Below are 97840 nucleotides of genomic sequence, written 5' to 3' on the forward strand. Positions count from 1 at the left end.
CGTCCTGCTCCGTCGTGCTGACCGCATACGCTCCCGTTGCCACGCGAGGTGATACCGATGGCCGATAACATCGTCCCGCATTTCCACAATGATGCCGGTGTCCCCGTCATCGAGATCGGCTCGCATGAGTTCATGTGCGTGGGCGCCAATCCGCCGTTCGATCATCCGCACGTGTTCCTCGATCTCGGCAACGACAAGGAAATCATCTGCCCGTACTGCTCGACGCTGTACCGCTATGCGCCGGACCTCGCCGCGGGCGAAGCGCGGCCGCCGGAATGCGTATTGAAGGACGTTGCCTGATCGGCGTGTCGTGGCATCGCGTACCGTCTATGTGGCGGGAGCCGGGATTGGCGGCCTGACGGCTGCGCTCGCGCTCGCCACCAAGGGCTTCCGCGTCGTCGTGCTGGAGAAGGCCGAACGGCTCGAGGAAGTCGGCGCCGGCCTGCAGCTGTCGCCCAATGCCAGCCGCATCCTGCTCGATCTCGGCCTGGGGCCGCGGCTGACCGCGCGCGCCGTGGTGCCCGACGCCGTCAGCATCATGAGCGCGCGGGCCGGCGGCGAGATCGCCCGCCTGCCGCTCGGCGAGGCCGCGAGCCAGGCGGCTGGCGCGCCTTATTGGGTCATCCACCGCGCCGACCTGCAGGCGGCGCTGGCCGCGGAGGTGATGGCGCATCCGGACGTCGAGCTGCGGCTCGGTTGCCAGTTCGAGGACGTCGCCGCCCACGCCAAGGGCCTGACCGTCGTGCATCGCCGCGGCAATGAGCGCCGCCAGGACGTGGCGCTGGCGCTGATCGGCGCCGACGGCGTGTGGTCGGCGGTCCGGCACCATCTGTTTCCGCAAGTCCGCGCCGCGTTTTCCGGCCTGATCGCCTGGCGCGGCACGCTCGACGCCCGGCAATTGCCACGCGAATTGACCGCAGCACGGGTGCAGCTGTGGATGGGTCCCGAGGCCCATCTCGTCGCCTATCCAATTTCTGCCGGCCGGCAGGTCAACGTGGTCGCGGTGGTGCCGGGGACCTGGAACCGGCCGGGCTGGAGCACGGAGGGTGATCCGAGCGAGCTGAAGGCGGCGTTCGCCCCACCGCGCTGGCCTGCGACGGCGCGCCTGCTGCTCAACGCGGTCGACGGCTGGCGCAAATGGGCGCTGTTCGGCGTCCCCGAAGGCATCGAATGGACCGACGGCAGCGTCGCGCTGCTGGGCGATGCCGCGCATGCCATGCTGCCCTTTGCGGCGCAAGGCGCGGGAATGGCGATCGAGGATGCGGTGGTGCTCGCCAAGAGCCTGAGCGAGGCACGCCCGGACGGTCCCGGCGCGATCCCGGCTGCGCTCAAACGCTACGCCAAGCTGCGCCGTCCGCGCGTCGGCCAGGTGCAGCGCACCGCGCGCAATCAGGGCCGCCTCTATCACATGACCGGGCCGCTGGCGCTGGCCCGCGACCTCAGCATCAAGGCGCTCGGCCCGCAGCGCCTGTCGGCGCGGCAGAGCTGGATCTACGACTGGCGGCTATAGATTGCCGCTGCGGCTGCGGTCAGTAGACCGAGCCGTCGCGCGGCAAGATCGATGGTGCGCCGGAATTGCTCGAGGCCATCGGCCGCGCATTGCGCGCCGGCTTGACCGGCTTGCCACCCTTCGCGGCCACCGGCGCCGGCGGCGTTTCCACGCATTTGTTGCGGCGCCAGGCCTCTTCGGCGAATTGCGACTGGCCCCTGATGGCGACATAATCGTTGCGATACGCGACCTCGGCGACGATGGCGCCGCCGGCTCCGGTCTCCGCCTTGGCCATCAGGCCCTGCAGCTCGGCCGCGCGCGCCGCGAGCGCCTTGCGCTCGGCTTCGAGCTGCTTGCAGTCGTAGAGATCGTATTTGGCGGGATCCGCGAAGGCCGTCGACACGCTGTCGCTCATGCCTGCGCAGCCTGAGAGCAGCCCACCCAACACGAACAGTCCCGCGGCCAGCGCGAGGCGACGGGAACGAAGGCGATCGGTGGTCATGCAGCCTCGATCATGCGGCGGCCTCGAGACGTCGACGCAATTGTGGGCCGATCGGCCGCGAACGGCGGCAGTGTTCGCCTCTGCGATGGTCTTCGGATTCGTCACGCTCACCTCGCCCAGCGACCGGTCCGCAAGGCATGCGGATCCGAATCGTTTTCTCGTGATGGGTCCGTGCCTTACAACGGCCGCTTCGTCCATGTCTTGCACCACGTGATCCCAGACTTGGCAAAGCGCTTCAACGCGAAGGCATCTCAAAGCAGCTGGTGACGGCCGGATTGAGGCTTTACCAAGGCGCTCTCGCTGGCTTAAGCAGAGGATGAGCTTCAGAACCAAAGTGCAACCTCGTCCGGCCTCGCCGGATGGTGCGCCAGGTCTCTGAAATCAAAGCGCGGACGTGGCGGAATCGGTAGACGCAAGGGACTTAAAATCCCTCGATGGCAACGTCGTGTGGGTTCGAGTCCCACCGTCCGCACCAACGCTATGCGCGCCTTCCTTGACCGCCCTGCCCGGCTCAGTTCAACGCCGCCAGCCGCTCGAGCTCAGCGAGATCGGTGACCTCCAGCCTGCCCTCCGAGATCGTCAGGATCTTGCGATCGCGAAACAGCGCCAGCACGCGGCTGACATGGACCGATGTCAGGCCGACGGCGTCGGCGATGTGCTGCTGCTTCAAGGGAAACGGATAGCGGTGATTCTGCATCACGCCGTTCGCCGCGACGCGCCGCATCAGGCTGAGCAGCAGATGCGCGATCCGACGCTCGGCCGGACGCTGGCCGAGAACGGTGATGAGCTCGTAGGAGGCCCGGCCGTTGTCGCCGAGAGAGCGGAACACCTCCATCATGACCAGCTCGTCGGCACGACACTGCTTGCGGACCTCCTCGCCATCGAGCCGGCTGACCTGGACCTGGGTCAATGCCTTGGCCGAGAAGCTCATGCCTTTGGCGAAGATCGCCGCCGGCGAGAAGATGTCGCCCGGCAGCAGGAAGCGCAGGATCTGGCGGCCGCCATCCGACAGCTGGATGTAACGGAATGCCCAGCCGGTGCAGAGCACGAGCACTTCGTCGCGCGCCTCGCTCTGGCATTTGATCTGCTGGCCCGCCCGGACGGTGAAGAACTGCTGATGGAGCCGTGGCAGCGCCGACTGCTCCCCGCAAGCATTGAACAGCGCGGCACAGAATCCGGAATTGAGGTGAGTGCAGGAGACGCAGCGGGCGGCTAGATCGGGGTCTGATCGCAGCATCAAGGGGGGTGCTTGTGTCCAATCTGTCCGCCGAGCCGGCTTCGTCGCGCGGCCGTCGGCACGCAGCGGCGGCCGCTCCGAGTGAGCGGATGCCGAAGCCTCCGGCATGCCTGACAGCTAAGATGGAACCGGTCCGCAGCGATATAACTTGGATTAATGACGTGGCTGAAAGTCGCGCATTCGTCCGCCCCAGCGGCCTTCACGGCGCGATCAGTCGTTTGGACGCGGATCTCACGCCCAAGCAATGATCGACGCGGCTGGCGCCTACGCCGCCTGCGCTCGTGCCATCAGCTCCGCCATGGTGGTGGACTTGAAGCTCGGCCGCCCCTCCAGCCGGTCGATCCAGGCGACGAGATTGGAATGGCCGGCGGTCAGCTCCGTTCATTCCGGCATCAACGACAGGACGCTCGCCTGCGGCGCGGCCTGCAGATCCGCCAGTGACAGATGGTCGCCGACCATGAACGGCTGCTCGCCGAGCAGCCGCGACAACTCCGCGATGACGGCTCTCGCCTGCGGCATCGCGCGTGCGATCGCGGCTTCGTTGGTGGTCGTGCCGAAGAATTGCGGGCCGACGATGCGCTGGAAAATGATGACGTTGCACACGCCCTGGAACAGGTACCAGTCGCTGATGTTCATCACCTGGTCCATACGCGCGGCCGGATTGACTTCCTCGTCGACGCGCAGCAGGTTACAACCTTTGCGGGACGAATTGTACTAGCCAAATGCATCGAGTGGTTTTCCATTCGTTCGGGACGTGGGACCGGGGGGCCTCACCTTGCGCACAATTTTGCTTGCTACTGCCTCGGGATTGATTGTTTTTGCATGCGCCGCCAGTAGCTGCGTGCAGGTCCCGCGCCGGGATGGGATCGCTGCCGTGGACGTCAATGCTGTCGTCAAACGGATTAAGTGCGACCTTAACAGGGCTGTTCTGGATAAGGCGTACTCACTCTTCCCGGAAGAAAAGCTACCCGAACGGCGGCAGCCCTTCCTCTTTTTACGCTCGTGGGCTGCCAAGATTCGACTGACGGTCGCCATTGACGATAGCTTCCAGATCAATCCGGGAGCCTCGTACACGCAGCCACTCCGCACCGTGAACAATGTCGCCCAAACCTTCACGATCGGCGCGGGAGGTGGTTTGACGACGCAAGCGATCAGGCAGGAGGACGTAGAGTTTCTTATGTCGTTCAGGGATCTCGATGCGGAGAACGACAGCGGACGTCTGAAAACCGGGCTCTACGACTTCTGTCGTCCCGATCCTGGATTGCTGCTCGAGAGCGATCTGGGTTTAGACCGTCTCATTGACGCGGCTCTCAAGCCGGTCGAGACCGGCGTTTTGAGACCGGGCAACAATTTTGGACCGGGCGCATCGCCGCCGCCTGCCATTCCCAAACTGGACCTCCCGACAATCGTTGCCGAACGGCGAAAGGTCGATCCGAAGGCCATACCTGAGGATTCCATACGAACCATTGCGGGCCAGTCCGAAAAGATGAGGCAATTTTCAACTCAGCTCATTCAGAAATTCAACATTCCTGAACTGGCGGATAAGACCACCAAGGAGCTGACGGAGGCACCGTCGCCGAAGAATGAAAGCGCGGAACGGATCAAACAGATTCTTGCGAACTCGGCCGAAGCGACCCGCATCGAGACGAAGACACAGGCCATCATAAACAATGTGGTGAAGCCTCGTTACAGTATTGCGCAGGGAGCGCTCGACGGATCGTGCCTAAAGCCGGTCGCTGAAGCGCAGTTTGAGGCCATTGCACAATCAGCCAACGTTTCGACGTTCGTTATCAACATCGACAAGGCGGCCGAACTCACTTCTGATCATCCGAGCGCAGCGCCTCCATCTAAAGCGGACGAGGAAAGATTGAAGGAAGCCGCGGAGCAATCCGCGGCTGATCTCAAGAAATTGATTGAGGCCCGCGACAAGGTCATCGTCGCCACGAATACGATGAGAGACGCCATGCTCACCTGTTTGGTTGAGACGAAGAAGATACAGGAGGAAAAGAAGAGAGAAGGCCCGGCGGTCTTCGATCCGGTGTCAACCATAAGTGAAACAGTCAATTTCTATATAACGCTGACGGGAAGCGTCACACCGACCTGGAAATTGGTGCGGGTGACGGCACCCACCTCGGGAAATTTCCTCTCAGGCACGCGCAAGGATACAAATACTCTGATACTAAGTATGGGTCGACCGACACCTGGATCCAGCGCCGGACCTACGTCCGCCATCGACCAACAAATTCTCTATTCGATACTCGGACAGGCGATCCCAGCATCGAGGCCGTAGCGCCATTTCTCACGCGCCAGCTTACCATCGCGACGCAGAGTGTCGTTAATAGCCCTCGATGGCCAGCGTCGTAGCGATCGCGCCAATAGATGAACCGGGTGCGGGGTCGCCTTCACCTCACCGAAAACCCGTTCTGGCGTGCTCCTATTGCGTCTCAAACCCATTGCACTCGACGTCACTCCTTTGGAATGACTTTGACCTCTTTCAGTAAACTTTGCAGTTTGCCTTGTCCGCCGAGCCAACAAATATCTGCAATGTCTTTTCGGGGTCCGCGTACGTTCGCAAGATCGAATTCTCGCCATCGATACCGGCCGTGGCGCTCAGCTTGCTCTTCGTCAAATCTGGATATCCGACTGTCCTCGCTGCGTACTTGTCCAACTCTTCTCCACACCTTACGCGCGGATTGTTGAGAGCAAGCTGCACCAGTCCAATGCGCTTCTGCAGCGCATCGCCAAACGGCGAGACATATTGCGCATCCCATATCGGGAAGGATTCGAGATGCTCCATGAAGACCCCTTACGGAAACTCCGATATCGTCGCTGAGCTGTCGATCAAGGCCCTCCTTATTGGCGCCACGAAACCAAGGGGGAACGAACTCTTCAACAGGCTGCCCCCGGAACCTCTCCCCCGGCCACATCACCGCGCGTGCGCGGCGACAATCAAGGTGAGAACTCCGCGACGATGAGGATGAGAGAGCCGACCTGGCGAAAGAGAAAGAGCAGTCCTGCAGCCTCGTTCAGGAGGCCGATACGGCTCGGCTTTGTCCCGAACAGGACAGCGGACTCGGATCAGCGGCGCGATACAAGCTGACGCCCGCCTGATCCGACGTGAACGCAACGTCGCTCCATCAGTGATCTGATCTGCAGTGATCTGATCTACGACTCCGGCGTGGGGCAAGCCCTGCTCGCCGATGACGGCGCGACCGGCGGCTTGTTCCGCGGCGGCAGGCCCGCTCGGCTGGTCGCACCTAAACGACCTGCGGAGGCTACGCCGCCTGCGCTCGCGCCGTCAGCTCCGCCATGGTGGTGGATCTGAAGCTCGGCCGCGTCTCCAGCCGGTCGATCCAGGCGACGAGGTTGGGGTGGCCGGCGGTCAGCTCCGCCCATTCCGGCGTCAACGACAGAAAGCTCGCCTGCGGCGCGGCCTGCAGATCCGCCAGTGACAGATGGTCGCCGACCATGAACGGCTGCTCGCCGAGCAGCCGCGACAACTCGGCGATGACGGCTCTCGCCTGCGGCATCGCGCGTGCGATCGCGGCTTCGTCGGTGGTCGTGCCGAAGAATTGCGGGCCGACGATGCGCTGGAAGATGATGACGTTGCAGACGCCCTGGAACAGGTACCAGTCGCTGATGTTCATCACCTGGTCCATACGCGCGGCCTGCCTGACGTCCGCGGGCGTCAGGGCCGGCTCGGGCAGCATGCGGTCGAGATAGCGCAGGATCGCCTGGGTCTCGTACAACACGAAGCCGTCATGCTTGAGCACCGGCACGCGCCCGAAGGGATGACGCGCCAGATGCGCCGCTCCCTTGGAGTCCCCCGGCGCCAGCGCGGCGAGCCGATACGGCGCGCCTTTCTCCTCCAGCGCGATCAGCACGCTGCGCCCGAACGGGCTTCCCGGCACGGAATGGACCACGAACTCGGACATCACGGTCTCCCCACTCTTATGATGATTTGCTCACGATGACGTCGGCGGCCGCTCGGCCTCGGCCACGAAACGCTGCAGCAGCCCCTGCCAGCCGCCGTCGACGTCCCGCCGCATCGATGCGCCGGCCTCGCTGCCCATGGTTTCGAACTTGTGGTGCAACAGCTCGACGCGGGTCACGTCCGCGCCTTCGACGACGAATTGCACATCGACCTCCGAGCGCATCGCCGCGTCCGGCTTCCACTGCGCATCGATCTGCCACAGCATGACGAAGCGATGCGGCGGCTCCCATAGCGTGATGGTCGCGACCGTGGTCGCCGTGCCGTCCTCAGCGATCTCGAGCCAGCGACCGCCGAGCTTCGGCTCCAGCAGCACCCTCTCGATCGGCTTGCGGCCGACCCCATGCGTATGCGGCCACCAGCGCGTCAGGCCGCGCGTGAAAACGTCGAACGCATGGTCGATCGGCGCCCGGACATGGACGAGCTTCCGAACCGGCGCGATCACGGCACCCTCACTCATCGATCCTCCCTTTCGTCTGCCGGAGCGTGCGCTCCGCCTCGATCTTGAAGGCGAGCAGTGCGTCGTCCCAGAAGCTGTCGAGCCAGTCGCGGAGCTCGGCCAGCCCCTCACGGCGCAACGAGTAGATGCGCCGCACGCCTTCGCTGCGCTCCTCGACCAGCCCGGCATCCTTCAGCACCTTCAGATGCTGCGATACTGCCGGCCGCGACACCGGCATCCCGGCCGCAATCGCATGGACCGGGCGCGGCCCGCCGCGCAGCCGCTCGAGCACTTCCCGCCGCGTCGGGTCCGCCAACACGTTCAGCGCCGTTCCGTAAGCCATAGCTTACTGTAAGCTGCAACTTACATAATGGTCAAGGGCGGCAGGTCGGGGAACGCGAGAGCCTGATCCAGCAGATCTCGCCACCACCGGTTGCAGGAAGAAACCCGCCATTAACCACAACCGACGAGGGTGGAACCAACGGCCGCCGGCGTCCGGGCCGGTCACTGCGTGTGACCTCGCTCAGGCCAGCCGGGCTCGCCATCAATGAGAGGCACGATGCTGGGATTCCGCCGAAAGAACGAACCATCGGACGCCCCGCTTGCGTCCGACACCTCCGCACACGACGCCTTCCAGGACGCGCTGGCGCAATGCCTCGGCGACTGGGCGGACGGCAAGCTCAATCGCGATGTCGCAGGCGTCGATGCTGCCGCGCTGCACGCCAGGCTCAAGCCGCAACTGATCGAGGCCATCCATCGTCTCGGCACCGCGCTCGCGGCCCGCGCGTCCCAGGATCTCGATTCGGTCGTCGACCTCTGCATCAACAGCAACGAAGCCTCGATCAGCGCGGCGCGCCTGATCGGCGCCTCCAACAATCAGTCCGAACGCTGCCAGAGTCTCGCTTCCGCATCGGTCGAGATGCAGGCCTCCGTACACTCCATCCGGTCGACGTCGACCGAAGCCGCCGCCGAGGCCGCCGCGACGCGCCGGGCCGTCGAGAACAGCGTGACCGCGGTACAACGGACGTTGCAGACGATGAACGGCATCGCCAGCTCCGTGCGCGACACCTCGGCGAAGATCGCCGATCTCAGCGCCGCCTCCGCCGAGATCGGATCCATCGTCGGCACCATCGACGCGATCGCCAACCAGACCAACCTGCTGGCGCTCAATGCCACCATCGAGGCGGCGCGCGCCGGCGAATTCGGCAGGGGCTTCGCGGTGGTCGCAGCCGAGGTCAAGAACCTGTCGCAGCAGACGACCAAGGCGACCGAGGACATCAAGGGCCGCATCGAGCGGCTGCAAGCCGAGATGAGCGGCATCGTCGAGGCCATGGCCGGCGGCGCCAAGGCGGTCGAGGTCGGCATGTCCGAGATGAACGATCTGGCGCAGGCGATCGATCAGGCCGGCACCCGGACCGCGGTGGTCAGCACCAAGATGGACGAGATCTCCGGCATTCTCGCCGAGCAGTCCGCCGCGACCGACGAGGTCGCGCAGGGCATCACCATCATCGCCGATCTCGCGACCGCCAATGCCAACGAGGTGATGTCGCTCGCGGACACCATGGGCAAGACGGACGCGAAGGTCGGCAAGATGCTGGGCGAGATCGCCAAGCTCTCGCTCGACAACCAGGTCGTGAGACTGGCCAAGGCCGATCACGTGATCTGGAAGAAGCGGCTGGTGGACATGTCGGTCGGCCGGCTGCAACTTCGCGCCGACGAGCTCTCCGATCATCACACTTGCCGGCTCGGCAAATGGTACTATGGCGAAGGCGGCCAGCGTCTGGCCGGCGATCCGGCATTCCGCAACCTCGAGCGCCCTCACGAGGCGGTGCATCGCCACGGCAAGGAAGCCGCGCGCCTGTTCAGCTCGGGGCGCATCGAGGAAGCCCTCAACGAGATCGGCAAGGTCGAGGTCGCTTCCAGCGAGGTGTTGGCGGCGCTGGACGAGATCAGGGCCTCATAGCTACGAGGCTGCTGCCGACGTCAGGTCACTCCATCCGCGCGTCATTCCGGGGCGTGCGCAGCATGAGCCCGGAATCCATAGCCACAGGACAGAGCGTGGTGCGAGATGGCCGTGGCGCTTGTCTTCGCCACATGACGGCGCGTGGATATGGATTCCGGGCTCATCGCTGCGCGATGCCCCGGAATAACGGCGAGAGAGTCGACCCCGTCGGCAGTCGCGTAGCCTGGATGAGCGCAGCGACATCCGGGTCTCCTCCACAGCGCGTTTGAACCCGGATGTCGCTATCGCTCATCCGGGCTACGGCTACGGGCCGCGGCCGACATCTCGTCACTCGCTCTTGTCGACGTTCCAGAACACCGGCACGGCCTGCCCTTCCAGGACGCCGGTGATCGATTTGCGCCAGGCGCTCGGCATGAACCATTGGCCGAGCGGCACGTAGATCACCTGGTCGTACACCTCCTGCTGAATCTGGGCGGCGATCCGCTTCTGGTCCTCCGGCTTCGTGGCCTTGGCGAAGGCGTCGCGCAGCTCCTCCATCTTGGGATCGTCGGGCCAGCCGAACGGGCTCTTCTGGCCGCGTGCGCCGACGAAGGTGCTGCCGATCGGATTGCCGGAGTCGGCGATCACCGAGTTGGTGAAGAACATGTTCCAGCCGCCCTCCTTGGGCGGCTTCTGGCTGGCACGCCGCGTCACCACGGTCTGCCAGTCCGTCGTCTGCAGATCGACCTTGAAGCCGGCCTCGCGCAACAGCTGCGCGGCGACCACCGGCTGCGCCTTCAGGGTGATCGCATCGCCCGGCGCGAGGATCACGACGGGCGTACCGTCGTAGCCGGCCTCGGCCAGCAGCTTCTTGGCCTGCTCCATGCCGTTGCCCTTCACCAGCGTCTCCGAGCCGATGTCGGATTCGAGCGGCGTGCCGCAGCCGAACACGGCGCCGCAGATCGTGTAGTACTTGGCGTTGCCGACGAGCGCGTCGAGCACATCCTTCTGGTTCAGCGCCAGGAACGCCGCACGGCGGATCTTCACATTGTCGAACGGCGGAAACAGGAAGTTCATGCGTCCCAGGGTCTGGTAGCCGAACTTGTTCAGCACGTTCATCGAAAGATCGGGATTAGCGGCGAGCACCGGCTCGAGGTCGAGCGGCGGGAATTCCATGAAGTCGATGTCGCCCGCCTGCAGCGCGTTGACCGCGGTCTGCGCATCGGGCATCGAGACCCACTCGACGCGGTCGACCTTCACCACCTTGCCGCCGGCCGTCCAGCTCGGCAGCTCCTTGCGCGGCACGTAGTCGGTGTTCTTCTCATAGACCGCCTTCACGCCCGGCTGGAATTCCGCCTTGACGAACTTGAACGGTCCGGAGCCGATCTGCTCCGAAATCTGCTGGTTCGCGGGCGTCTCGGCGAGACGCTTCGGCATCATGAACGGCACGTAGGAGGACGGCTTGCCGATCGACTCCAGCACCAGGCCGTAAGGCTCCTTCAGCTTCAAGGTGATGGTCTTGGCATCGGTGGCCTCCAGCGAGGCCGTGGCCTCCATCAGCTTCTGGCCCATGCTGTCGTTGCGGCTCCAGCGCTTCAGCGAAGCGACGCAATCCTCGGCGGTGACCGGCGCGCCGTCGTGCCACTTCAGGCCATCGCGCAAGGTGAAGGTGTAGGTCAGCTTGTCGTCCGAGACCTTCCACTCCGCCATCTGCGGCTGGACCTGAAACTTGGCGTCGGTCCCGAGCAAGGTGTCGTACACCATGTAGCCATGGTCGCGCGTGATGTAGGCCGGCGTGAACACGGGATCGATGACGCGCAGATCCGAATGCATCACCGCCGTGATCATCTTCTTGCCGGCGGCGAGGGCCTGGGTCGTCACGCCCGCCATCGACACGGCCATGACCGAGGCGACGAACCATGAAACGAGCGCGGATGAGGTCCGGCGCGAAGTATGTGACATGCGATCTCTCTTGGCGTGGCTTCCATCCGAGGGCCCTGATACCGATCAAGGCCTGACGAGGCGTCTTGCGTCGCGTCTGCAAACGCGGAGCAAAGAGTCTCGGCAAGGAGACTTGCAGCAGTTCCATCGCAGGTCAATCGCCATGGGCGCATGGGTCACCGCATCGCACGGATGCACATGGCGCGGCTGCGACGATGGCGTCCCGCCATCTGGAACTCGGCTGCACCTGGTCCGTTATGCGCACCAGCAAGGAGCTTGACGATGCCGAATGAAGTCACCGAACCGCGGGATAATGGCCGACGTCCGACCGCACCTATCCGCACCGGCAAGACGCCACCCCAGGATCAGACCAGCCCGCCCTTGATGGTCGACGGTCTGGAAGCGGTCCGCGATCCGCACTGCTGACGCGCGGCTCATGCACAAGGCGAGCGCAAGAACAAGAGAGAGACGCGGCGAAGTCTCCGCTTCACCGCGTCTCTCGTTGCGTCACGAGTTCGGCGCGCGGCCTTACTCGCTCTTGTCGACGTTCCAGAACACCGGCGTGGCCGGGCCGTCGAGCACTCCGGTCAGCGACTTCCGCCAGCCGCTCGGGAGCAAATACTGGCCGAGCGGGATGTAGATCACCTTCTCGTAGTTCTGCTTCTGGATCTCGGTGGCGATCTTCTTCTGCTCCTCCGGCGAGGCGGACCGCGCATAGGCGTCGCGCAGCTTCTCGATCTCGGCATCTTCGGCCCAGCCGAACCAGCCGCCCTTGGTGCCGCGGCCGCCGATCGACACGTTCGCCACGGGATTGGCGACGTCGGCGCCGACCCAGTTGGTGAAGAACATGTTCCAGCCGCCCTCCTTCACGGGCTTCTGGCTGGCCCGCCGTGTCACCACCGTCTGCCAGTCGGTGGCCTGCAGGTCGACCTTGAAGCCGGCCTCGCGCAACAGCTGCGCCGCCACCACGGGCTGCGCCTTCAAGGTGGTGACGTCGCCCGGCGCCATGATCGCGATCGGCGTGCCGTCATAGCCGGACTCGGCAAGTGCCTTCTTGGCTTCCGCCATGCCGTTGCCCTTGATCAGCGTCTCGGCGCCGACATCGGTCTCGAGCGGCGTGCCGCACACGAACACGGCGCCGCAGATCTTCTGATACTTGTCGTTGCCGACGAGCGCGTCGAGCACGTCCTTCTGGTTCAGCGCGAGGAAGGCCGCGCGGCGCACCTTCACGTTGTCGAACGGCGGGTTGAGGAAGTTCATGCGGCCGAGCGTCTGGTAGCCGAACTTGTTCAGCACGTCGATCTTGAGCTCGGAGTTCGACTCCAGCACCGGCAGCATGTCGTAGGGAAGGTTCTCCATGAAGTCGATGTCGCCCGATTGCAGCGCGTTCACCGCAGTCTGTGCGTCCGGCATCGTGATCCACTCGACGCGGTCGACCTTCACCACCTTGCCGCCGGACGTCCAGCTCGCCGGCTCCTTGCGCGGCACGTAGTCGGTGTTCTTCTCGTACACCGCCTTCACGCCCGGCTGGAATTCCGCCTTGACGAATTTGAACGGGCCCGAGCCGATCTGCTCGGAAATCTGCTGGCCCTGCGGCGTCTCGGCGAGACGCTTCGGCATCATGAACGGCACCAGCGAGGACGGCTTGGCGATCGACTCCAGGACGAGTCCATAGGGCTCCTTCAACTTGAGCACGATGGTCTTGGCATCGGGCGCCTCCAGGCTCGCCGTGAAGTCCATCAGCTTCTGGCCCATGCCGTCGTTGCGGCCCCAGCGCTTCAGCGAAGCGACGCAGTCCTCGGCGGTCACCGGCGTGCCGTCGTGCCATTTCAGGCCGTCGCGCAGGGTGAAGGTGTAGGTCAGCTTGTCGTCGGAGACCTTCCAGTCCGCCATCTGCGGCTGGACCTTGAAATTCGAATCGGTCGCCAGCAGCGTGTCGTAAACCATGTAGCCATGGTCACGGGTGATGTAGGCCGTCGTGAATCCGGGATCGATGACGCGCAGATCCGAATGCATCACCGCCGTGATCGTCTTCTTGCCGGCTGCGATGGCCTGGGTGCTCAGCGCCGTCGAGAGCGAAAGCACGGAAACGGCGAGGCTCGTCGCGAGCGTCAGACGTCTCCAGCGCGGGCTGTGGAACATTACGAGGTCTCCTGAGTGGATGGTTTGACCTGAAACTGATCAGATCCAGATCATTCGTTGGGCGTGCAGATCAATCCTTGTGCGAACTAACATGCTGTAAGTCGCAAGCTTTCGACAGTTGCAGAGGTCGCCTTTCGCGTCAATCCGCATTCAGCGCATGCGGCCCGTGGCTGACAATGCCGTTAACGTCTGCATAGCTTTCGCTTTACAAAGCGCGCCCGCCTGCGTCTCGTATCATGAGATCGCGACAATGCCTTGAGAGAGCACCAATGAATCCAGCCCATCTTCCCTTTGATACCGAAATCATGCTGCAGGGCTTGCGCGGCTGGGTCGAGTGCGAAAGTCCGACCTGGGACGCCGCCGCGGTGGAGCGCATGCTGGATCTCGCCGCGCGCGACATGGCGATCCTGGGTGCGACGATCGAGCGCATCGCCGGGCGCCAGGGTTTCGCCGGCTGCGTGCGCGCCCGATTCCCGCACCCGCGGCAGGGTGAGCCCGGCATCCTGATCGCCGGCCACATGGATACCGTTCACCCCGTCGGCACGCTGGCCAAGCTGCCTTGGCGCCGCGAGGGCAACAAATGCTATGGGCCCGGCATCTGTGACATGAAGGGCGGCAACTATCTCACGCTGGAAGCGATCCGCCAGCTGATCAAGGCCTCCATTGCGACGCCGCTGCCGATCACCATCCTGTTCACGCCGGACGAGGAGGTCGGAACGCCCTCGACCCGCGACATCATCGAAGCCGAGGCGCAGCGCAACAAATACGTGCTGGTGCCCGAGCCGGGCCGTCAGGACAATGGCGTGGTGACCGGCCGCTACGCCATCGCCCGCTTCAATCTCGAGGCGATCGGGCGCCCGAGCCATGCCGGCGCGCGGCTCGGCGCGGGTCGTTCCGCCATCCGGGAAATGGCGCGACAGATCCTCGCCATCGACGGCATGACAACGGAGGACTGCACCTTCTCCGTCGGCATCGTTCATGGCGGCCAGTGGGTCAACTGCGTCGCCACCACCGCCACCGGCGAAGCGCTCAGCATGGCGAAACGGCAGGCCGACCTCGATCGCGGCGTGGAGCGCATGCTGTCCCTGTCCGGCACCACCGACGACGTGACCTTCAAGGTGACGCGCGGCGTGACGCGGCCGGTGTGGGAGCCGGATTCCGGAACCATGGCGCTGTACGAGAAGGCGCGCGGCATCGCCGAGCAGCTCGGCATGGCGTTGCCGCACGGCTCGGCAGGCGGCGGCTCGGACGGCAACTTCACCGGCGCGCTCGGCATTCCGACCCTCGATGGCCTCGGGGTGCGCGGCACCGACATGCACACCCTGAACGAGCACATCGAGATCGACAGCCTTGCCGAGCGTGGCCGTCTGATGGCGGGGCTGCTCGCGACCCTGGCGTAGGATTGCCTCCGGGCAAGATCTCGTAGCCCGCATGAGCGCAGCGACATGCGGGGTCATCGCCGCAGCGCGCGAGAGACCCCGGGGTCGCTTCGCTCTCCCGGCTACGCACCGCCTGCTGCGCAGCAGCACGGTTTCATTTTCCGGGACCAGGACGGTGAGTAGACAACGGCTCCACGGCGCGCGCATGATGGCATGCGGCTTGCAAAGTTTCCGCGCGAAGGTTCGCCGCAAAGTGCTGCGACTTTGTTCGCAAATGCGATGGTTCGCGCGGATCCCGAACACCGTGTCGTCGCGTGTGCATGAGCAGATGAGCGAACACCGGAGACCTTGAAAGCGATGGATATCGGTGACATGCACACTCTCTCACGACGTTGCGCGCGTCGCCCCAGCACCATGAAGGCGGTTCTCTCGAGATGATCGGTTATCTGCTTCGCCGCATCCTCGCATCCATCCCTGTGATGGGCGTGGTGGCGCTGTTCGTCTTTCTCCTGCTGCGGCTGACGCCGGGCGATCCCGCCGCGATTCTCGCCGGCGACAACGCGACCCCTGAGCAGCTCGAGCGCATCCGCGCCACGCTCGGACTGAACGAGCCGCTCTACATCCAGTTCTTCACCTGGATCAATCAGCTGCTGCATGGCGATCTCGGCGTATCGCTGATCTCGAAGGTGCCGGTGCTGCAGATGATCGGCCAGCGCATCGAGCCGTCGATCTCGGTCGCGATCTCGACCATCATCCTGTCGATTCTCGTCGCCGTCCCGCTCGGCGTCATCGCGGCCTGGAAGCACGGCACCTGGATCGATCGTTTCGTGATGGCGCTCTCGGTGATCGGCTTCTCGGTGCCGGTATTCGTCATCGGCTACATCCTGATCCAGTTGTTCGCGATCAACCTGCGCTGGGTCCCTGTCCAGGGCTTCAAGAGTCTCAGCGCCGGCTTCGGCCCGTTCTTCGAGCGCATCATCCTGCCGACCTGCGCATTGTCCTTCATCTACGTCGCGCTGATCGCGCGCATGACGCGCGCCGCGATGCTCGACGTGCTCGGCGAGGACTTCGTGCGCACCGCGCGCGCCAAGGGCGTCAGCGAGATCGCGGTGCTGTTGCGCCACGCGTTGCGAAATGCGGCCGTGCCCGTCATCACCGTGATCGGCTCCGGCTTCGCGCTGTTGATCTCCGGCGTCGTGGTCACCGAGAGCGTGTTCAACCTGCCCGGCATCGGCCGCCTCACCGTCGACGCCGTGCTGGCGCGCGACTATCCGGTCATCCAGGGCATGATCCTTCTCACCTCGTTCATCTATCTCGCGGTCAATCTCCTGATCGACCTCGCCTACACCCTGCTCGATCCACGCATCCGCTACTGAGGCCCTCATCCGATGGCGATCGTTACCACCCCTGAGCCGTCGATCCCGGTTACCACGCGACTGGGTCCCCGGTTCGGCTTTCTCACCTCGACCCCGATCATCGCCGTGGCGACCGTCTGCCTGTCGCTCATCGTGCTGATCTCGATCCTGGCACCGCTGCTGGCGCCGCACGATCCCGTGCTGCTCGCGCCGGCGCAGCGGCTCAAGCCGTCGAGCGCGCAACACCTGCTCGGCACCGACGCCTATGGCCGCGACCTGCTGTCGCGCACGATCTATGGCGGTCGCATCTCGCTTCTGGTCGGCGTCGGCGCGGCGATCATCTCGATCGCCATCGGCCTCGTGATCGGCCTCGTCTCCGGCTTCTTCCGCTGGGTGGACGCCATCCTGATGCGCGTGATGGACGGCCTGATGGCGATCCCGAGCATCCTGCTCGCCATCGCCGTCGTCTCGCTGTCGGGCGCCAGCGTCGGCACCGTGATGATCGCGATCACCATCGTCGAGATCCCGCGCGTCGCGCGCCTGGTTCGCTCGGTCGTGCTGACGGCACGCGAGGAGCCCTATGTCGAAGCTGCGATTTCATTGGGCACGTCGATGCCCAAGATCATGTGGCGGCATCTGATGCCGAACACGATCGCGCCGCTGATCGTCCAGGGCACCTACATCTGCGCCGCCGCGATTCTCACCGAGGCGATCCTGTCGTTCCTCGGAGCAGGCATCAGCCCGGAAACGCCGACCTGGGGCAACATCATGGCCGAGGGCCGCTCCTACTTCCAGATCAAGCCATCGCTGATCTTCTGGCCCGGCCTGTTGCTGTCGATCGCCATCCTCTCGATCAACCTGATCGGCGATGCCGCGCGCGACGCGCTCGACCCGCGCATGAAGCAGCGCGAGGCCGGCAAGTGACAATGGTTTTTCGTCATCGCGAGCGAAGCGACGCGATCCAGGGGCCGCACCCGGAGCTCTGGATTGCTTCGTCGCTATCGCTCCTCGCAATGACGGTGGAGAAATGAACACATGACCGACACCATCCTCGACATCGACAATCTCGTCGTCACCGTCGGCAAGACGAAGAACCCGAACGGCCCGCGCATCATCGACGGCGTCTCGATCAAGGTCGAAAAGGGCGAGACGCTCTGCGTCGTCGGCGAAAGCGGCTCCGGCAAGTCGGTGACGTCGCTGACCACCATGGGCCTGCTGCCGAAGAACGCGCTGCATGCCGTCGGCGGCAGCGTCAAGCTGGTCGGCGAAGAGCTGCTCACCGCGAGCGATCGCCGGCTGCGCGAGCTGCGCGCCACCCGGATGGCGATGATCTTCCAGGAGCCGATGACCGCGCTCAATCCGGTCGTGCCGGTGGGCCGCCAGATCGACGAGGTCCTGCGCGCGCATACGTCCCTCGATGCGCGCACGCGGCGCAAGCGCATCCTCGACATGATGGAGCAGGTCCACCTGCCCGACGTCGAGCGCATTTTCGGCTCCTACCCGCACCGCCTGTCGGGTGGCCAGCGCCAGCGCATCATGATCGCGATGGCGCTGGTGCTCGAGCCGAAACTCCTGATCGCCGACGAGCCGACCACCGCACTCGACGTCACCACGCAGAAGCAGATCCTCTCGCTGATCCGCGAGTTGCAGCGCGATCACGGCACCGCCGTGCTGTTCATCACCCACGACATGGGCGTGGTCGCCGAGATCGCCGATCGCGTCTCGGTGATGCGCCAGGGACGCCTGGTCGAGACCGGCGCGCTCGACAAGATCCTGCGGGCGCCCGAGATGGACTACACGCGCAACCTGCTCGCTTCCGTGCCCAGCCTGATCCCGCGTCCGCCGCGGCCGGACAGCACCGAGCCGGTGGTGCTGGAGACCAACGAGCTCGGCAAGGTCTATCGCGAGCGTTCGTTCCTCGGCAAAGCGCGCGAAGTCGTCGCCGCGCAGAACGTCACGCTCACCCTGCGCAAGGGCCGCACGCTCGGCATCGTCGGCGAAAGCGGCTCCGGCAAGTCGACGGTGGCCCGCTGCATCGTCCGGCTGATCGATCCGACCTCCGGCGGCGTCCGTCTGGCCGGCCATGAGATCTCGATCCTGACCCGGCGGCTGCTGCAGCCGCATCGCAAGCGGATCCAGATCGTGTTCCAGGATCCCTACCGCTCGCTCAACCCGCGGCTGACCGTCGGTGAAAGCATCGCCGAGGGACCGGTCAACTACGGCACCTCGCATGACAAGGCGATGGCGCGGGCGCGCGAGCTGCTCGAGCTGGTCGGCCTGCCTGCGGACGCGATCTCACGCTACCCGCACCAGTTCTCCGGCGGCCAGCGCCAGCGCATCGCCATCGCCCGCGCGCTCGCGCTCGATCCCGACGTGCTGGTCGCGGATGAAGCGGTGTCTGCGCTCGACGTCTCGGTACAGGCGCAGGTGCTGGAGCTGCTCGACGAGATCCAGCGCCGGCTCGGCATCGCCATCCTGTTCATCACGCATGACCTGCGCGTTGCCGCGCAGATCTGCGACGACGTCGTCGTGATGCAGAAGGGGCGCATCGTCGAACAGGGTCCGGCCGGCGAGATCCTGACGCATCCGAAGGAAGCCTACACGCGCGCGCTGCTCGAAGCGGCGCCGGGACGGAACTGGGACTTCGCCAACTTCCGGCCGGTGTCGGAAGCAGTGGCGTAGCAACGCCACCCACCGCCGTCGCGGCAAGCGGTGAAGCAATCCAGACTGGATATCTAGACGGATCCTGGATTGCTTCGCAGCAAAGCAATCCAGGCGGCCCGGGGACTCTGAACTGCGTCGCTGAGCCGGCAAGGACCCACGACGAGACGCCACCGCGCCAACGCGCCGTCATCGTGGCCCGCATGCAAAACGGCATCGCTCGATCGCTTGCGTGGGCCGCGATACGCGGTCTAACGTCATCGCACCACCAACAGCCTGAGGCGGAGTGATGACGCGCGTCGCGATCGGCGGCTTTCTGCACGAGACCAATACATTCGCACCGACGAAAGCGGACTACGACGCGTTCATGCATGGCGGCGGCCGCGCCTCGATCGCCGATGCGGCCTCCGTGCTCACGACGATGCGCGGCATCAATGCCGGCCAGGCCGGCTTCATGGCGGTCGCGGAATCCTACGGCTGGGACGTCGTGCCCACCATCGCCTGCGCGGCGAGTCCCTCGGCGCATGTCACCAGGGACGCGTTCGAGCGCATCACGACCGTGATGGTCGAGCGCATCAAGGCCGCCGGCCCGCTCGACGGCGTCTATCTCGATCTGCACGGCGCGATGGTGGCCGAGCATCTTGACGACGGCGAAGGCGAGATCCTGGCGCGCGTGCGCAAGGTCATCGGCCCGAACGTGCCGCTGGTCGCGAGCCTCGATCTGCATGCCAACGTCACGCCCGAGATGATGGCACATGCCGATGCGCTGATCGCCTACCGGAAATATCCGCACACCGACATGGCCGACACCGGCCGCGCCAGCGCCGAGCATCTCTCCCTGCTGCTGCGCGCAAAGGCGCCGCTGGCGAAAGCCTTCCGGCAATTGCCGTTCCTGATCCCGATCAGCTGGCAATGCACCAACGACCAGCCCACCAAAGGCATCTACGAGAAGCTTGCGGCGCTGCAGAGCGAGGCCGTGCCGACGCTGTCGTTCGCGCCCGGCTTTCCCGCCGCCGATTTCGCGCATTGCGGCCCGAGCGTGTTCGCCTATGGCCGGACGCAGGCCGACGCGGACGCCGCGGCGGATGCGATCGCGGCGATCGTCGCGGGCCACGAGGATGATTTCGACGGCCGCATCTACACGCCCGATGACGGCGTGCGTCATGCCATGACGCTGGCGCAGACGGCGACGCGTCCGATCGTGATCGCCGACACCCAGGACAATCCCGGCGCGGGCGGCGATTCCGATACGACCGGCATGCTGCGCGCGCTGGTGCGCAATCGCGCCAGCCGCGCCGCGATCGGCATGATCTACGATCCGCAAGCGGCGATCGCCGCGCATGCGGCCGGCGAAGGGGCCACCGTGACGCTGTCGCTCGGCGGCAAGAGCGGCATTCCCGGCGATGCGCCGTTCGAGGAGAGCTTCATCGTCGAGAAAATCTCCGACGGCCGCTTCGTCGCACCCGGCCCGTTCTACGGCGGCCGCAAGATGGAAATGGGACCGTCAGCGTGCTTGCGCATTAGCGATGTCCGCGTCGTCGTGGCCTCGCACAAGTCCCAGCTTGCCGACCAGGAGATGTACCGCTTCGTCGGCATCGAGCCGACCGCGCAGGCGATTCTCGTCAACAAGAGCTCAGTGCATTTCCGCGCCGATTTCGAACCGATCGCGGAACATCTCCTGATCTGCGCCGCGCCCGGCGCGATGCCCGCCGATCCCTCCACTTTGCCCTGGACCAGCTTGCGTCCGGGCATCCGCCTCAAGCCGAACGGCCCGGCGTTCAAGGCTTAAACCTCTCCAGGGAAACGCACCCATGCCCACCATCGATCGCATCCAAGGTTACGCCGACGAACTCACCGCCATCCGCCGCGACCTGCACGCCCATCCCGAGATCGGCTTCGAGGAGACGCGGACCTCCGGCATCGTCGCCGAGAAGCTCGCGCAATGGGGCATCGAGGTGCATCGCGGCCTCGGCGGCACCGGCGTGATCGGCGTGCTCAAGGGCAAAGGCGATAGCGGCAAGAGGATCGGCTTGCGCGCCGACATGGATGCACTGCCGATGGAGGAGAACACCAACCTGCCGTGGCGCTCGACGATCCCCGGTCGCTTCCATGGCTGCGGCCATGACGGCCACACCACGATGCTGCTCGGCACCGCGCGCTATCTCGCCGAGACGCGCAATTTCGACGGCACCGTGCACTTCATCTTCCAGCCGGCCGAGGAAGGCCTCGGCGGCGCGCGGGCGATGATCGAGGACGGCCTGTTCCAGAAGTTCCCGTGCGACGAACTGTACGGCCTGCACAACGCGCCCGACCTGGAGCATGGCGAGATCGCGATCCTGCCCGGTCCGGCAATGGCCGGCGCCGACTTCTTCGACATCCGGATTTCCGGCTACGGCGCTCATGGCGCGATGCCCGAGCGTTCCAAGGATGCGGTGGTGATCGCGACCAGCGTGGCGCAGGCGATCCAGACCATCGTCAGCCGCAATGTCGAGCCGCTGCAGGCCGCGGTCGTCTCGATCACGCAGATCCACGCCGGCTCGGCCTACAACGTCATTCCCGGCGATGCCTGGCTGTGCGGCACCGTGCGCGCATTCTCGGACCCCGTGCGCGCGCTGGTGCGCGAGCGCATGCGCGCGATCTGCGCCGGCATGGCGGCCGCCTTCAATTGCGAGATCGATGTCGACATCCGCGACACGTTCAGCGTGCTGGTGAACCAGGAGGAGCAGTCCAAGGTCGTCGAGCAGGTCGCGCGCACCGTGGTCGAGCCGTCCAAGGTGCTGACCCGCTCGACGCCGAAGATGGGCAGCGAGGATTTCGCCGACATGCTGCAGACGATTCCGGGCGCCTATTTCTGGGTCGGCCATGACGGCTCGGTGCCGGTGCACAATCCCGGCTACGTGCTCGACGACAAGATCCTGCCGATCGGCGCCAGCATGTTCGCCCGCATCATCGAGACTCGTCTGCCGGCAGCTTAGCGCTGATCCACGTCAATGAGCGGGCGCGAATTGATATGAACTTCGGCAACGGAGCACCAGCATGCATAAGCCCGCCTCTGACGACATCACGTCGCTGCACGATCTCTCCGCGGTCGACCTGATCGCCGGCTATCGCGCGCGCCAGTTCTCGCCGTCCGAGGTGATGGACGACGTGCTGGCGCATGTCGCAGTGTGGGAGCCGCATATCAAGGCGCTGTATCTGCTCGATGTCGACGGGGCGCGGGCGGCAGCGAAGGCCTCGACCGAGCGTTGGGCCAAGGACGAGCCGGCAGGCGTCCTCGACGGCGTACCGGCGACGGTGAAGGACAACATCGCCACCAAGGGCCAGCCGATGCCGCTCGGCGCAGCCAGCGTCACGCGCACGCCGCTCGCCGCCGATGCGCCTCTGGTGGCGCGGCTGCGCGAGGCCGGCGCGATCATCTTCGCCAAGACCACGATGCCCGATTACGGCATGCTGTCGTCGGGCTTGTCGAGCTTCCATCCTCTGACGCGCAATCCGTGGGACCTGCGGATGAACCCCGGCGGCTCCAGCGCCGGCGCGGGTGCCGCGGCCGCAGCCGGCTATGGCCCGCTGCATGTCGGCACCGATATCGGCGGCTCGATCCGGCTGCCCGCGTCGTGGTGCGGCCTCGTCGGCCTCAAGCCGAGCTTCGGCCGCGTGCCGATCGACCCGCCTTATGTCGGCCGCGTCGCCGGGCCGATGACGCGCATCGTCGACGACGCTGCGCTGATGATGAGCGTGCTGTCGAAGCCGGACAGGCGCGACGGCACCAGCCTGCCGCCCTCGGACCTGCACTGGAAGGTCGCGGAGAAGCCGGTGCGCAAGCTGCGCATCGGCCTGATGCTCGATCTCGGCGACGTCGGCCAGGCGCTCGAGGAGCCGGTGCGTGCGACGACGCTGGCGGCCGCAAAAGCCTTCGAATCCGCAGGTGCCGTCATCAGCGAGGTGAAGGGCTTCCTGACCCGCGAGATGCTCGACGGTCTCGACAATTTCTGGCGTGCGCGGCTGTGGGACGATCTGGCGCGGCTCGCGCCCGACGTTCGTGCCAAGACCCTGCCCTACATCCTGCAATGGGCCGAGCGCGGCGCCGCGCTATCGGGCGTCGAGGTCATCAGGGGCTTCAACGTCACAATGACCCTGCGCGCCGCCGCAGCAAGACTGTTCTGCGACTATGACTACATCATCTCTCCGACCTCGCCCGGCGTGAAATTCCCCGCCGAGTTCGCCTCGCCGCTCAACGACCCCGAGAGGCCGTTCGAGCACATCACCTACACCGTGCCGTGGAACATGTCGGAGAACCCGGCGATCTCAGTCAATGCCGGCTATGACGCCGACGGCTTCCCGATCGGCCTGCAGATCATCGGCCGCCGCTTCGACGACGTCGGCGTGCTCGGGATGGCGAAGACGTTCGAAGGATTGCGCGGTGAGCAGCGGCCGTGGCCGGTGGCGCCCTGACGGATTCGTAGGGTGGGCAAAGGCGCGTACACGGCGCTATTCACGCTCACCGCTGCTGACGGGCGCCGTGCCTACCGCCGGACCATCGGTGAAAATGGTGGGCACGTCGCCGCGCGCAATGCGCGCCGCGCCTTTGCCCACCCTACGGAATACCATACGCACTTGCCCATGGCTTGATGCTTGCGCATCGCTCCGTAATGACGTTTCTAACAACGATAACAATAACACATCAGGAAACACCCATGGCGTATCAGACCATTCTCTACGACGTCGCCGACAAGATCCTCACCATCACGCTGAACCGGCCGGAGAAGCTCAACGCCTTCACCGGCACCATGATGGAAGAGCTGATCGACGCCTTCGACCGCGCCGACAAGGATGACGGCGTCAGGGCGATCATCGTCACCGGAGCGGGCCGCGCCTTCTGCGCCGGAGCCGACCTCTCCTCCGGCGCCGACACGTTCGATCGCGATGCCAAGCGCGGGCCGGTGAAGCGCCACGCCGATGGCCGCGTCGACTATTCTGATCCGCAGGTGCGCGACGGCGGCGGCCAGGTGACGTTGCGCATCTTCAAGTCGCTGAAGCCGGTCATCGCCGCGGTGAACGGCCCGGCCGTCGGCATCGGTGTCACCATGCAGCTCGCGATGGACATCCGCATCGCCTCGGAGGGCGCGCGGTTCGGCTTCGTGTTCTCCCAGCGCGGCATCGTGCCGGAGGCGGCGTCGAGCTGGTTCCTGCCGCGCATCGTCGGCATCTCGCAGGCGCTGGAATGGTGCTACACCGGCCGCGTGTTTCCGGCGCAGGAAGCGCTCGCCGGCCGTCTCGTCAGCAAGGTGGTGCCGCCGGAGGAACTATTGCCCACCGCGCGCGCCCTGGCGCGCGAGATCGCAGACAAGACCGCGCCGGTGTCGATCGCGCTGATCCGTCAGATGATGTGGCGCATGATGGGCGCCGACGATCCGATGGAGGCGCACAAGGTCGACAGCCGCGGCATCTACGCGCGCGGCCGCTCCGACGACGTCAAGGAAGGCGTGGTGTCGTTCCTGGAGAAGCGCCCGGCGCAGTTCAAGAACACCGTCACCGCCGACATGCCGGACTATTTCCCGTGGTGGGACGAGCGGGAGTATAAATAGAACGCTGTCATCCCGGACAAGCGCGCGGCACGCGCGCGCCGATCCGGGATCAACAGCCACCGGATGCCGTTTGGCGAGGAACGACGTCCAGGGTGCCGCACGATGGATCACGCGGTATGGGTCCCGGCGCTGAGGCCGGGACGACAGCGAGTGGCGCCCGCGTCACTCCTTCATCAGCGCCACGATCATCGGCGCCACGCGCTCGGCCGCTTTCGCTCGATGAGCAGCCAATCCCATCGCGTGCGATCGCTCACGCCGCGTTGATGCCGCGAATGAAGGCATCGACATGGCGGCGCATGCTCTCGGACTGGCGCAGCAGCTCCGCCGACGCCCCGAGCACCTGGCTGGCGGTGACGCCGGACTCGTTTGCGGCGGCCGTGACCTGCTGGATGTTCTGCGAAATCTCGTCGGTCCCCTTGGCCGCGTGCTGGACGTTGCGCGCCATCTCGCGCGTGGCCGCGCCCTGCTCCTCGACGGCATTCGCGATCGACGACGCGATCTCGTTCAGCTCGCCGATGGTCGTGGTGATGCCGCGGATGGCCCGCACGGCCTCGCTCGACACCTCCTGCATTCCGGAGATCTGCGCGCGGATCTCGCCCGTCGCCTTGGCGGTCTGCTCCGCGAGCAGCTTCACCTCGCCGGCGACGACGGCAAAGCCGCGGCCGGCTTCGCCCGCCCGCGCGGCCTCGATGGTCGCATTGAGCGCGAGAAGGTTGGTCTGGCCGGCAATGTCGCTGATCAACCGCACGATGTCGCCGATCCGTTCGGCCATGCTGGAAAGGCCCTGCACGGTCTCGTTGGTCCGCTGCCCTTCCGCGGCCGCCTTCTGCGCCATGTCGGCCGACTGCGTCACCTGACCGCCGATGCCCGCGACTGAGCTCGACAGTTGGTCCGTCGCCGCGGCCATCGTCTGCATGTTGCTCGATGCGGCCTCGGTCGCCTGCGCGACGCTGCTCGCTTCACTGCAGGTCCGGCTCGCCGTCCGGTTCATCACGGCAGCCGTCGATTCGAGCTGTGCCGAGGCTGAGATCACGCTATCGATCACGGCCGCGATATCGCCGCTGAAACGGTCGGTCAGCTCGCCGACGCGCTTGGCTTTTTCGGCGCGCTGGCTCATCGCTTCCGCATCCCTGGCGGCGAGCTCGGCGCCATGAATCATGTTCTCCTTGAAGACCTGCACTGCCCTCGCCATCAGGCCGACCTCGTCGCGCCGATCGACCGCATCGATCGCGGTGCTCACATCGCCCTTCGCCAGCCGCGTCATCGTATCGGCCAGCGCGTTGATCGGCCCGGTGATGCTGCGCGCCAGCGCGACGACGATCGCGAGGCTCAGCGCCAAGGCGAGCAGCAGCAGCACGCCGACGGCGGCGAGGCTGGCCGTGGCCGCGGCCTGCTTGCCGGCCATCAGCTCCGACAGCTCGGCGGCCAGAGCGTCTTCGACCTGCTTCAGGAGATCGATCCGCAGCGTGGCCGCATCGAACCAGGCTTTGCTCGCGAGCCCTTTGAAATCACCGCTGACGCCGCCCTGCTCCACCACCTTGCGCATGGCAACGACGCCGTCGATCGCCGGTCCGGTCATCGCCGCATCGAACGCCGCACGCCCTCTCGCCGAGGCGGCGGCGCGAAATGCCGCGAAATAACTGTCCTGCGCTGCAGCCAGCCCTATTGCACGCGCATAGGCGGCCTGCTCGAAGCGACCGGCGGCAAGTCCTCCCGCCACGACCGCGCGCTCCAGGCCGGCGCGCTCCTTGCCTTCCGTCAGGTTGCCATAGGCGATGATCGCCTTGGAGATGTCGTCATCATCGCTCAGCGTCGACATGCTGCTGATCAGACTGGTCAGCCGGGCGACAATCTCGGTGAGAGCGCTGACGGCCGCCGCCGGCGTTATGGCTTGCGCGTCGATGTCGCCGCGATGGCGATCGAGCTGCGCCAACGCCTGCTCGCTCGCCTGCGCCGCCTCGGCCAGCGCGCCGCTCCGGCGCAGCCCGTCCAGCGCGGCGACTGCATGCGCGCGCTCGCCATCGGTCAGCCTGCGCTGCTGATCCAGCTCGGCGCGCATCTGCGTGCCCTTGCTGCTGAGAAACGCCGACGACATGCCGCGCTCACGCTGCAGCTCATGAACGAAACGGCTGAGCTTGCCGACGGCTTCCGCCACCGGCTGCATGCGCGTCATCTCGACGCGCACCGCCCATTTCGTGGAGATCTCGTAGGCCGCCAACGCAGCCAATGTGAGGATGGGCAGCAATGCAGACAGGGCAATGCGGTGAAGTATCTTCGACGTCTTCAACATGATCGGCCTCAACCTGTCCGATCATTCTATGAATCCAGTGGTAAAAAAATACATAGACCCGTCCGCCACATTTTTGGGCAGGCGCCTGCAAACTAATCCATCACCAGCGCGACGCGTCCGGTCGCCCTGCGCTCGATCAAAAGCCGCATCGCCGATGCGTAGTTGTCGAAGGGCACGCGGTGCGACACGTTCGGCCGCAGTCTGCCCTGCTCGGCGAAGGCCAGCAGCGCCGCCATGCGTCGCTCTCCGAGTTCAGGGTCCCTGCGCACGGCCTCGCCGGCGCGCACGCCGAGCACGCTGGCGCCCTTCATCAGGATCAAATTGGTGCGTGCGAGCCCGATGCCGCCGGTGAAGCCGATCACCAGCAGCCGCGCGCCCCAGGCGATGCAGCGGACGCTGTGCTCGAACACCTCGCCGCCCACCGGGTCGAACACGACGTCGACGCCCCGCCCATCCGTGATGCGCTTGACGGCGTCGCGGAACGGCTCGCGCGCATACAGCACGAGATGATCGGCGCCACGCGCGCGTGCCACCGCGAGTTTCTCCTCCGAGGACGCTGCTGCAATGACCGTCGCGCCCAAGAGCTTGCCGATCTCGACGGCGGCGAGGCCGACGCCGCCACCGGCGCCGTGCACCAGCAGAGTCTCGCCGGGCTTGAGCTGGCCGCGATCGACCAGCGCGTGATGGGCGGTGCCATGGCCGACGAGATAGGTCGCGCCTTCCGCGTAGTCGAAGGTCGACGGCAGCGGCGTGAGCTGGCTCCCTGCCACCAACGCCTCCTCGGCGTAAGCGCCGAAGCGCATCCGAACGATGACCTTGTCGCCGACGGCATGGCCGGTCACGGCCGCGCCGGTGGCGATGACGTCGCCGGCCGCCTCCACGCCGGGCGTGAACGGCAGCTCCGGCTTGAGCTGATACTCACCCGCCGCCATCAGGATGTCCGGGAAATTGATGCCGGCCGCGCGGATCTTCACCCGCACCTCGCCGTCAGCCAATACACGAGACGGCAGGCTTTCGAGCCTCAGCTTCTCCGGCGGGCCGAGCTCGCGGCAAACGATCGCCCGCGGCATCAGCTGGCGCGCCCCTTCGCCCTTGCCAGCGCTTCGCGGATCAGCGGCAGCCGGTCGTTGCCGAAATACATGTCGGTGGCATTGACGAAGATGGTCGGCGAGCCGAAGCCGCCGCGCTTGACGACCTCCTCGGTGTTGATGCGCAGCTGGTCCTTGATGCCCTGCTGCGGGATCCCATCGAAGAACGCCTTCGGGTCGATGCCGACACGCCGGCACACCTCCGTCAGCACCGCATCCTGCGAGATGTCCTGGTCCTCCCCCCAATAGATCTCGAACACGGTCCGCGCGAACGGCACCATGTCCTGCCCCAGCCAGATGCAGCCGCGCATCGCCTTGACGCTGTTCACCGGAAACACCGTCGGCGGCATCTTGATCCTGAGCCCGGCCGAGCGCGCCCAGTCGCCGAGGTCCTTCAGCATGTAGGCCGCTTTGGCCGGCACCGGCTTCTCGCGTTGCGCATAGACGCTGGGATTGACGGTGTTGAAGATACCGCCGACCAGGATCGGCCGCCAGACGATGTCGACGCCGAACTCGCGCGCGAGCGGCTGGATATTGTGGAAGGCGAGATAGGTCCAGGGGCTGGAGCAGTCGAAGAAGAATTCGATCATGTGTGTTTCCTCAAGGTCTTGATGCGTTCGTCATCGAGAGCGCCACGGAGTCATTGAGACCATTAGTGTCGCCCCTGGATTGCTTCGCTGCGCTCGCAATGACGGCGGAGGCAGTTGGCGCACATCACTCTCTCCGTCATTGCGAGAAGCGTAGCGACGAAGCAATCCAGGGGCTGCAACATACGGTCTGGATGGCTTATCCCCGCTTATCCCCATGCTCCTCGCGATGCCGCGGAGCTCGCTCACGATCTCCCCATCATCTCCTTCGCGCGCGCGCCGAACATCACATGACGCGACTGCTCGTTGAACGGCTCCTTGACGAACTTGCCGATCGCAAGCCCCGCCTGCAGCTTCGGCCGGGCGCGCAACGCCGCGTACCAGCGCTTGATGTGGGGAGTGTCGTCGAGCGAAAACCCCTGCGCCTTGTGCGTCATCATCCACGGAAAGCAGGCGATGTCGGCGATGGTGTAGTCGTCGCCGGCGACGTAGGCGCCGGTCTTGCCGAGCTGCACCTCGAGCACGTGGAACAACCGTGCGACCTCGTCGCGGTAGCGCTGGATCGCATAGGGAATCTTTTCGGCGGCATAGAGCGCAAAATGGCCGTGCTGGCCCATCATCGGCCCGAGCCCCGCCATCTGCCACATCACCCATTGGATCACGCGCGAGCGCGCCCGCGTCTCCTGCGGCAGGAAACGGCCGGTCTTGTCGGCGAGATAGATCAGGATGGCGCCGGTCTCGAACACCGGGAACGGCGCGCCGCCATCGGCCGGCGCATGATCGACGATCGCCGGAATCCGGTTGTTGGGGCTGATCGCCAGGAACTCCGGCTTGAACTGGTCGCCGGCCCGGATGTCGACGGGAATGACGTTATAGGGCAGCCCGAGTTCCTCGAGCATGATCGAGATCTTCCAGCCGTTCGGCGTCGGCGCGTAATGGAGATCGATCATGCTTTCCCCGATTCCTTCCCCGGACCATTATGCCGCGCCGCGGAACACGCGAGGCGGCTTCGTTCTTCTGTACCTGAAGGGTAAGCCATGGCAGACAGGCGCTCAAGCCTGACCGCCCCCCTATGCTGGAGAGTTCGACCATGCTGTTTCCATCGACCATCGCAGGCTCGCTGCCGAAGCCGGAATGGCTGGCCGAGCCGAACGTGCTGTGGGCCCCGTGGAAGTCGAAGGGCGATGAGCTTGCGCGCGCCAAGCGCGACGCGACCATTCTCGCGCTGAAGCTGCAGGAGGATTCCGGCATCGACATCCTCACCGAGGGCGAGCAGTCGCGGCAGCATTTCGTGCACGGCTTCCTCGAGCGGGTCGAGGGCATCGACTTCGCGCACAAGGTCGAGATGGGCATCCGCAAGGACCGCTACAAGGCGATGGTGCCGCAGGTGGTGGCGCCGCTGTCGCTGAAGGGCCGCGTCCATGGTGACGAGGCGCGGATCGCGCGCACGCACACCACGCGCGCCGTGAAGTTCACCCTGCCGGGGCCGATGACGATCATCGACACCATCGCCGACAACTACTATGGCGACCGCGTCAAGATGGCGTTCGCCTTCGCGGAGCTGCTGAACCAGGAGGCCAAGGCGCTGCACGACGACGGCATCGACATGATCCAGTTCGACGAGCCCGCCTTCAACGTCTACATGGACGAGGTGCGCGATTGGGGCATCAAGGCGCTGGAGCGCGCCGCCGAGGGGCTGACCTGCCCGACGGCCGTGCACATCTGCTACGGCTACGGCATCAAGGCCAACACCGACTGGAAGGAGACGCTCGGCGGCGAGTGGCGGCAGTATGAGGAGACGTTCCCGGTCATTGACGCCAGCACCATCCAGCAGGTCGCGGTCGAATGCCGCAACTCGAAGGTGCCGATCGAGCTGCTCGGCCTGCTCAAGAACAAGATCGTGCAGGCCGGCGTCATCGACGTCGCCAGCGACGCGATCGAGACCGCCGAGGACGTCTGCAAGACCATCGAGGACGTCATGAAGGTGGTGCCGAAGGAGAACATCATCGCCACGACCAATTGCGGCATGGCGCCGATGCGGCGCGAGATCGCGGAGGCCAAGCTGATGGCGCTCGGCACCGGCGCAAAGCTGGCACGGCAGCGGTTCGCGTAGTTCGTAGCCCGCCTGAGCGCAGCGACATGCGGGTTCAACGCAGCACCGCACGAGACCTCGGATATCGCTTCGCTCATCCGGGCTACGAGGCTTGTGCGCTCGGATGCAGCACGGGCCGAAAGCCGGCCTCCAACGTGCGCAATGTGGACGGCGGCGTCAGCAGCCGCGGCGCCGTGAGATCGTCGCGCGCAGCACCGTAGCCGGTAAAGCACCAGGGCAGCGCCCTGCCCTGCACGACCAAGAAGCATTCTTCGTCGACCTGAACCATCGCGCCGTCGGGCAGCTCGCTCCACGGCATCGGCAGTGGGTGCAACCGCTTCCTGCCGCGCTCCAGCCGCTCGCGGTGCAGGACCTTGTCGATCTCCGCAGCCCGAACCCCGCTGACGCCATTGCCCTCTTCCCACGCGCCGCGAAACCGGTTGGCGTCGTCGCGACGGCAGTAGAAGCAGGGGCGATGGCCGGCGGCGAAGGCCGTGGCCTCGTCGAGGAAGAACAGCTCGGTCCAGCTGCGCCGTGCCATCACCTCCCGGCGGCGGCCGCGGAAGTTGCACAGGCAGACCAGCCAGGCGGAGCTCGACCAGCGCTTCCGCAGCAGCGTCTTCGTCGCGGGATCATGGATGATGCCGCGATTGCCGGTGAACAGGCCGCGATGCGGCGTGGCGACGATGTCGCCTGTAGGCGTCACGCGGTTCTGCAGAGGCATCCGTCTCCTCCGCCTTCGGCTCCGGAGCAGGCGAATAGCGAGTGGCGAATAGCGAATAGGGCAACCACCAGCCCCTATTCCCTATTCGCTACTCCCTATCCGCCATTCGCGCCCTCCTCACGCCGCCCCGTCGCGCAGCGGCGGCGCGAAGGACAGCGCGGTGTCCCAGGGGAAGAATATCCAGGTGTCCTGCGACACCTCGGTGATGAAGGTGTCGACCAGCGGCCGGCCCTTCGGCTTGGCGTAGACGGTGGCGAAATGCGCGTCGGGGAGAATCTCGCGGACCATGCGTCCGGTCTTGCCGGTGTCGACGAGGTCATCGACGATCAGGAGCCCTTTGCCGGTGCCGCCACCGAGTTGCGCGGTGTCGTTTGAAATCCCCTTGAGGACCTGAAGCTCGCCCTGCTTGGTGTGGTCATAGCTCGCGATGCAGATCGTATCGATGACCCGCACGCCTAGCTCGCGCGCCACGATCGCCGCCGGCACCAGTCCGCCGCGGGTGATGGCCACCACGGCATGAAACGGCCCGATCTCGTTCAGCCGCCAGGTCAGCGCTCGGCAATCGCGATGAAACTGGTCCCAGGACACCGGGAAGGCCCGGCCCGCGCGCTCCTCTGCACTCAAAGTCTTGTCTGGCATCTCATCTCGTCCGTGAGTTCTCGAAAGCTGCCCCTGCTTTAGCGCGTCACGTTGAGCCCGGCGAGCATCTCCTTCACCGCAGCCATCGCGGCCGACAGCTTGTCCTGGTCGCGCGAGCGCACCACCAGATGCGTATTCGGCTTCTGGTCCTCGTCGATGAAGGGATAGCTGCCGATGATGGTGTCCGGGTGCGCCTTGGCGATCTCGCGCAAGGGACCGCCGATGTCGCCCTCGCGCGCATTGGCGCGCACCGTCTCGGACAGCATCCGCACGCCCGATTTCAGCTTCGGCGCCACGATGTCCATCATCGCCTGCATGATCGAGGGCACGCCGGCCATGACGATGACGTTGCCGAGCTTGAAGCCCGGCGCCAGGATGGTCGCGCTCTGGATCAGCTCGGCGCCATCGGGGATGCGCGCCATGCGCAGCCGCGCCTCGTTGAGCTCCTGCTCGCTCCAGCGCTCTCGGAAGCGCGCCACCACCTCGGGGTGATGGTCGATGCCGACGCCGAACGCCTTCGCGATCGCATCCGCGGTGATATCGTCATGGGTCGGACCGATGCCGCCGGTGGTGAACACATAGGTGTAGCGATGCCGCAGCGCGTCGAGCGCCGCGATGATGTCCGGCTCGTCGTCCGAGACCACCCGGACTTCCTTGAGGTCGATGCCGAGATTGGTGAGGTATTCGGCGATGAAGCCGATGTTCTTGTCCTTGGTCCGGCCGGACAGGATCTCGTCGCCGATGACCAGCAACCCCGCGGTGACGATCTCGCTCATGGTTTCTCCTCGCATCTGCCGTCTCTTTTGGCCCGCCACGGCGCCAATGTCATCCGGAACGTCGCAGTCTATGCCGCGGATTTGAGCACGACGCAGCCGGTTTTTCGGGCATGGCTTCAGCACCCCCCACGAAATGCCGCAGGAGAATGCATATCGCGCTGGCCCGGCCCTTGCTACCGTCATGCAGAGTCATGCAGTGTATGGCGAGGCTGGGACACACGGGCATCTATGGCAGTTGCGTTCGACGAAATGAACGAGCCGGGCGGCGAGGTCCGTCAGGCTTATCAGGAGCTGTCGCGGTGGCTGAAGGAAACGCCGCCGGAGGCGCTGGAGTATCGCCGCCACGAGGCGGAGCTGCTGTTCCGGCGAATCGGCATCACCTTCGCGGTCTATGGCGAGGCGGAGGCGCAGGAGCGGCTGATCCCGTTCGACGTCATTCCGCGCATCCTGTCGGGCAAGGAATGGGCGCTGCTGGAAAAGGGGCTGAAGCAGCGCGTCAAGGCGCTGAACATGTTCCTGCGCGACATCTATCACGGCCGGGACATCCTGCGCGCCAACGTCGTGCCGGATGACCTGATCTTTCAGAATCCCGTGTTCCGCCCGGAGATGAACGGGCAGGACGTGCCGCACGACGTCTACGTCCACATTGCCGGCATCGACATCGTCCGCGTCGACGCCAACGACTTCATCGTGCTCGAGGACAACGCGCGCACGCCGTCCGGCGTGTCCTACATGCTGGAAAACCGCGAGATCATGATGCGGCTGTTTCCAGACCTGTTCGCGCGCCACCGCGTCGCGCCGGTCGAGCGCTATCCGGACGAGTTGCTGTCGGCGCTGCGCTCGGTCGCGCCGCTCAGCGCCTCGGCCGAGCCGACGGTGGCGCTGATGACGCCCGGCATCTACAACTCCGCCTACTACGAGCACTCCTTTCTCGCCGACAAGCTCGGCATCGAGCTGGTCGAGGGCCGCGACCTCATCGTCAAGAACGATGAGGTGTTCATGCGCACCACCGAGGGGCTGAAGCGGGTCGACGTGATCTACCGCCGCGTCGACGACGACTTCCTCGACCCCCTCACCTTCCGCCCCGACTCGGCGCTCGGCGTGCCCGGCCTGATGTCGGCCTACGTCGCCGGCAACGTCACGCTCGCCAACGCGGTCGGCACCGGCATCGCCGACGACAAGGCGATCTACTCCTACATGCCGGACGTCGTGAAGTTCTATCTGGGCGAGGAGCCGATCCTGAAGAACGTGCAGACCTGGCGCTGCCGCGAGCCGCAGGATCTGTCCTACGTGCTCGACCATCTCGGCGAGCTCGTGGTCAAGGAGGTGCACGGCTCGGGTGGCTACGGCATGCTGATCGGCCCGGCCGCCACCAAGGCGACCATCGAGGCGTTCCGCGACAAGCTCAAGCGCGAGCCCGAGGGCTTCATTGCCCAGCCGACCTTGGCGCTGTCGACCTGCCCGACCTGCGTCACGTCAGGGCTGGCGCCGCGCCATGTCGACCTGCGCCCGTTCGTGCTCACCGGACGCGACCGCACCACCATCGTGCCGGGCGGCCTCACCCGCGTGGCACTGAAGGAAGGCTCGCTGGTGGTCAATTCCAGCCAGGGCGGCGGCACCAAGGACACATGGGTGCTGGATGAGTAAGCCTCGCCTCACAAACCTTCGATCCATACTTGCCTTTCCCGCCACCGAGGCGGGATCACTCCGCAGCTTGTAGATTGCCCATGCTGTCGCGCACCGCCGAAAACCTGTACTGGCTGGCCCGCTACGTCGAGCGCGCCGAGTATCTCGCCCGCACCATCGACGCCACCTTGCGCGTCACCGCCCTTCCCGCGGCCTATATCGGCAAGACCAACGAGTGGGAGTCGGCGCTGATGACCGCCGGCGTCAATGTCAGCTTCTACGAGCACTACTCCGAGGCCAACGAGCAGAACGTCGTCGAATATCTCTCGTTCAATCCGTCGAACCCGTCCTCGATCAAGAACTGCATCGAGGCCGCCCGTCTCAATGCCCGCTCGGTGCGCACGGCGCTGACCTCGGAGATGTGGGACACGCTCAACGGTTCCTGGATCGAGCTGCAGGAAGTCTGGAGCAAGGGGACCAAGACCCGCGAGGATCTCGCGCGCTTCCTGCGCTTCGTGCAGGAGACCTCGCTGCGCTTCGACGGCTCGGCCTACCGGACGATGTTGCGCAACGACGCCTACTGGTTCTCGCGGCTCGGCCTGCATCTGGAGCGCGCTGACAACACCGCGCGTATTCTCGACGTCAAATATCACGTGCTGCTGCCCGAGGACGAGCATGTCGGCGGCCCGCTGGACTATTATCAATGGACCTCGATCCTGCGTTCGGTGTCGGCGCTCACGGCCTATCACTGGGTCTATCGCGAGACGCTGAAGCCCTGGCTGATCGCGGACCTCCTGATCCTCAACGACACGCTGCCGCGCTCGCTGGCGAGCTGCTACGGCAACCTCGTCCGCAATCTCGACCAGATCGGCGTCGCCTATGGCCGTCAGGGGGCGGCGCAGCGCCATGCCCGTGGCGTCCGCAACCGGCTCGACCACTCCAACATGGACGACATCTTCCAGCGCGGCGTGCACGAGTTCATCCAGGAGTTCATCGCCGACAATTCGCGACTTGGAGAGATCATCACCAAGCAGTATCTGATCTGAGCGCCCGGAGCGCAGCGGAAACAGCGATGGGCGGCCGTCGGACTGTGTCTGCGAGACCACGTCCGGCGCCGGGCGCCCTCCCCTTCGCCCGAGGGGTCCTCCTTCCCCCTTTCAGGGAGAGGTGAAACGAGCTACCGCGGACAGCACATCTGACGAAGACTGGTCGACCGCCATGCGCCTGCGTATCTCCCATTCCACCACCTACCGCTACGAGCCAGCGGCGACCGGCGCCATCCAGATCATCCGCATGACGCCCGGCAGCAATGACGGCCAATATGTGGCGGAGTGGCAGATCGACGTGTCGACCGATGCCCGCCTCGACATGCATGAAGACGCATTCGGCAACGTCACCCATGTGATCACCCATGGCGCACTCGAGGACCTCACGATCACGGCCGAAGGCCTGGTCGAGACGCACGACACCGGCGGCGTGTTGAAGGGAGCGGACGAGCGCTTCCCGCCCAGCTTCTTCCTCCGGCAGACACCCCTCACGGCTGCCAATGCCGCCATGGCCGCCGTCGTGCGCGATCTGCGCGCGGAATCGGACAGCGACGTGCTCGGTCTTCTGCACACCCTGATGGTGCAGGTCTACGAGCACATGACCTTCGACGAGGATCCGACCCACAGCGGCACCTCGGCGGCGGAAGCCTTCGTGCTGAAGCGCGGCGTCTGCCAGGACTATGCGCATATCTTCATCGCCTGCGCGCGCGCCGCCGGCATCCCCGCGCGTTTCGTGTCCGGCCACTTCCTGCGCTCTGATGGTGCAGTGCACCAAGAAGCCGGCCATGCCTGGGCGGAAGCCTATGTGCCGAATCTCGGCTGGGTCGGTTTCGACGCCGCCAACTGCATCTGCACCACCGACGCCCATGTCCGGGTCGCCATCGGGCTCGATTATCTCGGCGCCGCCCCGGTGCGCGGCACCCGCTATGGCGGCGGGACCGAGACGCTCACCGTGAAGGTGAAGGTCGAGCAGGTCGGCCGCGGCGGTCCGTCGCAATCGCAGTCGCAGCGCCAGTCCTGAATTCCGGAACCGCCGGTCTTCCCGTGGCCCGCATGAGCGGCTTGTCCGCCGAAGCCCGCAAGGGCGAAGGCGGAAGCGACATGCGGGTTCACCGAGACAGCGCGTGAGATCCCGGATGTCGCTCCGCTCATCCGGGCTACGGAAGTGCGGGGTTGGACGAAGGGGCGATTTTCGCTAGTAATTCGCGCAATGGCTCGAGGGGACTGAGATGACCTATTGCTGCGGAATTCTGGTGCGTGACGGCCTCGTCATGATCGCGGACACCCGAACCAACGCCGGTCTCGACAACGTCTCGACCTTCCGCAAGCTGCACATCTTCTCCAATCCGGGCGAGCGCATCGTGGCGGTCGCCAGCGCCGGCAATCTCGCCGTCAGCCAGTCCGTGCTCTCGACCTTGACCGAAGGGATGGAGGACCCCGAGACCGGCGAGGTCGAGACCCTGATGAACGCGCCGACGATGTTTCAGGCCGCACAGCGCATCGGCAAGGCGATCCGCATGGTGCACGCCACCGAAGGCCCGGCGCTGAAGGCCGAAGACATCTCGTTCGACGTCTCCTTCCTGTTCGGCGGCCAGATCAAGGGCTCGCGGATGCGGCTGTTCATGGTCTACACCGCCGGCAACTTCATCGAATGCACCACCGACACGCCCTATCTGCAGATCGGCGAGCACAAATACGGCAAGCCGGTGCTGGACCGCGCCATGCATTACGACGTCGAGCTCTACGAGGCGCTGAAGACGGGCCTGATCTCGATGGACTCGACGATGCGCTCCAATCTCGGCGTCGGCCTTCCGATCGACGTGCTGGTGGTGCGCGCGGAGGCCTGCGAGGCCGACCTCAACCACCGCATCGAGGCCGGCGAGCCCTATTTCCACGATCTCCGCTCGCGCTGGTCGGCGGCCCTGCGCGCGGCGCACAACAACATTCCAAGGCCGCCCTACAAGACTCAGAGCGAGTCGAAACACTGAAACTGCAGAACACTGCAAGACACGTGAACTGAAGGTGAGGAAACATGGCTGAAGCGGCAAAGAAGATCGCCCTGGTGACGGGCGCAGGCACGGGGGTCGGCCGCGCCGCATCGCTGGCGCTGATGAAGGGCGGCTTCACCGTGGTGCTGGTCGGCCGCCGCAAGGAGATGCTGGAGGAGACCGCGAAGCTCGGCGAGCCGGGCATGAGCCTGCCCGTCCCCGCCGACATGACCGATCCCGCCTCGATCGCGGCACTGTTCGACACCGTGAAGTCGACCTACGGCCGACTCGACGTGCTGTTCAACAACGCCGGCATGGGTGCGCCGCCGGTGCCGTTCGAGGACCTCACTTTGCAGCAGTGGCAGTCGGTGGTGGCGACCAACCTCACCGCGCCGTTCCTGTGCACGCAGCACGCCTTCCGCATCATGAAGGATCAGTCGCCGCGTGGCGGCCGCATCATCAACAACGGCTCGATCTCGGCGCATGCACCGCGGCCGTTCTCCTCGCCCTACACCTCGACCAAGCACGCGATCACGGGTCTGACGAAAGCGTCGAATCTCGACGGCCGCGCCTATGACATCGCGGTCGGCCAGATCGACATCGGCAACGCCGAGACGCCGATGACCGAGCGCATGGTCGGCGGCGTACTGCAGCCCGACGGCCGCATGATGCCGGAGCCGCGCATGGACGTGAAGGCCGTCGGCGACGCCGTCGCCTACATGGCCTCGCTGCCGCTCGACGCCAACGTCCTGTTCATCACGGTGATGGCGACCAAGATGCCGTTCGTGGGACGGGGCTAGCCACCGTTTGTAGGGTGGGCAAAGGCGCTGACGCGCTGTCTCGGCAAACGAGATAGCAATGGCGCCGTGCCCACCGTCTGGCCGCTCATGATGCCCACCCTACGGCAGGGTGCCTCCACGACTCCTACTCCAACCGCTCCACCTTCCGCAGCTCGGGAAACAGCTTCATCCACAGAAGCGCGACCGCGATGGTGCCGACGCCGCCGAGGATAGCGGCGGGCATGGCGCCGAGCAGCGCGGCGGTGATGCCGCTCTCGAACTGGCCGAGCTGGTTGGAGGCGTTGATGAACAGGAAGTTCACCGCGCCGACGCGGCCGCGCATCTCGTTGGGCGTCGCGAGCTGCACCAACGAGAAGCGGATCACGACGCTGATGGTGTCGGCGGCACCGAGAATGGCGAGCGCAGCGACCGAGATCCACATCACATGCGAGACGGCGAACACGACCGTCGCCGCGCCGAACACGATCACCGCCTGGAACATGCGCAGGCCGACGCGCCGCCGGATGGTGTAGCGCGCCAGCACCGCCGTCATCGCCAGCGCGCCGACCGCGGGCGCGGCGCGCAGCACGCCGAGCCCGAACGGCCCGGCCTGAAGGACGTCGCGCGCATAGATCGGCAGCAAGGCCGTGACGCCGCCGAGCAGCACCGCGAACAGATCGAGCGAGATGGTGCCGAGAATCGCAGGATGGGCGCGGATGAAGCGGACGCCAGCGAACAGGTCGGCCTTGCTGCCGTCGATCCGCTCGACCGGAACGTCCTCCGGTACCTGCATCAGGCCGGTCAGCCCCATGCCGGCAATCCAGAACAGCATCATGATGCCATAGGGTAGACCCGGCGCGACCGCGTAGGCGAAGCCGCCGATGGCGGGACCGGCGATGGTCGCGAGTTGCGCGGCCCCGCTCGACAGCGCGCTCGCCCGCTGCAGCGTGCCTGCCGGGGCGATCAGCGGCAGCAGCGCCGCGGTCGCGGGGCTCTCGAACGCCCCGGCAATGCCGAGCACGAAGATCGCAGCAAACAGTTCGAATTCGCCGAGCTGACCGGCGTAGGCGCCCCAGCACAGATAGAGCGCCGTCAGCGCCTCGACGAGCTGACAGAGCTGCACGACGCGCTTGCGCTGGAATCGGTCGGCGGCGCTGCCGGCGACGAACACCAGCAGTGCCGTCGGCAGGAACTGGATCAGCCCGACCATGCCGAGATCGAAGGCGCGCCCGGTGAGATCGTAGATCTGCCAACCGATCGCCACTGCGGCGATCTGGCTCGCAAAGCGCGACAGGCTGCGGGACGACAGGAAGAACAGGAACGCGCTTTGCTTCAAGAGATCGCGCGCGCCGATCGGGACGGTGGACGACATGATGGCGCCTGCGTGACGCAGCCCCCACTCCTTGTCAATCGCGGGCCCCGCATGGCCGCACGGCATTGCGCGCGGCTGTTCCCTGCGCTCATAATGAAACGGGGTTCGGGGGATCTGATGCTGCAGCTGCAATCGGGGTTCGGGATCGTCGCGCTGCTCGCGATCGCATGGGCGCTCGGCGAGAACCGGCGCGCGGTGTCGCTGAAGCAGGCCGCGCTTGGCCTCGTGGTCACGATCCTGACCGCGCTCGTCCTGCTCAAGGTCCCCGCGGTTGCCCGCGCCTTCGGCGCCATCAACGAGGTCGTCGGCGCCATCTCGTCGGCCTCGCGGGCCGGCACCTCCTTCGTCTTCGGCTATGTCGGCGGCGGCGCCCTGCCCTTCGACCTCAAGGCGCCCGGCGCCGATTTCGTGCTCGCCTTCCAGGCGTTGCCGATCGTGCTGGTCATGAGCGTGCTGACCACGCTGCTGTTCTACTGGCGGGTGCTGCCGCCCTTGGTGCGCGGCATGGCCTGGCTCTTGGAGCGCACGCTCGGCGTCGGCGGCGCCGTCGGCCTGTCGACCGCCGCGAATGTCTTCCTCGGCATGGTGGAAGCGCCGCTGTTCATCCGGCCGTATCTGGCGCAGATGACACGCAGCGAATTGTTTCTCGTCATGACCGGCGGCATGGCCGGAATCGCCGGCACCGTGCTGGTGCTCTACGCCACGCTGCTTGCGCCGCTGATCCCCGATGCCGCCGCGCATTTCGTCATCGCCTCGGTGCTCGGCGCGCCGGCGTCGATCCTGATCAGCCTGATCATGGTGCCGGAGACGTCGAAGCAGCTCACCGGCGGCGCGCTCGGCGAGGAGACGCAGGCCACCTCGACGATGGACGCGATCGTCAAGGGCACCAGCGCCGGGCTCGAGCTGCTGATGAACATCGTCGCGCTGCTGCTGGTGCTGGTCGCGCTGGTGCATCTTGCCAACGCGATCCTCTCGCTGTTGCCCGCCATCGGCGGCGCCGACATCTCGCTGCAGCGGCTGCTCGGCCTCGTCATGGCGCCGGTGTGCTGGCTGATGGGCCTGCCGTGGTCGGAGGCCGTCACGGCCGGCAGCCTGATGGGCACCAAGACGGTGCTCAACGAGCTGATCGCCTATGTCGAGCTGGCGAAGCTCGATGCGACGGCGCTCGATCCGCGCGCGCGGCTGATCATGCTCTATGCGATGTGCGGCTTCGCCAACTTCGCCAGCCTCGGCATCATGATCGGTGGACTCGGTACGATGGCTCCGACACGACGCGACGAGATCAACGCGCTCGGCCTCAAATCAATCGTCTCCGGCACCCTCACCACCTGCCTGATGGGTGCGATCGTCGGGCTGCTGACGTGAGCTGAGCTCGGTCGTCATCGGCAGCAGTTGCGGCACGATCCTCGCCATCACGAGCTGGGAGCCCTCCGCCGTGAGATGCGCATGATCGAACGACAGCGGGACGTCGCCGACCGTGAGCGGACAGCGGCCGTTCTCGCAGACCGCCGACAGGATCGAGATGTAGGACAGGCCTTCGCTCGTCGACAGCGCCGCCTGCATCGCCTGATCCAGCGCAAAGATATCGGACCGGACGAACGCAACGGGATCCGGCGACATGCCGCGCAAGGTGGCGCGCGCCAGCATCGAGGGCAGCCGCGCCCGGAATTGCACGGAGGGACCGAGCAGCACCACCGCAATGCCGGCCTCGCTGAGACGCGCCAGCGTCAGCCTGAGATCGCGCACCATACCGGCAAAGCGCGGCGGGCGGGCGTTCTCGAGCCAGTCCGCCGACATCACCACGAGATCGGGCCGCGCCGTCACGAAATAGTCGCGCATCTGGCTTGCCAGGGCGCGGCAGGCCGCGATCCCCTGCGTCTCCGCGCTGAAGGTCGGCATGCAGGTCGGCTGGCTCGCCTGCATGACGTTGACGGCCTGCGGATCGATGCTCGCGGCGAGGCCGTGATAGTAGTGGGCCGCAAAGCTGTCGCCCCACAGCAGCACATTGATCTTGCCGCTCACCGGACGGAGACAATCCCCGGGCACGCGCCCGTCCGGCGTCGTGAAGCAGGTGCCGTAGCGATAGACCGGCTTCATGTCGTAGGCGTTGTAGGCGTCCAGCCGCTGCGCCGCGCGGTCGGCGTCCGACACGGCGCTAGCGCGTAGCAGGCCGACGCCGCTGCCGGCCAGCAGCAGCAGGCTCGCCAGCGCCGCAAGACCGAAGGTCGCGCGCGGGGTCGCGGCGAGCTGGCGATTGCGGAACGGCTGCTCGATGAAGCGCCAGGACAGCGTGGCGACCGCGACCGTGAGGGCAAACAACGCCACCCGCTCCCAGCCGTCGAGCGCCAGGCCGGGCTTGGCGAAGCGCGCGAAGGCGAACAGCGGCCAGTGCCACAGATACAGCGAATATGAGATGCGGCCGACGAACGCCGCTACGCCGAGCGGTGACAACGGGCTACGCGGCACATTGGCAACGCCGACGCCGCTCCACAGGAACAGCGCCGCGCCAAGGCATGGCGCGAGCGCGTCGACGCCGGGAAAGCCCGGTCCGGGGCGCAACGCCAGAATCGGCACCGCCATCAGCAGCAGCGACAGCGCGCGGGCGCCGCGCTGGGCGAGACCCGGCCGCGGTGCGGGAAGTCCGGAAATCGCGACCAGGCCGCCGAGCAGGAATTCCCAGGCGCGCGGCGGGCTGAGGAAGAACGCACTCGCGGACGCGCCGCCTCGCATCAGCAGCAGACCGAGCGCGAACGAGCCGGCAGCCAGCAGCGCCAGCGTGACCGGCAGCGCCAGCCGTCGCCCGCGCGCTATCAGCAACACGGCCCAGACCACGACGGGGAGTACCAGATAGAACTGCTCCTCGACGGCGAGCGACCAGGTGTGCAGCAGCGGCTTCTCGACCGCGACGTGGTCGAAATAGCCGGACTGCTGCCAGAAGAAGATGTTCGAGGTGAAGGTGACGACGGCGGTCGCGGAACGGAAGAACTCGGCGCGCTCGGAGCCCAGCATGTCCTGCGACGCCGGGATCGCCGCGAACGCCACCATGGCGTAGAGCGCCGGCAGCAGCCGCCGCACCCGCCGCTCGTAGAATTGCGCGAACGAAAAGCGGCCCGCCGCCATCTCCGCGGCAATGATGCCGGTGATCAGGTAGCCGGAGATGACGAAGAAGATGTCGACGCCGACGAAGCCGCCGAAGATCGCCGGCGCCTCGAAATGGAATGCGACGACGGAGAGCACCGCGATGGCGCGCAGCCAGTCGATGTCCTCGCGATGGGCGGCACCTGAAGCCGAACCGGCGCCCGCGTTGGCGATGCGAGGCTGCATCGATGCGCGCGTGCGAGGCGCGCGCGGGATCGTGGGAGCGAACTGGACGACGAAGCGCGGCAACGGGACGGGTACGCCTTTACGCAAGCCCGCGGCGAACACCTCTTACGGATTCGTCGCCGGCCCATCCGTCCCAGTGACGCGAGACCGGATGTCAACACACACGCGCGATGAGACCGCCGTCCATCGCACGCGAATGTTTCCATCCATTTCTGTCGGCTTTACGTCGACAGTTCGACGGTTTTGAAGTCGGCCGGCAGGATCACTTCCAGCAGCTCGACGTCGTCGGAATAGTCGAGGATCATGTGCCGGATCTTCGGCGGCTGGGTCCAGCAACTGCCCTCCTGCATCAGCGTCTCGCCGACGCCTTCGAGGTAGCTCTTCACCCAGCCCTTGAGCACATAGACCATCTGGAAGTCGACCGCATGGGTGTGCAGCTTGGAGACTTCCTGCGGATTGCACGGCGGCAGCATGCGGATGACATGCGCGCGCGCCAAACCGTGCGTCGCGTCGGCGATGCCGAGGTCGCGGTAAACAGCATAGGCGCGCAGGCCGTCGGCCTTGAAGTCCTCCTCGCGGTGATGGCTGATGGCGACCTTCTGTTTGCGCCGGCGCGGCGCCGGCGCTGGTCGCCCCTTGCTCGCGAGCGCCTTGCGCGCCGAGGGTTTCGCCACCCTTCCCGGCTTGGCAGGCGCCGCGAAGGCGGTCTTCGCCGTCGGCTTTGTCTTTGCGGTTTTTCGCGGCGCGGCTTTCGCGGCGGCGCGTGATGCTGATTTGGCGGTGCGGCTCTTCTTGGCCATGGCGCTCTCCCTGCGTGTCCTCGCACGCGAGGATAGCACAACCTGCCGCTTTGCGGGTCGACCGATCGACGACCTCAACAGGGCCGAGGCAGCGCTTAACCCGGATGAGCGAAACGACATCCGGGGACTCACGCGCGTGCGCGTTGAACCCGGATATCGCTTCGCTCATCCGGGCTACGCGTCGGCCTCAATGCAGCCGGAACACGCCGTCGACGGCGCGCAGCTCGGCCGGCTTGATCAGCTTGGAATGCGCCACCGTGACCGAGTACAGTGGACCCTCGATCTTCTCCTGCCAGAACGCGAGGAAGTCCTGCAGCGCGGGGAATTTCGGAAACAGGTCGTAGTTCTGCCAGACGTAGGTCTGCAGCAGCGAGCGGTGATCCGGCATCCGATACAGGATCTGCGCCGTCGTCAGCCCGTAACCCAGCACCTGTTTCCGAAAGTCCTCGGAAACCTCAACCTTCGACACCATGCCAACCTCCGTTTCTGGAGCGCATGTCCGTGTGGCCAACCGGGATGGAGCCACCCGGCAAAGATGCGCTCACTGCCAAGAAATGTGACGCATGTCCTCAACCCATCTCAAGCTTAAATGTTTAACGACATGTTGAAAAATGCTGCATTAGCAGCCACTTAGCCCAGGTGCTAATACGGGGTTTCATGGTTCGTTCCGCTCTTGTTAACGCTATCGGAACGCTTTGGCAGAGCCCGCAGTTGACTGCTAATTTTTCTGCTACAAGCCCTTGTCCGGCTGAATGCTCTCCCCTAAATCCAGCCCACGTGCTGGCACTCGCTGGCACCGACTGCCAAAATTCCAGAAATTGACAATCGCCTCAATAGCTTAGGAGGACTGTATGGCTTTCCGTCCGCTTCACGACCGCGTCGTGGTCAAGCGCATCGACGCCGAAGAGAAGACCGCTGGCGGCATCATCATCCCCGACTCGGCCAAGGAGAAGCCCTCGCAGGGTGAAGTGATCGCGGTGGGCCCGGGCGCCCGCGACGAGAGCGGCAAGCTGGTCCCGCTCGACGTCCAGGTCGGTGATCGCGTGTTGTTCGGCAAGTGGTCGGGCACCGAGGTCAAGATCGACGGCCAGGAGCTGCTGATCATGAAGGAAAGCGACATCATGGGCGTGCTCACCGACACCGCGTCGAAGAAGAAGGCCGCCTAAGCCCAACCCGCTCAACGCTCACCCTGAGGAGCGCCTGCGGGCGCCCTGCCCAGGGTGAGACGACCAATTCAACTCAGGGAAACCCAATATGTCAGCAAAAGACGTTAAGTTCGGCGTCGACGCCCGCGATCGCATGCTGCGCGGCGTGGACATCCTCGCCAATGCCGTCAAGGTCACGCTCGGCCCGAAGGGCCGCAACGTCGTCCTCGACAAGTCGTTCGGCGCTCCCCGCATCACCAAGGACGGCGTCACCGTCGCCAAGGAGATCGAGCTCGACGACAAGTTCGAGAACATGGGCGCGCAGATGGTGCGCGAAGTCGCCTCCAAGTCCGCTGATGCGGCCGGCGACGGCACCACCACCGCGACCGTGCTGGCCCAGGCCATCGTGCGCGAAGGCGCCAAGGCGGTTGCCGCCGGCATGAACCCGATGGATCTGAAGCGCGGCATCGACCTCGCGGTCGAAGCGGTCGTCGCCGATCTCGTCAAGAACTCCAAGAAGGTCACGTCGAACGACGAGATCGCCCAGGTCGGCACCATCTCCGCCAACGGCGACGCCGAGATCGGCAAGTTCCTCGCCGACGCCATGAAGAAGGTCGGCAACGAGGGTGTCATCACCGTCGAGGAAGCCAAGTCGCTAGAGACCGAGCTCGACGTCGTCGAGGGCATGCAGTTCGACCGCGGCTACATCTCGCCCTACTTCGTCACCAACGCCGACAAGATGCGCGTCGAGATGGATGACGCCTACATCCTGATCAACGAGAAGAAGCTCTCCTCGCTGAACGAGCTGCTGCCGCTGCTCGAGGCCGTGGTGCAGACCGGCAAGCCGCTGGTCATCGTCGCCGAGGACGTCGAGGGCGAGGCGCTGGCCACCCTGGTCGTCAACCGCCTGCGTGGCGGCCTGAAGGTCGCGGCCGTCAAGGCTCCGGGCTTCGGCGATCGCCGCAAGGCCATGCTGCAGGACATCGCGATCCTGACCGGTGGCCAGGCGATCTCGGAAGATCTCGGCATCAAGCTCGAGAACGTCACGCTCGCCATGCTCGGTCGCGCCAAGAAGGTGATGATCGACAAGGAGAACACCACGATCGTCAACGGCGCCGGCAAGAAGGCCGACATCGAGGCGCGCGTTCAGCAGATCAAGGCGCAGATCGAGGAGACCACCTCGGACTACGACCGTGAGAAGCTGCAGGAGCGTCTGGCCAAGCTCGCCGGCGGCGTCGCGGTGATCCGCGTCGGCGGCGCGACCGAGATCGAGGTCAAGGAGCGCAAGGATCGCGTGGATGACGCGATGCATGCGACCCGCGCGGCTGTCGAGGAAGGCATCCTGCCGGGCGGCGGCGTCGCCCTGCTCCGGGCTTCCGAGCAGCTCAAGGGCCTGCGCACCAAGAACGACGACCAGAAGACCGGCATCGAGATCGTCCGCAAGGCGCTCTCCGCCCCGGCCCGCCAGATCGCGATCAACGCGGGCGAGGACGGCTCGGTGATCGTCGGCAAGATCTTGGAGAAGGACCAGTACGCCTACGGCTTCGACAGCCAGACCGGCGAGTACGGCAACCTGGTCTCCAAGGGCATCATCGACCCGACCAAGGTGGTTCGCGCCGCGATCCAGAACGCCGCCTCCGTGGCTGCGCTGCTGATCACGACCGAAGCCATGGTCGCCGAGCTGCCGAAGAAGAACGCCGGCGGCCCCGCAATGCCTCCGGGCGGCGGCATGGGCGGCATGGACTTCTAAGGTCCAGCCTCCTCAAGAGATACGAAGGGCGCGGCGAAAGCCGCGCCCTTTTTGTTTCGCCGGGGCCCGAATGTCGCCGGGGCTCATGCGGGCTTCGTCGCTAAACTCCTGTCTGCCGTCATTCCGGGGCGTTCAAGCGCTAGATGGCGAAGCCATTTTGGAGCAGCGCGAATGAGCCCGGAATCCATAGCCCGAGCGGTGATTGGTCGAAGACAGACGCCACAAGCACCTCGCACCACGCGACGGCCTGTGGCTATGGATTCCGGGCTCGCGCTACGCGCGCCCCGGAGTGACGAACGGAGAGCGCGCGCCTTGTGCGACGCGCCCCCTCACCTGCTCCGCCGATACATCACGTCCGTCCGCAGCACGTATTTGCGCCCCTTCGTCACGGGATCGCCGCGATGCATGATCGGGTGATGGAACAGCAGCGCCATGCCTTTCTTCGGAATGATCCGGAACGGACCATCCGGCATCAGGCCGGTGTCGTCGCAGAACGACGTCGTGCCACCTTCGAAATCATCGTTCAGATAGATCATGAAGGTGAACTGGCTGCGCTCGCCATCGTCACGCTCGAAATGGCCGTCGCGATGCCATTCGAACTTCTGTCCGACATCATAGCGATACAGCCGCAGCCGCTCGTTCAGCCCGACCGGCTGCCAGCGATGCTGGAACGACGGTGCGAGATGGCCGGCGAGCCGCTGATAGAGCCCTTGCGCGCGCTCGGTATCGTCGACGATGACGCGATCGTTGTTGCGATAGTCCTTGACGCTGCGCGGCGCGAACAACGTCGCCTCCTCGAAGCCCATCTGCTCGCCCAAGCGGATGTAGTCCTCGCACTCGGCAGTGGAGAAGAAGTTCGCAATCGTCTCGATATTGTCGGCGTGCCAGGTCATCTCGGTCATGATCGTGTCTCCGTCATCGTTGCGCAATCGCGTAGCCCGGATGAGCAAAGGCCGGCGCCTTGCGGGCGCAGGCCGGAGCGACATCCGGGGTCTCACGAACTGCACGTGCGGACTCGCATGTCGCTTGCGCTCATGCGAGCTACGAGGGCGCGCTCAATCCTTGAACGGATCGAACTCGCCCTCGCCCGCCATCACCACGGCGAACGGCCGCAGCGTATGCACCACCCTCACCGAGCCGGCGTGCTCGGCCAGCACCTCGGGCAAACGACGATAAGCCATCGGGCTCTCGTCGAGATCGGCGCCGATCAGGGTGACGCCGCGGCCCTGCAGCCAGGCGTCCATCTCGTCGCGCGTGAAGCGCCGCTTGGCCTCCCTGCGCCCGAACAGCCGCCCGGCGCCGTGCACCGTGGAGTACAGCGAGGCCTTGGCCTCCTCCGACTCCACACCCTCGATGATGACCGCGTCGTCGCCCATCGAGCCGCCGACAAAGCCGCGCTGACCCGGAAAGGCCGGCGTCGCGCCCTTGCGCACCACCCACAGGTCACGCCCGTCATGGGTCTCACGCCAGGCATAGTTGTGGTGGTTGTGCACGCTGTCGGTGACCGCACCGCCGATGATCCGGCGCACGCGCTCGGTCACCCACTCGCGTCCCGCATAGGCGTAGCGCCCGGCGAGCTGCATCGCGGCGATGTAGCGCTGCCCAACCTCCGAGTCCTCGTCGACCACGGCGGGCGGCACGTTCATGCCGTCCTTGCCGCCGGCCGCCTTGAGGTAGCGCGTCGCCGAGGTGTGGCCGAGCCCACGGCTGCCGAAATGCACGCCGATCCAGACAAAGCCGGCCTCGTCGCGCATCAGGTCGACATAGTGGTTGCCCGACCCGACCGTGCCGAGCTGCCCGACCGCCTTCTGCCGGTACGCGTCCATGTCGGAGCAGCGCCACGCATCGGCGTCGTCGAACAGCTCATGCTCGACCCGCTCGGCGTTCTTGCGGCCGACGCCGAACGAGATCACCCTGGCGACATCCTTTGTGATGGTGCCGACCTTGTCCTCGATCGCGCTGAACTGCGTGTCGAGCCGGACCGCCATGTTGCCGCAACCGATGTCGAAGCCGACCCCGGAGATGCTGATCTGCTTCTCATAGGCGATCACGCCGCCGACCGGCTGGGCATAGCCGAGATGACCGTCGGCGCAGATCACCCCGGCCACTGCATTGCCGACCGCCATGCAGCTCCTCATCTGCGCGATGGTCGCATCCTCGTGACGGCCAAACACCTTCAGCGGGCTGTTCTGATACTGCGCGGCCTGTGGCCGGCTCGCGACCGTGTCGCCCAGCGCCGTGGCCTCGCGCGCCAGCTGCTCCTGGCGCGCGGCGTCGCGGAACGTGCACCACAGCGGCATCGACCGCTGCCCGGGCCGCTCGACCCGTGCATCCGGATCAAGCCCGGCCTCGATCGCCAATTGTCTCGCGCGCTCCTGATAGGGATCGGCTCGCATGTGATCCTCCTCACTCGTTCATGCATGACCCTGCCGCGCCGGCGTGGCGCTGCAATGGTCGGGACTTGCACGGCGTGACGCCGCGCAAGTCCGGTGGTGCAAACAGAGAGACGGATCTGATCGGAGTGTCCCGGATGGGACATCAGCCTGGCGGATCGTCTCTCTGGCGTTCAAGACAGAGGGACGATCCCGCTGCCTCGCTACGCTGCTAGTTGATTGTGACGGGACAGCGCGCTCCCCGCGGAGACTGCCGGCACGCACTGGACGCAATCACGGCGCCGCAGTTGCGGCAGCGCGCTGTCCTCCATCCGACGTGGGGTCGAAATCGACATGGCTCTCTCTCGCTGGCGGATGTCCACCGGATAAGTTGGCGCCTGCTCTTACAGGATTTTAAGTACGTAGCCCGGATGAGCGAAGCGACATCCGGGTTCGTCCGAATCACCTGTGAGACCTCGGATATCACCCACGCCGACACCCTTTGGGCATCGGCGCGGGCTCATCCGGGCTACGCGTTCGTTTCTTCAACGCTCGAGCTCCACATCCCAGTACAAATAATCCTGCCAGGTCACGTGCAGGAATCTCGGCGGAAACAGGCGCTGCGCGGCCATCAGCTCGTGCCGTGCCGGCTCGAACGGCGGCCGCCGCGGCTTGAGGTGGCGCCGGTCCTTGCGCGCGTTGCAGGGACTGCAGGCGGCGACGATGTTGGTCCACGACGTCTCGCCGCCGTCGACGCGCGGCACGACGTGATCGAAGGTCAGCTCGCCGTGGAGATAGCGGCCACCGCAGTACTGACATTCGAAGCGATCGCGCAGGAACACGTTGAAGCGCGTGAACGGGACGCGCGTCGCCGGCCTGACGTAATCGCGCAGCGCGATCACCGACGGCAGCCGCATGGTGACGCTCGGGCTCCGCACGACGCTGTCGTACTCTGCGACCACGACGTGCGACTCGCCGACAACGGCCCTGATCGCGTCCTCCCAGCAGACCACCGACAGCGGGAAATAGCTCAGCGGCTGGAAGTCGGCGTTGAGAACCAGCGCCGGGTTTGTTGCTGACATCGTCGACCTCCTCTCTTTCGCTTCATCTGCCCGGTCGTGTTGGCGCCCATGACGGGAATCGAACCCGCCTTCCCGGATCGACAATCCGGTCCCTTCACCAGACGGGAACATATGCCATGTCATCGCGCCCGGACTGCACCGGGCATGGTCATCGTCAATCAATCGAACGCGACCGGAGCGTGCTCCGGCTGAACGCCGTTGATGTAGTCGAGATAGATCTGGCGAGCCCGTGCCTCGCTGACGCCGCGGCACGTCATGACGATGCGCACGAAGGCAACCGCCACCGGCGAGCACAGCGCTCGGGCGTGGTCGACTGTCTCGGAATCTGGGCTCATCATGCGGGTCATCAGACCCTCCGCTATGTCTGCGGAGGGTGAGATCCCGCCGCCGGTTATGCTCTTGCTGGAATTTCGCGTCCCGATGTCGTCAGGGACAGCACGAGATCATTCGGACCCTGACAGGCGACGCCCATGCCGGACCCATCGCGCGACCAGTTAAGCGGTCGTTCGTTGGCGGGGGCATTCGCGAGATGTGAGCGTAGGCTCAACACGGTCGTGGTCCTCAAGAGCGCGCCGGCGAACGGCGCGTCAATTTCGATGGGGCAGAGCTATGCGCAGAATTTTCCGAAGCCGTCAAGGCCGGAGGGGGAAGCGATGACGGCGCGCCTCCGGCGACGCGACAGATTTGCAACGACCAGATTGGTCGTCGGGCAAATCAGTTGCGCATTATCGCGAGCTCCAAGGCCGCAATCGGCCCTGCGAGAGGTCGAAAACGCGTGCGCGCGAAAATTCGTTTGTCGAGCCCGGTCAATGGGATCGCCCCGCTCACCGCCAACCCCGAACATTTTCCTGTTTCCAAAAATCAGAAACCGTGCATTCTATGCCGGTCCTGTCCTCATGAGAGGGGCGCTTCGCGATCGTCATGAACGTGGAGGGCGGGATGCGGTGGGCGCGTCGGGTTGCAGCGTGATCTGATCACGCGGACGAACGATCCGGTGCGCACGGCGAAGTCGTGATGTCCTGGCACCCCGATGCTGGTGTCAAGGTCGGAGAGACGAATGCTCCGACCGATGGTGGCCAGAAAGCCCGGCGCACCAGGGAGACCATGTATAAGCCGTAAGGCCATCGCGCGGGGAATGCCGGATGATGCGGCTGAACCTGTGGTGACTGCCGCCTGCTTTTTCTTCTGCAGGCGGGCCATGGGTGAGGCCCTCACCCGGCATTCCCCGCGCCCTCTCTCGAATTTCGAGGGCGATCTCGCCGGCAACACTCGGGCGTCATTCGCCGCGAGAATGCGACGTCGTGTCCAGGGGTGTTCGAGCTGTGTATCCGTTTGCCCTTCTTCCCGTGCGATCGCGTGAAGCGGTCGCCCGGAGCGACGCCGATCCCGAAGCCGCATCAGAAATCGTGCGCTCGTGACTGCACGGCACCCAATGGATTCTCGATCTTGTGGCTCTAAAAGTGCATGCTCTTGGAGATCGGGAGATCGGACGAGCGCTGCAAGTGAATGCGCCCTCTCCCACAAGGGGCTACGGGATGCCCGAAAGCGATTCCAAGCGATTTCTGGATGTGATTCAAAGTTTTCGACCGGTTCGGTGGAGAGCTTTGAATGTCATTTGGCGATATTCGAGTTGCGGAGCGGGCTGACTGGCTGATCGAACGGGTGGCGACAGCAGGCACGCTGGTCTTGCGGAAGTTGGGGGAGACGCGAGCCGGCGAGAAGGCCATTCACCGATTTCTGTCCTCGCACCACGTCTCGGTCGATCGGATCGTCGAGACGCTGGCGGCTCGGACTGCGGCTCAATGCGTGGGACGGCGTATTCTGGCGATCCAGGACACGAGCGAGATCAATTTCTCCGGCCGTGACAAGAAGCGGCGCGGCTTCGGTCCTGGCGGGGACGGAAAAACACCCGGCTTCTTCATCCATCCCGTGATTGCCCTCGACGTCGAGAGCGAGGCGGTGTTGGGACTTGTCGACGCGGAAATCTGGACGCGCTCAGCCGGACGAGTTCCGGCTCGCCGCAAGCGAGCGATCGAGGATAAGGAGTCGATACGCTGGCTGTATGGCTGTCAGGCGGCTGCCGGCGTCTTATCGGAGGCGGCCAGCGTCACGATGGTCGCCGATCGCGAAAGCGACATCTACCCGTTGTTTACGCGTAAGCCGGAAGGGCTCGATCTGATCGTGCGTGCTGCGCAGGATCGCTGCCTGTCCGATGGCAAAATGCTGTTTGCAGCGCTTGCCGAGACGAAGGTGCTGAAAACAAGCCTCGTCAAGGTGGCGCCGCGCGGCCCCGGCGATAAAGGGCGCGGGGCGACCGTCGAGCTTCGCGCCGGAAGCGTGTCTCTTGCCCGGCCACAGAGCCTGAAACGATCAGAGGCCTGCGATGCCATCGAAATGACTTTGATACAGGCGCGTGAGATCGATGCGCCCGCCGGCAAAACACCGTTGTTGTGGCATCTGCTCACGACCCATTCCGTTGCCAGCGCGGCAGATGCCGAACAGATCGTGCAACTCTATCGATTGCGCTGGCGCATCGAACAGGTCTTCCGTGCTCTCAAGAGCGATGGCTTGGCTCTCGACGACAGTCAGGTCATCGATGCCGATCGCATGTTCAATCTCGCGGCGATCGGGCTTGCTGGCGCTATCCGGACCATCCAGCTTGTCGACGCCAGAGACGGCAGTCCCCGTCCCATGAGCGACGTGATCGACCCGGCCTTCAGACCAGCTCTGGGGCACCTATCAAAAACGCTCGAAGGCAAGACCGCGCGGCAGCAGAACCCACATCCTCCCGATTCCCTCGCGTTCGTCGCATGGATCGCGGCACGCCTCGGCGGCTGGAATTGCTACGGTAAACCACCAGGGCCAAAGACAATGCGAGACGGCTGGGATCGTCTCGCTGCAATGCTTGAAGGCTATCTACTTGCAACCCAAAGCATAAAACCGGGAATCCCGTAGCCCACAAGGGGAGAGGGTGCTGTATCGCGCAGCGTAGTAGTTGGCGATATAGCACTCGTGCGACGGGATTCACGGCGCACCTTTGCACGCCCTACAGTTCGGAACTACTGCCGAGTGTGAGGGCGACCATGCAGATCCCACCTCAACATCTCCTGCCCGTCTCACTCGATGCGCGAGAGCACGGCGAGCTTGCGGATGCCCTTGTTCTTGTAGGCATCGAGGAACGCGTAGTAGTCGCGGAACGAGACGCAGCCATTGGAGTCGCCGTTCGGCCCGAGCATGAAGGTGTGGGCCAGGAGGCCGTTACGACCGTGGATCGCGTCCTCGCCGCCGATCGGGTTGAGCCGCAGCGCCGGCACGCCGTGGAACAGCGCCTCGCGCGGCTTCAGCTCGTAGATGTGCGGCGGCGTCACGCCGCGCATCTTGATCTTCTCCGAGCTCGGCTTGTCGAGGTTGTCGCCGAGGCCGGAATGTGCCTCGAGCTTGGTGCCGTCGGGCAGATACACCGCCTTGGCCGAGATGTCGTAGACTGCGGTGCTCAAATCATACGGCGGCCGGCCGCCGCGGGTCGGATCCTTGGCGATGCTGGCGGTGATGTTGGAATCAGCCGAGGCATAGGCCAGGAGGCCGCCATCCTGGTTCTCCGGCTTGCCCCAGAGCTTTTCCTGGATCGAATGCCGGTCGCCGGCGATCGACAGCACCGCCGCCTTGGCGCGCTCGGTCATCGCGCGCAGCGAGAAGCCACTGCTCTTCGGCGGATTGGCCTCGGCGGCCTGCGCCGGCGTCGCAGGCTGCGCGGCCGGCTTGGCATTGGCGAGCGCCAACTGCATCGGCGGCCGGGCATCCTTCTTCGGCGCCTCGGCAACCTTCGCAGTCTCGGCCGGCTTGCCCTCGATCTGCTTGGCCTCGATCTGCTTGGGCGCAGCTTCGGCGAGCCTGGGCAGCGGCGGCGCGCCGTTCGCGGCGTTGGAGGCGACGCCCTGCGGCACGGCCGCGCCGAAGCGGTCGTTGAACATCTGCGGCGTGATGGCGGCGACCGTGGTGACGGGCGGAGATTCCGGGAATGCCGAGAAGGCCTCACCCACTGCATCGGCGGCGCTGCGCGTCGCAAGCCGCGGCGCCGGGCGCACGACGGGCTCATCCTGCTCGATGCTGCCCAGGGTCGGATAGGCATCCGCCGCGATGATCTTGGTATAGACCGTCACAGCGCAGCCCCCGATCAGGCATGCGATTGCCGCGCCACCGATCAATTTGTGAGAGAACGCGATCAGGGAAGACTTCCTGCGATTTCGTGCGGCCAACGCAGCTCGACTGTTACTCATTCACTCACGCCCGAACGAATACTCGATAACTCTCGCTCGATGCGCCACGGACAACCGCTTTGCATCTCGCAGAAGCACAGAGCTTCATTAGGGCGACTTTTAGTTAAATGCTGATTAAGTTTTGGCAGATTAAGGGCGGGTTAACCATGGACGTCTGTTTTGCCGGCAAACAGGGCAAAAACAGGGCGAAATTCCAGCCAAAAGCAATATTTCCGCCCCAGGCCGTTCCTGAGGAGCAGCATTCGACGGCCGCCGGAATCCGTAAACCATAGCAGGCCGCGTTAACGATTGAGCTCTGCCAGAGGGGCGCTATCGATGACTCACGTTTAGGCGTGCTGACGAGGGAAAGGGCGTAGTTTTCACTTGTTCAAGGCCCCTGCTCGGACATGGTCTTGCCGATCTTCTCGACGCGGCTGAATGCATTGGTCACGTACAATCGCATGTCGCCCGGTCTCCGCGGCAATCGGATCAGGACGGTCGTGGTCCAAGGCGCAATGGCGACGGCAGCCGCAGGTGGACCGCATCCGTAACAAGCCGGGATTTTCCGCGCTGTGGACACCGGCGGCGGTATGGTAGGGAACGATTCTCGGCAACACTCCGCCGGCGAATCGTACCGCGTCCGCTCCCTGCCGAACACGACACGAGAGGACTCCATGCAGATCCCCGACCGGAAGCTGGCCTTCGTCTTGGCCGCGAGCAATCACGGGACGATGATCGTCAACCGGCTCGACTATCGCATGGTCGACGCCAACCGGGGCTACGGCGTCGGCTATCAGATCCTCGACACGGGGGCTTTCGATCCGGGCGAGGTGCAGCTCGCCGTCCGCCTGCTCGGCTTGCGCCGCCGGCACCATGGCGATGGCGCCGTCGCGATCGACTGCGGTGCCAATATCGGCGTCCACACCATCGAATGGGCGAAGGCGATGACCGGCTGGGGATCCGTGCTCTCGATCGAGGCGCAAGAACGGATCTACTACGCGCTCGCCGGCAACATCGCGATCAACAACTGCTTCAATGCGATCGCCATCCATGCCGCAGTCTCGTCGGAGCGCGGCGTGCTCAACATCCCAAGCCCGAACTACCTGACCCCATCGAGCTTCGGCAGCCTCGAGCTGCGCCAGCGTCCCAACACCGAGTTCATCGGCCAGGCCATCGACTATGCGGACAACACCGTCGAGGTGCGCAAGCTCCCGCTGGACGATTTCAATCTGCCGCGCTGCGACCTGATCAAGCTCGACGTCGAGGGCATGGAGATCGAGGCGCTCGAAGGCGCGGCGGCGACGATCGAACGCTGCACGCCGATCATGCTGATCGAGAAGATCAAGACCGATGCGGAGCAGCTGCGGCAATGGCTGGATTGCCGCGGCTACAAGACCATCGATGCCGGCATCAACATGGTCGCAATTCATGCGCGGGACAAGGCGCTGGCGGACATCATCCCGCAGCAGCCCTGAAGCGGGCGTCAGCGCTGCAGCTCCGGCGGCGGGGTGCGGTCGAGCACCTCCCGCTTGGGCTCGCTCAGCGCATAGAAGGCATAGGTCTCGATGGTCAAAGGTCCACGCCTGCGTTCGGCCTCGCCGATCTTCTCGACGCGGCCGAATGTATTGCTGACGTAGAACCGCGATGCGATCTGGACCTCGTCCACGAGCAGCTGCGTGCCCGCCAACTGCGCCGGATCCGGCTCCGGAAAATTGACCCAGCGGATGCGCTGAATCGGCTGCAGCACGCAGGTCCCGGGCGGAAGATAGAACGACAGCCAGGCGGTGGTGCCATAATCCATCGCCAGCACGCAGGAGGCGCCGGCGCGCACGCGCGCCGCCTCGATCTCGGCAGCCAGGGGGCGCCAGCCGACGCCGACGCTGCGGACGGTGGCATCGCGCCGATAACCGGACAGCAGGCCCGTGTTGGCTTGCACGATCAGCGCGACGAACATCACGACGCCGGCGGGCACGGCCCAGCGCAGGCAAAAGTCCGCCGTGCGCTGCTCGCGCGGGGACCAGGCGACAAGATGGGCCGCCGCAGCGGCAGCCACCACGAAGGCCGGATAGATCGGCGCGAACCAGTTGGCTTCGACGCGGGCATGCAGCGAATGCCACGCGAAATAGGCGACGATGACCCAGACCATGGCCTCGATCAGGACGCGGGCCGCCGCGTCCCCTGCCCTGCGCCGGGCCAACCCATAGAGGCCCATCACGCCGAGGATGAAGACCAGCGGCGTGGCGAAGGCGAACTGCGTCGGGATGATCTCGGCGATGTAGACCGGACGAACCTCCTCGACCCTGGCGCGGCCGAGCTGCTTGATGAACGACACCCATTGGTGATCGGCATTCCACAGGATCACCGGCGAGAAGATCGCGAACGCCAGGCCGCCGCCGAGATAGGGCCAGGGCGAGGCCAACCAGTGCCGCAGCTTCGGCACGGCGACCAGCCAGATCAGGATCGCCGCACCGAAGAACAGCGACGTGTATTTCGACAGCAGCGCGGCACCGACCGCGGCACCGACCGCAAGCCACCAGACACCCCGGCCGGTCTCCAGAACCTTGGCGCAGAAGAACAGCACGAAGCTGGAGGCCACCAGCAGCGGCGCATCCGGCGTCACGATCAGGGTGCCGACCGCAGCCATCAAGGTGACGTTGAGCAGCAGCGCCGCAGTCGCCGCAACCCTCACGCTGCCGAACAGGATCTCGGCCGTGCGGTACACCGCGTAGCTCATGGGCAGGCCGAGCAGGATCGAGACCAGCCGCACGCCGAGCTCACTGTCGCCTGCGATCAGCGTGCCCGTGCGGATCACGACCGCGACCATCGGCGGGTGGTCGTAGTAGCCGCCGGCGAGATGCTTCGACCACATCCAGTAATAGGCTTCGTCGAAGGTGATCGGCGTGACCGCGGCGGCGATCAGCCGGAGCACGACGAGGCCTGTGATGGTCAGCCAGACATTGCGGACCAGCCGGGCGTCGTCGGCGCCTGCCGCAGAGGTCATCGCTTGCGCCAGACGAACAATCCGGAGATCGCGTAATTCCAGACCACGCCCATCAGCGCGCCGGCCGCGCCCGCCAGCCACCAGATCGGCTCCTGGTCATAGACCGAGAAGGCGACGCCGACATTGGCGAGCAGGCCGACCGAGCAGACCAGATAGAACGCGAGCAGGCCGCGCAGAATGGCAAAGCCCTTCAGCCGCTGGTCGCGATAGGTGAGGAAGTTGTTGAGGATGAAGTTCGAGGTCATCGCGATGAAGGCACCGAGCGCCTGCGCCTCCGCGAACGGCATGTCGAACGCATTGAGACCAAGAAAGAGCGTGGCCAGATGCACGACGAGGCCGGTGCCGCCGACCATGGCGAACAGCAGGAAGCGCAACGACACCACGTCGTTGGTCATCTTGGCCAGCACGAGGCCGAGGAAGTCGAGCGCGACCATCGAGTCGAGCTTGCTCTCGCCATGCAGGCGCGAGCCGAACGTATAGGGCACCTCGACGGTGCGCAGGCCGCCTTCCGCGCTCGCAATGATGTCGAGCAGGATCTTGAAGCCCTGCGTCGACAGCTTCGGCGCGATCTGTTCGAAGCGGTCGCGGCGGATCATGAAGAAGCCGCTCATGGGGTCGTTGACCTCGACCTTGAGCGCGCGGCGCGCGATCTCGGTGGCGAAGGCGCTGGCCCCGGCCCGCTTGCTGTCGAAGCTCGCGGCGCTGCCGCCCTCGATGTAGCGACTGCCGACGACGAGCTCGGCGGCGCCGCTCTGCAAGAGCGCCAGCATCTTCGGCAGCTGGGTCTCGTCGTGCTGCAGATCGGCGTCGATCACGGCGGCATAGGGCGCACTGGCGGCCAGGATGCCCTCGATGCAGGCACCGGACAGGCCGCGGCGGCCGATCCGGCGGATGCAGCGGACGCGTTTGTCGCTGCGCGACAATTCGCGCACCACCTGCCAGGTGCCGTCCGGAGAGTTGTCGTCGACGAATACGACCTCCCACGGCACGTCCCTGAACGCCGCCTCCAGCCGCCGGTACAGCGTGGTGACATTGTCGCGCTCGTTGAAGGTCGGGACGACCACCGAAACGATCGGAATATCAGCGGTTTGCGGCGGCGCGGGCATGGCCGGTCGGAGGACATCGTTCATGGTGCGGATGCGTATATCTGCCGCGTTCCACACTGCCAAGCGCAACGGCTGAAGGAGGGCCCAAAAAGGCCGGACTGTGGTGCCGGCTTGCATCGCTCCCAAGCGAGGGGCCCAAAATGCCAACGACCACAAACAAAGGGTGCGCGTACATCCGGCGCAACCGCTCTGCCGTGGTCGTCTCGGTGCCGGAGCCGTTACAGCTCGACGTCACCGTCCCGACCAAGATGGGGCGCCTCGGCTGGATTGCAAGGGGCCCCGGCCGGCCTAGTTCGGAACCTCACGGACCACGGGTCCGCGCACGGCCGGAGCCACCGGAACCGTCTGCACCGGGGTTGGCGGCACCTCGACCTTGGCCGGCTGCATCTGACGGGCCATCGGCCCGACGGGAACATAGTAGAAGGCTGCCGCAAGCACGGCAGCGGCGACGATCGCCCCCAGCAGGCCGCCGACCGATTCCGCTCTCATTGCCATATCTCCCCTTCCCGGCCCGTGCCCTGGATACACGAGGCTCCGGAGCACGGGAAGAGTGACGGCGCAACAGCGCCGAACTGGTCAGAACCGGCCCGGTTGACTATCGTCTCCCTACCGCAACACCCTCACCAATCAGCATCGGAATCGATCCGTGAGCAAAGCCCCTGCACGCGCCTCGCAATCCAAGAGCCACATCTACATCGGCATCGGCGGCTGGACCTTCGCGCCCTGGCGGGGCGTGTTCTATCCGGACAAGCTGCCGCAGTCGAAGGAGCTCGAATACGCCGCCTCGAAGCTGACCTCGATCGAGATCAACGGCACCTATTATGGCTCGCAGAAGCCGGAGAGCTTCCGCAAGTGGGCACGCGAGGTGCCGGACGGCTTCATCTTCTCGCTGAAGGGGCCGCGCTTCGCCACCAATCGCCGCGTGCTCGCCGAGGCCGGCGATTCCGTGAAGCGCTTCTACGACACCGGCGTGCTCGAGCTCGGCGACCGGCTCGGCCCGGTGCTGTGGCAGTTCGCGCCGACCAAAAAGTTCGACGAGGCCGATTTCGGCAAGTTCCTCGAGCTGTTGCCGCGCGAGCTCGACGGCCGCAAGCTGCGTCACGTCGTCGAGGTCCGCCATGACAGTTTCTGCGTCCCCGGCTTCGTCGCGCTGCTGCGCGAGTTTGCAACGCCGGTCGTGTTCGCCGAGCACGGCAAATATCCGGCGATCGCCGATGTCGTGGGTGACTTCGTCTACGCCCGACTGCAGAAGGGCAATGACGAGCTTGCGACCTGCTATCCGCCGAAGCAGCTCGACGCCTGGGCGAAGCGATTGCAACTGTGGGCCGGCGGCGGCGAACCGGACGACCTGCCACGGGTTGACGACCAGCCGACGAAAAAGATGCCGCGCGACGTGTTCGCCTATGTCATCCACGAGGGCAAGGTGCGCGCGCCGGCTGGCGCGATGGAGCTCATCGAGCGCGTGAGCTGAGGCAGGAGGCGCATGATGGCCAAGAGCAAGACCCTGTTCACCATCGGCTATGAGCACACGCCGGCCAAGGCCGTGCTCGATGAGTTGCAGGCCGCCGGCGTCAAGCTGCTGGTCGACGTGCGCGCGGTGGCGGCCTCGCGCCGGCCGGGCTTCTCCAAGAGCCAGCTCGCGGCCGGGCTCGACGAGCGCGGCATCGGCTATGTGCATCTGCGCGGGCTCGGCACGCCGAAGGAGGGCCGCGAGGCCGCCCGCAGCGGTCATTACGACACGCTGCACAAGATCTACAGCGCCCATCTGAAGACGCCGCAGGCGAAGGAGCAGATGGACGAGCTGGCCTCACTGGTGAAGAGCGCCGGTCCCGTCTGCCTGCTCTGCTACGAGCGCGACCACGCCCATTGCCACCGGCAATGGATCGCCGAGATCATCGAGGACCGCGATCAGGTCAAGGTGAAGAACCTGGTCGCGCCTCAGGTCTGACGCCTCACTCCGCGGCGCAGGTGAAGGATGACGCCTGCTCGATGTCGCCGCTGACATATTTGGCGAATTTCGGCCACGGGCACAGCGGCCGCGTCCGCTGCGGGCTCCATGTCGATGGGAGCTCCTTGTTGGCCGCATTGACCGAGGCCGTGATCGCCTCCGGCGTCTTGCCCTTTTCGACCCAGTCCATCAGCGCGCCCAGCGCATCGAACTTCTCCAAGGTGACGCCGCCGCCGCAATGGGTCTCGCCGGGCAGCGCAAACAGCCGCGCGAACGTGTCGGCCTTGCCCTGCACATTGGCATTGAGCTTCTCGTACCAGCGGACGGTGTCGTTGATCGAGAACACCGGATCGGCCTGGCCGTGATAGATCAGCATCTTGCGGGCGCCGCCCTGGAACGCCGGCAGGGTCGGGTTGTCCACCGCGGGCGGGGCCATGAAGTCCATCGCAGACTCGGTGAAGGAACCTTCCTTGGCGTAGATCTTCGGTGCGTCCTTGTCGAAATCATAAGTCTGCAGCTTCTCGACCAGCTTATCGGGCGAGCCTTCGATCTCGACCGGCGGCGTCGAGAAGATGTAGTTGAGCGAGGCGCCGCCCATGGTGGCAATGATCGGAAGGTTGTTCCACGGCGCCACCGGGCTCTCGACCTTCCAGGCGCGCCAGTTGCCGGTGCCGACGCCACCATCCACCGGCCAGTCGGAATACAGCGGCTCGCCCTTCGAATTGTGCGGGCCCGCGAAGACTTTCTTCAAAGCATCGACCTTGGCGGCCGGCAGGCAGGCCTCGGTCGCACCAGCGGCGCAGCGGAGGCTGTCGAAATTGAACGCTTTCTGGCACGCCTTCAGGTTCGCCGTCAGCCCATCCTTGGCGCCGTCGAGCCCGTCGCAGACCTCCGTGATCTTGGAAGCGATCAGCTTGGCATCCTCCCGCGTGATCGACTTGCGGATGTCGACGTCGGCCTTGGTCAGCGCCTGCACGTCCCAGGCGTGCTGCACGGCAGCGCGCGGCAGGTTGAAGCCGGGATTGCCGACCAGGAAGCCGTCATACTGCTCGGGCATGCGCTCGGCGGCCACCATGGTGTGGCGGCCGCCATTGGAACAGCCGGCGATGTAGGAATAGTCCGGCTTCCTGCCGTAATGCGCCGAGATGATCGCCTTCGCGATCGGCGCCAGCGTGATATCGGCCGAATAGCCGTAGTCGCGGCGCGCCTGCGGATCGAGCCCGAAAGCTGAGCCGGACGCAAGCCCGCGCGGCTTGTTGGCGGGATCGTTGCCGGAGTGGCCGCTGTCCGACGACAGCACGGCAAAGCCGCGGGCGAGCGGCGTCACACCGCCACCGACGAGACCGTCGGCCTTGTCGCCGAGCGCCGGCACCACGACGCCATCATTGCCGCCATTGACCTGGTGCAGGAAGCGGCCGTTCCACGTCTCCGGCAGCCGCATCTCGAACTGGATCGCATACGCATGGCCGTCGACGCCGGTGCGCTCATTGACCTTGCCGGACAGAATGCAATGCCGCGGCAGCCCGTCCGCGGCCTCCTGCAGCTTCGATCCCGTCAAGGTCAGCCCGGGGACCTTCAGCACCTCGGCCGTCACCTTGCTGCAGGCAACATCCTCAGCCCGCACCGCCTCCAGGCCGGCTGCGCACACGATGCCTGCTGCGGCCAAAAACGACGCCCCGGTTCGGATCATGCGTTCCCCCTGATGATGCTTTTCGTTGGGGGCAGTTAAACGCGGAGGCCATCCAATGTAAATCTCCGACATCGCGCGACGGGGAGCCTGCGTCAGTGCAATTGCCAGATCTCGAACGGTCGGTCGTAGCCGCGCACCGACACCGCGCCGTGGAAGACGGCGTCGCGCGCCCCGTCGCCGGCCGCCTGCCGCACCTCGCTCGAGATCAGGAGCTGCGAATCGAACTCCTTGTTCAGCGCCTCGAGCCGCGAGGCGAAGTTCACGGTGTCACCGATGACGGTGTACTCTTTGCGCCGCGGCGAGCCGATGCTGCCGGCGACCACCTCGCCGAGATGAAGACCGATCCCGATCCGCAGCGGCCAAGACGACATCGCGTTGACGCGCTCCATCGCGGCCACCATCTCGCGCGCAGCCACGACCGCCTGCACGGCGGCATCGCGCGACTCGAACGGCGCGCCGAACAGCGCCAGGAAGCCATCGCCGAGGAACTTGTTCACGATGCCGCCATGGCGCTCGAGTATCTCGACCAGCACCGCGAACGCGCCATCGAGGCGATCGACAACCTGTTGCGGCGTCTTCGACCGCGCCGCCGCGGTGAAGCCGCGGAAATCGACAAACATCACCGCAACCTCGTGGATGTCGCGCGCCTCCGCCGTCCCCTCCTTCATCAGGCGCTCGACGACCTGGGGCGAGACGTGCTGGCCGAACAGATCGGTGACCCGGTCGCGCGCCGACGCGGCCTCGATGCTCGCCGCGAACTGGCGTCGCAGCTGCACGCTGACGGCACCGGCGAGCATCCCGCACAACAGGATGATGAAGCTGCGCTCACCGTGATAGTAGATCTCCGGATTCTGGCTCGCATCCATCGAAGGCCGATCGATCAGTGCCACCGCCAACAACTCCACCGCGGCGACGAGGCCGGTGAAGCTCGACAGCCAGAAATCGAGACGAAGCGTCGAGAGAACGATGAAGATGAAATAGACCAGCGGCACGCCGAAGCCCAGCGCCTTGTCGTGGCCGATGCCCTCGATCTGCAGGATGAGGACGAACGTTGGCAGCGAGGTCTCGACCAGGGCGCTGACATAGCGCCAGATCACCGGCACGTCCCGGCCGTGGCGGATGTCCGCCTTGATCCTGAACAGGATGAGAGTCTCGAAGCTGATGAATGCGACGATGATCGCGTAGACGTAGAGGACCCCGATCCGGCTCGGCCAGATCCACTCCGAGATCCTGGGCTCGAAGATTTCGACCAGCACCGATATCACGAGAAACAGCGCCGCAGTGGCGATCAGCGCCCTCACGCGCAGCAGCTCGGTGTTCAACGTCTGACGCATCAGCGCCTGATCGAACTCGGCCGGCGCTCCCGCCGGCGCTTCGTTCGCCTGTCCTCCTCCCACGATCTGCATCTTGCCTCAGCCGTTCCTGCTCCCGGCCGCCATTGTGCCTCAATCGAGGGTGCGGCGGAAGCGCAGGACAGCGACCGTCATGGCGAACAACATGAGGCCGAACAGGGCGATCGTATCATGCTGCAGGTTCTGGAGCGTCGAGCCCTTGAGCATGATAGCACGGACGATGCGCAGATAGTGCGTCAGCGGCAGGCATTCACCGAGCACTTGCGCCCATTGCGGCATGCCGAGAAAGGGAAACATGAATCCGGACAACAGGATGCTCGGCAGGAAGAACATCATCGACAGCTGCATCGCCTGCAGCTGATTCTGCGCCAGGGTCGAGAAGGTGTAGCCGATCGAGAGGTTGGTCGCGATGAATAGCGTCGACAGCAGCGCCAACAGCAGCAGGTTGCCCATGATCGGAACGCCGAACAGCAGGACGCCGATGCCGATGATGATCGTCGCCTGCAGGAAGCCGACCATCACATAGGGGATGATCTTGCCGAGCATGACCTCGACCGGCTTGATCGGCATCGACAGCAGGCTCTCCATCGTGCCGCGCTCGATCTCGCGCGTCACCGAGAGCGCGGTGAAGATCAGCATGGTCATGGTCAGGATGGTGCCGACGAGGCCCGGCACGATGTTGAGCCGCGACGAGGCCGCCGGGTTGTAGCGCGCGTGGGCCCTGATCTCGAACGGCGTCGTGACGGGATTGCCGGTGTAGAGATCGTGCGCGAGCGCGGTCTGCACGATCATGCCGAGCGAGGACAGTGCCGAGGATGCTGCGACCGGATCGGTCGCGTCGGCCGCAACGAGCAAGGCCGGCCGGTCGCCGCGGCGGACCGCGCGCTCGAAGCCGCGCGGGATCTCGACGCCGAACAGGACCTTGCCGGACAGCAAGAGATCGTCGAACTCGGCGACGCTCGTGACTTCCCGGGTGAAGCGGAAATAGGCGGTGTTCTCCATCGCCTTTAGGATCGAGCGTCCGAGATCGCTGTCCTCCTGCAGCAGCACCGCCGCCGGCAGATGATGCGGCGTGGTGTTGATCGCGTAGCCGAACAGCATCAGTTGCATCACCGGGATCATCACGATCATCGCAAACGAGACCCGGTCGCGCTTGAGCTGGATGAACTCCTTGACCAGCATCGCGTAGGTGCGCCGCCAGAAGCCGAAGCGGGACTCGGGAGATGCCTGGTGGACGGCCGCGTCGCTCATTGGAAGTTGTCCCGTGAGCGGTTCATCAGGTCGATGAAGACGTCCTCGAGCGAGGGCTCGGCGGGCTGCCAATGCAGATCAGCCTTGTTGCGCCAGGACGCGATCGCGGCGTCCAGCGCGTTGCGGTCGCGGCCGGACACGTGCAGGCTGGTGCCGAACGGCGCCACCATGTCGACACCCGGCTTGCCGGTGAGATCAGCCGCGAGTTCGCGCAGATCATCGCCGCTCACCGTGTATGTGGTAAGCGCCGATTGCGCGATCACCTCGGAGACCGTGCCGTGCGCCAGCAGATGACCATAGGCGATGTAGGCGATCTCGTGGCAGCGCTCGGCCTCGTCCATGTAGTGGGTCGAGACGAGCACGGTCAGCCCTTCGCCGGCGAGCGCGTGGATCTCGTTCCAGAAATCGCGCCGCGCCTTGGGATCGACGCCGGCGGTAGGCTCGTCGAGCAGCAGCAATTGCGGGTTCGGCAGGGTGCAGGCCCCGAGCGCCAGCCGCTGCTTCCAGCCGCCCGACAACTCGCCGGCGAGCTGCCGCTCGCGGCCGGCAAGCCCGAGCCGCTGCACCATGTCGCGCGCGGCCTGGCGCGGATCGGGCATGCCGTAGAGGCGCGCGACGAATTCGAGGTTCTCCCGCACCGACAGGTCCTGATAGAGGCTGAAGCGCTGCGTCATGTAGCCGACCAGGCGCTTGATCTTGTCGGCATCGCGGCGGATGTCGAAGCCGAGGCAGGTGCCCTCGCCTCCGTCGGGTGTCAGCAGGCCGCACAGCATCCGGATGGTCGTGGTCTTGCCCGAGCCGTTCGGGCCGAGAAAGCCGTAGATCGAGCCGCGCTTCACTTGCATCGACAGATCATGCACGACCTCGCGGCCGTCGAAGGATTTGGTCAATCCCTGGACGTCGATCGCGATCTCGGCGGGACCCGTTCCGTTCATTGCTTGTCCGCCACCGGGGTCTTCGGATCAGGCGTTTTGGAACGCGGATAGATGCTGACGGGTTGGCCGACGCGCAGTGCATCCGGCCGCGACGGCCGCGCCTGGATCAAATAGACGAGCTTGTTGCGCTCATCGAGGCTGTAGATCACCGGCGGCGTGTACTCCGCCGAGGTCGCGAGGAAATAGACGCGTGCCGTCAGGTCATCAGCGCAATTGTCGCAGGTGACGCGGACCTCGTCACCGATCGCGAGTTTCGGCAGATCAGGCTCGGGCACGTAGAAGCGCAGCTTCATGTTGCCCGGCGGCATGATCGACAGCACCGGCCGTTGCGCCGCGACCATCTCGCCCTCGCGGAAGTAGATCTGCTGGATGGTGCCCGCGACCGGCGCCACGCCCTTGCGCCGTGCCAGCCGCGTCTGCGAGGTCACGAGATGGGCCTCGGCGACGCGCAGCGCCGAAACGGCGGAGTCGAGCGTCGCCTGCGTCCCCGCGCCCGTCTTGCTCAGGGCCGCGGCGCGGTCATAGGTCTGCTGCGCATTGGCCAGCGTCGCCTTGGTCTGGTTGAGATCGGCCTGCTGCAGATCGTCGTCGACCGAATAGAGCGGATCGCCGACCTTGACCACGTCGCCCTCATGCACGTTCAGCTTCGTGATCCGACCCGCTTCGTCCGGGCTGACGAAGATCATGTCGGCCTCGACCCAGCCTTGATAGCCGGGATCGCGCGTCTCCTTGCAGCCGTTGAACGTGAAGGCCGTGACCAGCACGGCAAGGCAGTGCAGCAGGCTCATGTCGGCCTCCTCGCGCCAAAGATCAGATCGAGATGGGTCTGCAGCATCGCTTCGGCGTCGAGCGGCGCATGTCGTTCGAACAGGCTCTTCCATAGCACCGCAACCATCATCGGCGCGATCATCAGTTGCGGATGTTGCACCAGCTTGGGCTCGCGGATCTCACCGCTGACGATCCCGATCTGGATCAGGGCGCGCATGGCCGCGAGACCACGGGAAACGACCTCGCGGTAGTAGAAGTCGGCAATCGCGGGAAAACGGGGCCCCTCTGAAATGATGAGCCGCACGAGATCACCGCGCCGCGTGCCGGCGACCTCCTGGAGGAACATCCGCGCCAACCCCTCGACCATGTCGCGCACCGAGCCGCCGGCCGGCGGCGGCGCGGCAAGACGGCCGACGAAGGGCACGATCGCGGTCCGGATCAATTCCTCGAACATCGATTCCTTGTCCTTGAAATGCAGATAGATCGTGCCCTTGGCCACGCCGGCCCGCTTGGCGATGTCGTCCAGCCGGGTCGCCGCGAAACCGCGGGCAATGAACTCGTCCATCGCCGCTTGCACGATCGCCGCGCGGCGCTCGGCGGAGCGATCCGCCCGGCGCGACGTGGCAGCTCCCGCGTCCGCTGTCTTGACGGCCTGAACTCTGCGCTCGGACAATTTCGAAGGTTTCGACATCGAACAATTATGACTGACTGGTCAGTCAATGTAAAGAGGCCTCGCAGAGGCCGGTCTCGGCCCGCGTCAGGAGGTCGTACCCGACAGCGCGCGGCCCCCGTCAGACGACGCCGGCCGCGATCACGCGCAGGATCTGATGTAAGGCCGATTGATCTCCCAGAGCTCGTCCACGATCTGGCGCGCAGCGGCGGCCGAGTTGACCACGGGATCGATGAGCAGCGCCTGCAGCGCGAGATCCTTGGAGGCAGTCATGGCCGCCTGCACCGCCAGCTGCTGGACCTGAACCTGGACCGACATCAGCTTGGCGACGGCATCTGGAAGCGGGCCCAGCGACACCGGATGGATACCAACGCGATCCGCGACAACGGGCACTTCGACGGCGGCCTCGGCAGCCAGGTTGGGAATGACGTGACGGTTCAGAACGACGCCGGATTCGATGACCTGCTTCCGATCGTGCAACACCGAGCCGATCACGGTGACCGCGCGCTCTCCGGAGGGCATTCGCCACCAGTCCGGCATGCCGGCCCTACCCGCCAGGACCTCGTCGATCTGCCGGATCAGCTTGGCCCGCTCCGCCTCGTCCCACGCGAAGTCGTACCCGCTCTCGCCCGCTTCCCAGCCATAGGCGAGATACTCGCCGACATGGCTGTCGCCGCAGCCCAGCCAGAAGCCGAAGTCGCGCAACAGCGCCCGCGTCAGCGGCGCGACCTTGGGGTCGTGGCTCCCAGCCTTTTCGCGGAGCAGTGGATAGAGATCGGCCCCGGTGTCGCGATCCCGGATCTGCATGAGACATTGGAAATGGTTGAGGCCGGCACCCCACACCTCCACGCGCTCCTCGGCCAGTCCCAGAATGGAAGCCACCTGGCTGCGCGCGATGAAGATGCCGTGGCACAGGCCGATATGCGCGAGGCGGCTGTGAAGCCCCAGCGCGAGGATGATGCGGCTCTCGGGATTGGAGAAGTTGATGAGCAGCGCGTCCGGACAGCGCCGCTCCATCTCGCGCACGAAGTCGAATACGACCGGCAAGGTGCGCAGCGTGAAGAACAATGCGCCCGGCCCGCCATTCTCGCCCAGCGTGTGACGGATGCCGTATTTGCGCGGCACCTCGAAATCGAGCTTCCACAGGCGGTTGCGGTCGATCGCGGTGGCATGGATCACGAAGCCGGCGCCGTCGAGCGCCGCGCGCCAATCCGTGGTCGCCTCGATCTTAAGGCCGGCGCCGGAGAGGTCGTTGAGCAGCCGGGCCAGTGCTCCCGACCGGGCCAGCCGGGTCGGGTCGCGGCCGACCAGCACGAGCGTAGAACCCGCGAGATCATGCGTCGAAAACAGGTCCCGGAACACGCTGAGTCCAAAGGACGCGCTGCTCGCGCCGAGGAAGACGATCTTGGTGACGGCTGCCATGAACAATTTGTGCCAGCGCCGCGCGTCCCCATTCCTGATCCAGATCAAACCGCCGCCCCAATGTTCGGCACGGCGGCGCGTCAATCGGTCTTGCTGATCAGCCGAAGTCGAGCACCACGCGACCGTCGATCTTGCCGGCCTTCATGCGGTCGAAGACGGTGTTGATCTCCGACAATGGCGCCGTGGTCACCTCGGCCGTCACCTTGCCGTCTGCGGCGAACGCGATGGCTTCGTCGAGATCACGCCGGGTGCCGACGATCGAGCCGCGCACGGTGATGCGCTTCAGCACGACATCGAAGATCGGCGTCGGGAATTCGCCCGGCGGCAAGCCGACCAGGCTGACCGTCCCCTTGCGGCGGACCATGTGCAGCGCTTGGGCGAAAGCCGACGTCGACACCGCGGTGACCAGCACGCCATGCGCGCCGCCGCCGGTGATTGCGATCACCCGCTCCACCGCATCCTTGTCGAGCGCGTTGACGGCGTGCTCGGCGCCGGCCTCCAGCGCAAGTTTCAGCTTGTCCTCGGCGATGTCGAGACCGACCGCCTTCAGCCCCATCGCCTTCGCATACTGGATTGCGACATGACCGAGGCCGCCGACGCCGGAGACCACCACCCACTCGCCCGGCCGCGTGTCGGTCTCCTTCAACCCCTTGTAGGTCGTGACGCCGGCGCAGAGGATCGGGGCGATCTTGGCGAAGTCCACATTGGCCGGCAGGCGCGCGGCGAACGCCGCGGATGCGATCACGTATTCCGCGAAGCCGCCGTTCACGCTGTAGCCGGTGTTGTGCTGGTGCTCGCACAAGGTCTCCCACCCGGTCTCGCAATATTCGCAGCGCAGGCAGGCATCGTGCAGCCACGCCACGCCGACGGCATCGCCGACCTTGAAGTCGGTGACGCCGGGCCCGAGCGCGGCGACGATGCCGGCCGCCTCGTGACCGGGGATGAACGGCGGCACCGGCTTCACCGGCCAATCGCCGGAGGCGGCATGAAGGTCGGTGTGGCAGACGCCGCACGCCTTCACCCTGACCAGAAGCTCGCCCGGCCCCGGCGCAGGAATCGGAACGTCCTCGATGACCAGCGGCTTGCCAAAGGCTTTGACGACGGCGGCTTTCATGGTCTGCATCTGTCTGCTCCTCATGTCGCGGCGCAAACTAACGACGTCGGCGTATTCCGGTCTTGATCGGCATCAAGCCGCGCCGCTGCATGAAGTAACAGTTTGATGACCGCGCAATGTGCCCGTGGCTGTCAGGCGTGAAATTTGAGTCCGTCGACGACCTTGTCGACCAGCTTGCGCTCCGCGCGAAACGCCAATCCCACCAGATTGAGATCGGCGCGCGCCACCGCCTTCACGGCATCACGGTTGGCCTCGTCATGCGTGGTCTTGAACATGTCCTCGGTGTAGAGCGCCGGCTTCACGCTGCGCGACAGCGCGCGATCCAGAGCACGCGCCAACGCTGCACGATCCGGCGCGCCGTAGATCAGGATCGGCTGCCCGATCAACGCGTGATACAGGGTTGCCGAGCCGTCCTCATAAGGCGCGCCGATGCATTCGGGAAATGCAGCGGCGATGCCGCTGGAAAGAAACGCCGCGACGTTCAGCTTCTGCCAGGCTTCGAGATCGTTGCGAATGATCAGCGCGATCTTGGTGTCGAATTGCATGCCATTTCCAGAGTTCGATGTCATCGAACGCTCAGAATAGCCGAGCCGCTCTCGAGGTGAAGCATCGAAATGAAAGCGCGGACGAGAGACATCAGGCTCAGATCAGCCCTTGGCGTCGCACACCCAGGCGCGGATGACACATTCCTTGCCGCCATATTTGTAGCATTCCCGGGTCGCCTCGTTGAGCGTGGTCGAGATCGTCGGCCGAACAGCATAGCCGTGGGCGCCGCAGGGATTGGTGAGATCGACCGCGAACGCGGCGCAGGCCTTCTTCATCGTCACCGCGGTGCAGTCGCCCTTGCACTGCTTGAGCGCCGCAGCCTTGGCGAGATGCTCCGCCGGATAGTCGAACGCCTGGCCATAGGCGGCGCACCGGCCAATGGCGAACGCGCCGGCTGCATGCGCCGGGCTGATGGCGCCGTAGCTCGCGATGCGCGCAACGCCGACGAGAACGGTCAATCCAAATGCAAACAGCGCGACACGGCGCGCAGCAGTCGAAGCGATCACTTTTTCCTCCCCCGAGGCCCAATGCCGGCAAATCTAGCCGGGGGTCGTTGAAACTTGGTGAATGGGAGGTTGAGGGCGGGCGAGGTCCGTAGCCCGCATGAGCGCAGCGATATGCGGGGGCGCTGCATCCGTGGAGAGAGACTGTCCCCGCATGTCGCATACGCTCATGCGGGCTACGCTGGCTCAGCCGCGCCGGGCGGCTTCCAGCGCCTGCGGCGTGTCGATGTCGAGGAAGGCGCTGTTGCCGTCGACCGGCACCTCGGCGACGGCCTCGGTATGCTTGGCGATCAGGTGCCGCGCGCCGACGTCACCGTCCAGCGTCATCAGCTCGGCGAAGAAGCGGCGTGACCACAGCACCGGGTTGCCGCGGCGTCCCTCGGACACGGGCACGACGATCAAATTGCCGCGATCGGGCGCGAACGCGCCGATCAGACGGTCGAGCAGATCCGAGGACACCATCGGCATGTCGCCCAGGCACACGACCGCGCCATCGACGCCGTCAGGCACCGCGGCGATGCCGGCCTTCACCGAGCTGGCAAGCCCACCGGCGAAGTCGGGATTGCGGACGAAGCGAACGTTCAAGTCGGACAGCGCCTGCTCGACCAGCTCGGCCTGATGACCGGTGACGACGATGACCTCACCGGCCTTGGAGGCCAGCGCCTGCTCGGTCACGATGCGCACCAGCTTCTTGCCGTCGAGCTCGGCCAGCAGCTTGTTCGGCCCTCCCATGCGGGTCGAGCGTCCCGCAGCCAGCACGACCGCGGCGACCTTGCGTTCGCCCTCGGCCTCCGGCTTGGCGCGCGGCTGCGGCCGTGTCACGATCTCCATGAGGAGTCCGCCCACGCCCATGGCCGTGAGCTCGGCGCGGGTGACCTTGATGCCGGCGAGCAGCCGCATCAGCACCCAGTCGAAACCGTTCTCCGCCGGCGAACGGGCGCAACCGGGGGCGCCGAGCACCGGCACACCGGCGGCGCTACCGATCAAGAGCAGATTGCCGGGATCCACCGGCATACCGAAATGCTCGATCTCACCGCCGATGCCGGTGATCGCGGCGGGAATGACGTCGCGGCGGTCGGCGATCGCGGACGCGCCGAACACGATGACGAGCTCGGCGCCCAGCGCCAACAGCTCCCTGATCGCAGCGGCCAGCGCGGCCTGCTCGTGCGGCACGCGGCGCTCCGCGATGATGGTGGCGCCGGCCGGCGCGAGCCGCTCTGCGGTGACGCGCAGCGTCTTGTCGATGACCTTGGGTGCGAGCCCAGGCAGAAGCGTCGAGACGACGCCGACGCGCTTGATCACATAGGAGGCGATGCTGAGCGCGCCCCTGCCCGCCGCAGCGACGGCGGCATCGCGCAGACGGCCTTCGACGCCGAACGGGATCAGCTTGACGGTGCCGACCATCTCGCCTTCGACCACCGGCTTGAAGGCCGGCAAGGTCGCAAAGGTGATGGCCTCGTCGACTCCGTTGATGCGCTCGACGGCGGCGCGGTCGATCATCAGCACGCCGGCCTGCGCCGCGAACAGATTGGCGCGACCGGTGAAGGCGCGATCGACGTGAATGCCTTTGCCTGCGACGACCTTCGCGACGTCGGCAGCCGCCTCGTCCTCCGAGACATCGCCCGCCTCGAGCCGGACGACCACGATCTCCTTGACGCCCTCTCGGGCCAGCGCCTCGACCTCGGCGGGACCGATCAGCGTGCCCTTCTTCAGCACCAACGATCCCTTGCGCAGGGTGTGCACGGTCACCCCGCCGATCGCTTCAGTCGGACTGGCAGGACCGAACTTCATGCCGCCTGCTCTTTCTCCTTGGCCGGCAGCCGCAACGTGGCGGTGATCTCGGCCATGATCGAGACCGCGATCTCCGACGGCGACACCGCGCCGATTGCGAGCCCGATCGGCGCATGGATGCGGGCGATGTCGGCGTCGCTGGCGCCTTGGGCGCGCAGGCGGTCGCCGCGCTTGGCATGCGTCTTCCGTGAGCCGAGCGCGCCGATATAGAAGCAGTCGCGCGAGAACGCGTGCAACAGCGCCGGATCGTCGATCTTCGGATCATGCGTCAGCGCGACAAAGGCCGTGTAGCGATCGACGTTGAGCGGCGGCAGGGCCACGTCGGGCCATTCGGCGATCAGCGGCACGTCGGGGAAGCGCTCGGGGCTGGCGAAGGCCGTGCGCGGATCGACGACGGTGACGTCATAGCCGAGCGACTTGGCGATCGGTGCCAGCGCCTGGCTGATATGGACCGCGCCGATGATGACGAGCCGCGCCGTCGGCGCGTAGACGTTGAGGAACAACCGCTTGCCGCCCACCTCGACCATGCCGCTCTTGCCCATCCGCAGTTGCATTGCGAGCTCGTTGCGCAAGGGATCGGCGGCGATGTCGGCGGCCTTGACCAGACGCTGCTCGCCGGAGGCGACGTCGGTGACGAGAATGGCCGGGCGGCGCGCGGCGCGCTCGGCATTGAGCTCGGCCAGTGTTCCCAATTGCATCGGTCAGCCCACCTTCTCGACGAACACACGGATGGTGCCGCCGCAGGACAGCCCGACGTTCCAGGCGGTCTCGTCGGCGACACCAAACTCCAGCATCCTGGGCTGACCGCTGGAGATCACGTCCAGCGCCTCGGTGACAACAGCGCCCTCCACGCAGCCGCCGGACACGGACCCTAAGAACGTGCCCTCGTCGTTGATCACGAGGTTGGACCCGACCGGGCGCGGCGCCGAGCCCCAGGTCTCGACCACGGTGGCGAGCGCGACGCCGTGGCCGGACTTGTGCCAGTCCTCGGCGGCCTTGAGGATGTCTTCGTCGCGGTTGAGCATGGAAATCTCCTTCTCAGGCGGCGGGCCGGATCGCGCTGCGCTGATGCGGCGGCAGCGGCGACGACAGCGCCGAGATCAGCGTCCCGATCGAGGTCAAGTTATGTACCGGGCGGAATTCGTCAACGTGGGGCAGCATGGTTTTGATACCCTGCGCCTTCGCCTCGAAGCCGGAATAGCGCAGCAGCGGATTGAGCCAGATCAGCCGCCGGCAGGAGCGGTGCAACCGGTCCATCTCGAAGGCGAGCTTGCTGTCGGCCTCGCGCTCCAGCCCGTCGGAAATCAAGAGCACGATCGCGCCCTGCCCGAGCACGCGGCGCGCCCACTGCTTGTTGAAGGTCTGCAGCGAGGTCGCGATCCGCGTGCCGCCGGCCCAGTCCTCGACATTGGCCGAGCAGCTCGCCAGCGCCTCGTCGGGATCGCGCTGGCGCAGCGCCCGTGTCACGTTGGTCAGGCGGGTGCCGAACAGGAACACCGAGACGCGCTTGCGGGCGTCGGTGATGGCGTGCAGGAAATGCAAGAACAGGCGGGTGTACTCGCTCATCGAGCCGGAGATGTCGAGCAGCGCCACGATCGGCGCCGGCTTCTCAATTCTCCCCAGGCGATGGAAGTTGATGATCTCGCCTTCGGTGCGAAGCGCCTGGCGCAGCGTCTTGCGCATGTCGATGCGGTGGCCGCGCGGGTCCGCGGTGTGGCGGCGCGTTTTCAGCTCGGCCTGCGGCAGCCGCATCTTGGCGATGGCGCGTGCGACCTCGGCGATCTCCGCCGCGCTCATCTGCGCAAAGTCCTTCTTCTGCAGCACCTCGCGGTCGGACACCGCGAGCCGCAGGTCCTGCTCCTGCGCCTTCGGCTCCTCGTGCATCTGCGGCTGCGACATCGCCTCCTGCACCCGGCGCGAGGCCGGCGGCGGCTTCTTCTTGGCGTGGTCCGGCAACGGCACCGAATCGAGCATCGACTTCCACTCCTCGGCGGGGCGGAAGAACAGGTCGAAGGCCTGGGAAAAGATCAGGGCATGCTCGTGGCGCTTGACGAAGATCGATTCGAGCGTGGTGAAGACGTCCGCGCGCTTGCCGATGTCGATCACCTCGAGCGCGGTCATGGCATCGATGACAGCACCCGGACCGACCGGAAGGCCGGCGGCGCGTAGCGCCCGCGCGAAGCCCGCGATGTTGTCGGCGATGCCGCCGGTCGGCGGCGCGAGGTGATTGATGGGCGTGGGCATCGGTCTATCCCCTCGTCATTCCGGGACGTGCCTCAAACTGAGTTCATCATTCCGGGGCAACCCAAAGGGCTGAGCCCGGAATCCATACTCACGGTCGTGGTTATGGATTCCGGGCCTGCGTGCTGCGCACGCATCCCGGAATGACGACCTTCGCTGTGGCGCGACCGCGGCTCAAGTCTCGCTGGTCGCGTCCTTGATCGCCTTCTGCAACGCATCCCCCTGCATGCGGGCGATGTCGTCCTGATACTTCAACAGCGCGCCCAGCGTGTCGCCGACGACCTCGGCATTCAGCGAACGCGCATCGAGCTCGGTCAACGCCGTGGCCCAGTCCAAGGTCTCGGCGACCCCTGGCGACTTGTAGAAGTCCTGGTCACGCAGCGCCTGCACGAAGCGCACGATCTGCTGCGACAGCCGCTGCGAGATGCCGGGCAGCCGGGTCTTGACGATGGCGAGCTCGCGCTCGGCGGAGGGATAATCGACCCAGTGATACAGGCAGCGCCGCTTCAGCGCGTCATGGATCTCGCGAGTCCTGTTCGAGGTGATGATGACGATCGGCGGATGCGGCGCCTTGACGGTGCCGAACTCCGGGATCGTGACCTGGAAGTCGGAGAGTATCTCCAGCAGATAGGCTTCGAACGCCTCGTCCGCGCGGTCGAGCTCGTCAATGAGAAGAACCGGCGCGCCTGCGACATCCGGCTCCAGCGCCTGCAGCAGCGGGCGCTTGATCAGATAGCGGTCGGCGAAGATGTCCGACGTCAATTGATCGCGGTCGACCTCGCCGCCCGCTTCCGCCAGCCGGATCGCGATCATCTGCGCCGCTGAATTCCATTCGTAGACGGCGGAGGCGACGTCGAGACCCTCGTAGCACTGCAGCCGGATCAGCTTGCGGCCGAGCGCGGCCGACAAGACCTTGGCGATCTCGGTCTTGCCGACGCCGGCCTCGCCCTCGAGGAACAGCGGCCGGCCCATCCGCAGCGACAGATAGGTCACCGTCGCCAGCGATCGCTCGGCCAGATAGCCGCGCGAGGACAACAATTCGAGCATCGCGTCGACCGATGCTGGCAGGGCCGGAGCACTCATGGGCGAGACCGCTTCCTTCCTCACGCGTCCGTCACGAAGCCGGAGCCTCCGGTTCGGCGGCTCCCTCCGATGCGGTTGAGGCCTTGGCGCCGGCATTGGCCGCATCCACCGCGCGGCGCGCCAGCACACCGATCAGATGGGCGCGATATTCGGCGCTGCCGTGAATGTCGCTGTTGAGGCCTTCGGCCGAGACCGGAATTCCCTCCAGCACCTTCGGCGAGAAACGCTTCTGCAGCGCTTCCTCGAAAGCAGTGACGCGGAACACGCCATTGCCGCCGGCGCCGGTCACGGCGACGCGCACGTCCGAGGGACGACGGGCGACGAACACGCCGACCAGCGCATAGCGCGAGGCCTGGTTGCGGAACTTCACGTAAGCGGCCTTCTTCGCCAGCGGAAAGCTCACCTTGGTGATGATCTCGTCCGGCTCCAGCGCGGTCGTGAACAGCCCGAGGAAGAACTCCTCGGCCTTCAGCTTGCGCTTGTTGGTGACGATGGTGGCGCCGAGCGCGAGGCATGCTGCCGGATAGTCCGCGGTCGGATCGTTGTTGGCAATCGAGCCGCCGATGGTGCCGCGATGGCGCACCGCGGGATCGCCGATCAGGCTCGCCAGATGTGCGAGCGCCGGAATGGCCTCGCCGACCGTTGCGGAGTTGGCGACGTCGGCATGACGCGCCATCGCGCCGATCACCAGGTTGCGGCCTTTCACCTCGATCGTATCGAGCCCCTCGACATGGGAGAGATCGACCAGATGCGGCGGGCTCGCGAGCCGCTGCTTCATGACCGGCACCAGCGTGTGGCCGCCGGCGACCAGCTTGGCGTCTTCGTTCTTGGTGAGGAGATTGGCGGCCTGGCGCACGGTCGCCGGCCGATGATATTTGAATTCGTACATGGGGAAATGTCCTGTGCGCAGCGGGCCGACTGGGGCGAGGTCAGACGTTTAGGCGAGGTCCGATTTGGCCATCGCCTTCGCGCCGGCGGCGATCGATTGCACGATGTTCTGATAGCCGGTGCAGCGGCAGAGATTGCCTTCCAGCTCCTCGCGGATGGTCTCTTCGCTGAGCTCATGTCCCTTGCGATGGACGAGATCGACCGCGGTCATGATCATGCCGGGCGTGCAGAAGCCGCATTGCAGGCCATGGTGTTCGCGAAACGCTTCCTGCATCGGATGCAGCGGCGCGCCGTCGGCGGCGAGCCCCTCGATCGTCCTGACCTCATGACCATCGGCCATCACGGCCAATGTCGTGCAGGATTTGACCGCCTTGCCATCGAGATGGACGACGCAGGCGCCGCATTGCGACGTGTCGCAGCCGACATGTGTGCCGGTGAGGCGCAGATTCTCGCGCAAGAACTGCACCAGCAGCGTCCGCGGGTCGACGTTCGCCGTGACGGGATTACCGTTCACAATCATGGAAATCTTGGCCATTCAGGACTCTCTATTATCCGCGCGACAGCGTTGCACTGCAGCGCAGCCCAGCAAAATCAGTCGAAAACCATCATATGGGCGCTCCCGGCGGCGGGCAACCTCGCCCCCGGCCGCGCATGGGTCGGTTGCGGTCAGCCTTGAACGGCCTTGGCGAAGTTGGCGAAGAATTCGTCGGCGAGTTTCTTGGCGGTGCCGTTGATCAGCCGCTGGCCGAGCTGCGCCAGCTTGCCGCCGATCTGTGCCTCGACATTGTAGGTCAACAGCGTGCCACCGTCCTTGTCCGCCAGCGCAACGACCGCACCGCCCTTGGCGAATCCCGCGACGCCGCCCTCACCTTCGCCGGAGATCTTGTAGCCGTTCGGCGGATCGAGATCGCTCAAGGTGACCTTGCCCTTGAAGCGCGCGGAGACCGGTCCGACCTTCATCTTGGCGACGGCACGGAAGCCACCATCCTCGGTCTTCTCCAGTTCCTCGCAGCCGGGAATGCAGGCCTTGAGCACCTCCGGATCGTTCAGCTTGGCCCAGACCTGCTCTCGCGGAGCGGCCAGCTGGACCTCGCCCGTCATCGTCATTGCCATGTGCATCTCCCCCGATTGGCGCGGTTAGAGGCATTCAAGTAAAGCACCGAACGTCCAAAAGGAAGGGCGAGCAGCGACCGGAAGCGTTGCAGAAAAGCCGGAGCACCGCAGCATTCCGGATCTCGCCGCCGTTGAGTTTTGATTGGCAGACGGCGGTGGGGGTGGTTAGTTCGCCATCGAATCTGCACGATTCCTCTGGCGGCGCGGCCGCCTGCGACAAGGATTCCGCCCATGCCGATGATCGATGCCGACGGCTGTCTGTTGAATGTCACCGTCGAGGGCCGCGACGGCGGACCGACCCTGATGCTCTCGAACTCGCTCGGCTCGACGCTGCAGATGTGGGAGCCGCAGATGCGCGCCTTCACGCAGGTGTTCCGCGTGATCCGCTATGACCGGCGCGGTCATGGCAAGTCGCAAGTGCCGCCCGGGCCCTACTCGATCGAGCGATTCGGCCGCGATGCGCTGGCGATTCTCGATGACCTCAACATCGAGAAGGTGCACTGGTGCGGCGTGTCGATGGGCGGCATGGTCGGGCAGTGGCTCGCGGCCCACGCTCCTGAACGTGTAGGCAAGCTCGTGCTCGCCAACACCACCTGCTACTACCCCGATCCGGCAATCTGGGACGCCCGCATCAAGGCGGTCGAGGACAGCGGACTCGCTGGAATCGCCGACACGGTCATCGCCGGCTGGCTGACTCAGGAGTTTCGTGATCACAATCCCGACGTTGCCGACCGGATGAAGGCAATGCTCGTGGCCACCCCGGTCGAGGGCTATCTTGCTTGCTGCAAAGCACTGCGGGCGCTGGACCTGCGCGAGGACCTGCCGGCCATCAAAAGCCCAACCCTCGTCGTGGCCGGCCGCTACGACAAGTCGACGCCGATCGCGATGGCGGAAGCGATCCGCAGCCGGATCCCCGGCGCCAGCATGACCATCGTCGATGCCGCGCACATCTCGAATGTCGAAGCGGCGGGCCAGTTCAACGATGCCGTGCTGGGCTTTCTGACCCAGCGCTGACGCACCGCGATGGATCAGGGCGTTACGCCTGCTGCGGCGCCGGCGTCGCCGTGGGCCCCATCTTCGGCGGAGCGGATGCGGAGGACGGCGAGGCTTGCGTCGACGGCTTCTCCACCAGCATGACGATGGCCGTGCCGAGCAGCATCAGGAGTTCCGTGGCATGCAGACGCAGTGCCTGGGGCTCCCCGAATTTGGCGGCCATGATCATGCTGAAGAAGGCGAGCATGCTGCCGAAAGCGAGCCCGATCGACAGCGCCTCGACATAGCCGGCCACCTTTCGCACCCGCGGAACCAGGATCAGGACCAGAAACATCGCGAAGAAGCCTGCGACCGTCAGTCGCGCCAGCGCAAGCAGCCAGGCGGCGCGGACCGTCTCGATGCCCGACAGCTGCAGGTAGTCGCTGATGAACAAGGCCACCGCAATATTGGGCCGCGCGAACAGCCCCTGGATCGGCGACACCATGATCTGAAACGCGATGATGGTCCAGGCGGGCACGAAATAGAGCGCCAGCAGCACACCGTTGACGCAACTGAGCCGCCAATTCCTGATCACGCAATCCTTGATCATGTCACGCCCACCTTTCCATCCCACAAACCGCCCGCCCGACCGATTTCCAGACGAGCTAACGCGCGGCAAACGCGCCCGGCAATTTAAACCATTCGTTTACCTTAACAGGGTGGCGACGGGCGCGATCCACTAACGGTCACCGTCCAAGAGGCCGTGCCGATGACCTCGCCGATCAGGCCTCGACTTCCCGCGTGACGGCGGCCTTCCCGGCCATCAACGCCTCCTCGAACATCTGCATCGCATCCGACATTGCGCGCCCGCTTCGTCTTCAGCACCGCGATGCGGCTGCTCCGCTGAATGATCGCCGTAACCGACGCCTGCATCGGGGTCACGATCGATGCGCCGGCAGTCCGATCGCGTCGATGGCCGCTGCACCGCAATTATGTGCGCCGCACCATCGTTGCTTTTGACTAGCGTCAAAGTAGCTTGACAATATCATACTATCTTAAGACGAGCATTGCTGCGTTTCGCACAGCTCGATCGTGATGCGGCAGGCAGCCGCCGAGCGGGAGTACTGCATGAGACTGGCTCGGATCTTCATCGGCATCCTCCTGCTGGCCGGCGGCCTCTACATCCTGGTCGGCGAGCATTTCGCCGGAACTTCAGGCGACGCGACCGTCAATGCCCGGCTTTACGTCGTGCGCGCGCCGATCGAAGGCCGCGTGACGCTGGGGGTGAGCCATATCGGCGTCAGGGTCAACGCCGGGGAACTCATGGCCGAGATCGTCGACGACCGGTTCGACACCACGCGCCTGCTCAATCTCGAGCGCGACCGTGACGAGCAGAAGATCGCGCTCAAGCGGGTTCCGGCGCAGCGTTCGGCGCTCGAGCAAGCGCGGGCCGCCTTCGCGGCCCAGTCGGCCAACTACAAGACCGGCCGCGTCCGCCAGATCGCGGCACGCATCGCCGAGGCCAAGGCGGCGGAGGATGCCGCGGCCGCCCGGCTGAAGCTCGCTGATCTCACCTTCACGCGGGCCAACGAGCTGAAGGAACGCGGGGTCCAGACGGTCGCCGGCCTCGACCAGGCCAGCGCCTCGCTCGATATCGCCAAGCAGGATTTGGAAAGCGCGAAACAGCGCACCAACTATGTCGAGACCGAGCTCGGCTCCGCGCAATCGGGGGTCTTCATAGGCGACTCCTACAACGACGTGCCGTTCTCGATGCAGCGCATTCACGAGCTCGACCTGCGCCTCGCCGAACTTGCCGTGGACGAGCAGCAGATCCAATCCCGCCTGGTCCAATACGAGCAGCAGATCAACGCCGAACGCGTCCGGATCAACCGACTGACCTCGGCGACGCTGAGGGCCCGCGTCCCGGGCATGGCCTGGGATTTCCTCGTCGACGACGGCGAATATGCCCGTCGCGGTCAGGATCTCGCCAAGCTGGTGGACTGCAACAGTCTCGTGGTGACCGCGAGCGTTCCCGAAAGTCTCTACGCCAGCCTGTCGATCGGCGCCCCGGTGCAGTTCCGTCTGTTCGGAGACGACCGGATATTCGATGGGACGGTGACACGTCTCGGCGGCTCGGGCGCCTCGCAACTCTACGCCAATCTCGCCGTCGGCCCGACGCCGCAGCACTTGCAGCGCTTCGACGTCACCGTTGCGGTGCCAGATCTCGCCAAGCAGCCGGATCTGTCCTGCGCCATCGGGCGCACCGGCCGGGTGATCTTCACCAGCGGACCGATCGCGGCATTGCGCGGCTTCGTCGCCCGGTACGGCTACTGATGCCGACGCTGTCACCATTCCTGTCCGCGTTCGCAGTCGTTGCGATCATCGTAGGGCTGCGCGTCCTGGTGTTGCCCCTCCTGGACCCGAAGATATGGTACTGGCGGACCCTGCTCCTCAGCGGCTCGATCCTGCTGGCCTGGCGCTATGTCGCCTGGCGCTTCACCGAGACCCTTGCTCCGCCCGGCCTCACGCCGGATGGGATCCTCAGCTGGGGCTTCGCCGTTCTCGAAGCGCTCACCGTTGTTTCGTCGTCCTTCGCCTTCCTGATCCTGACCAGGACCAAGGAGCGGACGACGGAGGCTGATCGCCATGCCGGCTGGTGGCTTCCGAGGCCGCCGCCTCGTGTCGACATCTTCATCACCACCTACAACGAGCAGCTCGAGGTCCTGGAGCGAACCATCGTCGGCGCCAAGGCGATCACTTATGCGGCTTTGCGCGTCTTCGTCCTCGACGACGGCAGCCGGGCCTGGCTCCGGGATTACTGCACCGAGCACGGCATCGGCTATGTCGCCCGTACCGACAAGTCGCACGCCAAGGCCGGCAACATCAACAATGCCTTGCGGCTGCGCGCGGCGGATGCGGACCGGCCGGATTTCGTCGCCGTTCTCGACGCCGACTTCGTGCCTCATCTCGACTTCGTCGAGCGGACGCTCGCGTTGTTCCACGATCCGGCTGTCGGCCTCGTACAGACACCCCAGCACTTCTTCAACCCGGACCCGATCCAGCACAATCTCGGCATCGGCGCGTCCTATCCCGACGAGCAGCGCCACTTCTTCGACAACGTCGAGCCGGCGCGCGACGCCTGGGGCATCGCAATGTGCTGCGGCACCTCCTCGATATTCCGCGTCTACGCCGTAGAGATGATCGGCGGCGTGCCGACCGAGAGCGTCACCGAGGATTTCCTGCTCACGCTGCGCCTGTCCGCGCACGGCTACCAGACCGTCTACCTGAACGAGGCGTTGTCGGAGGGATTGGCGCCGGAAGGCCTTGCGGAATACGTCACGCAGCGCGGCCGCTGGTGCCTCGGCCTCATGCAGATCGTGCGCAACGTCTACAATCCATTCGGCTCCCATGGTCTCGACTTCTTCCACCGGCTCAGCGTGCTCGACTCGCTGCTTTACTGGACGTCGACCTATCCGTTCCGCCTCGCCGCGCTGATCTGTCCACTGCTCTACTGGTGGGGCGGGGTGACGGTGGTGAACGCCTCGATCGCCGACATCATCCGGTATTACGGCCCCTATTATCTCTCGATCATGTACACGCTGAACTGGCTGTCCAAGGGACTGTTCATACCGATCGTCAACGATGTCTCGCAGATCGTCGCCGCCTGGCCCGTGCTCCGCGCCGCCGCTCTCGGCCTGCTCTCCCCCGGTCCGCACAAATTCTCGGTGACCGCCAAGGGCGGCGATCGCGCCAAGATCATCGTCCAATGGCCGCTGATGCGGCCCTTCCTGATCCTGATGGCGCTGACGATCGGTGGCATGATCGTGTCGCTGACGTCCGATTTTGTCTTCAATACCACGGGGACCGCGGGAGACGGCGTCATCGTCGTGATGTTCTGGACGATCTACAACATTCTGGTCCTGTCGGTGGCGATCGCCGTGTGCATCGACCGTCCACGCTACAACCGGCCGCAACGCCAGATCGTCGAGCCGATAACCCTGACGGTCGACGGCGAGCCGCAACGCGGCTGGATCGTCAATCTCGGCCCCGGCGGCGCACGCGTCAGCGGTCCGGTCGGCCTTGCGACCGGCGCCATCGGCACGCTCACTTTGCCCCTGATCGGCGATATCCCGACCAAGGTCGCGGCGCCGACCAACGACGGCTACCGGCTCATATTTACGGTGACGCCGCAGCAGCGCGCCCAGATCATCGAGCGGCTGCACACCGCGAGCGGAGTGCCCGGCGCCGACAGCGGCGATCTCGGCCGCATGCTGAAAGAACTCGCGCGAGCCGTGGCCGATTGAGGAGAAGACGATGACGAGGCGACGGTGGAGCTTACAGACAGCGGTGTTCCTCGGCGGCACGACACTGATCGTCGTGACGGCGCTGGCCGTTGCCATCCTCTATTCGGCGTCGCTGCAGCGGCGCGGCGAGGAGCTCGCGATCGAGCAGCTGAGGACGCGCGGTGAGCTCAGCGCAAACCTGCTGGCGCGACAGATGTACGGCACGTGGATCGACGTGTCGCGGCTCGCCGCGATCATCGACCCCGCCGACGTCGCCGAGGCGCGCCGACAGATCCAGTTCGTGAGCCAGTTCCAGCCGCGCTATGCCTGGCTCGGCATCGCCGACCCCGGCGGCAAGGTCATCGCGAGCAAGGACCGGATGCTGGAAGGACAAAGCGTCGCCGACCTGCGCTGGTTCCGGCATGGACTCGGGGTGCCGACGGCGGTCGATGATCGCGAACCAGAGACCCTGGGCCGGATGTTGCAGGCCGCTTCGGGACCGGACCGCTTGATCGCCATGTCGGCTCCGCTGATGCACGACGGCGCCCCCGCCGGTGTCATCGGGGCCCAAATCGATTGGAAATGGGTGATCGAATCCGTCGCGGCGCTGGCGTCGCGCGACATCGATCTGGTGTTGCTGTCGCGCGAGAGCATCGTGCTGTTCGGCCCGCCGGATCTCGTCGGCAAGCAACTGACGATCGGCTCGGCGCAGGCCGCAAGCCGCGGGGCCCCGGTCGCGCTCATCGAGCGATGGCCCGACGGCAAGGACTATTTCACCGTCACGTTCCCCACCGTGAAGTACGCCGATCTGCCGAGCTTCGGCTGGTCCCTTCTGATCCGGCAGGACGCCGTTGCCGCGATGCTGCCGACCCGCCAGCTTGTGCGCTCGTTTTGGTTCAACGTTGCCGGTGGCGTGTTCTCGATCCTGGTGCTGCTCAATTTCGCCGCGAAATGGGTGGCGACGCCGATGCGCCGTCTTGCCCAGGCCGCCGAGACCATGGTGAAAGATCCGTTTTCCGGCATGGTGGCTCGGGAAACCCGGTACGATGAGGCGACGCGGCTGCGCGACGCCTTGGTCAGGCTCCAGTCGAAGCTGATGGCAAAAGTGCCTGGTTCGACGGAAGACAGCGGTAGCGGCATATGAGCGGCGCCAGCGACAAGATCAGCTCGATGCGCTCGACGTCCAAGGTCGCGGCCCTCGTCGCTCGCGCCTCCTTCGCCATCATTGGCCTCAGCGGCTAGCCCGAGCGGCGGCGAGAGAATCCGAGCTGAAAGCGAATCCTCCAGTGTCCACGCCAACGAGCGGTCCTGCAGACGCGGGTCCTGGTATTGCTGGCCGGGACGCGGGCTGCCCCTCCGTGTCCCTCATCTTGCCGGTTCGGTCTCCCGGCCGGACTTTGGTGCCCCTGGTTCTCGTCCGCCAGCCTGCTCATGGGGTTCTCGCTTCGCTACCGCGCGCAACCAGTGCGAGAGCACCTCCTTCGGCGGTAGGTGCTGCGTTCCGCGGTGGTCATTTGATGGCGATGGCCGGACCCGAGAAAGGCACGGGAACCGCGCCGTCAAAGGAGGCGGGATAAGCCCGCAATTGTGGCACTGCACGCTGTTGCGGCACCCGGTTCCTAGCTGTTAGTACTGGCCCACGCGTCGCCTTGGGCGCGGGTGCGATCTCCAGGCATACCAGCACCTGCTCTGCAAGGCCCCCGCCGCGTTGCGAACCGGTATCGGCAGTCTCACTCACGGCAGTTCATGGATTATTTCGCGCAACAGCTCATCAATGGCCTCGTCCTTGGCTCGATCTACGGCCTGATCGCCATCGGCTACACCATGGTCTATGGCATCGTCGGCATGATCAATTTCGCCCATGGCGACATCTTCATGATCGGCGGCTTCATCGCGCTGATCTCGTTCCTGGTCCTGGTATCGCTGGGCCTGACTGCGGTTCCGGTCATTCTGCTGATCGTGCTGCTGGTCTCGATGGCCATCACGGCGCTCTATGGCTGGACCGTCGAACGCATCGCCTATCGCCCGCTGCGGCACTCGTTCCGCCTGGCGCCGATGCTGTCCGCCATCGGCATGTCGTTCGTGCTCACCAACTATTCGCAGGTGTCGCAGGGCGCGCGCGTCAAGCCGGTGCCGCCGATCATCACCGGCGGCTATACCCTGCACGAGGGTGCGGGCGGCTTCGTCGTCCAGCTCTCCAACATTCAGATCGTGGTGGTCATCACCACCATCGTTCTGCTCGCGCTGTTCACCTGGCTGGTATCCCGCACGCGGCTCGGCCGCGACATGCGCGCCTGCGAGCAGGATCAGACCATGGCGGCACTGCTCGGCGTCGACGTCGACCGCACCATCTCGATGACCTTCGTGATCGGCGCGGCGCTCGCTGCCGTCGCCGGCATGATGTACCTGCTGTATTACGGCCTGGTCGACTTCTTCATGGGCTTCGTCGCCGGCATCAAGGCGTTCACGGCGGCGGTGCTCGGCGGCATCGGCTCGCTGCCGGGCGCGATGCTCGGCGGCCTCGCGATCGGACTGATCGAGACGTTCTGGTCGGCCTATTTCTCGGTGGAGTACAAGGACGTCGCGGCATTCTCGATCCTCATCGTCGTGCTGATCTTCCTGCCAACCGGCCTGCTCGGCCGGCCCGAAGTCGAAAAAGTCTGAAGATGGAGTCCGCGTGAGCGCGTCCCTTCCCGCCTCGTCGAAAGGCTCCGAACCGGTCGGAGCCGCCTTCATCCTCAAGAAGGCCTTTCTCAGTGCGCTGGTCGCTCTCGGTCTGTTCTCCCTGATGGTCGGCGTCCGCACCGAAGCGGGCCAGAGCGGCCAGCTCGTATACTGGACCCGCTTCGGCGACCTCGCCAGCCTGGTTGCGGCGGTGTTCGTCGGCTCGATCGCGGTCGAGCTGCTGCGGCTGTGGCTCGGACCGCGCGGCGGCCTCGGCAGCTTCGTGCCGCCGTCCGTGCAGAGCGGCATGTCGGTAGCCGGCCGCTATCTCGCGCCGGCGCTGCTGATCTTCACCTTCCTGGTGCCGGTGATCTTCTACAATCAGCGCTATATTCTCGACCTCGGCATCCTGGTCCTCACCTACGTCATGCTGGGCTGGGGCCTCAACGTCGTGGTCGGTCTCGCCGGCCTGCTCGACCTCGGCTACGTCGCGTTCTACGCGGTTGGCGCCTATTCCTACGGCCTGCTCTCGACCACCTTCGGCCTGTCGTTCTGGATCTGCCTGCCGCTCGCCGGTATTCTCGCCGCATTCTGGGGCGTGCTGCTCGGCTTTCCGGTGCTGCGGCTGCGCGGTGACTACCTCGCCATCGTCACCCTGGCCTTTGGCGAGATCATCCGCCTCGTTCTCATCAACTGGCAGGACGTGACCGGCGGTCCCAACGGCGTCTCCGGGATTCCGCGACCGACGTTGTTCGGCATTCCGCTCACACCGGGCGAAGGCGGCCTTGCATCGATGCTCGGCATCCCGTTCTCGCCGACGCATCGCATCGTTTTTCTGTTCTATCTGATCCTGGCGCTGGCACTCTTGACCAACTGGGTCACCATCCGGCTGCGCCGGCTGCCGATCGGCCGGGCCTGGGAAGCGCTGCGCGAGGACGAGGTCGCCTGCCGCGCGCTCGGCATCAACATCACCACCACCAAGCTGACCGCATTTGCGACCGGCGCGATGTTCGGCGGTTTCGCCGGCGCCTTCTTCGCCACGCGCCAGGGCTTCATCAGCCCGGAATCCTTCACCTTCCAGGAATCGGCGCTGGTACTCGCCATCGTCGTGCTCGGCGGCATGGGGTCGCAGCTCGGCGTGGCGCTGGCGGCGCTCGCCATGATCGGCGGCTTCGAGCTGTTCAGAAGCCTCGAGGGCTACCGCATGCTGGTGTTCGGTCTCGCCATGGTGCTCGTGATGATCTGGCGGCCGCGCGGCATTGTCGGCCATCGCGCGCCAACCGTATTCCTGGAAAAATCCAAGAGCATCTCTTCGGACCTCGTCAAGGAAGGCCACGGATGAGCTCCGCTCCCATTCTCGCACTTGAAAACCTCACCATGCGCTTCGGCGGCATCGTCGCCGTCAATGCGCTGTCGTTCACCGCGCAACGCACGCAGATCACGGCCCTGATCGGCCCCAACGGCGCCGGCAAGACCACCGTGTTCAACTGCATCACCGGCTTCTACAAGCCGACCTCCGGCGTCATCCGCCTGACCCATGATGACGGCGCGCAGTTCGAGATGCAGAAGCTGAAGGACTTCAACATCTCCAAGCAGGCCAAGGTGGCGCGGACGTTCCAGAACATCCGGCTGTTTCCGGGCATGACGGCGCTCGAGAACCTGATGGTCGCGCAGCACAACGCGCTGATGCGCGCGTCCGGCATGACGGTGCTCGGGCTGCTCGGCGTGCCCTCGTGGCGCGCGGCCGAGCGGAACGCGATCGATGCGGCCGTGTTCTGGCTGAAGCGCGTCGGGCTGATCGACCGCGCCGACGACGCGGCCGGCAATCTCGCCTATGGCGACCAGCGCCGGCTGGAGATCGCGCGCGCGATGTGCACCTCGCCGGCCCTGCTCTGCCTCGACGAACCGGCCGCCGGCCTCAACGCGCGCGAGAGTGCGGCCCTCAGCGAGCTGCTGCTGTCGATCCGAGCCGATCACGCCACGTCGATCCTGCTGATCGAGCACGACATGAGCGTCGTGATGGAAATCTCCGACCGGATCGTCGTGATGGACTACGGCGTCAAGATCGCGGAAGGCACGCCGCGCGAGATCAGGGATGATCCCAAGGTCATCGCGGCCTATCTCGGCACCGACGAGGAAGAGGCCGCAGCCGTGATGGAGGCCGAGGCGTGAGCGCGTCCCTCCTCGCAATCCGCAGCCTGCGTGCCTCCTACGGCAAGATCGAAGCGCTCAAGGGCGTCGATCTCGACATCAAGCCCGGCGAGATCGTCGCGCTGATCGGCGCCAACGGCGCCGGCAAGTCGACCCTGATGATGTCGATCTTCGGGCGGCCGCGCGCGAGCTCCGGCAACATCGTCTACGACGGCAACGACATCACACAGGTGCCGACGCATCAGATCGCGCAGCTGCGCATCGCGCAGTCGCCGGAGGGACGCCGCATCTTTCCGCGCATGAGCGTCGCGGAAAACCTGCAGATGGGCGCCGACGCCGGCGAGACGACCGACGCGGAGCGGGCCAGCATGCTGGAGCGCGTCTTCGCGCTGTTCCCGCGCCTGAAGGAGCGCATCGACCAGCGCGGCGGCACGCTGTCCGGCGGCGAGCAGCAGATGCTGGCGATCGGGCGCGCGCTGATGAGCCGGCCGCGGCTGCTGCTGCTGGACGAGCCCTCGCTCGGCCTGGCGCCGCTGATCGCACGCCAGATTTTCGACGCCATTCGGACACTCAACCGCCAAGACGGTCTGACCGTGCTGATCGTCGAGCAGAACGCCAATCACGCGCTGAAGCTCGCCCATCGCGGCTACGTGCTGGTCAACGGCCTGATTACGCTGTCGGGCACCGGCACCGAGCTGCTGCAGCGGCCGGAGATCCGCGCTGCCTATCTGGAGGGCGGCCGCCACTGAGGCGGAGCCCTCAAAATCCGGCCGAAATGACATTAGTCCTTCGTAGGTGTCGTCGAAAATTGCCGGTGACTTCGCCGTAAAATCAGCCACAATGCGCGCGGTCTGCGGCCCGCCGTTCGGGCCGTTCCGTGTCGACCTACCCCCCGCGAGGATTTCTCATGAAACCACTCAAACTCATCGGCTTGGCTCTGGGCGCATCGCTGGCGCTCTCGACCGCTGCTTTCGCCGAAGACATCAACATCGCCGTGGCCGGCCCCATGACCGGCAGTGAATCGGCCTTCGGCCGCCAAATGCAGAACGGCGCCGAGATGGCGGTAGCCGACCTCAATGCTGCCGGCGGCGTGCTCGGCAAAAAGCTCGCACTGCAGGTGGGTGACGATGCCTGCGATCCGAAGCAGGCGCGTTCGGTTGCCGAAAAGCTCGCCGGCTCCGGCATTCCGTTCGTCGCCGGCCATTTCTGCTCGTCGTCGTCGATCCCGGCCTCCGAGGCCTATGCCGACAGCAACGTCCTGCAGATCACGCCCGCGTCGACCAACCCGCTGTTCACCGAGCGCAAGCTGTGGAACGTGGCGCGCGTCTGCGGCCGCGACGACCAGCAGGGTCTCGTCGCCGCCAACTACATCGCGAAGAACTTCAAGGGCAAGAACATCGCGATCCTCAACGACAAGACCACCTACGGCAAGGGTCTCGCCGACGAGACCAAGAAGGCGCTCAACAAGGCCGGCGTCACCGAGAAGATGTTCGAGTCCTACAACAAGGGCGACAAGGACTTCAACGCGATCGTCTCCCGCCTGAAGCGTGACAACATCGATCTCGTCTATGTCGGCGGCTATCATCAGGAAGCCGGCCTCATCCTGCGCCAGATGCGCGACCAGGGTCTCAAGACCATCCTGATGGCGGGCGACGCGATGAACGATAAGGAGTTCGCCTCGATCACCGGCCCGGCCGCGGAAGGCACGCTGTTCACCTTCGGCCCCGAGCCGCGCAACAAGCCGACCGCGAAGGCGATCGTGGACAAGTTCAAGGCCAAGAACATCGATCCCGAGGGCTACACGCTCTACACCTACGCCGCGATCCAGGTCTGGTCGCAGGCGGTGAAGAAGGCCAACACCACTGACGCCAAGAAGGTGATGGACACCATCAAGGCCGGCGAGTGGGACACCGTTCTCGGCAAGCTCGGCTTCGACGCCAAGGGCGACATCAAGCAGATCGACTACGTCGTCTACAAGTGGGACGCCAAGGGCGGCTACGCCGAGCTCGGCGGCAAGGGCTCCTGATAGAACTCCTGATCCGCTTCGATCATCATCAGCAAAATGCAAACGCCCCGGTCCTGGACCGGGGCGTTCTGCTGAGAGCTTGGTTCGTCGTTGAAGCGCCTGCAGGACAGTCGTACGGAGAGTAAGTAACAGGCCGGCTCAGCCGGCACAGGCCGAAAGCGATGGGGCTCCCTTCGCCGCCACTGCCGCACGGGCCGTTTCGACGGCACGCATCAGTTCGGCCGGGCGGAACGGTTTCTGCAGGTAAACGACACGGGTCAGCTCGTCCGACATCGACGCGCCATCAAAGGCGGTCATGCCGGAGACTGCGACCACCGGCACGTCGGGAACCAGCGCGCGCATACTGCTGACCAGATCGAGCCCGTTGGAATCATCGAGATAGATGTCGACGATGACGGCATCGAACGCCTGGTCGCGGAACAACTGCAGTCCGGACGCAGCGGTTCCCGCTTCGACCACGTCGAACTGATTGACGCGCAGCACCATACAGATCATGGCGCGCACATCCTTCTGATCGTCGACCACCAGAATCCGTGGCATCAACTTCTCCAGAATTTTCCGTTGGACAACCTACAACCTAGAAGGAAATCGAACACAACTACCGGTATATTTATCCCATTGGGGTAAAGGTGCAGTTACTTTAACTATCGACTCATTCTACAGAACGTCGCGATCTGGTACCATACAACCTTTATTAGAATATAGAAACTTTTCGCGCGTCAGTCACCGACTCCCTTTTTTGCATGTTGGCTCCCGTTGCGCAGGATTCCCGGAGATGCAGAGCATCGAGGATCACCGCGAAGTCCTGCTGTCGACGTCCACCGCGACGCGCCGAGACCAGATCGCAGCACTCGCTGCGGTTGCGATCTCGACCTTGCTGTTTGCCGCCGCCGCTCCCTTTGCCAAGGTGGAGTTGCCGGCGGTGCCTGCGTTCGTCGCGAGCTACCAGTCGGCGCTGGCGCTGAACGATCTCATCACCGCGTTCCTGCTGTTCTCGCAGTTCGTGCTGCTGCGTTCGCGACCGCTGCTGTGGTTGGCCTCGGGTTACCTGTTCACCGCGCCGGCCTCGCTACTGCACACGCTGGTGTTCCCAGGCCTGTATTCTCAGACCGGCCTGCTCGATGCAGGTCCGCAGACCGCAGTCTGGATCTACATGATCTGGCACGGCGCGTTCCCCCTGTTCGTTCTGGCCTATGCGCTGGACGACCGTCGCCGTCCGACGCCCGTTGGGTCGGTTGCGCTGTCGCTATCGGTCGCCGTGCTCGGCGTGGCGATTGCACTTGCGGCGCTCACCTGGGCGGTGATCGCCCATGATACGGCGCTGCCCGCGCTCGTCCGCGATGACGCTGCCACGCCGGCTTTGAAAGTCGTGGTCGGCGCCATCTGGTGCGTGACATCGGCTGCCCTGCTCGTCCTGGCGCTGCGCAGGCCGCACAGCATTCTCGACCTCTGGGTCATGGTGGTGCTGTGCGCCTGGCTGTTCGACCTCTCGCTCTCCTCGTTGCTCAACGCCGCCCGGTTCGACCTCGGCTACTACACGGGCCGCATCTATGGCTTGCTGGCCGCGAGCTTCGTACTCGGCGTCCTGCTCGCCGACAATGTCAGCCTGCAGGCGAGGCTCACGCGGCTGCTGCAGCAGCAGCGCCGGCAGAGCGAAAGCGAGCGGGCACGCTTCATCGCGCGCGAGCGACTGTTCAGCGCCGTCGTGGAATCCTCCAACGACGCCATCATCACGCTGACGCTGCAGGGCAAGATCACGTCCTGGAATCGCGCCGCCGAACACCTGTTCGGATACGGCGCAGACGAGGCGCTTGGCAACGACATCGGCCTGATCGTGCCCGCCGAACGGCGCAGCGAGGTCGATCGCATCCTGAGCCGGATCGGCGGCGGCGAGAAGATCGAGCATCACGAGACGATCCGCCGCCACAAGGACGGCCGCGAGATCGAAGTATCGCTCGGCGTGTCGCCGATCCTCGACGCGCATGGTGTGGTCATCGGCGCCTCGAAGGTGGCGCGCGACATCACCGAGAGCAAGCGCACCCGAACCGCCCTGACCCGTGAGACCGAGGAGCGCCGCCGCATCTTCGAGACCTCGCAGGACCTGATCCTGGTTGCCAACTCCTACGGACAATTGATGCAGGTCAGCCCGAGCGCGGTGGACGTGCTCGGCTACCGGCCGGAGGAGATGGTCGGCCGCAATGCCAGCGACTTCGTCTATCCGCCCGAGCTCGAGGCGGTCCGTAGCCAGATGCGCGCCTGCCGCCGCGGCCGCGACGTCCACAATTTCGAGGCGCAGCTGTTGCACAAGGAAGGCCGCGGCGTCGTCCTGAACTGGATGGCGAGCTGGTCGGACCCGGTGCAGCGCCACTTCTTCGTCGGCCGCGACCTCACCGAGAAGCGCGCCGCCGAGGCACAATTCCGCCAGGCGCAGAAGATGGAGGCGGTCGGGCAGCTCACCGGCGGCGTCGCCCACGACTTCAACAACATCCTCACCGTCATCACCGGCAGCATCGGCATTCTTGCCGACGCCGTGTCCGACCGGCCGGAGCTCGCCTCCGTCGCCAAGCTGATCGACGACTCCGCCGACCGCGGCGCGCAGCTCACGCGGCAGTTGCTAGCCTTCGCCCGCAAGCAGCCGCTGCAGCCGACCGATCTCGACATCAATGCGCTGTTGAACGAGACCGCAGCCTTGCTGCGGCCGACGCTCGCGCGCAGATCGAGATCGAGCGCATCCTCGGCGCCGATCCCTGCACCGCGCTCGCCGATCCGAACCAGCTCGCCACCGCGGTCATCAATCTCGCGCTCAATGCGCGTGATGCAATGCCGCAAGGCGGCAAGCTCATGCTGGAGACCGCGAACGTCACGCTCGACCAAGACTATGCCGACGCCCATAGCGAGGTCATCGTCGGTGACTACGTGATGATCGCCGTCAGCGACACCGGCTGTGGCATTCCGCCGGCCTATCTCGAGAAGGTGTTCGATCCGTTCTTCTCGACCAAGGGCACCGGCAAGGGCACGGGGCTCGGCCTCAGCATGGTATTCGGCTTCGTCAAGCAGTCGGGCGGCCACATCCAGATCTACAGCGAGGTCGGCCACGGCACCTCGATCAAGCTGTATCTGCCGCGCTCGGCGTCCGCTCCGGCGACCAGCGCGGGCTTGCAGGCGCCGGACGCGCGCGGCGGCAATGAGACGATCCTGGTCGTGGAGGATGATCTGCTGGTACGCCAGCACGTGATCGCCCAGGTCGGCAGCCTCGGCTACACCACGCTGGCTGCAGCCAATGCCGTCGAGGCGCTCGACGTGCTGGAGCGCCATCCAGAGATCGACCTGCTGTTCACCGACGTCATCATGCCCGGCGCCATGAACGGCCGCCAGCTCGCCGACGCCGCACGGGTGCGGCGGCCGGCGCTGCGGACGTTGTTCACCTCGGGCTACACCGAGAACGCGATCGTGCACCACGGCCGACTCGACGCCGGCGTGCTGCTGCTGCCCAAGCCTTACCGCAAGCCGGAACTGGCCCGCATGATCCGCATTGCGCTGGAGGCGTGAGGCCGTAGCCCGGGTGTTGCATTGAGCCCTCGCGCCAGCCGCGCTATCCATCCAGCATCATCACCTGCCGCGAGGGCGACCGTGCAAAACCTCCTCACCGACATCGCGGGCGTACGCGTGGGCCATGCCCAGGACGCAGCGCTCGCGTCCGGCGTGACCGCGATCCTGTTCGATCAGCCGGCGGTGGCCGCGATCGACATCCGGGGCGGCGGACCCGGCGTGCGCGAGGATGCGCTGCTCGATCCTGCGAATACGGTGGAGCGGGTCGACGGCATCGCCCTGTCCGGCGGCTCGGCGTTCGGGCTGGAGGCCGCGAGCGGCATCCAGGCCTGGCTGGCGGAACAGGGCCGCGGCTTTGCCGTGCGCGACGCGCTGATCCCGATCGTCCCCGGCGCGATCGTGTTCGACCTCTTGAACGGCGGCAACAAGGCCTGGGGCCGCTACGCGCCCTATCGCGAGCTCGGCTATGCGGCCGCAGCGGCCGCCGATACCAGCTTCGCGCTCGGCAGCGTCGGTGCCGGGCTCGGGGCCACCACGGCCAACCTGCAGGGCGGGCTCGGCTCGGCGGCGGCGACGACGACAGGTGGGATCAAGGTCGCTGCCATCGCGGTGGTCAATGCCGTCGGCAGCGTCACGGTCGGCGACGGCCCGTGGTTCTGGGCGGCGCCGTACGAGGTCGACGGCGAGTTCGGCGGCCGCGGTCTGCCGGCCGCGTTCACGCCGGATATGCTGGCGATGCGCATCAAGGGCGGCCCGGCGGCGTCAGCCTCCGAGAACACGACCATCAGCCTCATCGTGACCGACGCCGTCTTGACCAAGGCGCAGGCCAAGCGGCTCGCGATGATGGCGCAGACCGGCATGGCGCGCGCGATCTATCCGGTGCATCTGCCGCTCGACGGCGACATCGTGTTCGCGGCGGCGACTTGCGCCAAGCCGATCGAGCCGCTGGTCGAGCTGAGCGAGCTCGGCATGGTCGCGGCCAATGTGCTGGCCCGCGCGATCGCACGCGGCGTCTATCACGCGCGACCGCTGCCGTTCGCCGGCGCGCTGCCGTCCTGGCAAGGCCGCTTCGGCGGCTGAGCCTAGGCGCTCACCGCGGTCGTGGAGGACGTCGAGGCCGACAGCATCTTCGACTGCCGCTGGATCAGCTTCTCGATCAGATTGTAGGACGACGTGGCGGCGTTCGACGCGGTGGTGGCCGCCGGCGTCGTCAGCGTCACCTTGGAGCCGTCGGCATAGGTGATGGTGGTCGTCGTCGAGCCGTCGCTGTTGGTCGACGAGGAGCTCGACGCGCCCGACATTGCCTGCATCAGCGCGTCCGCCCCTGCCCCTGACGAATTGCCGGAGCTGCCAGCCTCCCCGGCTCCAGCACGATGATGATGACCACGGCGGCCGCGCGCGCCCTGCAGCGCCGATGTCAGTTCGTCCATGCTGACATTGCCGTCGCTGTTGCTGTCGAGCTTGCCGAACACCTTGTCGGCATTGGCGAGGTTGGTGCCGCCGGCGCCGAGCGCGGTCTCGAATTCGGACTTTGTGATCTTGCCGTCACCGTCGCCGTCGATCTGCGAGAACAGGTCCTGCAGCGGGCTGGTCGAGGCGTTCGCACCCGACGTGCCGGACTGGCTCTGCGCTGCGAGCAGCGCGTTCATCGTCTCCGGCGCGATCTGCCCCGAACTGCTGCTGCCGGAGCTCGACCACGGGCTGAAATTGCCGGAGCTGCTCGAGCTGCCGCCGTTCAGACTGAACACGCCGCCGCCGGCATTGCCCGATTTGCCGGAACCGGACTTCGTCGACCCAAGCGACTGCAGGGCTTCCAGGGCCGATGAGGCGGCCCCCAATGCAAACCACATGGCGAAACTCCGAGGTGGCCGCAATGCGCGGCGAAACAACGTCGGATCTCTCCGTCGCAATCCCCGTGCCAGCGCCAAACCGCTGATATGTCCGGATATTTCGAGATGTTGCGGATGCCCAAACCCGGCAGGTCATGCCGCGCTCGGCAGATTTTTCCCGCTCGCGTTGCCGCAACCGCGCCCGCATGATACGGCGACAATCCCGATCGCACTGGAACAGCCGCCCATGACACAGTCCTTCACGCCGCGCCCGCTCGTCATTGCGCCGTCGATCCTGGCGTCGGATTTCTCCAAGCTCGGCGAGGAGGTGCGCGCCGTCGATGCCGCCGGCGCCGACTGGATCCATCTCGACGTCATGGACGGTCACTTCGTGCCGAACATCTCCTACGGGCCCGACGTCATCAAGGCGCTGCGCCCCCACACGACCAAGATCTTCGACGCGCATCTGATGATCACGCCGTGCGATCCCTATCTCGAAGCCTTCGCCAAGGCCGGCTGCGACCACATCACGGTGCATGCGGAGGCCGGTCCGCACTTGCATCGCTCACTGCAGGCGATCCGTGCGCTCGGCAAGAAGGCCGGCGTCTCGCTCAATCCCTCGACCCCGCTCAGCGTGATCGAATACGTGCTCGACCTCGTCGACCTCGTGCTGATCATGTCGGTCAATCCCGGCTTCGGCGGCCAGGCCTTCATCCCTTCCGCGATCGGCAAGATCCAGGATCTGCGCGCGATGACCGCGGGCCGGCCGATCGATATCGAGGTCGATGGCGGCGTCGGCCGCGACAATGCCGGCGCGCTGGCCGCGGCCGGTGCCAACGCCTTCGTCGCAGGATCTGCGGTGTTCAAGGGCGGCACGACGGAGGCCTACCGCAGCAACATCTCCGCGATCCGCAGCGCCGCCGCGTCGGCGCGCGGCGAAGCGATCTGAGGCACGCGGGGCGGGATGCACACGCTCACGCCGCAGCCGCTGACCAAGGCGGCCTTTGCTGATTTCGGCGACGTCGTCGAGACCGACGGCGCCCAACCCATCGAGATCAACCAGGGCTTCGCCCGCCGCTGCAACGGCCTCGCCGCGATCGACGTGACGTCGGGCGGCGCAGACGTGAACATCAGCCTGTTCGAGGCCAAGCCGCGGCCGCAGCCGATCGAGATCAAGCTGATGGAGCGGCATCCGCTCGGCAGCCAGCTGTTCATGCCGCTGCAGGACCGGCCCTGGCTGGTGCTGGTCTGCGACGACCCGCGTGATCCCGCGAGCTACCATGCCTTCACGGCCAGCGGACGCCAGGGCGTCAATTACGCCCGCAACGTCTGGCACCATCCGCTGCTGGTGTTCGATGAGGGCTCGCGCTTCGTGGTGATCGACCGCATCAGCCCCGACAATCTCGAGGAGCTGTGGCTCGAGCAGCCGCTGTTTCTAAGCATCCCCTGAATGGTGGCGCGCGCAGGCTGATCCGTGCGCAGGAGAGACGACGATGGACAAGCCGAACTACTTCGTGCCGCAGGGCGGCCACCCGCCGCAGACCGACCTGCTCACCGGGCGCGCCGTGTTCACTGAAGCCTACGCGGTCATTCCCAAGGGCGTGATGCGCGACATCGTCACCTCGGCGCTGCCGTTCTGGGACAAGACGCGGACCTGGGTGATCGCGCGCCCCCTGTCGGGCTTCTCGGAGACGTTCTCGCAATACATCGTCGAGGTCTCGCCCGGCGGCGGCAGCTCCCAGCCCGAGCCCGATCCCGACGCCGAGGGCGTGCTGTTCGTGGTCGGCGGCGAGATCCTGCTCACCATCGCCGGCAAAGAGCATCCCCTGGGCCATGGCGGCTACGCCTTCCTGCCGCCGGCCTGCAAATGGACGCTGCGCAACGACAGCCCGGCGCCCGCGACCTTCCACTGGATCCGCAAGGCCTATGAGGCCGTTCCCGGCATCCCCGTGCCCGAGGCTTTCGTCACCAACGAGGCGACGATCGCCCCTGCCGCGATGCCGGAGACGCAGGGCCGCTGGGCCACCACGCGCTTCGTCGATCCGCTCGACGTCCGCCACGACATGCACGTCAACATCGTCACCTTCGAGCCCGGCGCCGTGATCCCGTTCCTGGAGACGCATGTGATGGAGCACGGCCTCTATGTGCTCGAGGGCAAGGCGGTCTACAAGCTCAACCGCGACTGGGTCGAGGTCGAGGCCGGCGACTTCATGTGGCTGCGCGCCTTCTGCCCGCAGGCCTGCTACGCCGGCGGCCCCGGCCGCTTCCGCTATCTGCTCTACAAGGACGCCAACCGGCACATGAAGCTGCGACCGTTCAGGTGAGAGGCGCGGTCGCGCAATCGGACCCGGACTTCAATCTCAACTCTAACGTCTCACGTCCCCGACACGACCTTCGCCGGCGCGTCGTCATCCTCCTCATCCGCCTCGCGCACCACGTGGCGTGTGCGCACCACCGTGACGGTGCAGCCCGCCTCCGCGGCGACCTTCGCCGAGACGCTGCCGAGCAGTGAGCGCAGTACGGAATCGCGGCGGGCGCCGATGAT

The 97840-nt window shown here is 65.6% G+C and carries 89 protein-coding genes, 2 tRNA genes and 1 pseudogene; 41 read left to right on the forward strand and 51 right to left on the reverse strand.

The genetic code is table 11. The features are described 5' to 3' along the window. Window positions 1-57 precede the first annotated feature (57 nt). Both QX132_RS22950 and QX132_RS22955 read left to right on the forward strand, forming a co-directional pair. Window positions 58-300 carry a zinc-finger domain-containing protein gene (locus tag QX132_RS22950; protein WP_006611181.1) on the forward strand — a complete coding sequence of 81 codons (243 nt, stop codon included), beginning with the start codon at window positions 58-60 and terminating at the stop codon, window positions 298-300. 10 nt (window positions 301-310) lie between these two features. Then, the gene (locus QX132_RS22955) at window positions 311-1510 is read left to right on the forward strand and encodes an FAD-dependent monooxygenase (RefSeq protein WP_315737481.1); all 1200 of its coding nucleotides are present in this window, start codon (window positions 311-313) and stop codon (window positions 1508-1510) included. 19 nt (window positions 1511-1529) lie between these two features. Here QX132_RS22955 and QX132_RS22960 read toward each other — a convergent pair whose 3' ends face one another. Continuing rightward, window positions 1530-1991 (reverse strand): hypothetical protein, encoded by a 462-nt coding sequence (locus tag QX132_RS22960; protein WP_315737480.1) that lies wholly within the window; start codon window positions 1989-1991, stop codon window positions 1530-1532. A 388-nt stretch (window positions 1992-2379) separates the two neighbouring features. On the opposite strand from QX132_RS22960, the gene QX132_RS22965 reads away from it, so the two are divergent. Continuing rightward, window positions 2380-2466 (forward strand) — tRNA-Leu (locus QX132_RS22965). 36 nt (window positions 2467-2502) lie between these two features. Here the strand turns inward: QX132_RS22965 and QX132_RS22970 are convergent. Together QX132_RS22970 and QX132_RS22975 are read right to left on the reverse strand one after the other, a co-directional pair. Further along, a complete protein-coding gene (locus tag QX132_RS22970) occupies window positions 2503-3228 on the reverse strand; it encodes a Crp/Fnr family transcriptional regulator (RefSeq protein ID WP_315798728.1) in 726 nt (241 codons plus the stop codon). A 381-nt stretch (window positions 3229-3609) separates the two neighbouring features. Continuing rightward, complete coding sequence (locus QX132_RS22975) at window positions 3610-3864, reverse strand: glutathione S-transferase domain-containing protein (protein WP_316162969.1); 255 nt, start codon at window positions 3862-3864, stop codon at window positions 3610-3612. A 238-nt stretch (window positions 3865-4102) separates the two neighbouring features. Here QX132_RS22975 and QX132_RS22980 point away from each other — a divergent pair, with 238 nt between their 5' ends. Beyond that, window positions 4103-5518 (forward strand): hypothetical protein, encoded by a 1416-nt coding sequence (locus tag QX132_RS22980; protein WP_315776704.1) that lies wholly within the window; start codon window positions 4103-4105, stop codon window positions 5516-5518. Window positions 5519-5722: 204 nt separating this feature from the next. Here QX132_RS22980 and QX132_RS22985 read toward each other — a convergent pair whose 3' ends face one another. The 4 genes from QX132_RS22985 to QX132_RS23000 all read right to left on the reverse strand — a co-directional run bounded on the left by QX132_RS22985 (window position 5723) and on the right by QX132_RS23000 (window position 8001). Next, window positions 5723-6025 carry a hypothetical protein gene (locus tag QX132_RS22985; protein WP_316162970.1) on the reverse strand — a complete coding sequence of 101 codons (303 nt, stop codon included), beginning with the start codon at window positions 6023-6025 and terminating at the stop codon, window positions 5723-5725. A gap of 478 nt (window positions 6026-6503) precedes the next feature. Next, window positions 6504-7163: a glutathione S-transferase family protein gene (locus QX132_RS22990; RefSeq protein ID WP_316162971.1), complete on the reverse strand. Its 660-nt coding sequence runs from the start codon at window positions 7161-7163 to the stop codon at window positions 6504-6506. A 30-nt stretch (window positions 7164-7193) separates the two neighbouring features. Continuing rightward, window positions 7194-7679 carry an SRPBCC family protein gene (locus tag QX132_RS22995; protein WP_316162972.1) on the reverse strand — a complete coding sequence of 162 codons (486 nt, stop codon included), beginning with the start codon at window positions 7677-7679 and terminating at the stop codon, window positions 7194-7196. After that, window positions 7672-8001, reverse strand: a complete 330-nt coding sequence (locus QX132_RS23000; RefSeq protein ID WP_316162973.1) for a metalloregulator ArsR/SmtB family transcription factor — start codon at window positions 7999-8001, stop codon at window positions 7672-7674. The genes QX132_RS22995 and QX132_RS23000 overlap by 8 nt, the downstream gene beginning before the upstream one ends. A 216-nt stretch (window positions 8002-8217) precedes the next feature. On the opposite strand from QX132_RS23000, the gene QX132_RS23005 reads away from it, so the two are divergent. After that, window positions 8218-9621: a methyl-accepting chemotaxis protein gene (locus tag QX132_RS23005; protein ID WP_316162974.1), complete on the forward strand. Its 1404-nt coding sequence runs from the start codon at window positions 8218-8220 to the stop codon at window positions 9619-9621. A 327-nt stretch (window positions 9622-9948) separates the two neighbouring features. Here QX132_RS23005 and QX132_RS23010 read toward each other — a convergent pair whose 3' ends face one another. Beyond that, on the reverse strand, window positions 9949-11562 hold the full coding sequence (locus QX132_RS23010; RefSeq protein WP_316162975.1) for an ABC transporter substrate-binding protein: 1614 nt from the start codon (window positions 11560-11562) through the stop codon (window positions 9949-9951). Window positions 11563-11823: 261 nt separating this feature from the next. On the opposite strand from QX132_RS23010, the gene QX132_RS23015 reads away from it, so the two are divergent. Next, entirely contained in the window at window positions 11824-11967 is a 144-nt protein-coding gene (locus QX132_RS23015) for a hypothetical protein (protein WP_315737472.1), read from the forward strand. A gap of 102 nt (window positions 11968-12069) precedes the next feature. Here the strand turns inward: QX132_RS23015 and QX132_RS23020 are convergent, their stop codons facing one another. After that, entirely contained in the window at window positions 12070-13683 is a 1614-nt protein-coding gene (locus tag QX132_RS23020) for an ABC transporter substrate-binding protein (protein WP_316162976.1), read from the reverse strand. Window positions 13684-13952: 269 nt separating this feature from the next. Between QX132_RS23020 and QX132_RS23025 the strand changes: the two genes are divergently transcribed. From QX132_RS23025 to QX132_RS23060, 8 genes are all read left to right on the forward strand, one after another. Beyond that, window positions 13953-15083 carry a M20/M25/M40 family metallo-hydrolase gene (locus QX132_RS23025; protein WP_315798312.1) on the forward strand — a complete coding sequence of 377 codons (1131 nt, stop codon included), beginning with the start codon at window positions 13953-13955 and terminating at the stop codon, window positions 15081-15083. 413 nt (window positions 15084-15496) lie between these two features. Continuing rightward, window positions 15497-16438 carry an ABC transporter permease gene (locus QX132_RS23030; protein ID WP_315776713.1) on the forward strand — a complete coding sequence of 314 codons (942 nt, stop codon included), beginning with the start codon at window positions 15497-15499 and terminating at the stop codon, window positions 16436-16438. Window positions 16439-16450: 12 nt separating this feature from the next. Further along, entirely contained in the window at window positions 16451-17341 is an 891-nt protein-coding gene (locus QX132_RS23035; RefSeq protein WP_315714711.1) for an ABC transporter permease, read from the forward strand. 111 nt (window positions 17342-17452) lie between these two features. Further along, the gene (locus tag QX132_RS23040; protein ID WP_315737468.1) at window positions 17453-19099 is read left to right on the forward strand and encodes an ABC transporter ATP-binding protein; all 1647 of its coding nucleotides are present in this window, start codon (window positions 17453-17455) and stop codon (window positions 19097-19099) included. Between the two features lie 268 nt (window positions 19100-19367). Next, window positions 19368-20867: a M81 family metallopeptidase gene (locus tag QX132_RS23045; RefSeq protein WP_316162977.1), complete on the forward strand. Its 1500-nt coding sequence runs from the start codon at window positions 19368-19370 to the stop codon at window positions 20865-20867. Window positions 20868-20889: 22 nt separating this feature from the next. Further along, window positions 20890-22053 (forward strand): M20 aminoacylase family protein, encoded by a 1164-nt coding sequence (locus QX132_RS23050; RefSeq protein WP_316162978.1) that lies wholly within the window; start codon window positions 20890-20892, stop codon window positions 22051-22053. 61 nt (window positions 22054-22114) lie between these two features. Then, window positions 22115-23530: an amidase gene (locus QX132_RS23055; protein WP_316162979.1), complete on the forward strand. Its 1416-nt coding sequence runs from the start codon at window positions 22115-22117 to the stop codon at window positions 23528-23530. 242 nt (window positions 23531-23772) lie between these two features. Further along, window positions 23773-24663: a crotonase/enoyl-CoA hydratase family protein gene (locus QX132_RS23060; RefSeq protein ID WP_315737464.1), complete on the forward strand. Its 891-nt coding sequence runs from the start codon at window positions 23773-23775 to the stop codon at window positions 24661-24663. A gap of 250 nt (window positions 24664-24913) precedes the next feature. Here the strand turns inward: QX132_RS23060 and QX132_RS23065 are convergent, their stop codons facing one another. The 4 genes from QX132_RS23065 to QX132_RS23080 form a co-directional block, all read right to left on the reverse strand. Then, window positions 24914-26953 carry a methyl-accepting chemotaxis protein gene (locus QX132_RS23065; RefSeq protein ID WP_315737463.1) on the reverse strand — a complete coding sequence of 680 codons (2040 nt, stop codon included), beginning with the start codon at window positions 26951-26953 and terminating at the stop codon, window positions 24914-24916. 92 nt (window positions 26954-27045) lie between these two features. After that, entirely contained in the window at window positions 27046-28023 is a 978-nt protein-coding gene (locus QX132_RS23070) for an NADPH:quinone oxidoreductase family protein (RefSeq protein WP_316162980.1), read from the reverse strand. After that, window positions 28023-28631, reverse strand: coding sequence for a 2-hydroxychromene-2-carboxylate isomerase (locus QX132_RS23075; RefSeq protein ID WP_315811555.1), 609 nt, complete (start codon window positions 28629-28631; stop codon window positions 28023-28025). The genes QX132_RS23070 and QX132_RS23075 overlap by 1 nt, the downstream gene beginning before the upstream one ends. A 242-nt stretch (window positions 28632-28873) precedes the next feature. Continuing rightward, entirely contained in the window at window positions 28874-29578 is a 705-nt protein-coding gene (locus QX132_RS23080; RefSeq protein WP_315811556.1) for a glutathione binding-like protein, read from the reverse strand. Window positions 29579-29718: 140 nt separating this feature from the next. On the opposite strand from QX132_RS23080, the gene QX132_RS23085 reads away from it, so the two are divergent. Then, entirely contained in the window at window positions 29719-30741 is a 1023-nt protein-coding gene (locus tag QX132_RS23085) for a methionine synthase (protein ID WP_315737459.1), read from the forward strand. Window positions 30742-30823: 82 nt separating this feature from the next. Here QX132_RS23085 and QX132_RS23090 read toward each other — a convergent pair whose 3' ends face one another. The 3 genes from QX132_RS23090 to QX132_RS23100 all read right to left on the reverse strand — a co-directional run bounded on the left by QX132_RS23090 (window position 30824) and on the right by QX132_RS23100 (window position 32859). After that, window positions 30824-31444, reverse strand: coding sequence for a hypothetical protein (locus QX132_RS23090; RefSeq protein WP_315811557.1), 621 nt, complete (start codon window positions 31442-31444; stop codon window positions 30824-30826). Window positions 31445-31561: 117 nt separating this feature from the next. After that, window positions 31562-32083, reverse strand: coding sequence for a xanthine phosphoribosyltransferase (gene gpt / locus QX132_RS23095; protein ID WP_315771080.1), 522 nt, complete (start codon window positions 32081-32083; stop codon window positions 31562-31564). A gap of 38 nt (window positions 32084-32121) precedes the next feature. Then, window positions 32122-32859 (reverse strand): competence/damage-inducible protein A, encoded by a 738-nt coding sequence (locus tag QX132_RS23100; RefSeq protein ID WP_315759531.1) that lies wholly within the window; start codon window positions 32857-32859, stop codon window positions 32122-32124. A gap of 228 nt (window positions 32860-33087) precedes the next feature. Here QX132_RS23100 and QX132_RS23105 point away from each other — a divergent pair, with 228 nt between their 5' ends. From QX132_RS23105 to QX132_RS23125, 5 genes are all read left to right on the forward strand, one after another. Further along, entirely contained in the window at window positions 33088-34506 is a 1419-nt protein-coding gene (locus tag QX132_RS23105; protein WP_315759532.1) for a circularly permuted type 2 ATP-grasp protein, read from the forward strand. Window positions 34507-34586: 80 nt separating this feature from the next. Beyond that, window positions 34587-35531: an alpha-E domain-containing protein gene (locus QX132_RS23110; RefSeq protein ID WP_315737453.1), complete on the forward strand. Its 945-nt coding sequence runs from the start codon at window positions 34587-34589 to the stop codon at window positions 35529-35531. A gap of 172 nt (window positions 35532-35703) precedes the next feature. Beyond that, a complete protein-coding gene (locus QX132_RS23115; protein ID WP_315737452.1) occupies window positions 35704-36552 on the forward strand; it encodes a transglutaminase family protein in 849 nt (282 codons plus the stop codon). A gap of 208 nt (window positions 36553-36760) precedes the next feature. Beyond that, complete coding sequence (locus QX132_RS23120; RefSeq protein ID WP_284419127.1) at window positions 36761-37519, forward strand: peptidase; 759 nt, start codon at window positions 36761-36763, stop codon at window positions 37517-37519. Between the two features lie 44 nt (window positions 37520-37563). Beyond that, window positions 37564-38319 (forward strand): SDR family oxidoreductase, encoded by a 756-nt coding sequence (locus QX132_RS23125; protein ID WP_315737451.1) that lies wholly within the window; start codon window positions 37564-37566, stop codon window positions 38317-38319. A 124-nt stretch (window positions 38320-38443) separates the two neighbouring features. Here QX132_RS23125 and QX132_RS23130 read toward each other — a convergent pair whose 3' ends face one another. Then, on the reverse strand, window positions 38444-39670 hold the full coding sequence (locus tag QX132_RS23130) for an MFS transporter (RefSeq protein ID WP_315811560.1): 1227 nt from the start codon (window positions 39668-39670) through the stop codon (window positions 38444-38446). Between the two features lie 117 nt (window positions 39671-39787). On the opposite strand from QX132_RS23130, the gene QX132_RS23135 reads away from it, so the two are divergent. Beyond that, complete coding sequence (locus QX132_RS23135; RefSeq protein ID WP_315759266.1) at window positions 39788-41035, forward strand: NupC/NupG family nucleoside CNT transporter; 1248 nt, start codon at window positions 39788-39790, stop codon at window positions 41033-41035. Here QX132_RS23135 and QX132_RS23140 read toward each other — a convergent pair. From QX132_RS23140 to QX132_RS23150, 3 genes are all read right to left on the reverse strand, one after another. Next, window positions 40973-42994, reverse strand: a complete 2022-nt coding sequence (locus tag QX132_RS23140; protein WP_316162981.1) for an acyltransferase family protein — start codon at window positions 42992-42994, stop codon at window positions 40973-40975. The two genes, QX132_RS23135 and QX132_RS23140, sit on opposite strands and share 63 nt — an antisense overlap. Window positions 42995-43215: 221 nt before the next feature. Beyond that, a complete protein-coding gene (locus QX132_RS23145) occupies window positions 43216-43794 on the reverse strand; it encodes a cupin domain-containing protein (protein ID WP_315737447.1) in 579 nt (192 codons plus the stop codon). Window positions 43795-43981: 187 nt separating this feature from the next. Beyond that, the gene (locus QX132_RS23150; protein WP_315714735.1) at window positions 43982-44266 is read right to left on the reverse strand and encodes an usg protein; all 285 of its coding nucleotides are present in this window, start codon (window positions 44264-44266) and stop codon (window positions 43982-43984) included. Between the two features lie 379 nt (window positions 44267-44645). Here QX132_RS23150 and groES point away from each other — a divergent pair, with 379 nt between their 5' ends. Further along, a complete protein-coding gene (gene groES, locus QX132_RS23155) occupies window positions 44646-44960 on the forward strand; it encodes a co-chaperone GroES (protein ID WP_008966485.1) in 315 nt (104 codons plus the stop codon). 88 nt (window positions 44961-45048) lie between these two features. Next, window positions 45049-46689, forward strand: coding sequence for a chaperonin GroEL (gene groL / locus QX132_RS23160; protein WP_316162982.1), 1641 nt, complete (start codon window positions 45049-45051; stop codon window positions 46687-46689). A 329-nt stretch (window positions 46690-47018) separates the two neighbouring features. On the opposite strand, the gene QX132_RS23165 is transcribed toward groL, so the two are convergent. The 5 genes from QX132_RS23165 to QX132_RS23185 form a co-directional block, all read right to left on the reverse strand. Further along, the gene (locus QX132_RS23165) at window positions 47019-47591 is read right to left on the reverse strand and encodes a 2OG-Fe(II) oxygenase (RefSeq protein WP_316162983.1); all 573 of its coding nucleotides are present in this window, start codon (window positions 47589-47591) and stop codon (window positions 47019-47021) included. A gap of 153 nt (window positions 47592-47744) precedes the next feature. Then, window positions 47745-49085 (reverse strand): RtcB family protein, encoded by a 1341-nt coding sequence (locus QX132_RS23170; protein ID WP_316162984.1) that lies wholly within the window; start codon window positions 49083-49085, stop codon window positions 47745-47747. 521 nt (window positions 49086-49606) lie between these two features. After that, window positions 49607-50143: an HNH endonuclease gene (locus QX132_RS23175; protein ID WP_316162985.1), complete on the reverse strand. Its 537-nt coding sequence runs from the start codon at window positions 50141-50143 to the stop codon at window positions 49607-49609. 40 nt (window positions 50144-50183) lie between these two features. Continuing rightward, window positions 50184-50258 (reverse strand) — tRNA-Asp (locus QX132_RS23180). A 43-nt stretch (window positions 50259-50301) separates the two neighbouring features. Continuing rightward, window positions 50302-50490 (reverse strand): hypothetical protein, encoded by a 189-nt coding sequence (locus tag QX132_RS23185; RefSeq protein WP_316162986.1) that lies wholly within the window; start codon window positions 50488-50490, stop codon window positions 50302-50304. Window positions 50491-51751: 1261 nt separating this feature from the next. Here QX132_RS23185 and QX132_RS23190 point away from each other — a divergent pair. Continuing rightward, the gene (locus QX132_RS23190) at window positions 51752-53098 is read left to right on the forward strand and encodes an IS4 family transposase (RefSeq protein ID WP_315781472.1); all 1347 of its coding nucleotides are present in this window, start codon (window positions 51752-51754) and stop codon (window positions 53096-53098) included. A 161-nt stretch (window positions 53099-53259) separates the two neighbouring features. Here QX132_RS23190 and QX132_RS23195 read toward each other — a convergent pair whose 3' ends face one another. Next, the gene (locus QX132_RS23195) at window positions 53260-54420 is read right to left on the reverse strand and encodes a DUF2778 domain-containing protein (RefSeq protein WP_316162987.1); all 1161 of its coding nucleotides are present in this window, start codon (window positions 54418-54420) and stop codon (window positions 53260-53262) included. A 653-nt stretch (window positions 54421-55073) separates the two neighbouring features. Here QX132_RS23195 and QX132_RS23200 point away from each other — a divergent pair. After that, window positions 55074-55874 carry an FkbM family methyltransferase gene (locus QX132_RS23200; protein WP_315759258.1) on the forward strand — a complete coding sequence of 267 codons (801 nt, stop codon included), beginning with the start codon at window positions 55074-55076 and terminating at the stop codon, window positions 55872-55874. Between the two features lie 8 nt (window positions 55875-55882). Here the strand turns inward: QX132_RS23200 and QX132_RS23205 are convergent, their stop codons facing one another. From QX132_RS23205 to QX132_RS23215, 3 genes are all read right to left on the reverse strand, one after another. Beyond that, the gene (locus tag QX132_RS23205; RefSeq protein WP_316162988.1) at window positions 55883-57400 is read right to left on the reverse strand and encodes a glycosyltransferase family 39 protein; all 1518 of its coding nucleotides are present in this window, start codon (window positions 57398-57400) and stop codon (window positions 55883-55885) included. Further along, entirely contained in the window at window positions 57397-58530 is a 1134-nt protein-coding gene (locus QX132_RS23210) for a glycosyltransferase family 2 protein (protein WP_316162989.1), read from the reverse strand. Before QX132_RS23210 ends, QX132_RS23205 begins: the two co-directional genes overlap by 4 nt. 264 nt (window positions 58531-58794) lie before the next feature. Beyond that, a complete protein-coding gene (locus QX132_RS23215; RefSeq protein WP_315737437.1) occupies window positions 58795-58995 on the reverse strand; it encodes a hypothetical protein in 201 nt (66 codons plus the stop codon). Window positions 58996-59152: 157 nt separating this feature from the next. On the opposite strand from QX132_RS23215, the gene QX132_RS23220 reads away from it, so the two are divergent. Together QX132_RS23220 and QX132_RS23225 are read left to right on the forward strand one after the other, a co-directional pair. After that, entirely contained in the window at window positions 59153-59977 is an 825-nt protein-coding gene (locus QX132_RS23220; RefSeq protein WP_316162990.1) for a DUF72 domain-containing protein, read from the forward strand. Window positions 59978-59992: 15 nt separating this feature from the next. Beyond that, on the forward strand, window positions 59993-60454 hold the full coding sequence (locus tag QX132_RS23225) for a DUF488 domain-containing protein (protein ID WP_315776734.1): 462 nt from the start codon (window positions 59993-59995) through the stop codon (window positions 60452-60454). A gap of 4 nt (window positions 60455-60458) precedes the next feature. Here QX132_RS23225 and QX132_RS23230 read toward each other — a convergent pair whose 3' ends face one another. The 18 genes from QX132_RS23230 to QX132_RS23315 form a co-directional block, all read right to left on the reverse strand. Beyond that, on the reverse strand, window positions 60459-62144 hold the full coding sequence (locus QX132_RS23230; protein ID WP_316162991.1) for a tannase/feruloyl esterase family alpha/beta hydrolase: 1686 nt from the start codon (window positions 62142-62144) through the stop codon (window positions 60459-60461). Window positions 62145-62236: 92 nt separating this feature from the next. After that, complete coding sequence (locus QX132_RS23235; RefSeq protein ID WP_316162992.1) at window positions 62237-63550, reverse strand: adenylate/guanylate cyclase domain-containing protein; 1314 nt, start codon at window positions 63548-63550, stop codon at window positions 62237-62239. A 39-nt stretch (window positions 63551-63589) separates the two neighbouring features. Further along, window positions 63590-64747, reverse strand: a complete 1158-nt coding sequence (locus tag QX132_RS23240; protein ID WP_316162993.1) for an ABC transporter permease — start codon at window positions 64745-64747, stop codon at window positions 63590-63592. After that, complete coding sequence (locus tag QX132_RS23245; RefSeq protein WP_315779827.1) at window positions 64744-65682, reverse strand: ABC transporter ATP-binding protein; 939 nt, start codon at window positions 65680-65682, stop codon at window positions 64744-64746. The genes QX132_RS23240 and QX132_RS23245 overlap by 4 nt, the downstream gene beginning before the upstream one ends. After that, the gene (locus QX132_RS23250; protein WP_315737430.1) at window positions 65679-66470 is read right to left on the reverse strand and encodes an efflux RND transporter periplasmic adaptor subunit; all 792 of its coding nucleotides are present in this window, start codon (window positions 66468-66470) and stop codon (window positions 65679-65681) included. The genes QX132_RS23245 and QX132_RS23250 overlap by 4 nt, the downstream gene beginning before the upstream one ends. Beyond that, entirely contained in the window at window positions 66467-67141 is a 675-nt protein-coding gene (locus QX132_RS23255) for a TetR/AcrR family transcriptional regulator (protein ID WP_315776740.1), read from the reverse strand. Before QX132_RS23255 ends, QX132_RS23250 begins: the two co-directional genes overlap by 4 nt. A gap of 120 nt (window positions 67142-67261) precedes the next feature. Then, complete coding sequence (locus QX132_RS23260) at window positions 67262-68542, reverse strand: alpha-glucosidase/alpha-galactosidase (RefSeq protein ID WP_316162994.1); 1281 nt, start codon at window positions 68540-68542, stop codon at window positions 67262-67264. A gap of 97 nt (window positions 68543-68639) precedes the next feature. Then, window positions 68640-69665 carry an alcohol dehydrogenase AdhP gene (adhP, locus tag QX132_RS23265; RefSeq protein ID WP_316162995.1) on the reverse strand — a complete coding sequence of 342 codons (1026 nt, stop codon included), beginning with the start codon at window positions 69663-69665 and terminating at the stop codon, window positions 68640-68642. Window positions 69666-69787: 122 nt separating this feature from the next. Beyond that, window positions 69788-70201 (reverse strand): DUF2000 family protein, encoded by a 414-nt coding sequence (locus QX132_RS23270; protein ID WP_315737426.1) that lies wholly within the window; start codon window positions 70199-70201, stop codon window positions 69788-69790. Between the two features lie 102 nt (window positions 70202-70303). Further along, entirely contained in the window at window positions 70304-70708 is a 405-nt protein-coding gene (locus QX132_RS23275; protein WP_315737425.1) for a DUF4189 domain-containing protein, read from the reverse strand. A gap of 183 nt (window positions 70709-70891) precedes the next feature. Then, window positions 70892-72496 carry a molybdopterin-binding/glycosyltransferase family 2 protein gene (locus QX132_RS23280; protein WP_316162996.1) on the reverse strand — a complete coding sequence of 535 codons (1605 nt, stop codon included), beginning with the start codon at window positions 72494-72496 and terminating at the stop codon, window positions 70892-70894. Further along, complete coding sequence (locus QX132_RS23285; protein ID WP_316162997.1) at window positions 72493-73194, reverse strand: XdhC family protein; 702 nt, start codon at window positions 73192-73194, stop codon at window positions 72493-72495. The genes QX132_RS23280 and QX132_RS23285 overlap by 4 nt, the downstream gene beginning before the upstream one ends. A 3-nt stretch (window positions 73195-73197) precedes the next feature. Then, the gene (locus QX132_RS23290) at window positions 73198-73521 is read right to left on the reverse strand and encodes an XdhC family protein (RefSeq protein WP_316162998.1); all 324 of its coding nucleotides are present in this window, start codon (window positions 73519-73521) and stop codon (window positions 73198-73200) included. A 13-nt stretch (window positions 73522-73534) separates the two neighbouring features. Next, window positions 73535-74740 (reverse strand): VWA domain-containing protein, encoded by a 1206-nt coding sequence (locus QX132_RS23295; protein ID WP_316162999.1) that lies wholly within the window; start codon window positions 74738-74740, stop codon window positions 73535-73537. 171 nt (window positions 74741-74911) lie between these two features. Continuing rightward, window positions 74912-75820 carry a MoxR family ATPase gene (locus tag QX132_RS23300; RefSeq protein WP_315737420.1) on the reverse strand — a complete coding sequence of 303 codons (909 nt, stop codon included), beginning with the start codon at window positions 75818-75820 and terminating at the stop codon, window positions 74912-74914. Between the two features lie 31 nt (window positions 75821-75851). Beyond that, on the reverse strand, window positions 75852-76709 hold the full coding sequence (locus tag QX132_RS23305; RefSeq protein ID WP_315714764.1) for a xanthine dehydrogenase family protein subunit M: 858 nt from the start codon (window positions 76707-76709) through the stop codon (window positions 75852-75854). A 48-nt stretch (window positions 76710-76757) separates the two neighbouring features. Beyond that, the gene (locus QX132_RS23310; protein ID WP_006612357.1) at window positions 76758-77243 is read right to left on the reverse strand and encodes a (2Fe-2S)-binding protein; all 486 of its coding nucleotides are present in this window, start codon (window positions 77241-77243) and stop codon (window positions 76758-76760) included. Between the two features lie 131 nt (window positions 77244-77374). Beyond that, window positions 77375-77821 (reverse strand): carbon monoxide dehydrogenase subunit G, encoded by a 447-nt coding sequence (locus tag QX132_RS23315; protein ID WP_315759237.1) that lies wholly within the window; start codon window positions 77819-77821, stop codon window positions 77375-77377. A gap of 231 nt (window positions 77822-78052) precedes the next feature. On the opposite strand from QX132_RS23315, the gene pcaD reads away from it, so the two are divergent. Beyond that, the gene (gene pcaD, locus QX132_RS23320) at window positions 78053-78835 is read left to right on the forward strand and encodes a 3-oxoadipate enol-lactonase (RefSeq protein WP_315776747.1); all 783 of its coding nucleotides are present in this window, start codon (window positions 78053-78055) and stop codon (window positions 78833-78835) included. 22 nt (window positions 78836-78857) lie between these two features. Here pcaD and QX132_RS23325 read toward each other — a convergent pair whose 3' ends face one another. Continuing rightward, window positions 78858-79403, reverse strand: a complete 546-nt coding sequence (locus tag QX132_RS23325) for a hypothetical protein (RefSeq protein WP_315737415.1) — start codon at window positions 79401-79403, stop codon at window positions 78858-78860. A gap of 518 nt (window positions 79404-79921) precedes the next feature. Between QX132_RS23325 and QX132_RS23330 the strand changes: the two genes are divergently transcribed. From QX132_RS23330 to QX132_RS23365, 8 genes are all read left to right on the forward strand, one after another. Further along, window positions 79922-81127, forward strand: a complete 1206-nt coding sequence (locus tag QX132_RS23330) for an HlyD family secretion protein (protein WP_315737414.1) — start codon at window positions 79922-79924, stop codon at window positions 81125-81127. After that, window positions 81127-83097, forward strand: a complete 1971-nt coding sequence (locus QX132_RS23335) for a glycosyltransferase (RefSeq protein ID WP_316163000.1) — start codon at window positions 81127-81129, stop codon at window positions 83095-83097. The genes QX132_RS23330 and QX132_RS23335 overlap by 1 nt, the downstream gene beginning before the upstream one ends. A gap of 43 nt (window positions 83098-83140) precedes the next feature. Continuing rightward, on the forward strand, window positions 83141-84220 hold the full coding sequence (locus QX132_RS23340; protein WP_315737412.1) for a hypothetical protein: 1080 nt from the start codon (window positions 83141-83143) through the stop codon (window positions 84218-84220). Between the two features lie 602 nt (window positions 84221-84822). Beyond that, window positions 84823-85740 (forward strand): ABC transporter permease subunit, encoded by a 918-nt coding sequence (locus QX132_RS23345; protein WP_315737411.1) that lies wholly within the window; start codon window positions 84823-84825, stop codon window positions 85738-85740. Between the two features lie 13 nt (window positions 85741-85753). Further along, entirely contained in the window at window positions 85754-87082 is a 1329-nt protein-coding gene (livM, locus tag QX132_RS23350) for a high-affinity branched-chain amino acid ABC transporter permease LivM (RefSeq protein WP_315811578.1), read from the forward strand. Beyond that, complete coding sequence (locus tag QX132_RS23355) at window positions 87079-87912, forward strand: ABC transporter ATP-binding protein (protein WP_315737409.1); 834 nt, start codon at window positions 87079-87081, stop codon at window positions 87910-87912. The genes livM and QX132_RS23355 overlap by 4 nt, the downstream gene beginning before the upstream one ends. Then, window positions 87909-88640 (forward strand): ABC transporter ATP-binding protein, encoded by a 732-nt coding sequence (locus QX132_RS23360; RefSeq protein ID WP_315737408.1) that lies wholly within the window; start codon window positions 87909-87911, stop codon window positions 88638-88640. The genes QX132_RS23355 and QX132_RS23360 overlap by 4 nt, the downstream gene beginning before the upstream one ends. A 158-nt stretch (window positions 88641-88798) precedes the next feature. Continuing rightward, complete coding sequence (locus tag QX132_RS23365) at window positions 88799-89917, forward strand: branched-chain amino acid ABC transporter substrate-binding protein (protein ID WP_315737407.1); 1119 nt, start codon at window positions 88799-88801, stop codon at window positions 89915-89917. Between the two features lie 138 nt (window positions 89918-90055). On the opposite strand, the gene QX132_RS23370 is transcribed toward QX132_RS23365, so the two are convergent. Continuing rightward, window positions 90056-90457 carry a response regulator gene (locus QX132_RS23370; protein ID WP_315750016.1) on the reverse strand — a complete coding sequence of 134 codons (402 nt, stop codon included), beginning with the start codon at window positions 90455-90457 and terminating at the stop codon, window positions 90056-90058. A 235-nt stretch (window positions 90458-90692) separates the two neighbouring features. On the opposite strand from QX132_RS23370, the pseudogene QX132_RS23375 reads away from it, so the two are divergent. After that, window positions 90693-93466 (forward strand): annotated as a pseudogene (locus QX132_RS23375) (PAS domain S-box protein). Window positions 93467-93547: 81 nt separating this feature from the next. Then, the gene (locus QX132_RS23380) at window positions 93548-94546 is read left to right on the forward strand and encodes a P1 family peptidase (RefSeq protein ID WP_315798274.1); all 999 of its coding nucleotides are present in this window, start codon (window positions 93548-93550) and stop codon (window positions 94544-94546) included. A gap of 2 nt (window positions 94547-94548) precedes the next feature. Here the strand turns inward: QX132_RS23380 and QX132_RS23385 are convergent, their stop codons facing one another. Beyond that, entirely contained in the window at window positions 94549-95316 is a 768-nt protein-coding gene (locus QX132_RS23385) for an EF-hand domain-containing protein (RefSeq protein ID WP_315759228.1), read from the reverse strand. A 226-nt stretch (window positions 95317-95542) separates the two neighbouring features. Here QX132_RS23385 and rpe point away from each other — a divergent pair, with 226 nt between their 5' ends. The 3 genes from rpe to QX132_RS23400 are packed head-to-tail and all read left to right on the forward strand — an operon-like array spanning window position 95543 to window position 97619. Next, a complete protein-coding gene (gene rpe, locus QX132_RS23390; protein WP_315737402.1) occupies window positions 95543-96244 on the forward strand; it encodes a ribulose-phosphate 3-epimerase in 702 nt (233 codons plus the stop codon). 15 nt (window positions 96245-96259) lie between these two features. Then, window positions 96260-96745 carry an ureidoglycolate lyase gene (locus tag QX132_RS23395; protein WP_315779803.1) on the forward strand — a complete coding sequence of 162 codons (486 nt, stop codon included), beginning with the start codon at window positions 96260-96262 and terminating at the stop codon, window positions 96743-96745. Between the two features lie 43 nt (window positions 96746-96788). Then, complete coding sequence (locus tag QX132_RS23400) at window positions 96789-97619, forward strand: bifunctional allantoicase/(S)-ureidoglycine aminohydrolase (protein WP_315779801.1); 831 nt, start codon at window positions 96789-96791, stop codon at window positions 97617-97619. A gap of 50 nt (window positions 97620-97669) precedes the next feature. Here QX132_RS23400 and QX132_RS23405 read toward each other — a convergent pair. Then, window positions 97670-97840: universal stress protein (locus tag QX132_RS23405; protein WP_410052884.1), on the reverse strand; the 171-nt coding region annotated here is incomplete at its 5' end.

This window comes from Bradyrhizobium sp. SZCCHNRI20481 (assembly GCF_032485055.1).
Classification (GTDB): Bacteria; Pseudomonadota; Alphaproteobacteria; order Rhizobiales; family Xanthobacteraceae; genus Bradyrhizobium.

Excerpts from the sequence above, each read along its gene's own strand:
- QX132_RS22950 (WP_006611181.1), top strand. The coding sequence starts at position 58 with ATGGCCGATAACATCGTCCCGCATTTCCACAATGATGCCGGTGTCCCC.
- QX132_RS22960 (WP_315737480.1), bottom strand. The coding sequence starts at position 1,991 with ATGACCACCGATCGCCTTCGTTCCCGTCGCCTCGCGCTGGCCGCGGGA.
- QX132_RS22970 (WP_315798728.1), bottom strand. The coding sequence starts at position 3,228 with ATGCTGCGATCAGACCCCGATCTAGCCGCCCGCTGCGTCTCCTGCACT.
- QX132_RS22975 (WP_316162969.1), bottom strand. The coding sequence starts at position 3,864 with ATGAACATCAGCGACTGGTACCTGTTCCAGGGCGTGTGCAACGTCATC.
- QX132_RS22985 (WP_316162970.1), bottom strand. The coding sequence starts at position 6,025 with ATGGAGCATCTCGAATCCTTCCCGATATGGGATGCGCAATATGTCTCG.
- QX132_RS22990 (WP_316162971.1), bottom strand. The coding sequence starts at position 7,163 with ATGTCCGAGTTCGTGGTCCATTCCGTGCCGGGAAGCCCGTTCGGGCGC.
- QX132_RS22995 (WP_316162972.1), bottom strand. The coding sequence starts at position 7,679 with ATGAGTGAGGGTGCCGTGATCGCGCCGGTTCGGAAGCTCGTCCATGTC.
- QX132_RS23000 (WP_316162973.1), bottom strand. The coding sequence starts at position 8,001 with ATGGCTTACGGAACGGCGCTGAACGTGTTGGCGGACCCGACGCGGCGG.
- QX132_RS23005 (WP_316162974.1), top strand. The coding sequence starts at position 8,218 with ATGCTGGGATTCCGCCGAAAGAACGAACCATCGGACGCCCCGCTTGCG.
- QX132_RS23010 (WP_316162975.1), bottom strand. The coding sequence starts at position 11,562 with ATGTCACATACTTCGCGCCGGACCTCATCCGCGCTCGTTTCATGGTTC.
- QX132_RS23015 (WP_315737472.1), top strand. The coding sequence starts at position 11,824 with ATGCCGAATGAAGTCACCGAACCGCGGGATAATGGCCGACGTCCGACC.
- QX132_RS23020 (WP_316162976.1), bottom strand. The coding sequence starts at position 13,683 with ATGTTCCACAGCCCGCGCTGGAGACGTCTGACGCTCGCGACGAGCCTC.
- QX132_RS23025 (WP_315798312.1), top strand. The coding sequence starts at position 13,953 with ATGAATCCAGCCCATCTTCCCTTTGATACCGAAATCATGCTGCAGGGC.
- QX132_RS23030 (WP_315776713.1), top strand. The coding sequence starts at position 15,497 with ATGATCGGTTATCTGCTTCGCCGCATCCTCGCATCCATCCCTGTGATG.
- QX132_RS23035 (WP_315714711.1), top strand. The coding sequence starts at position 16,451 with ATGGCGATCGTTACCACCCCTGAGCCGTCGATCCCGGTTACCACGCGA.
- QX132_RS23040 (WP_315737468.1), top strand. The coding sequence starts at position 17,453 with ATGACCGACACCATCCTCGACATCGACAATCTCGTCGTCACCGTCGGC.
- QX132_RS23045 (WP_316162977.1), top strand. The coding sequence starts at position 19,368 with ATGACGCGCGTCGCGATCGGCGGCTTTCTGCACGAGACCAATACATTC.
- QX132_RS23050 (WP_316162978.1), top strand. The coding sequence starts at position 20,890 with ATGCCCACCATCGATCGCATCCAAGGTTACGCCGACGAACTCACCGCC.
- QX132_RS23055 (WP_316162979.1), top strand. The coding sequence starts at position 22,115 with ATGCATAAGCCCGCCTCTGACGACATCACGTCGCTGCACGATCTCTCC.
- QX132_RS23060 (WP_315737464.1), top strand. The coding sequence starts at position 23,773 with ATGGCGTATCAGACCATTCTCTACGACGTCGCCGACAAGATCCTCACC.
- QX132_RS23065 (WP_315737463.1), bottom strand. The coding sequence starts at position 26,953 with ATGTTGAAGACGTCGAAGATACTTCACCGCATTGCCCTGTCTGCATTG.
- QX132_RS23070 (WP_316162980.1), bottom strand. The coding sequence starts at position 28,023 with ATGCCGCGGGCGATCGTTTGCCGCGAGCTCGGCCCGCCGGAGAAGCTG.
- QX132_RS23075 (WP_315811555.1), bottom strand. The coding sequence starts at position 28,631 with ATGATCGAATTCTTCTTCGACTGCTCCAGCCCCTGGACCTATCTCGCC.
- QX132_RS23080 (WP_315811556.1), bottom strand. The coding sequence starts at position 29,578 with ATGATCGATCTCCATTACGCGCCGACGCCGAACGGCTGGAAGATCTCG.
- QX132_RS23085 (WP_315737459.1), top strand. The coding sequence starts at position 29,719 with ATGCTGTTTCCATCGACCATCGCAGGCTCGCTGCCGAAGCCGGAATGG.
- QX132_RS23090 (WP_315811557.1), bottom strand. The coding sequence starts at position 31,444 with ATGCCTCTGCAGAACCGCGTGACGCCTACAGGCGACATCGTCGCCACG.
- gpt (WP_315771080.1), bottom strand. The coding sequence starts at position 32,083 with ATGCCAGACAAGACTTTGAGTGCAGAGGAGCGCGCGGGCCGGGCCTTC.
- QX132_RS23100 (WP_315759531.1), bottom strand. The coding sequence starts at position 32,859 with ATGAGCGAGATCGTCACCGCGGGGTTGCTGGTCATCGGCGACGAGATC.
- QX132_RS23105 (WP_315759532.1), top strand. The coding sequence starts at position 33,088 with ATGGCAGTTGCGTTCGACGAAATGAACGAGCCGGGCGGCGAGGTCCGT.
- QX132_RS23110 (WP_315737453.1), top strand. The coding sequence starts at position 34,587 with ATGCTGTCGCGCACCGCCGAAAACCTGTACTGGCTGGCCCGCTACGTC.
- QX132_RS23115 (WP_315737452.1), top strand. The coding sequence starts at position 35,704 with ATGCGCCTGCGTATCTCCCATTCCACCACCTACCGCTACGAGCCAGCG.
- QX132_RS23120 (WP_284419127.1), top strand. The coding sequence starts at position 36,761 with ATGACCTATTGCTGCGGAATTCTGGTGCGTGACGGCCTCGTCATGATC.
- QX132_RS23125 (WP_315737451.1), top strand. The coding sequence starts at position 37,564 with ATGGCTGAAGCGGCAAAGAAGATCGCCCTGGTGACGGGCGCAGGCACG.
- QX132_RS23130 (WP_315811560.1), bottom strand. The coding sequence starts at position 39,670 with ATGTCGTCCACCGTCCCGATCGGCGCGCGCGATCTCTTGAAGCAAAGC.
- QX132_RS23135 (WP_315759266.1), top strand. The coding sequence starts at position 39,788 with ATGCTGCAGCTGCAATCGGGGTTCGGGATCGTCGCGCTGCTCGCGATC.
- QX132_RS23140 (WP_316162981.1), bottom strand. The coding sequence starts at position 42,994 with ATGCAGCCTCGCATCGCCAACGCGGGCGCCGGTTCGGCTTCAGGTGCC.
- QX132_RS23145 (WP_315737447.1), bottom strand. The coding sequence starts at position 43,794 with ATGGCCAAGAAGAGCCGCACCGCCAAATCAGCATCACGCGCCGCCGCG.
- QX132_RS23150 (WP_315714735.1), bottom strand. The coding sequence starts at position 44,266 with ATGGTGTCGAAGGTTGAGGTTTCCGAGGACTTTCGGAAACAGGTGCTG.
- groES (WP_008966485.1), top strand. The coding sequence starts at position 44,646 with ATGGCTTTCCGTCCGCTTCACGACCGCGTCGTGGTCAAGCGCATCGAC.
- groL (WP_316162982.1), top strand. The coding sequence starts at position 45,049 with ATGTCAGCAAAAGACGTTAAGTTCGGCGTCGACGCCCGCGATCGCATG.
- QX132_RS23165 (WP_316162983.1), bottom strand. The coding sequence starts at position 47,591 with ATGACCGAGATGACCTGGCACGCCGACAATATCGAGACGATTGCGAAC.
- QX132_RS23170 (WP_316162984.1), bottom strand. The coding sequence starts at position 49,085 with ATGCGAGCCGATCCCTATCAGGAGCGCGCGAGACAATTGGCGATCGAG.
- QX132_RS23175 (WP_316162985.1), bottom strand. The coding sequence starts at position 50,143 with ATGTCAGCAACAAACCCGGCGCTGGTTCTCAACGCCGACTTCCAGCCG.
- QX132_RS23185 (WP_316162986.1), bottom strand. The coding sequence starts at position 50,490 with ATGACCCGCATGATGAGCCCAGATTCCGAGACAGTCGACCACGCCCGA.
- QX132_RS23190 (WP_315781472.1), top strand. The coding sequence starts at position 51,752 with ATGTCATTTGGCGATATTCGAGTTGCGGAGCGGGCTGACTGGCTGATC.
- QX132_RS23195 (WP_316162987.1), bottom strand. The coding sequence starts at position 54,420 with ATGAGTAACAGTCGAGCTGCGTTGGCCGCACGAAATCGCAGGAAGTCT.
- QX132_RS23200 (WP_315759258.1), top strand. The coding sequence starts at position 55,074 with ATGCAGATCCCCGACCGGAAGCTGGCCTTCGTCTTGGCCGCGAGCAAT.
- QX132_RS23205 (WP_316162988.1), bottom strand. The coding sequence starts at position 57,400 with ATGACCTCTGCGGCAGGCGCCGACGACGCCCGGCTGGTCCGCAATGTC.
- QX132_RS23210 (WP_316162989.1), bottom strand. The coding sequence starts at position 58,530 with ATGAACGATGTCCTCCGACCGGCCATGCCCGCGCCGCCGCAAACCGCT.
- QX132_RS23215 (WP_315737437.1), bottom strand. The coding sequence starts at position 58,995 with ATGAGAGCGGAATCGGTCGGCGGCCTGCTGGGGGCGATCGTCGCCGCT.
- QX132_RS23225 (WP_315776734.1), top strand. The coding sequence starts at position 59,993 with ATGGCCAAGAGCAAGACCCTGTTCACCATCGGCTATGAGCACACGCCG.
- QX132_RS23230 (WP_316162991.1), bottom strand. The coding sequence starts at position 62,144 with ATGATCCGAACCGGGGCGTCGTTTTTGGCCGCAGCAGGCATCGTGTGC.
- QX132_RS23235 (WP_316162992.1), bottom strand. The coding sequence starts at position 63,550 with ATGCAGATCGTGGGAGGAGGACAGGCGAACGAAGCGCCGGCGGGAGCG.
- QX132_RS23240 (WP_316162993.1), bottom strand. The coding sequence starts at position 64,747 with ATGAGCGACGCGGCCGTCCACCAGGCATCTCCCGAGTCCCGCTTCGGC.
- QX132_RS23245 (WP_315779827.1), bottom strand. The coding sequence starts at position 65,682 with ATGAACGGAACGGGTCCCGCCGAGATCGCGATCGACGTCCAGGGATTG.
- QX132_RS23250 (WP_315737430.1), bottom strand. The coding sequence starts at position 66,470 with ATGAGCCTGCTGCACTGCCTTGCCGTGCTGGTCACGGCCTTCACGTTC.
- QX132_RS23255 (WP_315776740.1), bottom strand. The coding sequence starts at position 67,141 with ATGTCGAAACCTTCGAAATTGTCCGAGCGCAGAGTTCAGGCCGTCAAG.
- QX132_RS23260 (WP_316162994.1), bottom strand. The coding sequence starts at position 68,542 with ATGGCAGCCGTCACCAAGATCGTCTTCCTCGGCGCGAGCAGCGCGTCC.
- adhP (WP_316162995.1), bottom strand. The coding sequence starts at position 69,665 with ATGCAGACCATGAAAGCCGCCGTCGTCAAAGCCTTTGGCAAGCCGCTG.
- QX132_RS23270 (WP_315737426.1), bottom strand. The coding sequence starts at position 70,201 with ATGCAATTCGACACCAAGATCGCGCTGATCATTCGCAACGATCTCGAA.
- QX132_RS23280 (WP_316162996.1), bottom strand. The coding sequence starts at position 72,496 with ATGAAGTTCGGTCCTGCCAGTCCGACTGAAGCGATCGGCGGGGTGACC.
- QX132_RS23285 (WP_316162997.1), bottom strand. The coding sequence starts at position 73,194 with ATGCAATTGGGAACACTGGCCGAGCTCAATGCCGAGCGCGCCGCGCGC.
- QX132_RS23290 (WP_316162998.1), bottom strand. The coding sequence starts at position 73,521 with ATGCTCAACCGCGACGAAGACATCCTCAAGGCCGCCGAGGACTGGCAC.
- QX132_RS23295 (WP_316162999.1), bottom strand. The coding sequence starts at position 74,740 with ATGCCCACGCCCATCAATCACCTCGCGCCGCCGACCGGCGGCATCGCC.
- QX132_RS23300 (WP_315737420.1), bottom strand. The coding sequence starts at position 75,820 with ATGAGTGCTCCGGCCCTGCCAGCATCGGTCGACGCGATGCTCGAATTG.
- QX132_RS23305 (WP_315714764.1), bottom strand. The coding sequence starts at position 76,709 with ATGTACGAATTCAAATATCATCGGCCGGCGACCGTGCGCCAGGCCGCC.
- QX132_RS23310 (WP_006612357.1), bottom strand. The coding sequence starts at position 77,243 with ATGGCCAAGATTTCCATGATTGTGAACGGTAATCCCGTCACGGCGAAC.
- QX132_RS23315 (WP_315759237.1), bottom strand. The coding sequence starts at position 77,821 with ATGGCAATGACGATGACGGGCGAGGTCCAGCTGGCCGCTCCGCGAGAG.
- pcaD (WP_315776747.1), top strand. The coding sequence starts at position 78,053 with ATGCCGATGATCGATGCCGACGGCTGTCTGTTGAATGTCACCGTCGAG.
- QX132_RS23325 (WP_315737415.1), bottom strand. The coding sequence starts at position 79,403 with ATGATCAAGGATTGCGTGATCAGGAATTGGCGGCTCAGTTGCGTCAAC.
- QX132_RS23330 (WP_315737414.1), top strand. The coding sequence starts at position 79,922 with ATGAGACTGGCTCGGATCTTCATCGGCATCCTCCTGCTGGCCGGCGGC.
- QX132_RS23335 (WP_316163000.1), top strand. The coding sequence starts at position 81,127 with ATGCCGACGCTGTCACCATTCCTGTCCGCGTTCGCAGTCGTTGCGATC.
- QX132_RS23345 (WP_315737411.1), top strand. The coding sequence starts at position 84,823 with ATGGATTATTTCGCGCAACAGCTCATCAATGGCCTCGTCCTTGGCTCG.
- QX132_RS23355 (WP_315737409.1), top strand. The coding sequence starts at position 87,079 with ATGAGCTCCGCTCCCATTCTCGCACTTGAAAACCTCACCATGCGCTTC.
- QX132_RS23365 (WP_315737407.1), top strand. The coding sequence starts at position 88,799 with ATGAAACCACTCAAACTCATCGGCTTGGCTCTGGGCGCATCGCTGGCG.
- QX132_RS23370 (WP_315750016.1), bottom strand. The coding sequence starts at position 90,457 with ATGCCACGGATTCTGGTGGTCGACGATCAGAAGGATGTGCGCGCCATG.
- QX132_RS23385 (WP_315759228.1), bottom strand. The coding sequence starts at position 95,316 with ATGTGGTTTGCATTGGGGGCCGCCTCATCGGCCCTGGAAGCCCTGCAG.
- rpe (WP_315737402.1), top strand. The coding sequence starts at position 95,543 with ATGACACAGTCCTTCACGCCGCGCCCGCTCGTCATTGCGCCGTCGATC.
- QX132_RS23395 (WP_315779803.1), top strand. The coding sequence starts at position 96,260 with ATGCACACGCTCACGCCGCAGCCGCTGACCAAGGCGGCCTTTGCTGAT.
- QX132_RS23400 (WP_315779801.1), top strand. The coding sequence starts at position 96,789 with ATGGACAAGCCGAACTACTTCGTGCCGCAGGGCGGCCACCCGCCGCAG.